Here is a 115343-nt window from a genome sequence, read left to right as displayed (position 1 = left end):
CTCTCGCTATAATCTTCGTCAGCTTTTACAACCACGTCGGCATAGGTACATCCCATCCGGATAAAACCGTCATAATCAGCCGATTTCAGATACTTCAACATGTCCTCATCCACATCCATGGCCTTGGCTTTTTCAACCAGACCATCGTCGAAACGGTACGAAAATGAATTATTGTAGACCGAGAATACCGACTTGGTATCCTTAAACATGGGGTCGTTTTTGTAGGTTGTTTTCAGATACAGCGGAATCAGAGCCGTCATCCAGTCATTGCAGTGGACGATATCGGGTGACCAGCCTAATTTCTTCACGGTTTCCAGGACGCCTTTGCAGAAGAAAATAGTCCGCTCGTCGTTGTCTTCGTAGAATCGGTCATCTTTGTCAAGAAAAACGTGTTTACGCTGGAAATAGTCTTCATTGTCAATAAAATACACCTGAAGCTTGGCATTGGGAATGGAGGCCACCTTGATAATCAGCGGCTTTTCTTCATCGCCCACCGTAATGTTGATACCCGATAAACGGACCACCTCGTGTAGCCGGTTCTTTCGCTCGTTGATCAGCCCGAAACGTGGCACCAGGATGCGAATTTCCATGCCGCGTTCCTGCATCGCCTGTGGCAGTTTCCGAACAAAATCGGCCACCGCTGAAGTCTGGAGGAAAGGGTTGATTTCACTGGCAACGTAGAGAATCCGAAGTTTGCTCATAACACGATTGGGGGGCTTTAGTGAAATACACCGCCGTAGCGGAACAAATTAAAAATCTGCAAAATTATACAATTTTTTCTGGTATTTCAATAGAATTCCGCCAGAAAAACTCCTGTTTTGTCAATATAAACCGCTCGTCGCCAAATTCACGCTTCGGCCGAATCCGACGACAGACCAACTCAATTCCTTAAAAAATCAACATGCAACTCTACGAAACCATCACCGGTATACGACAAGCACTTGATTCTCAACGCAAGACCGGTCACTCCATCGGACTGGTCCCGACCATGGGGGCGTTGCACGCGGGACATCTGACCCTGGTCGACGCCAGTAAAGCCCAGAATGACCTCACGGTTTGCAGCATCTTCGTCAACCCGACGCAGTTCAACAACCCCGACGACCTCGCCCGGTATCCGCACACGCTCGAAGCCGACTGTAAACTGCTGGAAGAAGCCGGCTGCGACCTGGTTTTTGCGCCGTCGGTCGACGAAATATACCCGACCAATCCTTTCCTGAAACTGAATTTTGGCGAACTGGAAACCGTGCTGGAAGGGGCCTTCCGGCCGGGGCATTTCAACGGCGTCGGCATTGTGGTTTCCAAACTTTTCAACATTATCCAGCCCAACCGGGCGTACTTCGGCCAGAAAGACCTGCAACAGGTGGCGGTGGTGAAACGGCTGATTCGCGATCTGGGTTTTCAACTGGAACTGATTCGGATGCCTATCGTGCGGGAAGACGACGGCCTGGCGATGTCGTCGCGCAACCGCAACCTGTCGCCCGCCGAACGGCAGGAGGCCCCCGTTCTCTTCCAGGCATTGACCCAGGCACAGGACGTTCTGCGCAACGACGGAACGCTCGAAACCGCTAAAACCGCCGTAGAACACTATTTACAGAACCATCCCACTTTTCGGCTGGAGTATTTTGAAATCGCCAATGCCGACACGCTCCAGCCGGTTGAACAGCTCCAGGCACCGGGCGCAACGGCCTTGTGCATTGCCGCGCATCTGGGGAAAACCCGGCTGATCGACAACCTCATCGTGTGACAACCCGGCGGCTGAACTAACTCTTTTCGCGGGCTGTTTTTGCGGTAACTGCTTCGGGTGGACGGTTTTTCACTACTTTTGACCGTCCGTTTGAACCGGACAGTCACTACAACTATGTTTATTACCGTAATGAAATCCAAGATCCACCGGGTCCGGGTAACGCAGGCTGAACTGAATTATGTCGGCAGCATTACCATCGACGAGGATCTGATGGATGCGGCCGGATTGCTTGAAAATGAGCAGGTTCATATTGTCAACAACAACAATGGCGAACGTTTGGTCACCTACGTGATCAAGGGAGAACGCGGTTCCGGCATTATTTGCCTCAACGGGGCAGCCGCCCGGCGCGCGCAGGTCGGCGACATCATCATCATTATTGCCTACGGCATGATGACCACCGATGAAGCCAAAACCTACAAGCCGCTGGTGGTTTTTCCCGACAACAATAATCACCTGGTTTAAATGGTTTTGATGGTTGAAGGATGGTTAAAAATGGTTGAATGGCTTACCTTAATTTTAACCATCTAACCATATTTAACCATTAAAAACCATTTAACCATTTTTAACCATCAAACCATTTTTCAACCATCCTTCAGCCATCAAACCATCCAATCGTCTTGAAAAACATTCTAAAATACGGCATTTCGCTCAGCATTGCCGCCGGGTTGCTCTGGTACGTGTTCAAGGACATCGACCGGGCGGCCATGTTCGACGCGTTCAGCAAAGCCGACTACACCTGGATTGCCGTGTCGGGCTTGCTGACGGTGGTGGCCCACTGGAGCCGGGCCTATCGCTGGAGCCTGCTGCTGGAACCGGTGGTGGGCTACCGACCCGCGATTGTCAACACGACCCTGGGCGTTCTGACTGGTTATTTTGCCAATCTGGTGGTTCCGCGCATGGGCGAAGTCACCCGCTGCGGGACGCTCAACCGGCTGGAAGGTGTTCCCGTCAACGTCAGTTTTGGCACCGTTGTGGCCGAGCGGATTATCGACGTCGTGGTGCTGTTTCTCCTGCTTGGTGCCACGTTTCTGATCGAATTCAACCGGCTCAGCACGTTTCTGATGGACTTTTTCGCATCCAAATTCAACATGGCCGGTGTACGCGACAACACCTGGCTTTTGGTCATTCTGGGAGGCTGTCTGCTCGGTTTTGCGGTGATGATCTGGTTTTTCTACACCCGTTACAAGGAAGTTCTCCGCCAGAAACCGTTCTACCAGCGCGTTGAAAAGTTCGTGGTCGGCCTGCTCGAAGGCTTGCTGAGTGTCCGCAAGTTGAAAAACCCCTGGGCGTTCATTTTCCACACGGTTTTGATCTGGACGATGTACTATTTCATGTCGTTCGTGCTGTTTTCGGCCATGCCCCAAACCGCCGATCTGGGCTGGCGCGCGGGTCTGACGATTCTGATCATGGGTGCGTTGGGCATGGCGGCTCCCGTTCAGGGCGGTGCCGGAACGTTCAACATTCTGGTTGGGGCTGCATTGGCGCTTTACGGAATCAGTAACCAGGATGGGGCCACGCTGGCGACGCTGATGCTGTTTACACAGTGGTTCTACGTCGTGGTGCTGGGCGCGCTGAGTTTCCTGATTGTGATGCTGAAAGGCCGAAATCCGCAAACCGAAGTCAAACCGGATGCGCAGAACGTGGTTAATTTGAAATAGTGGATGTTTACCCCCAACCCCCTAAAGGGGGCTTAAAAAATCCGGATGCCTAAGCCCCCTTTAGGGGGTTGGGGGTAACTATTTTAACCATTCAACCATTCTTAACCACCCAAAAATGATGACCGAATCCAAAATCCTCAGCCGGGATCAGGCCGTTGCCTCAGCCGAACAGTGGCACGCTAAGGGCCGGCAACTGGTTTTTACCAACGGCTGTTTCGATATTTTGCACCTGGGTCATGTCGATTACCTGGAAAAAGCCCGTCAATTCGGCGACAAACTGATTCTGGGTTTGAATACCGATGCGTCCGTCAGTTGCATCAAAGGGCCGCTGCGCCCCGTTGTCAACGAATACGCCCGCGCCCGGCTGATGGCTTCACTGGCGTTTGTCGATGCAGTTGTGCTCTTCGGCGAGTCCACACCGCTCGAATTGATTCAGGCGTTGAAACCGGACGTGCTGGTCAAAGGCGACGACTACGCCGTCAGTGCCATCGTGGGTGCCGATTTTGTGCTGGAAAACGGCGGCCGGGTGCAAACCATTCCGCTCGTGGCGGGTTATTCAACCACGGCGCTGATTGAAAAAATCCGCAACGCTTACCCGGAAGGATGATTTTACCAAAACCGTGACCAACGGTTGCAGGTATTGATAAACAATGAACCGTTTTTTTAGTGATATTTGTTAAGCTAGTATAGTGATCCACACTACCGTTTAACCACGTACTCTTAATCGCACCGGCGACCCCGGTCTTTATTGAATTATGCCTGGAATCTGGATTATTTTCATCGTTTTCGCTCTCCTGAGTGCCGGTATTAGCTGGCGTCTGCGGAGCAAGTTTAACGAGTATTCACAAATCGGACTGAGCAACGGTCTGAGCGGTAAGGAGATTGCCGAGCGGATGCTCCACGAAAACAACATTTTCGACGTTCGCGTCCTCTCGGTGGAAGGAATGCTGACCGACCACTATAACCCGCAGGACAAAACCGTCAACCTGAGCGCCGACGTCTATTACGGGCGAAGCGTATCGGCAGCGGCTGTGGCAGCCCACGAATGCGGTCACGCCGTACAACATGCGACGGCCTACGGCCCGCTTAAACTCCGTTCGGCGATGGTGCCGTTCCTGACGGTTTCGTCAAGCTACCTGCAATGGATCATCCTGATCGGTATTTTGCTGATCAACACCACCATCATTCCGCTGGCGGTTGGGGTGGCTTTGTTTGCCGTGACGACGCTGTTCAGTTTTGTCACGCTGCCCGTCGAGTTCGACGCCAGCCGCCGGGCACTGGCCTGGGTGCAAAGCCGGAACATCGTCAACCAGCGGGAATACGGTTTTGCCAAAGATGCCCTCTGGTGGGCGGCCATGACCTACGTGGTAGCCGCACTCGGTTCGCTGGCCACGCTGCTGTATTACGCCAGCCTGTTGATGGGCGGTCGCCGAAGCGACTAAGTTCGACCTTGTTTTCTAGTGAAGAGGTGCTACGAAAAAACCGTAGCACCTCTTTTTTTGTATAATAGCCCCTAAATCTCCTGAAGGGCGGGACTGTTAAGTTCTTCCGCTTTTCGCCCCCAACCCCCTAAAGGCCGGGCGGCCGGTGCCGGGCTAAAACATCCGGATTTTGAAGCCCCTTTAGGGGGTTGGGAGCGAAAAGCCCCGTTCCCCGCCATAAAAAAGCCCATAGGGAGACCCTATAGGCTTTCTGCATTATTGCGAGATGTAAAGATTAATTCCAATCGGAAACCGATTAAACCGTTGATAGACCGTAACGATTTCCAGGGCACAAGATAGTATTAAATATTATTGCCTGTACAATCAATTAATAAATTATTGTATTATTTTTCTATTTATCGTTTGAAACCGCCCTTTACGAAGCGGTTTCGAAAGCCAGTTTGCTTTTCCGGTAGCCGTATGAAAAGTAAATAACCAGACCGATAACCAGCCAGACTACGAAAATGGCCCAGTTACTGATGCCCAGTTCGGTCATCAGATAGAGGTTGGTCAGAATGCCCAAAACCGGGAGGAGGGAAAAATTGTACCGAAACGAGAGGACAGAAAACAGCGCCCAGGTAAGCCAGAAAAACGCCAGCAACGGTTTTTCCTGAATCCCACTCAACAGACCGCCCGCCCGCAAAACCAGCACCATCGCTACGACCAGCGCCAGGCCGACGATGTATTTGCCGTTAATATAAGGCACTTTGAATTTAGAATGTTTAGAAAGGCCCTTGGCGTCCAGAAACAAAATACCGGCGCAAACCAGGATAAAAGCAAAGAAGGTTCCGACACTCGTGAGGTCGATAAAAAATTGCATATCCAGAAACAACGACGGGATGGCAACCAGAAAACCGGTTACGATGGTGGCGAACGAGGGCGTCCGGTAGCGCGGATGAATTTTCGAGAACCGTGGCCACAGCAAACCATCACGGCTCATGGTCATCCAAATGCGGGGCTGGCCCAGTTGATACACCAGCAACGCGCTGGTGATGGCAACAACGGCACTAACCGAAATCACCCCCGCAATCGCGTCGAGTCCCACTTTCTGGAAAACATACGCCAGTGGATCATCGACGCCCAGTTCCTTGTAATTCACCATACCGGTCAATACCAGCGTAATCAGCACGTACAGAACCGTACAGATAATCAGACAGTAGATCATCGCCCGGGGTAAATCGCGCTGCGGATTTTTACACTCTTCCGCCGTGGTCGAAATGGAATCGAAACCGATGAAGGCAAAGAACACCGAAGCCACTCCACTCAACACCCCCGCAACGCCATTGGGGGCAAACGGTGACCAGTTCGCCGGTTTTACGTAAAAGGCCCCGGCGGCAATGACCAGGCCAATGACGGCCAGTTTCAGAACCACCAGCAGGTTGCTGGCAGCGCGGGATTCTTTAATGCCGACGTAGACCAAAGCCGTGATCAGAACCGTGACAAAACCGGCGGGCAAATCGGCAATGAATTTCAAACTTCCGAGTGCCGGAGCATCCTGAAAAGCCTGGGCGAGTTCCCGCGTATTCTCGGGTAGACTTGCGGGCGTAGCACTGGCCTGCACGAGCGCGTAGGCTTTGGCCGCCGATCCATAGTCGGTTGCCCAATACGACGGAAAATGGATCCCGAACCCTTCCAGCATCGACGTAAAATATTCGGACCACGAAATGGCCACCACCATATTGCTGACGGCATATTCCAGAATGAGCGCCCAGCCAATGATCCAGGCAAATATCTCCCCAAACGACACGTACGCGTAGGTATAAGCACTTCCGCTGACCGGCACGGTGGAGGCAAACTGGGCGTAACTGAGGGCCGTAAAAACGCAGGCAATGGCCGTAAAGACAAAAAGCAGCGAGACCGCCGGACCGCCATTGACGCTGGCCCGCCCGATGGTGCTGAAAATACCGGCTCCAATGATGGCCGCGATTCCAAACGAAGTCAGGTCGCGTACGCCCAGCACCTTGTTCATGTGTGACGAATGCCCCTCACCCACATCGGCGATGGCTTTTACAACCGATTTTTTCCGGAATACAGAGTCACTCATAAGGCTGGCGTCTATTGTCTAAGTTTTCGTTCGGCTACTAGTTCTTTTAATTCGGTAATCCGGCTCAGGGTGGTGGCTTCCTTACAGTTGGCAATCACCATAAGAAGCGCGGAACCGCCTTCGTACATTTTTTCGTAAATTTTGCAGTGTGCATCGCGGTAAACGATCCACTGCCGCTGGGCTTCCATCACGATGGCTTTCTCGTCTTTCGAAACCAGCCCGATCAACTGTTTGTAAACCGCATTCAATTCGTGGTCGGCTTTCTGAAACCGCATCTGGGCGCATAAATTCAGATCCGTCTGCGTTTGGGCGCTGTCACAGTTGGTGAGCACATCCGGCGGATGACTGAGAATATCGATGTGTTCCAGTGCGGGACTTTGGGCCGCCGGTCGCTGTGCCCAGGTACTGATGGCCATCAGGCAACCCACTACCATGCCGATGTGCTTTGTTCTCATTGCAGTTGTTTCAACCCGTTTCAGGCTGAACGGAAAGCTAAAAATAAAAATTGTTTTTGGTATTAAAAGCGGTTTTCCAAAAACGCCGTTAATAGAGGGACTTCGCATTGTTTTTTTACCTTGCACACTGTCTCTTTGCATTTTCGTATTGACCGATGTCCATTCTGGTACAAAACCTGACTAAACTCTACGCCCGAACCGGCGAAACGGCCCAGCGCGCGGTCGACGGGATTTCCTTTTCCGTTCAGCCGGGTGAGATCGTGGGATTTCTGGGGCCCAACGGGGCCGGAAAGTCTACGACGATGAAAATTGCGACGGCGTATCTGCCCCCTACCGAAGGCACGGTTGTCGTGAATGGTTTTGACGTTCGAACGAATTCAATCGATGTACGGCGAAGTTTGGGCTATCTGCCGGAGCATAATCCGCTCTACCTCGACATGTACGTGAAGGAGTTTCTGCACTTCGCGGGATCGCTCCACGGTTTGCGGGGTTCCGGGCTGAGTCGGCGGGTCACGGAGATGATCGGATTGGTGGGGCTGGAACTGGAGCAACGCAAGAAAATCGGGCAGTTGTCGAAAGGATACCGGCAGCGCGTCGGGCTGGCGCAGGCGCTGATTCACAACCCGCCCGTTCTGATTCTGGACGAACCCACCACGGGACTTGACCCCAATCAGCTTACGGAAATCCGCCAAGTGATTCGGGAAGTCGGGCGTGAAAAAACCGTGTTGTTTTCAACCCACATCATGCAGGAGGTCGAAGCCCTCTGCGAGCGGGTCATCATCATTAACCGGGGCCGGATTGTGGCGGATGGGCAATTGAGTCAGTTGCGGGAAACATCCGACGGTTCGGTCGCCGTCGTGGCCGAATTCGAGCGGGATCTGGAGGATGTGTCGGTCCTGAACGCGCTTCCCGGCATTCTGCGCATCGAGGCACTGGGTGAAAACCGCTACCGGCTGACGGCCCACCAAGACAGCGACCTGCGAGCCGCTGTGTTCCGGTTAGCCGCCGATAAAAACCTGACCCTCGTCGGCCTGAAACAGCAGGAAAGCAATCTGGAGGGGGTGTTTAAACAGTTGACAACACCAACCAATAAATAACGAATATTGAACGCTGAATAGCGAATAACGAAGTGGCGCTGCCTCTTTATTTCGTTATTCGCTATTCAGCGTTCAATATTCGTTATTTAATTTTTACTTCACTTTCGGGCAGATGCCATCAGCGGATACTGATCGAAGATGGATCGGACAATGCCCTTGAAATAATTATTCTTGAAGTTCGGATTTCGGGTTACGCGGGATGCGTAGCCTTTCCAGATCACCTGATAGGTATCGGCATCGATCAATGAAATCATCAGCGTTCCTTCGTCGAGGTTGTAGTCGATGCGCTTGTAGGTTGCGTCGCCATCTTCACTCACCACCCAGTCCTTGATAACCGGTTGCTGGTAGCCTCTGAAACGCAGGTCGTTGCGGAAAATATTGTAGGAAATCAGCAGATTGGGCCCCCGGTTGGCCACTTTATAGCCCCGTGCTTCCATCTGGTGACGAATGGCTTCCTGGATGTCCGAGCAAAGCAGGGTAGAGTCGATATACTCACATTCCAGAAAGTTAAAAGATTCATAGTTTTTAAAATGCCCTTCGTAGCTGTAATCGTGCTCAACGAATAATTTCCCAGGCATGCATCCGGCCAGCGAAACCACAGCCAGTAACACAAGAACGCCGATAAAATGTTTCATAAACGGACTGTTTAACAGGGTTGTAAATTTGAATCGTATAGACAAACTGGTTAAAAATGAATGGTACTATTGGTATAGTGATTGTCTAGCTATAAGGTTCAAAAAACCGCTTGAGCGGCCCTGCTTACAGACTAGTTTAGGTTCGATAGTAATCCAATGCCCGGCGCATTTCTGCTTTCGTCACCAGCACATCGTAGGTGCAACTTCCCGGTCCGTCCAGCAAGGCCATCCGAACCTCGCCGTTGCGGTTTTTCTTGTCCTGCAACGTCAGCTTCAACACCGGCTCCAGGTCGGCATCCGTCAGTTTGACCCGGCCGTAGATGGAAAACAGGTACTCTTCAATCTGTTCCAGCAACCCGGTTTCGATCAGGCCTTTGCGTTTGGCAATAAAGGCTTCGGCAATCATTCCGGCGGCAATGGCTTCGCCATGCAGCAACCGGCGTTTGGGATCGGCCAGGAAATGGGTTTCGAGCGCATGTCCCAGCGTGTGACCGAAGTTTAATATTTTACGTATTCCCTTCTCATTTGGATCTTGCTCGACAATATTTTTTTTCACGCCCACCGAATGCGCCACCAGATCATTCCAGTCCTGCCGGTGCAGATCCCGGCGACGGATGACGTTCCATTTGGCCGCGTCGGCAATCAGGCAATGTTTGATGATTTCGGCAAAGCCCGACCGCAACTCCAACTCCGGTAAGGTTTGAAAGAAAACGGTGTCGATCAGAACGGTTTCCGGTAGTTTGAAGACCCCAATATGGTTTTTAAATCCGTGAAAGTCAATACCTAACTTTCCACCCACACTCGCATCCACCTGCGACAATAAGGTGGTCGGAATCTGAATAAAATCGATGCCCCGCTTGTAGGTTGCCGCACAAAAACCGCCTAAATCGCCAACTACGCCCCCTCCGAGATCAATCAGCAGGGCATGGCGGTCAAATTGGGCGTCGGTTAAGGCCTGCCAGACGGTTTCGCAAGTCGCTAAATTCTTGAATTCTTCCCCCGCCCGAACCGTAATAATCTTATGTTTCGGTAAAAAATTTTTTATCGCCGGATAGCAAAGACGCTTCGTATTTGCATCGGCCAGAACCGCAATGGCCGAATAATTGTGCTGCTTTAGAAAAGCCGGCAAGCTTTCGGCCAGGGATGAAATGTGAACGGACATAGGTGGTTATATAGAAATCGCTCCCAAAGGTAAGCCTTCGGAAGCGATTTCAAGGTACGAAAGTCCGTCGGTACTTAGGAAATAACTTTCAGCGCGTCGGCGAAATATTTCATTTGATCCATTGTCCCGAGGCTCACGCGGCACCAGAACTGGCCGTCAAATTTCCACTGACGAACGCTCACGCCGTTTTCCATCATTTTCTTGGTGAAATCGTCGCCCTTCATCCGGATCGGGAACAACACGAAGTTGGTGCCGGATGGCAGGTAGGTGTAGCCATTTTGCTTCAGCGTGGCATACAGAAACTCGCGGGCTTCCAGACCTTTTCCCAGCGAATATTTGATAAATTCTTCGTCTTTGTAACACGCCAGTGCAGCCCGCAACGTGGTCATGCTCAGGTTACCGGCTCCACCGCCCCACTTCGAGATGGCTTTCAGCGTATCCGGCTGTCCCACCATGTAGCCCATCCGCAAACCGGCCATGCCGTAGATTTTCGAGAACGTCTTGGCCACCATCACATTCTGGCCTTTTTTGATGTTCTCAATCACCGTGTATTTCTTCGGATCGCCGGTGTAGTGAATGTAAGCTTCGTCCACAAATACCGGTTTTTTCGCCGAAACGCGGTCCACAAACGCCCGCAGGCTTTCCGGGTTGATCGTAACGCCCGTCGGGTTGTTGGGGTTACAGATATAAACCAGACCGGTTTTGTCGTTGACCTTCTTCTCCATTTCTTCCAGATTATGGTCGTAGGTACCGCTGGTCAGGGGTACTTTGTCCCACGTCATGCCGTGCATCACAGCCGCCCGAACGAGTTGTTCGTAGGTTGGATCGGCCGACAGAACGCTGCTGCCCGGACTGGCATACGCATACTGCAAAGCCGTTGCGTGCAGCAGTGCGCCCGAACCCGCCGAAAGCAGGATCTGCTCCGGTGCTACTCCTTCCTCTTCCGCAATCATTTTCTGCAATTGCGCGCCGTAGGAAAACGGATACAAAAAGCCATCCGAAGCGGCTTCGTTAATCGCTTTCAACGCCTTTGGCGATGGACCATACGGATTTTCGTTGGCCGACAGACGTGCTTTCAGCGCACCTTTGGGAGCCGTTGGCGGTAAGGCACCGGCTGGCGCAGCCTTGTCCAGCCAGGGTTCACAATACGCGGCCGGGGCTGCGGCTAAACCGACACCCGCGAGCAATCCGGACCGGAGCCATTCACGACGATTAAGAGACATAATAAAGAAGTGGTTAGATATTTGTTTTCGTTTAATTTACCCCTTGAATCCGCGACAACCGGGAAAATGCCTGGCCTTTGTATTCGCCCGTCCAGGTCAGCGACACACTGCTGCCGACGGCGGGCGCTGCAATACCGAGTTCCGCCCAGGTTTTGGTCAGGGTGGCCTTTCCGGTGGCATCGGTTTTCAGATCGGCAATCGCCGTCATGACGGTCGCCGTGCCTTTCACCTCCCGTTTCATCAGCTTGACAGTTAATGACGCTACCGGAATGGAGTCGATGCCCACCTTATAGTCCAGAATACCGCTTTTGTCCAGTTCCAGAATTTTCACGGTCATCACGACCGGTGCGGTGATTTTCTGCGTCACCACCGGTTCGGCGGTTTGTCCACCGCCGTCGGAGGCCCCATCGACCAGCACCAGCACCGGCGCAACGACGCGATCGACAAAGGGATCTTCCGTTTTTTCGCACCCGGCGAGCAGGCTGCTCACGACCGTTAAGCCACTTAAAATAAGGTATTTATAGCTCTTCATACGCATCTTCATGGTTAATTATAATTATTTCTCAACCCACCACAATTTGGACTTCATATCATCCGCTCCACCGAGCAGGGAGATGCCTTTATCCAGACTCACTTTGTTCAGGGAATACTCCGAAGTGGGATACTTCAGGCGGGTTGGCAGCACCCCATCGTTCGAGAAAACCGACCGGGAATCTTTCGCAGGCAGCACCGGCAGCCCCGTCCGGCGGTATTCCGTCCAGGCTTCGATGGCTTGTCCGAACAACGAAATCCACTTCTGCTCCATGATGGTCGTTTTGGTAGCGGTTCCGACTTTGGCCAGATACCCGGCGGGTACCGTCAAGCCGTATTGTTCGAAGGAAGCGGTGATGCCTTTTTCCAGATACGTCTGTGCACTGCCCGTGATGTCGCCATCCGCAGCCGCTTCGGCCAGAATCAGGTTCAGTTCCGAAAACGTCATGATGACGGCCGGCGCCGTCGGGGCCGTAAAGTAGGTTCCCAGTAAGGAACTCGTTCCAAGATAAGCCGTAGCAACCGCATCGGGCAATCCGTTGGCGTGACCTTCGTATTTTCCGGCTTTGTTGGGCTGGGCGTAGACCGTAATCCGGCTGTCACCCAGTTCATTCAGCCGGTCGGCCAGGGTTTTGCTGATGTTCCAGTCGGTCCGGCCGTCCTGAATCATCACCTGGTGCCACTCGTTGTTGCTGGGCAACACGGCGGAGTTGGTCAGTTTGGCGTTGTCGGCATTGCTCGTAAAAACCGGATAGATCGTTGCATTACCCAGAATCTCGGCCATGACGGCTTTCGACTCCGCCGATTTTTTCACGGCCTGACGGTTTGCCAGCCGCAACCGCAGCGAGTTGGCAAACTTCTTCCATTTCAGAATATCACCACCGTACAGAATATCACCGGCAATGGCCGGGCCCGTCACGCTCAACTTTTCGTTAGCGGTTTTCAGGTCTTTCAGCAAACCGGCATACACCGTTTCAACCGGATCGTAAACCGGGGTGTAGTTCGGCGATTCAGCCGTGCCTTTCAATGCTTCGGTATACGGAATAGGCCCGTAGACATCGGCCAGCAACGAAAATACCCACGACCGCATCACCAGCGCCACGCCTTCGTAATTGGCATTTTCGAATTGGCCACCCGGCCCGGCCAGCGTAATAATCCGCTGGTAGTTTACCTGAGCGTCGTTGAAAAATCCTTTCCAGTTGTTGGTGTAAAAACCAACCGAAACTTCGTAGTTATCCCCCTCGTTCGAGTAGATGTTGCGGGTCAGATACTGCATCCAGCACATGGCCCCGTCCAGATTCAAACGCTCAAAACGGGTCCGGACGCCCCAATAGCGGTCAACGGATGCTTCGAGGGCATAGGGCAACAGATACTGGGGGCTGATGGCCGTCGGATCGTTCGGGCTGACGTTCATTTCGTCAAACTCCGACGTGCAGGAACCCGCCAGTGTCATCAAACCGATACTCACAAAAAGTGCTTTTATGATCTTCATAGTCAAATCGTTTGGTCGGAATTAAAATGACAGACTCAGGTTGGCACCGATGCTGCGCGAGCTGGGCAATTCACCGTAGGCAAAGCCCTGCTGGTTAGCCCCAAACCGGTCCACTTCAGGATCGACGTGGGTGGTGTTTTTGAACAGCATCGCCAGGTTGCGGCCCACAATAGAAATCTTGGCTGAGCGAATTTTGACCCGGTTCAGAAAACCCGCCGGTAACTGGTAGCCAATCGTAGCTTCGCGGAGTTTGACGTAACTGCCGTCGTAAATCGACGCTTCGTGGTAGCTGCGCGGGTTGTTGTAGGCAATCAGGGTTTTAGCCGGTACGATCACCGTGTTGGGGACGTAGTTGGGTGCTTCGGCGGTTCCGGCGTTGTAGACGCCTTTGCCAATCACGCCTTCTTCGCGGCCCACGGCGGTTTCTTCATACTGACCCGTCCAGCGGGCGGTGCCGGTGCCTTCGTCGAAGAAGTCCCCCCCCCATTTCACATCCACCAAAGCCGAAACCGAGAAGCCTTTGAAGGTCAGGCTGTTCAACCAGCCACCCGTCCATTTCGGCTGAACGTTGCCCAGCGTGCGGGGCGTGGTCGAAATCACCGGCAAGCCATTGGCATTGTAAATCCGCTGCCCATCGGGCGCTTTTTCAAACCCGGTTCCGAAGAAACTGCCGTACGGTTGTCCAACCCGCGCTTCCGTGATCAATCCCTGCCGGGTAGCCAGCGTATAGGTCGTCAGCCCTTCGGCCAGTTCCAGCACTTTGTTGCGGTTGCGGGAGAAGTTCAGGGTCGTTTCCCAGCTAAAACCGGTGGCGGTTTTGACGGGCGTACCAGTCAGCACCACTTCCAGCCCTTTGTTGGATATTTTACCGGCGTTGAGGACGCGGGAGTTGTAACCACTTGATTTCGAGATTTCAACGGCCAGAATCTGATCGCGGGAGAGCTGATCGTAATACGTTACGTCCAGGCCAATCCGTCCTTTCAGGAAGCGGACGTCAAGCCCCAACTCGGTTCCGGTCGTAATTTCCGGCCGCAGCGTGGAGTTGGCAATCTGGGTGTTTTCATAAAACTCCGGTGTCGATCCCGCCCAGGAAGTTCCGGCTCGGAACGTTTGCAGCAACTGGTAGGGCAATGCGTCGTTTCCAACCTGCGCCCAGCTCGCCCGAATTTTACCGAATGAAATAATATTGCTCTGCACATTCAGAAGATCGGTGATCACCGCACTCCCCGAGATGGACGGGTAGAAATACGAGCGGTTGTTTGAGGGCAGCGTGCTCGACCAGTCGTTGCGGGCCGTGGCGTTCAAAAAGAGCGCGTTTTTGTAGCTTACTTCCAACGATCCGAATACGCTGTTGACCTGCGACTTTTCAATCGCGCTCTGGGCCGTGTTCCGGCTGGGGTTGGCGTTGGAGGCATTGTAGAGGCCGTCGACCACCAATTCACCCACGGCGAGCGAATTGCGTTTGTAATAGTTTGTCCGGGAGATCGCACCGACCTGAATATTGGTCGAAAAATCCGAATTCAGGGCTTTGTTGAACGTCAGGATGGCGTCGTGGTTGGTTTCCTGGCGACGCAGAATTTCTTCCGTGAAAGCCCCGGGCGTCCGGTTTCCGTTCCGAACCCGCTCGAAATTGTTGACACTGATCCGCGTATCGGTCCAGACGTCGGTTCCACTCCGGACCATCAGACTCAGCGACGGAAGGATTTTGTAGTTCAGCGCGATGTTGCCCACCAGCCGGTCTTTTTCGTTATTAGACGGCAGCAACTCCGAAGAATAATACGGGTTGGTGAAGAACGTATGCTGCCAGTTCGGGGGATCGGTGTCGGCGGGTTTGCCAGGCAGGGCCCGCTGGATGTGAACATCGGTGTAATCCCGCCAGTTGCGCAATTTGGTGTAATCCGTTTGACGGTGCGCCCAGATGAACTCCTGACCGCTGCTGTAGCTCCGGTTACCGCCCGATTTGATGTATTCCGCCGAAACGGTTGCGCTGAATTTCGGGGTGAAGTTATAGGCGGAGTTGAATTTGAAGTTATTCCGGTAGAAGTCGTTGTAGTAAATCAGTCCTTTTTGATCCATCCGACCGGCCGACAAGCGGAAACTTCCTTTGTCGTTACCGCCCGAAACCGCTACGCTGTTCGTAATGGTCTGGCCGGTTTGCCAGAAATCTTCCCAGTTGTTGGGGTTAGGCGTCAGTGGAGCCACTTCCTTGCCCGACCACCAGTGCCGAACCAGCCGGCCGTCCATGGGTCCGCCCCAGCTTTCGTCGGTCCCTTCGGTGCCGGTCAGCGGAGCCGTCGGGTAAGCCGCCCGGTATTGCTGCACTTCAAGTGGATCGGTAATGGCACCCGACCAACCGTCGTTATACCAGGTGCGGTAGCCGTTTCCACCACCATACGTGTTCTGGAATTGGGGTTTGATCCAGGGGCGTTCGAACGTGACGTTGGAGTTGATTTCAACACCGATGCCTTTCGTTCCCGCTCCGTTTTTGGTCGTGATCAGAATGACCCCGTTGGCCGCCCGTGATCCATACAGAGCAGCCGCATTCGGGCCTTTCAGAATGCTCATTTCCTTGATGTTATCCGGGTTCACTTCCGAAATTCCGGAACCGTACGTTTTATCGAAGGATTGCTGAATCGGTACGCCATCGACCACGATCAGCGGCTGGTTATTGCCCGAAACCGATGATGCGCCCCGAATCTGGATGGTGGAGCCGCTGCCCGGCCCGCCGTTGGAGCTAACCCGCAAACCGGCCACTTTACCGGATAAGGCGTTCACGACGTTGGACGAACGCGCTTCGGTGAGTGCCGTGCCTTTGATTTCCTGCACCCCGTAGCCGAGTGATTTCACTTCTTTCTCAACCCCAAAAGCCGTTACCACGACCTCCGACAGCGACTTGACGTCCGTTTTCAGCGTTAAATCGAGCGTAGAGCGATTACCGATGGCGATTTCTTCGGTCAGAAAACCAATGGAACTGATGATAATGGTTGCGTTTTCGGAGGGGACTTTCAGGGTGAACTTGCCCTCGTTGTCGGTGGTCGTCCCGGTTGTACTGCCTTTAACGACGACATTGGCCCCGGGGAGAGGCCCCTCTTCTGCCGCCAGAATGGTACCGGTAAGCGTACGCGTCTGGGCCGTAGCAACCACTACAGACAACCAGATCATCCCTACTAGTAAAAGTAGCGTTTTCCTCATAATCAGCTAGGTTAACAAAGTACGTTAAAGATGGATAGTTGAACACGTCCACTGTCATGCAAACCCGGAGCGTTGGACGACCGGACACTGGCCGCTTCGCCGAACCGCCCTCCGCAACCGGGCGCATGACAATGACTGACAATCCGGAATTGCTCCGGATTCAGTGCTTTGTCCGACATTTCTGGTACGGTTTTGATCCGAATGAGCAAAGCAATGCCCAGCCGACCAGACGTCGGTAATTGGTTTGATTAAGGCTAAACGGAATGGTTGAACTGCCCTGAATTTCTCAGGCAGCGAATCCGGATCTTCTTTGCTCCATGCAAAAGACAGGTGATCCGGTCAGGGCTTTCCGGTAGTGCGGCCAGCGGATTGCCCTATAGAAAGAAAGAAGTCACTGTGGTTTGTCGATATATCAAAAGTAAGCAAAACAATATATTTGCCAAATTAAATTGTCACTTTTTTAAGTATATACGTACAAAATTTTCAAAAAAATATCATTTGCCAAATGTAACCATTGGTAACGTAAAATTATTTCTCCTTAAAATCCAATAGACAGGAACGCGGATTGGGCGGATATAACGGATTAAAACAGATTTTATCCGTGGACATCCGTTGCATCCGTCCAATCCGCGTTCCTGTCTATTGCCGGTTGTTCTTTTCGCCGATATACCGCTCGAAAAACTCGTAAATCCGCAGCATCCGGTCAATCCGCTGCCGCACGTTCCCAGATCGGCTCATCTCGTGCGTACCGCCGGGCATCCGCACGTATTCGACCGGGCGACCCAGTATCTTCAAGCTTTTGTAAAGCATTTCACTCTGGATGACGCCCGTCCGCAGATCGTTTTCGCCGTGTTTGATCAACAGGGGCGTTTTGATGTTTTCGACAAACGTGTACGGCGAATTGGCTTCCAGCACGTCCGCGGCCTGTTTTTGCCACGGATAGCCCCCAAAATAATTCGGAACCAGCCGCCAGGCGTTGCCTTCACCCATGAACGTCGTGAGGTCATACACCCCGCGCTGCGAAAAAGCGGCTTTGAAGCGGTTATCGTGGGCCACAATCCAGGCCGTCAGATAGCCCGCATATGAACCGCCCGTAATCACCTGCCGACTCGTATCGACCCAGGCTTCTTTGGCGGCATCGGTCGCGGCTGCCAGCACGTCTTCGGTCGGGCCGGTTCCCCAGTCTTTGACGTTGGCACGTTGAAAATCAATCCCATACCCGCCCGATCCCCGTGGATTGGCATACACCACGCCGTAGCCTTGCGAACAGAAATACTGAAATTCGTGCCACATCGACGCTTCGCCGGGTCCCCACATCGCCGTTGGGCCACCGTGCATGTTGAGCAGCAAGGGGTATTTCTTAGTGGAAGCAGACGCTTCGTTTGCCGCAACCGCCGTGGGCTTCATAATCCAGTACTCGATCGTCTGCCCTTTCGAATTTTTATAGGTGCGTTTTTCCGGAAAACTCAACGCTTTTGCGGCCACCCAGTCGTTGTGATTGCTCAGCTTCACCGCATTGGCGGTAAACGGTTTTTGCGTCGTAGCACCTGTAAAAGCCGCCGTATACAATTCCGACGGATTGGCGACAGCGGTTTTGGCAAACACCACCTGATCGCCCGCCAGATCGAACGCACTGATTCCACTGTCGAAATCCGACAATTGGGTTACCTGCTTTGTAGCCGGGTCAAGCCGGTAGAGAGGTACCCCGCCGTTCGATGAGGCCGTAAAAAATACCGCATAGGCCGTTGTGACGGGTGATTTTTTCTTTTTCGAACCTGCTACCGATACAGCACCCCATGTCAGATTGCCGGCCGCCCGGTCGAAGGCAACCACCTGTAAATCGGAAACCGACGTGCCGTTCAGGGCGGCAATGGCAAGCTGCCCCGCGTTAACGCCCTGTGCGGCATTTGTCAGCAAAACCAACTGACGGCCATCGGGCGAAACAGAAGGCGAGAAATACGTTTTACCAACTTCCGACAACAGGCTAATCCGTTTGCCCGACCCATCGGCCGCCAGCCAGATGAGCGCGGCATCCTGCTCGCGGTCGGGGTGTCGGAGCGTGTCGCGGTCGGTTACGGCCAGAATCCCCTGCCCGTCGGGCATCCAGACCGGGGCCTGAAACGAATAAAAACCGTGCGTCAACGGTTTCGGCGTCGCGTTCTCTTTGACATCCACCGCATACAGGTGTGTAAAACTCAGTTCGGGTTCGGTGGCCGATTCGCCCTGAAAATTGAGCCGGTTGATGACTTTTGCTTTTTTATCCTCCACATCCTTGTTCAGATAGGCCCGGATTTCGGCCAGCGATCCGTCGGGGTTTGCCTTCACGGTTTTGTCCGTTTTGATAAAATCATTGGTCGCGAAACCCGGTTTTTCCAGCGACCAGGCGGGCACGGTTTTTCCCCGGTTCAGCAGTGAGTCTTTCAGAATTTCGGACAACGAAGCATTGGCCGTAAACAGAATCCGTTTGCCGTCCGGCGACCATTGCGGACTGGAAGCCCCGTAGCTCAGTTTGGTCAACTGCCAGGCTTCGCCCCCACCGAGCGGCATCACAAAAATCTGCGATTTGCCTTTCACCGTTCGCACAAATGCAATCGATTTGCCATCGGGTGACCAGTCGGGCTGCCGGGCACTTTCGCTGCCGTGGGTCAGCGGTTTTGGATCGCCGAACGGTGCGTCGCTACGCTTCAAGCCGGTTAAATAGATATGGGTCTTATACTCGTATTCGTCTTTCTTCTCGGCATCCGGTTCAATCGTCGTCAGTGTATAAACCGCCTGTTGGCCATCGGGCGAGGTTTTAATACCGCTCACTTGTTTGATGCGGGTTAAATCGGTTACGGTAATCTTCGGTTTGCCGGTTTGGGCGTGAGCGTACGGAATCAACAGCCCGAAAGCGGCTGCGAGGAGGAGAATTTTCTTCATGAGTTTGTTTCTGAATGACTCCCGAAGATAACAAAAAGCCCGTCTCTACCAACACCCCAAAGCCTGAAAGGCTTACATCACTAGCCCCGGATAACATCCGGGGAGGGCGTTATCACAACGGAAGGCGTTATCACAACGGAGGGCCATACCATCACAACGGGACATGATTCAACCCTTTCAGGGTTGGGACGCACTCGGAACGTGTCGGATGCCCCCGGATGCTATCCGGGGTTAATGATAGAAAGCCTTTCAGGCTTGTTTCGGAGTGCTCCGATCCAACGAAAGTAGCCTGAAAGGCTTACATCACTAGCCCCGGATAACATCCGGGGAGGGCGTTATCCAACGGGGAGGGCGTTATCCAACGGGGAGGGCGTTATCTCGACGGGGAGGGCGTTATCTCGACGGGGAGGGCGTTATCCCGACGGGGACGGCATTATCCCAACGGGGAGGGCATTACCCCAACGGGGACGGCGTTACCCCAACGGAGTTATACCATCGGGACATGATTCAACCCTTTCAGGGTTCGGACACATTCGGGGCGTGTCGGATGCCCCCGGATGCTATCCGGGGTTAATGATAGAGAGCCTTTCAGGCTTGTTCCGGAGTGCTCCGATCCAACGAAAGTAGCCTGAAAGGCTTACATCACTAGCCCCGGATAACATCCGGGGACGGCGTTATCACAACGGGGGGCAATATCCAATGGGGAAACTACAACCCGACGTGGTAATCATACCCGCGTTCGGCCCAGAAGTCGCGGGGGCGTTCGTCGCTGAACCAGAGGCTGCCGATGCGTTTCAGGTTTTTGACGCCGTATTTTACCGGAATGATCAGACGCAGGGGTGCGCCGTGTAGATCAGTGAGCGGCTCGCCATTCATTTCGTAGGCCAGAATCGTTTGCGGATGCAGGGCACTGGGCGTGTCGATGCCAACGTAATAACCGCCATCGGGCGTTTTCATGCCGACGTACGGATACCACGCTTCCGAGCCGTCTTTCTGCCCCAACTGGTATTTTTTGACAAATTCCGCAAAATTCACCCCGCCCCAGTGCTGAATCTGACTCCAGCCTTCGATGCACTTAAACTCGAAAACGATCTCCTGTTTCGGCAACGCTTTCAGTTCATCGAGTGAAATCAACAGGGCTTTCCGGCCCGGTTGCTCCACTTTCAGCCGCCAGGCGTCTTTATCGATCGCGCTCCGCAAACCGTCCCGGCCATTCACCCGCACGTTTTTGACCGCCCAGTCTTTCGGAAACGTCGGAGCCAGGTTCGCGTTGCTGAAATAGCCGTTGGCCACTTCTTCATTCACCTTCAGAACTTCACGGAATACCTTCGGCAACCCGGCTTCTTTGGGCTGGATCTTGATCCATTTCCAGAGGCTGAAGGGAATAACACCGGCCAGACCGAACAACGCGAATGCTTTCAGCGTCCGACGCCGGATCTGCTGCTCGGAGGTCAACTCTTCGCGATGCGGTTTTTTTTCAGGAAGTTCTTCTTCGATATCATCAACGGTTGCCATGGCAGTTTGGGGTCAGTTAGGCTGGCGTGGTCGGGGCTGGTGGTGTTTTTTCAGGCAACTTCTTTTCGACTTCAAAACCGGTCACCATCGCCTGAAAATTGTTCCAGCCCGCCCGGGCCACCTGCAATAGGTGGATCACGAAAAACAGGACGTAGCCGATGGTCAGAATGAAATGCCACAGCCGGGCGTTCTCATACCCCCCCATTACGGTCGTCAGTCCCGAAAACTGCGTGGGTTTGTAAATTGCCAGACCGGTCAGCAGCGAACCAATGCCCATCAGAAGAATAGCCGTGTACGCAATCCGCTGCGCGCCATTGTATTTCACCTGCGGAGGGGCGGTTTTACGAATGCCCAGATCGTGCAGCAACACTTGACCGGCTTCCCGAAACGACCGTCGGTTGGGCAGCAAAAACCGCCATTCGCCCGAAATAAAAGTATAGAGAACGTACAGAGCCCCGTTGATCGTGAATAGCCACATGAAGACGAAATGCCACGACATGCCCTCGGCCAGCCGCCGACGCAGATTCAGGGCCTGAATAAACCAGTTCGGAAAAAATTTAAACAGAACGGTATCGCCGATCTGGATTTTGTAGGGCTGGTAGGCCCAATAAATCAGCAGACCGCTCCAGATCATGACGAACAGGATCGGGAAGTTGATCCAGTGAAACCACCGGATCGCCAACGGGTGTTTGTGGATGATGCGCTTCATTTTCCGACGAGTTCTTTCACGAGCCGATCCGCTTTGTAGATGTAGCGCATCGCTGCCACAATGGCTCCGGTATTGACCGAAACCGTGCGGTTTTTATCGGGAACAAAAATGAAACTCCCCGGCAAACTTTCCATGTTGCCGTCGAAGGCCAGTCCGACCGCTTCGCGGTTTTTGTTGATCAGCGGGCTGCCCGAATTTCCGCCAATGATGTCGTTCGTAGACACAAAACACATCGACTGACGCAGCAATTCGGCGGGGGGAGCCAGCCAGCGTTTGGGCAAGGCCCACGGAAATTTGCCGTTGAAGGAATAATACCGGTCGTATAGTCCGGCAAAAGTGGTTTGATAGGGTGCAACGGTTCCGTTGTACGGAAATCCTTTCACAATGCCATCGTTGATCCGCAGCGAAAACGTCGCATCGGGCGGGATGCCGGTTCCGTAGACTTCATACAACAACCGCCCCAGATTACTCCGCAAAACCGTCTGCCGACCGGTAATGGCCTTCACGGCGGCTGATGCCTGCTGGTAGCGCGGCACCGAAATCCGCGACAGGGCCAGCAACGGATCGTTGTCGGCGCTGATGGCCGCCGGGCCTTTTGTCACCAGATCGTTCACGTAGCCCTGATCGTTCAGCTTCGTGTTGTTCATCAAATAAGCAGCCGCTTCTTTGGGCGATTTACCATTCAGAGCCGCTTTGATGTAGGGGTCGTCGTTGCCCAAAGCCGCCTGGGCTTCGGTCAGGTGAGCCGCCAGATAGGCTTCTTCCAGTGCCCGGTCGGTGAGTTTGGGCGTTTCCAGCAGGTTTTTGATCTGCTCCGCCCGGCCGGGATTCTGGCGGGCCACATCGGCGTAGGTGATCAGCAAATGGGCAAACACCAGCAAATCACCCCGCGCCAGTTCGCTGGGCGACAGGTAGGTATTGTCCTTGTAGTGTTTCCGAAGATCGCCCACATTGGTGGCAATGTTCTCCCAGAGTTTCAGGTTAATATCGACCTTCGACCCCGTAGCGCCATTGGCCGCGTCGCTCTTCTGGCCGGAACCCGTACTCACTTTAGCTTGCCCGCGCCCGCCTTCCAGCCGTTGGGCGTCGGCTTTGAACTGCTGCTCGAAAGCACCTTTCCGGGCCAGCAAATACGGATCGCGCAGGCCTTCCAACTGACCGCCGTAGGCTTTCAGACTGTTTTCAAAACTGAAAATTTCGTTCTGGATGCTGTCGCTTTTCGCCGTGGCATTGTAAATCTGCAAGGCATCGGCGCGGTTGCGGAGCAGTTGCAGAACATACGGTATTTTCAGATCGCGGTCGAATTCCAGTTCAGCCACGGTTTTCAGTCGCTCGGTGCTGCCCGGATTTCCGGTTACAAAAACCGGTTCGTTTTCCTTGATCCCGTTGGGATTGAATTTGAAGAAATGCGTGGTTTTCAGCGGTTTTCCATTGTCATACACCCGGAAAAACGAGAAATCCAGCGCGTAGCGCGGATAGGTGAAGTTGTCGGGATCACCACCAAAAAAACCGAGTTGCAGTTCGGGCATCAACACCAGCCGGACGTCATTGTAGCGTTTGAAACCGTAGAGCGAATACCGTCCGCCGTTGTAGAACGTAATCGTTTGCAGTTCAAGCCCTTTCCACTCCGGCTGACTGCCAAATTCCTGCTTGATGGTCGCAAATTCCCGCTCGCGCATCTGCAGTTGTTCGGCTTCGGATTTTCCCAACGCCATCGCGGCCTGTACGCGGGTGGTGATGTCTTCGATTTTCAGCAACTGATCGACGTATAGATTCTCCACTTTCCGTTCTTCGGCGAAGGTTTTCGCAAAAAAACCGGTGCTGTTCAGGTCTTCGCCTTTCCGCTGTACGCCCGTTCCCGACTCCCGCGCGCAGTGGTGATTGGTCATCACCAGACCATTCGCCGAAACGAAGGACGCCGAACAGTAATCGGCAAACCGCAGCGATGCCAGCCGCACTTCGTCAAACCATTTCTGGTCGGGCGTAAAACCGTATGTTTTCTGGAAATACTCCTGAGGTGGATTGTCAAACGTCCACATCTTGCCCATATCGAACAGCCCGGCTTTCACCGTATCGGGGTTGAGTGTAGGTTGGGCAGAAGCCGTAAGTGAGCTAACGACCAAAAAAGTAGCCAGCAGAATTCTAACAGAAGAATTTATCATAGTCAATCATTGAAATCACGGGAATCATAGTCAGGCAATGTTAACCGATTTCATTCTTCATTACAAACTCTTCGGCGTCTTTGTCATCTTTTCTAACAAAAGGTCTGATGATCAACCGGGTACCACGCTCGTAGGTAAACAGGCGGTAAATCCAGTTACTCAGAACGACCAGCTTACTCCGAAAACCGATGAGGTAGTAAATATGGACAAACAGCCACGCTACCCACGCAACAAAACCGCTGAGGTGCAAATTGCCCGGCAAATCGGCAACGGCCCGAACGCGGCCAATGATCGCGAGGGAGCCTTTGTCAAAATAATCAAACGGGGTCATTTCCTCCTTGCGAATCAGCCGGCGCAGGTTCTTCGCCAGGTGCTGGCCCTGCTGAATCGCCGGTTGAGCCACGCCGGGATGCCCGTTCGGCCATTTTTCGGATTTCATAAAGGCAATGTCGCCGATGGCAAAAATATCACTGTATCCGGCCACCTGATTGAATTCATTGACCGTTACCCGACCCCCGCGCACGATACTTTCTTTCGGCAACCCGTCGATGAGCGCGCCCGTGACGCCAGCCGCCCAAACGACCGTCTGCGACCGGATTTGTTCCCCGGTTTTGAGCGTCACCACGTCGCCATCGTAGGAATCGACCAGGCTTTTCAGCTTGATAATGACGCCCATCTCTTCCAGGTATTTCTGCGTTTTGGCACTGGCTTCCGGCGACATCGGCGGCAAAACCCGTTCCAGCCCTTCTACCAGGTAAATCTTCATTTTGCTGAAATCCAGCCCCGGATAATCGCCCGGCAGAACGTGTTTGCGCATTTCGGCCAGCGAACCCGCCATTTCGACGCCCGTTGGCCCGGCACCTACAATCACGAAATTCAGTAAACTTTCCCGGTTTTCGGGATCAACCGTAATGCTGGCCTGCTCAAACGACTGCAACAACTGGCTGCGGAGGTTCAGCGCTTCCGGAATGGTTTTGAGCGAGAAGGAGTATTTCTGAACCTGCTCGTTTCCGAAAAAATTAGCTTTCGTTCCCGTCGCAATGACCAGGTAATCGTAGTGCAGATCGCCGATCATCGTCTTCACAGTTTTTGCCACCGGATCGACACCCAGAACGCGCACCAGCCGGAAGTGAAAATCCTCATACTCTTCGTCGAACATCTTGCGGATGGGCTCGGCAATGGCGTCCGGTTCCAGCCCGGCGGTAGCCACCTGATAGAGCAGCGGCCAGAAACCGTGGTAGTTCTGTTTATCGAACATCACAATCTGAAAGTCTTTGCCATTCAGCTTTTTCACCAGATTGAGCCCACCAAAACCGCCACCGATGACGACCACGCGTGGTTTGGTTGTTTCGGGAATATTGAGCGAAAGTTTATCAAAATTCAGCATGATCGTATGAGTCTATCGAGTTGTTAATTTGGTAACTCTCCACCAGCGAAACTGTTAACTTCAGTCTCTGTTATACTTTTTGAAGGCGGTCTATCGTAATAACAAAGTATAAGCTCATTGAATGCCTGAATGAAGTATTTCTTCCTGTTTTATTTTGTGTTTTGGATAGGCGGTTTTGTTGCCCTCGCCCAGCCTTCTTCTTCCCGGGCGACCGCAACGGTGAGCGGGTATGTGCGTGAAAAAGGGAGCAGCGAAGCACTCATTGGCGTCAATGTCTACCTGCCCGGCACCTCGACTGGCACCGTCACCAACACCTACGGTTTTTATTCGCTGACCATTCCCATTCGGGATAGCCTGACGCTGTCGTTCTCGTTTGTGGGTTATGAGAGCATTCAGGAAACCCTCGCGTTCCGGAAAAATACCGTACTCGACGTTCAGTTGACGCCCGGCCGTTTGCTGTCGGAAGTGGTCGTCACCGGCAATCGTAGCGAAGAAAAAGTGAGCGAAAGTCCGCAGATGAGCAGAATCGATGTTCCGGTGGCCCAAATCAAGAAAATACCGGCTTTTCTGGGCGAAAAAGACGTGCTGAAAGTGCTGCAACTCATGCCGGGCGTTCAGAAAGGCTCCGAAGGCAGCACCGGGATTTACGTGCGCGGGGGCGGCCCCGACCAGAATCTGATCATTGTCGATGACGCGATTGTGTACAACGCCAATCACCTCTTCGGCTTTTTCTCGGTTTTCAACGGCGATGCGCTCAAGAGTGTCGAACTGATCAAAGGCGGTTTTCCGGCGCGGTATGGGGGGCGGCTTTCTTCGGTCATCGAGATGAACATGAAGGAAGGCAACAAGGAAAAGCTCCACGGCGAAGGCGGTATTGGCCTGATTGCGTCACGATTGACGCTGGAAGGACCGCTGACCAAAAAGAAATCGGGGGCAGGGTCGTCGTCGTTTCTGGTGTCGGCCCGCCGGACGTACCTGGATTTTGTGGCCCGGCCCCTCATCAAGCAGCAGACTGACGGACAGGTTGTGGCCGGTTATTACTTCTACGACCTAAACGCCAAAGCCAATTACGATTTCGGCCCGAAAAATAAACTCTACCTGAGCGGTTATTTCGGTCAGGACCGGTTTTATGTCGACGATCAGGAAACCGCCACCAAAATCAACCTCGACTGGGGCAACAGCACGGCGACGCTTCGCTGGAATCACCTGTTTTCGCAACGGCTTTTTTCCAACCTCTCGCTGATTTTCAGCAATTACAAATTCCAGATTTCGTCGGACGAGCAAGATTTGCAAACGGCCGACCAGTTTTCGCTGCGCTACAGTTCCGGCATTCGGGATTTTTCGCTGAAGTACGATGTCGACTATTATCCGTCTCCCCGGCATTCGATCCGGTTTGGCGTCCAGAGCATTGCACACCGGTTTACGCCCAGCGCGGTGGTTTTGCAAAACACGCTAATCAATCAGTTTACCACCCGAATCGACGCCATCGACGTCGTGGAATCCGGTTTGTATGCCGAAGACAACTGGCGGCCCAACGAACACTGGCGCATCAACGCCGGGATTCGGCTTAGCCATTTCATCCAGAAACAGGTGAATTACGTCCGGCCCGAACCGCGCATTTCGGCGGCATACGTCATCAAACCCTCGCTGTCGGTCAAGGCATCGTACGCCCTGATGAATCAATATGTGCATTTGCTGTCCAATACCGGTATCGGTTTGCCGACCGACCTCTGGGTGCCGACCACCGATCAGGTAAAACCGCAACAATCGCAGCAGGTGGCCGTCGGCATCGCCAAAGATTTTGCCGACAAAGGTCCAACGCGCGGACTAACGCTGACCGTAGAAGGCTATTACAAAACGATGAACAACATCATCAATTACCGCGAAGGCGCCAGTTTTCTGCTGATCAACAGCCCCGAATCGGCCAATCAGGTACGCTGGGAAGACAACGTGACGGCGGGCAAAGGCTGGTCGTATGGCGCGGAAGTGCTGTTGCAGAAGAAACTGGGGCGGTTTACGGGCTGGACCGGCTACACGCTGTCCTGGACGCAGTGGCAGTTTCCGGAGCTGAATTTCGGGAAGAAGTTTTATCCTCGCTACGACCGGCGGCACGACATTTCGGTGGTCGGGATTTACGAAATCAATCCGCGCATCACGCTTTCGGGAACCTGGGTGTATGGCACCGGCAATGCGCTGACGGTTCCACTGGCGAAATACCAGGCCGCAACGCACCAGGTCAATCCGATTGTCAACAACGACAACTCGTTCATCAACCAGTTTTTCAGCTACGGGCGGGCGGTCAACGACTACAGCGAGAAGAACAGTTTTCGGGCCGAGGCTTACCACCGCATGGATATTGGTATCCAGTTTCACAAGAAAAAACGGCACCACGAGCGCACCTGGGAGGTTAGCGTCTATAACCTCTACAACCGCCGAAACCCGTTTTTCTACCAACTAAACACGGTGACGAACGAGCAGACCAATCAGCCGACCAAGACGGTTTTTCAACGCTATTCCGTATTTCCGATTGTTCCGTCGGTTACCTACGGCTTTAAATTTTAACCGGTTATGATGCTTCGTTTGTCATCTTTGTCTGTGCTGCTGCTGCTGGTTATGATGGCCTGTCAGAATCTGGTGGCCGAAATTGACCCCAGCAAACTGCCGCCCATCGACCGCAAGCTGGTGGTGAACGGTTATTTGTCGCCCCAGGATACGGTGCTGGCGGTATCGGTGTCGAGTTCGCAGACGGTTTTGGGCGACGTCGTTACCGATTCGGTCAATACGGTTCGGGAAGCCACCGTTCGTTTAGCCAGTGAAGGAAAAACCGTGACCCTGGTTTTCGATCCGGTGTTGCGGGTATACACCGCCGACGCCCGGCAGTTGCCGGTTTTGGTGGGAAAAACATATACGCTTCAAGTCGGCGCACCGGGTTTTGAAACCGTCTCCAGTTCCTGTACGATTCCGGCCAACATACCGGTTTCGGAACTAAGACTCGATTCTGCCCAATCCTACGTTGGGCCGGGTCTGGACCCCGTCTGGCAATACAACGTTCGGGCGATCTGGCAGGACCCGGCGGGTCAGACCAACTATTACCGGGTGGCTGGCTACGGCGAGTGCCTCAATTGGCCGCCCCGGTTTCCGGAAGCCCATATCGACACCACCGGAACCAAAGTGCTGATACGGGGGATCATCGGTTTTGGCAGGCAGGATCAGTACATTTCCGACCAGAATCAGGATGGGCAATTGCTATTGTCGGTGCGGGGCGACGTGCCTCTGAACTTCGATTATTCGTACTATGACAGCACCCGACAGATGACGTACGCCGGAAGCTATGCCTTTTCAAAACCGCTGACCATTCGGGTGTCGGTTTTGCAAGTGGATGAAAATTATTTCACCTACCACCGGGCACGCCAGCAGCAACGCCAATCGCAGAACAACCCGTTTGCCGAGCCGGTGTTGATGCCCACCAACATCCAGGGCGGTTTAGGCTGCTTCGGGGCTTACAACCGTTCGACACTGGTGATGCTTGTCAAATAGATGGGAACGCGGATTTAAAAATGCTTAATTTCCAACCTTTCCACACTTTTTTATCTCCTTCATCGTATACGGATTGAAGCATTTTCATTTGTATACAAAAACGATGAAACACTCGCTACTGTCTCTATTCCTTTTCTTCTTTTCTGACTTGCCGGCCTGGGCGCAAAAGCCGGTCAATCGTTCCACCGTCAGCGGCTATGTCCGTGAAAAAGGGAGTCAGGAAGCCCTGATCGGCGTTAACATTTATCTGCCCGGCACCTCGACGGGAACCGTCACCAACACCTACGGTTTTTACTCCCTGACCCTTCTGGCGGAGGACAGCGTCACGCTGGCTTTTTCTTTCGTCGGCTACGAATCCGTGCAGCAAACCGTTGCTTTCCGGCGAAATCTCGACTTGAACATTCAGTTGACGCCCGGTCGGCTGCTGTCGGAAGTGACCGTTACCGGCAATCGCACGGGCGAGGAGAAAGTCAGTGAAAGTGCCCGGATGAGTACCATCGATGTGCCGATCAACCAGATCAAGAAAATACCGGCTTTTTTGGGCGAAAAAGACGTCCTGAAAGTGCTGCAACTGATGCCGGGCGTTCAGAAAGGCTCCGAAGGCAGTACCGGGATTTACGTGCGCGGGGGTGGCCCCGACCAGAACCTGGTAATCATGGACGATGCCGTGGTCTACAACGCCAATCACCTGTTCGGCTTCTTCTCGGTTTTCAACGGCGACGCGCTCAAAAGCGTGGAACTGATCAAAGGCGGTTTTCCGGCGCGCTACGGCGGACGGCTGTCGTCGGTGATCGAGATGAACATGAAGGAAGGCAACAAGGAAAAGCTCCACGGCGAAGGCGGCATTGGCCTGATTGCGTCGCGATTGACGCTCGAAGGTCCGCTGACCAAAAAGAAATCGGGCGCGGGATCTTCGTCGTTTCTGGTGTCGGCCCGCCGGACGTATCTGGACTTATTGGCCCGCCCTTTGATCCGGGCGGAAAGCAAGGGAGAAGCCATGGCCGGTTATTTTTTCTACGATCTGAATGCCAAGGTGAATTACGATTTCGGCCGGAAAGACAAGGTTTATCTAAGCGGTTATTTTGGCCGCGACAAGTTTTTTGCCCGCGAAACGCCCAAGGAAGAACTGGCAACCAAAACCAACGCCGGGCTTCTCTGGGGCAATGGAACCGGAACACTGCGCTGGAATCACCTCTTTTCCGAAAAGCTTTTTTCCAATGCGTCGCTGATCTTCAGCAATTACACCTTTAAGATTTCTGCCGACGAAGAGTCGTCCCGTCGCAGCACGACAGGCGTCGAAACCGATCTTTACCAGCTCCGTTATACTTCCGGCATTCGGGATTTTTCCGTAAAATATGACCTGGATTATTACCCCAATCCCAAACATTCAGTCCGGTTTGGAATACAGAGCACGCACCACACCTTCACGCCCAGCGCGGTGGTTCTCAAAGATACCGAGGCCGAACAGTTCCGCGAGGAAGTCGACGCCATCCGGGTGCTGGAGTCGGGCGTTTATGCCGAAGATACCTGGAAACCTACTGATCGCTGGCGGGTCAATGCCGGTTTTCGGCTGAGCCATTTTCAGCACAAAGCCGTCAGCTACATCCGGCCGGAACCACGGCTTTCGGCGGCTTTTGTTTTGAAACCGGATTTCTCGTTCAAAGCGTCGTATGCGCTGATGAATCAGTATGTGCATCTGTTGTCGAATACGGGCATTGGCCTGCCCACCGATTTGTGGGTGCCAACGACAGACCGCATCAAACCACAGCAGTCGGAGCAGATTGCCGCCGGTTTTGCCAAGGATTTTACAAAAGCCGGAAGTTTGTTTCGGGGCCTGACGCTGACGGTGGAAGGCTATTACAAGACGATGAAGAACATCATCAACTACCGCGAAGGAGCCAGTTTCCTGCTGATCGACAATCCCGAATCGGCCAATCAGGTGCGGTGGGAAGACAACGTGACGGCGGGCAAAGGCTGGTCGTATGGCGGGGAGTTTTTGCTGCAAAAGAAAGTCGGGCGGTTTTCGGGCTGGCTCGGCTACACGCTGTCGTGGACGCAATGGCAGTTTCCGGAGCTAAATTCGGGGAAAACGTTTTTCCCCCGCTACGACCGGCGACACGACCTGTCGGTGGTCGGCATCTACGAACTCAGTCCACGGATCTCGCTTTCGGGCACCTGGGTCTACGGCACCGGCAATGCCCTGACGGTTCCGCTGGCCGAATATTCTGCTAACCCGCACCAGCCTAGCCGAACGCTCTACAACTTCCTGTTTTCCCGGCCGGTGAATGATTACGGCGAGAAGAACAGCTTCCGGGCTGAACCGTATCACCGGCTGGATTTTGGCATCCAGTTTCACAAAAAGAAACGCCGTCACGAGCGAACCTGGGAGTTTAGCTTTTATAATCTCTATAACCGCCGGAATCCGTTTTTTTATAACCTGGAAACAAAGTCGGGCAATGCGCCCGGTCAGCCCTCTACCACGGTGCTGAAGCGCTATTCGGTATTTCCAATTGTGCCGTCGTTTAGCTATAACTTTAAATTCTGATTCCTGATGCGACTCTTTTCTCTCTTTCTGCTGGTGAGTTTCCTCCTGAGTGCCTGCAACAGTCTTATCCAGGATGTTGACCCGGATAAGCTGCCGAAAGTTGATCAGAAAATCGTGGTGCAGTGTTACATTTCCCCGCAGGACACACTGCTAAGAGCAACCGTCAGTCAGTCACGGGTGGTTCTGGGCACGAATGACAACTCAGTTACCAACGGTCATCAGGTTGTTCTGTCGGAAGGAAGCCGTTCGATTGAGCTAAAATTTAACCCGTCACTTTCTGCTTTCGTGGCCGACGCCCGCCAGTTTCCGATTGAAGCCGGAAAAACCTACCGCTTAAAGGTTCAGAAAGGCGTTCAGTCGGTGGAAGCGGTTTGCACCGTTCCGCAGGCTATTCCCCTCACCACCGTCAAATTGGATTCGGCTCGGCTGGGAAACGATCGCGATGGTTCGTTATTCTGGTCCTACTACATCCAGGCTTCGTGGCAGGACCCTGCCGGTTCTGTTAACATGTACCGTCTGGCTGGTGATTATGAGTTTTTGCAGGTTACGACCAGCACCAGACCCAATCAACCTCCGACGCAAAATTCGCAGCAGATGATCAATCAACTGGGATTCAATGAAGATAATACCGACTTCCTTTCAGATCGGAACCGGAACGGGCAGATGATCACTTCCCAGCGGGGGTATTTGTATCTCAATAGCCAAACTTATAGTTACGTTAGCAACGGTTCTGTATACACCAACAGTACGATATCAAAGCGACCGATAAAGATTAATTTTTATTTGCTCAATGTAGATATGAATTACCATGCCTACCACCACGCGCTTGAGTTGCAAAATGACGCTGTGGACAACCCTTTTGCCGAGCCTGCTCTGGTTCCCACCAACATCCAGGGCGGTCTGGGCTGCTTCGGCGCTTACAACCGCTCGACGATTACGGCCATCCTAAAATAAGCACGACTACGCATCCAAAACCAGCCGGTTTTCGTACACAGCAATACGAGGTAATGTCATCGACATTGTCCGATAAATCGTATCTTGGGTAACCGATTCACCATCAACGTGCTGCCGGATGAAACGCCTGCTAATCGTGCTGTGCCTGCTTGTTTCCGGCTTCAGCAGTCCGGGACAGGATCGGCATACCGTCAGCGGGACGGTTTTTGAAGAAAGCCGGGGAAATCCGCTGGCTGGTGTCAACGTTTATACGTCCGACAAAACCGCCGGTACAACAACCGATCCAAACGGTTTTTTCACCCTGACCCTTCCGGGTAATGACAGTCTGACGCTGGTTTTTTCTTTCGTAGGCTATCAAACCGTAACAAAAACCGTCTCTTCCCGAAGTCCGCAGCCGCTCGTGGTCTTTCTACCGGTTGGGCAAACGCTCCGCGAATTGACGGTGCTTTCATCAGCGAGTCAGCCCCTCATCAGCCGCATTCCGCAAATGAGCCAGCTCAGCATTTCGGGTCGTCAAATTGAAAAAATACCGGCTTTGCTGGGTGAGAAAGACGTTTTGCGGGTTTTACAGCTCCTGCCGGGTGTTCAGAAAGGCTCCGAAGGCACTACCGGAATTTATGTGCGCGGGGGTGGCCCCGACCAGAATCTGATTCTCCTCGACGATGCGGTAATCTACAATTCCGGCCATTTGCTGGGCTTTTTTTCGGCGTTCAACGGCAGCGTGGTCCGGAACGTCGAACTGACCAAAGGCGGTTTTCCGGCGCGGTATGGCGGACGGCTTTCATCGGTGATCGAAGTGACGACGAAAGAGGGCAACAAGGAAAAACTGGCCGGGGAAGCGAGTCTGGGGCTGGTGGCTTCGCGCCTGCTGCTGGAAGGGCCGCTTGGCAAAAAACAGTCGGCGAAGCACCCGGCGACCTTTCTGGTGGCGGGTCGCCGGACCTACATCGATCTCGTCACCCGCCCGTTTACCGCTTCCTCGCCATCGGAATCGCCCCGGAACAGCACCTATTTTTACGATCTGAATGCCCGGTTGAACTACAGACTGAGCCGCAAAGACCAGTTATTTCTGAGCAGTTATTGGGGGCGGGATGCGTTCTCCAACCGCCAGCAGTCTGGCAATAGCCCATTACAGGGAAGCCTCAACTGGCGCAATGCGACGGGAACACTCCGCTGGAATCATGTAGCTTCCGAACGCTGGCTGGCCAATCTGTCGCTCATTTACAACCAATACCGCCTGACGGTTGCCAATGAAAGCGGCAGTCGCGATACGTCGGCCCTGCGGTATTCACTGCGCTACCGCTCCGGAATTCGGGATCTGTCGCTGAAATACGGCGTCGAATACTTTCCGGAAAGTCACCAGCTTCGGTTCGGATTTCAAAGCACGCAACACCGGTTTACACCCGGAGCCGTGGTAACAACGGGCGATGTGGACCCGGCCACGCCCCGGCTTTTCATCGACGTGCTGGAATCGGGTCTGTATGCCGAAGATACCTGGAAACCGGCTTCCCGCTGGAACCTCAATGCCGGTTTTCGGCTCAGCCATTTCCTGCTGCTCCAGACGGGTTCGATTGGCGGAAAGTCGGTTGAGCGGCCCGAAATTCCCGGGCAACGCACCGGAGGTCGGCCGGTTCAGTATTTTCGCCCCGAACCCCGGCTGTCGATGGCGTACCAGATCGATAGCACCACCTCGCTGAAAGTATCGTACGCGCTGATGACACAGTATACGCACCTGTTGTCGAACAATGGAGCCGGATTGCCCGCCGACCTCTGGATTCCGACCACCGACCGAATTCGTCCGCAACAGGCTCAACAGCTTGCGGTCGGTTTAGCAAAAGACTTTATTCACCCCGAAAAAACCACCCGAAACCTGACGCTGACGCTCGAAGGCTATTACAAACGCCTGAAAAACAGCATCAGCTACACCGAAGGCGCGAGTTTTCTGACCACCGAACCCGCGCAGACCGCCGAGGCCAAACCCTGGGAAAGCAACATTACGGCCGGCCGGGGCTGGGCCTACGGGAGCGAAATTCTTTTGCAGAAAAAAACCGGGCGGTTTTCCGGCTGGGCGGGCTACACGCTTTCCTGGACGTGGTGGCAGTTTCCGGCCCTGAATGGTGGGCAAAAATTTCATCCTCGCTACGACCGGCGTCACGATGCCTCGATGGTGGGTCTCTACGAACTCAAACCCGGCATTACGATCTCGGGAACCTGGGTCTACGGAACCGGACAGGCGCTGACATTACCCATTTCCCGGTTTTCGGGCTATGAAAACCGCCCAACTTCCGCGGTGAATTCCGGCAATTCGCAACAGCAGTTGTTCGGAACGGCACCCAACGTCAAGGAATATGGCCCGCGAAACGGGTTTCGGGCGGAGGCTTACCACCGGCTGGATGTAGGTTGCCGATTTTATAAACAGCGAAAACACTACGCCCGAACCTGGGAAATCGGCGTCTACAACCTGTACAACCGCCGGAATCCTTTCTACTATTCGCTGGAAGGCAAAGACCAGGGCGCGGGCAAACACTCCAAAAGCGTGCTGTATAAATATTCACTTTTCCCGGCGGTGCCGTCGCTCAGTTATACGGTTTCATTCTAAAGGCATGTGTATGAGAAAGTTTGGATGGCTTATTGGCATTTTGGGATTGGTTTCCTGCCAGAATCTGCGGCAGGAGGTCGAACCCGAGCAACTGGCAGACCAGCCGGTCAAACTACTGGTGGCCTGTTTTATTTCACCCCAGGACACGGTGCTGGCGGCCAAAGTGGCCCGTTCCCGCCCAATTCTGGACGATGAAACGGTGACCAATCTGGAGATTACCAACGCAACCGTAACCCTGCAAACCGGCTCCCGCAGCGTTGTTCTGACCTATCATCCCCGGCTCCGTTATTACCGGGCTTCTCCGAACCAGTTCCCGATTCGGGCCGGAGAGACTTACCAGATAAGCGTACAAACCCCGGATGGGCAATCGGTGGAAGCCCGCACCACCGTACCCGAAGCGGTTTCGTTGCAGCAGGTTCGGCTGGATTCGGAAGTGGTTCTGGAAAACGATCAGGTGCGAAAACGTTTTTTTGCGAAGTATATCTGGTCTGATTTCCCTACCCATACCAATTACTACCAAACGGAAGGAACCTTCACCCATCGCTGTTCCGGCTGTTCGCCCGAAAAGACGATCCACGAACCGGTTCAGTTTCCTGGAAAGCAGGGTTTGTATTCCGATCAGGAAAGTAACGGCGGGCGGATGGTTTCTGACCCCGGCTACCTGGGCGTTTCCATTCCGTCCAACCAGCCTTTTTTTCCGACGCTTTTCAGCAAACCGTTTGTGCTGACGGCCGATTTACTTCATCTGAATGCCGATTATTACCGGTATCACCAGGCTCTGCAACGGCAACAGGAAGTTGAAAGCAATCCGTTTGCCGAACCTGTGCCGATCCCGACCAACATCCGGGGCGGTTTGGGTTGCTTCGGGGCTTACAGCCGTTCGACCCTGACGATTAGACTGGATTAAACGCCAAAATGCCAAAATACCTGTCAGGTTTTGAAAACGTGACAGGTATTTTGGCATTTTGGCGTTTAATATCGCAGCGTTACGCGCTTTGCTCGTTGCTGTTCATCACTTCCGTCTGCTTCCGGATCGACTCCATGTGGATAATCTTGAAGATTTCTTCCACCAGTTCCGGATACAGGCCCATTTTCTGGCCCTGTTTTGCGCGCGTTTCGTGTACTTCCTTCCAACGATCGGGCTGGAAGACGGTTACGTTGTTTTCGCGTTTGTATTCGGCCAGTTTCTCGACGAGGGCCATGCGGGCTGCCAGCATCTCGACCAGTTGCCGATCCACGTTATCGATTTTGTTCCGGATTTGCTCCATTGCCCCCTGGAACTCGATGTTCTGCGAATCCACTTTGCGGATGTGCAGGTGCTCCAGCATTTGGCCGAAAGCCGCCGGCGTCAGTTGTTGAGCCGCGTCGCTCCAGGCATTGTCCGGATCGATGTGCGACTCGACGATCAGACCGTCGTAGTTCAAATCCATCTGCATCTGTGCCAGTTCCTGCAAATACGCGCGCTTACCGGCCATGTGGCTCGGGTCGCCGATAATCGGCAGGTTCGGGAACATCGATTTCAGTTCGATCGCAATTTGCCACAGCGGAATATTGCGGTATTTGGAAGCCTCACCGGTAGAGAAGCCGCGATGGATAGCGCCCAGTTTGGTGATCCCCGCTCCGGCAATCCGTTCGAAGGCCCCAATCCAGAGTGCCAGATCCGGGTTAATTGGATTTTTCACCAAAACCGGTACGTCGACACCCCGCAGGGCGTCCGCAATTTCCTGCACATTAAAAGGGTTTACCGTCGTGCGGGCACCGACCCACAGGATGTCAACACCGTATTTCAACGCCAGTTCGATGTGCTCAGGGGTGGCTACTTCCACCGCAAACGGCAACCCGGTTTCGGCTTTGGCGCGCTGAATCCACGGCAAAGCCGCTTCTCCCATGCCTTCAAAGCTGCCAGGGCGTGTGCGGGGCTTCCATACACCGGCACGAATGACATGAACCGCACCCAATTGAGCCAACTGGCGGGCGGTTTCAACTAATTGCTCTTCGGTTTCGGCGCTGCACGGCCCCGATATAATGAGCGGTTTTCCGTTCGTCTCTATCCAGCTATTCAGCGGCAGGACTTCTAAACTTGGCTTCATACTCGTACTCAATCGTTTAATACTCCTATTACTCTACCGGGAACTTTTTATTAAAAAATTTTACTATATTAGCTGTAGATACAGGCGTTTTCAGTTAACTTTACATCCCTTTTGCGCTGACAACAAAACGATGTTAAAACAAGTTTACAGGTCAGTGTTAGGAATACCGAAAACAAGTTTTAACTTTCGGATCACAAGTTGGTGCATCAGACAGTGATTATGTCAAACCGAAGTTCTTCTTCTATGCCAACGATCGTTCAACGGGCCACAACCACCAAGTCCGTCTCGTTTGAAGACACATCGATTGCCTTCTCTTCCCAGTCTAACGGGAAACTTCGTAAAACGTATTGGTTATTTGCGTTGATGAATCAAGGTTGGCTGGTAAATTTAGGCACTTTTTTTATCAAACTGGCATTCAAACTTCAACTTCCCGTAAAAAAACTCATTAAGAGTACGATTTTCGAGCAGTTCTGTGGGGGCGAAACCATCCGCGATTGTGAAAAAACCATCCAAAAACTGCACAGCGGGCGCGTTGGCACTATTTTGGATTATTCCGTTGAAGGAGAAGACAACGAAGCCTCTTTCGACGAAACGGTTCTGGAAATTCTGCGAACCATCGAGCGCGCCAGTGAATCGAACGACATTCCATTCTGCGTTTTCAAAGTCACCGGAATCGGCTCTACCGACCTGCTGGAAAAAGCCCAGTCCGGAACGGAATTAAGCCACGAAGAACAGGATGCCTACGAACGAATTCGGCAACGGGTCGATGTCCTCTGTAAAAGAGCCAGCGAGCGCAGCGTCCGGATTTTCATCGACGCCGAAGAAAGCTGGATTCAGGATACCATCGACAAGCTGGCCTACGAAATGATGGACCGGTATAACCATCAGCAGTGTATCGTCTACAATACCTACCAGTTGTATCGCTCCGACAGTTTCGATAACCTGAAAAAAAGCACGCAGACGGCCCGTTCCAAAGGCTACTTTCTGGGAGCCAAGCTGGTACGGGGTGCGTATATTGAAAAGGAACGTATTCAGGCCCACGAAGGTGAATACCTCGACCCGATCCACCACACGAAAGCCGAAACCGACCGCGATTTCAACCAGTCCGTCGAGTTTTGCCTCGATAACCGCGATACGGTGTCGATTTGCCTCGGGACTCACAATGAATACAGTTGCCATTACTGCATCAACCGGATGCAGGAACTCCGGATTGCACCCAACGATACGCACATCTGGTTTGCCCAGTTGCTGGGAATGAGCGACAATATTTCGTACAATCTGGCGTATGCCGGCTACAACGTGGCCAAATACGTTCCCTACGGCCCCGTTGAAGCCGTAATGCCCTACTTATTTCGCCGGGCCGCCGAAAACAAGTCGATTGCCGGACAAAGCAGCCGTGAGTACCTCCTCGTGAAGAATGAGTTGAAACGTCGGAAAAGCTGTCAAAAATAAGTAGATAGACCGATTTTAGGAGCTTTACACTCCAAAACCGTCACCCGGCTGGCCGCTGACCAAGTCTGACCAACCGGGTGATTTTTATGTTATAAGTCATGGTAAAGAAAAGTCCGCTTAAGTTTTTTTTATTAAGTCTGTTGTTAATCGCGATCGATCAGTCTTCCAAACTCCTGGTGCATTTCAATATGGAACCGGGGTTTGCGGGGCAAATCCGATTGGTTGGTGACTGGCTTAAACTGCATTATGTACTGAATCCAGGCATGGCCTTTGGTATGCAGTTGGGCCACGAATACGGTAAGTTGCTGCTGAGTCTGTTCCGGTTGGTGGCAATGGCCGGCATTGGCTGGTATCTGGTTCATCTGGCACACCGGGGCGCTCCCAACGGGCTTTTGTGGGCCATGGCAATGATTCTGGCCGGTGCCGTGGGCAACGTCATCGACAGCACATTCTACGGCGTTTTTCTCGACAATGCCCCCTATGGCTCCACCACGCCCTGGTTTCACGGGCAGGTCATCGACATGGTTTTTGTGGATGTCTGGGAGGGTTTTTTGCCCGAATGGATACCGATCTGGGGCGGTCAGTACTATTCGACCCCGATCTTTAACATTGCGGATTCCTGCATCTTCGTCGGCGTCTGTATCATCCTGTTTTTTCAACGCCGGTTTTTCCGGGAGCAGCACGAAGAAGATGGCCTGCTGCCCGACGATCTGTCGCCCGATACGGCGTCGGTACTTCCCGCCAGCGAGTTTGACGAAACCACGCCCACCGATTCCGATGGAACGGAAAAAGATCCCGACCCGGTTTCAACCGACGATCCGCAATCCAGCCCGCAACGTCCCCGGAATTCGCCGGACGAAAGTACTCACGGACTTTAATCCATATGATTTTGGAACAATAAAGATCACACGGACTAAAGACTAACTGATTTAGACAAAATAACCGCCGAAGTAAATGTTTATCAGCCCACTGCTAAACATTTACTTCGGCGGTTATTTTGTAAGTGCGTGAGTACGTTATTGCCGACTGCTGGTTTGTTTCTCTTCCAGCGGTGTAAAGTCCTTGAACATTTGCTTCAGGGCTTTGTCGCTTGCTTCCGACTTGCTTCTCCAGGCGGCATCCAACTCCAGGGCAACCAGCCCAGAAAGGCTCAGTGCAGCGCGAAAATCGTCCAGTTTCCGCACAAAATCCTGGTTTCGACGCGTAGCCTTCAATGCAAACTCCCGCGCAAAGACATCGCCTTTATTCTGTAGCTCACTTTTTTTGCTCATCACGTAATTAAACCGGTCGAGCAGATCTTTCATCGATTTTCCAATTACTTCCGTAGCCTCCAGCGTTCCCATCGTCAAAACTGCCGTTCCGCCCACCGCCGAAACATACCGCAGGTTGGTTTGAACCGTTGTGCTTTTGTTGTTGGCAATAACGGCGGGAGTCACGCCCGTTACGGCACCCAGCGAGGCATTGGCGACCGAACGATTGCGCTTCCCTTTTTTGGCACGCCGGTAGCTTTTTTTCAGTTCTTCTTCCTTCTCGCCCAACTGCTCCAGTAAATTCCAGGCCGTCACCAAAGCCTGACGGTATTGTGCGTAAAAATAGCGGTCTTTTTCATCTTCGTTAACCGCATTGTAGATCGTAAAATTGATTTTACGCTCCGCCCGGTTCTGGCCTTTATCCAGGGCAAAAAACACGATCTGAAACGCCAGGGAATCATATGGATCCTTGACGAAATCATAACCGGGTTTCCAGATGAATTCATAGTTGGTCTCGGTATTTTTCCGCAGCGCGCTTTTTGGTACCTCCTGACTTTCCGACAGAAAATCGAAGGTCGTAATGTCGTCGTCGCCGTTGGGATCGCCCAGGTAAAACTTCAGGTTGACCGTTGCGTTTTCCTTGATCTTTACCCGCGGTTCTTCCGGGATCAGGGTAATTTCCGGCGGCACATCCATCTGGGTCACTTCCACTTTCAAACGTCCTTTCGTGCGGGATTTAGCGGGCTGGTCTTCCACCCAGAACTCAATGTATTGCCCCTTGTTGGCCCTCAAATGGTTGAACTGGTTGAGCGATAACTGCCACGTAAATTCGCCCTGCGCCGTCAGTTTCGAATTTTCCGGCATCTGGTCGGCAATCGGAATAAAAACCACAGGATCATTGTCTTCATCGCGAACAGCAGCCGCATCGATTTTATAAACATTCTGCGTTTTGTTGCGAACATAAAAAGGCCGCAAATCGCCAATTATCGGTGGCCGGTTGACGTGCTGCACCTTGATATCGACCGATTGCGTGGCGGTTTCGCCCTGCTTGTTGCGAATTTCGAAAATCAGCGGAATGCTTTTGGTTGTATTGATCCGGTCGGCAAGGTCGAAACCCGGCGTCCATCGGAAGTGGCCCGTCGAGTCCAGCGTCATTCCTTCCATCTGTCCCTGCTTGATGGCATAGGTCACCGAATCAGCCTTACTGCCCCCGGCTCTGATCAGCACATCGATGGTTTGGCCTTCTGAGACGACATTCCAATTCGCGTTTTGCCGATCCAACTGATGAGGTAGGATTATTTGAAGAGATTTAGCTTCCTGCGCTAAAGCGGTCAGTCTGGTTAAGATTACGAATAAAGTAACTATACTCCCTATTTTTTGAAACATGAGGAATCGTCACCGATGGTTTGTAAGTGTAACGTAAAAATAATAGATAGATTTCATGGAATCCGTAAACACAACGTATAATTGACAAAACGAATCTCAAACAATCAATTATTTTGTATTTATTTAAGAAAAACTTGGCGTACTGTTTTCTGTATGCAAGTTCTGTAGCTGGCTGATAAACAAAAAGCCGCCCATTGCTGGACGGCTTCCGTTCTCTTTACAAAATCTATTAGTTTTTCTTCGGAGCGGGAGTCGTCGGTTTCGCCGTCGTTGGGTTGGCTGCAGGCTGAGCCGCGGCCTGTTTCGACGGAAGCGCAACACCCATCTTTTTAAACACCAGTTCGGTCACATCGTTTTCCTCGGGGGCATAAAGCAGAACCGGAATCGTACCGGAACCCGCATCGAGGTTAAAGATGAACGTAAAACCGCTTTCTTTGGCAACCGCGTCGATGTTCTTCTGGATTTTCTGCATCACCGGGTTGACCAATTGGTTGTATTTCGTTTGCAACTGGGTCGACGAGTTCGCCTGGAACTCCTGAATCCGCTGCTGCAGTCCCTGTAATTCCTTTTCTTTATCTGCTTTGATCAAATCAGACATCTGGGCCTGACCCTTTTCGTAAGCAGCCAGTTTGTCCTGAAATTCTTTGGACATTTCCTGGTAGTTTTTCTCCAACTGCGTACGCTGAATGGTAATCTGGTTCTGAATATCTTTGCTTTCCGGCATATTTTGCAGGATGTATTCCATATTCGTATAACCAATCTTCACAGAAGCCGTCGGGGCCGCTGTCGTGGCCGGTTGTTGCGCCTGTGCCCACACCTGGCTACCTCCTAATAGCAGAGTTACTGCCAGTGCAATGAGTTTGTTTTTCATTTCTACCTCGTTATTTTGGTTGTTTTGTAGGTTTACTGGTATTAGATTTAGAATTGCCCGCCGGGTTTAATTCCTTCTCCGGCGGATTGGTACTCACGGGCTCGGAGGTTGAGGCCGTTTTGGCTTTTTGATCGGCCGTCAACCCCAACTCTTCCATGACGTAGTCGGTGTAATCGTGCTTTGGATTGGTAAAAAGCAGGACAACGCCTTCGCTGGCTTTATCGAGCACCATGTCCAGTCGTTTCTGAGCCGCCACTTTATCGATGGCCCGGATCACGGTTTCGGTCACGGGTTTCATCAAGTCTTTCTTTTTCTCAAACAACAAGCCCTCGTAACCAAACACTTTATTGTTATACTCCCGTGCTTCGCGCTCTTTATCGCTAATGATCCGCAACCGATCCCGCTTCATGTCTTCCGTCAGCAGGATTTCTTCGGCCTGGTAGGTCTTTTGCAATTTGTCGATCTCCGAATATTTATCCTGAATATCCTTCGACCATTTCTCGGCAAATTTGTCGATCTCCGTCAGCGCTTTCTGGTAAGCCGGCATTTTACTCGTAATAAACTCTGAGTCAACATACCCAATTTTTTGCGCCTGTACCGACCCAAAAGCCGAAAAGGAGAGCAAAGTTACAAAAATAAGTCCTTTTTTCATGACATTTTTTGAAACAAAACCAGTGTGCTTCGACATTATTTTATTCTGCATGAACCCATTACGATCAACGAGTCACCTGTTTTGCATCTCCTAATAACGTCTCAAAGCCCGATTTCTTATCTGATCTGCTGCCCGATTGTAAAGTGGAATTGGCCACCCGGTCCGACGCGGGTCGGTGATCCCGGCATCCGGTCGAAACCGTAACCGTAGTCAATTCCGATCAACCCGAAGGCAGGCATGAAGATCCGTGCCCCCGCACCCACCGAGCGTTTCAGGTCAAACGGATTGTAGCTTTTGAAGCTCCCCCAGTTGTTTCCAGCCTCCAGAAAGGTCAGAACGAAAATCGTTGCCGACGGGTTCAGTGAGACCGGATACCGGAGTTCCATCACGTACTTGCTGAAAGCCAAACCGCCCTGCGACCGTTCCAGTGGGGTGGGCGAAACACCGTTCAGGCCGGTATACACATCCCGGTCGTTGTAGCCGCGCAACCCGATGATGTCCTGGGCGAGGGCAAACTGCCCCGTACCGGCCAAACCTGAACCACCCAACACAAACCGCTCAAAAGGACTGAAAACCGTCCGGTTGTTATACCGACCCAGGAAGCCCATGTGCGCGCGGGCATTCAGAACCAGTTTACCGGTTACGGTGGCAAACCAACTGGCATCGAACATCCATTTGTGATATTCAACCCACTTGTACCGATCTTTCACGTCCACATTCGCATTTGTCGTTTTGTTCGAGAACGCCGAGTAAGGCGGGGTGAACGTGGCCAGCAGGGAGATTGATGAACCCGACCGCGGGAACTGCGGATTATCGATGCTGTTCCGGGCCAGAGTGCTGTTGAACGTGATGCTATTGGAAGTTCCGTCGCGCAGACCGATGCCAAAAATATCGTAGTTGTTCAATTCATACCGCTGGTAGGTCAGCGAATTACTCAACTGGAAAAAGTCATCCGGGAAACGCAGCCGTCGGCCCAAACCGAGGGAGATCATCGTGTTTCCGTAGGAGCCCAGGAAGTTTTTACCGTAGGCACTCGGATTGGTATACAACTGATTATAATCCGAAATCCGGTAGACCGTCCGCGACAAACTCACCGAGAACGAGTTAGGCCGTTTTCCACCCAGCCACGGTTCGGTAAACGTCAATGAGTAGGTCTGGAACTGCCGTCCGTTGGCCTGAAAACGCAGGGCTAGTTTCTGCCCGTCACCCGCCGGCAACGGTCGCCAGGCTTTCATGTTGGTGATGTTGCGCGCCGAGAAGTTGTTGAACACCAGACCGAGTGTACCGACAAAACCAACGTAACCACCCCAGCCACCGGATAATTCAATCTGGTCACTCGGTTTTTCTTCTACCGTATATTCGATGTCCACCGTACCGTCGGGCTGCGGAACCGGGTTGATACCGATCTTTTCCGGATCGAAATAACCGAGTGTCGACAATTCGCGCTGCGTCCGGATGATGTCGGTTTTACTGAACTTCTGACCGGGCAGCGTCCGGATTTCCCGCAGCACAACGTGGTCACTGGTTTTGGTGTTTCCGTTCAGGATAATCCGGTTGATGGTGGCCTGTTTGCCTTCGAAAATCCGGAATTCAATGTCGAGCGAATCGCCTTCCACGCTTTTGATCACGTCTTCGGCGTTGAAATACAGGTACCCGCGGTCCATGTAAGCCGAACTCAGGTCACTACCGGGAATCCCGTTTTTCTTTTTCTCGATGTCTTCTTTGCTATACACATCGCCTTTTTTCAGTCCCAGAACCTGTGTCAACTGTTCGTCGGTGTACAGATAATTGCCTTCCCAGCTAATGGTGCGGACGTAGTATTTCTGGCCCTCGTCAATGTTCATGATGATATTGACGGTCCGGTCGTCGTGGGCGTAGACTGAGTCGAAGGTGACGGCGGCATCGCGGTAGCCTTCTTTGTTGTAAAACTCGACAATCTTTTGCTTGTCCTCTTCAAATTTCTTCGGAACAAACTTGGAAGGCGTAAACAGGCGGCCAAACCGCATCTGCTTGGTGCCTTTCATTTTCATTCGGATTTTCGACTCGTCCACCAGTTCCCGGCCGCGAATCTCGATGTTGTTAATCTTGACCTTGCTTCCCTTGTCGATCGATACGCGCATGGTAGCCTGGTTGCGGGTGCTGTCGGTCGGCACCGACAGGATTTTCACTTTCGTGTTCAGGTAGCCTTTCTCAACGAAATACTTCTTGACACTAAGCTGCGTATTTTTAATTAACGTATTGGAAATCAAGCGCCCCAGATTCAATTTTATCTTGTCCTTCAGCGCGTCCTGTTCTGATTTTTTAATCCCGACGAAGGTCACCTTGTACAGACGGGGTTGCTCTTTGATCGATACATTGAGGGTTACCTGCGAACCGTCGACTTTGGTAGCCAGGATCTCGACATCTTCGAGCAGTCCCTGTCCCATCAGGCGTTTGATGGCCCCGTTGATGGCTTCGCCCGGAATCCGGATTTTATCACCGACTTTCAAACCCGTCAGCGAGAGCAGGGAGTTGGGATCGAGGTATTTGTTTCCGGTTACGGTGAGCCCTTCAATTTCATACTCTTTCGGATCGGCGTAGTTCAGATCGATGAGGGAAGGCGTTGAGGAGACCGGCGACTGGCCCGTTGTAATGCGTCCGCCCCCGAATCCCGGCCGAACCTGCGCCTGCGCCGACAGCGCGATGAACAGCGTCAGCGAGACCACTCCCGCCAAAAATCGTTTCCTGCTCAAAAATACCAAAGTGGTAGGAGTTCCTTTCATACGTCACTTTACGAGTTGTTCACTGGTTTTTCCAAAACGCCGTTCACGGTTCTGATAGGTCAGAATCGCTTCCCACAAATGTGGTTTACGGAAATCGGGCCACAACACGTCATTAATAATATAGAGTTCTGCGTAAGCCAATTGCCAGAGCATAAAATTGCTGATGCGGTGATCACCACCCGTCCGGATCATCAGATCGACCTCATCGATGCCTTCGGTTGCCAGCGCACCGGCAAACACGTCTTCATTGATCTGGTCGGGCGTCAGGGTTCCGTCCTGTACCTGTCGGGCCAGCTTTTTGGTGGCCTCCAGAATATCCCATTTTCCGCTGTAACTCAACGCGAGATTCAAATTCAGGCCGTCGTTATTTTCCGTCAACCGCATGGCTTCGGCCAGTTCCGACCGGCAATCCTTGGGCAGCGTACTGATGCTGCCAATGGCCGTTAACCGAACGTTGTTTTCCATCAAGGTAGGAACTTCGCCCCGGATGGTGTGCACCAGCAGGTGCATCAGCGCATCGATTTCCATCTTGGGACGGCTCCAGTTTTCGGTGGAAAAGGTATAGAGTGTCAGGTACTTCACGCCCAATTCTGCACATCCTTCGGTTACTTCCCTGACGGCTTTGATTGCATTCCGATGGCCGAACACCCGTGCAGCTCCCTGCTTTTTGGCCCAGCGTCCATTTCCGTCCATGATAACGGCAATGTGTCGGGGCAGATTGCTCAGGTCAATGAGTTCTTTCATTCAGCCGGATTCGTTTTAACAAACTTTAACATAAAGACGGCCCGACGAGGTGGGCCGATCAAAATCAGGCTGCAAGTTACTAAAAAGCCCACGGTTTTAAAAGGCATGAGGGAGCGAAGGAACGAGGGAGTGATTTATATTTTCACGCCGTCGATCTTTCACTCCCTCATGCCTTTAGGCCTTCCTGCGGATAAAGTCGGACCAGGCAATGCCGCAACGGGGATCAGGCGTCGCTTTTTTTGCCAAGCAACCCCAGAAAACCCTGAAACCGCTCCCGGTAGGCTGCTCCCAGCGGGATTTGCTGGCTTCCAACGGAGATACTTCGGTAGGAATAACTGGTAATTTTAGACAGGTTGACAATATAGGATTTATGGACCCGCAGAAATTGTTGCCGGGGAAGGACGTTTTCCAGGTTGGAAATGGTGTCGTTAACGGCAACGATTTTTTGTTGTCCGGCAATTTTACAATAAATCCCGTAGGCCTGCACATAGTCGATGTCCGCATAATCGAACCGCTGAAAAGTGTGACCAGTTTTCAGGAAGATGAACGGATAACCGGTCTGGCTTCCGGGCGTAAGCCGAACACTCAGCGCCCGGTTGATGGCCCGCGTAAAGCGCAGAAAAGTGAAAGGCTTGAGCACATAATCAACAATTCCCAGATCAAAACTGTCGACCGCATACTCCGCATTGGTCGAGGTCACAATAACTGGAACGTGTTTTGAAAAGGAGCCAATCAAATCGAATCCGTTCAGACCCGGCCGGTGCATGTCCAGACATACCAGGCTGTATGACTTTTGCCGCAGCAATCCCAGCGCTTCAGTTACGGAATGGCACACGTCGGGTGGTAAAAAAAACGGCAGTTGGGTGATGTAGTCTCTCAACTCCGTCCCGGCCTTGGCCGAGTCATCCACAATAAGGCATTTTTGTAAATTCATAATCGTTCGTGGTGGACTGAAATCAGGTTCGAGAACCGTTGTCGATAACCCTGTTTAGTTGTGTTTTAACAAGATGTGCCGTATTTCCTTCACACAAACCTTTGTAGCCCGTTGAAAGCCGACAGCAGGGCGAAAATTTCCAGGGTTCCCCAAAGGGTACCAATTCAACCAATAGTGTGCTAAACTGAATGATTTAGTACACAAACATGAAAAAAAACCACACAAAACCATCACTTCGACTGGCCGAAAGTAATGGCCCGCATTCAAAAAGGGCTATCTTTAAATCCTTCTTACGGCAGGATTGTGGAAAGGATAACCACCACCGAACCGGGTGGCTCTCTCTCGTTGAATGTTGACACAAAGAACGGGCAGAAAAACATGGGAATCCTGCCAAAATACTGGGACAATCCTGCCAAAGAGGCTAAAATAACGTGTTTGGAAAGGTGTTTTTTCGATACAGCAGGATGATGAATACAAAACTGGGGGCAAGCGGTCGAAATTGGACTTTAGTATGTTGGCGTTATCTGCGCATTGGCCTCCTGCTGACGGGCGGGTTTCTTTGGGTAAGCCCCGTGTGTGCGGACACTCCGTTCATCGTCAAAGTGCAACATTACTCAATGGGCGAGGGATTACCCAATCGGGGGGTTTTGACCATCGGGCAGGATCGGCAGGGTTTTATCTGGGTTGGTACGCTGAACAATGCACACCGCTTCGATGGCTTCACATTTAAAACATTACCCCCAGCAAAAACCGCTCAACTAAGCCAATCGACGCCGTTTGTCAAGGCCATTCGAACGGATTTGGATGGCAACCTCTGGTTTTTTAAAGGATGGCCGAATAAGCTTAAGCAAATCGAAATTTTGGTTCCAGGTCAACAAAAACCGGTTTCTTTTGAAAATCTGTTCCACCGAAAACTCCCGTTTGATCTGGCCTATTATGTCACTTCGCTTTATCGACAGGACCCATCCTTTCGGCCAACCGATCCCATACTGATCCCGGCGTCGGACGGATCGATCTGGCGGTATGAGGGCAAAGGGCACTTCAAACGGTTTTATCAGCATCCGGTATCCGTAAAGTTGCAAAATCTGCTTGTCACTCCCACCGGCACGGTTCTCCTCAGTTTCCCGGCAATCACTCCATCAACACGAAAACAGGATGAGAATGACCTGATTGAACTCGCCCCCAACGGAATCGTCATTCGACGGCAACGCACGCCCGCTGACCTCTATCCGGTTTGGGTTGACCCGCAGGGTACTATTTATTTATCGCAGTTCAACATTTCTAATGAGGATTTCGTTGTTCATCCCCCGCACCTAAGCGCCCATCGGCTTGACCATTTTTTATTCCGGCTGACTACTAGTGGTCACCTGAGCAGTGTTCCCATCTTATTTCCAAAAAATCCGTTCCCTGACCCAACGCACTACGCTTTTGTTGAAACCAGAACAGTGTATGATTCCAAACACGGATTGTTCTGGTTTATGGGAAAAAATCTGCTGTTTGCCTGGCATCCCCAACACGGTGTAGTCTTCGATCTGGCAGCGTCAGGCTTCCCCATCGCCCGCTTAACCAATTTTACACGATTATTCGCTGATCGTACGGGAGCTATTTGGGTTATCACTCAAAATGGATTTCTGTTGCTAACCCTGGAAGCAAATCATTTTCAACGATATTTACACACCTCAGATGATGAAACCGTCATTACAAGACTTAGTACCAGGGGTATAGTAAAGGCCGGAGATTGGCTTTGGGTTAACACCACCGGCGTTCACTCCTACGGCAGCACCATGATTAACCTGAAGACCGGTCAAACCCGAAAAGCTCTTCTATCAAACAATGGAGCTGCTATTTCGGGTCATGATAACCAGATCTGGGCCGCATCGTCCGATACACTGTCTCAAATCGATCCGGTAACACTGGCTATTCGACAATTTCCTCTACACAAAGCGCTGGCTGAATGCTGGGCGCTCTGGCAGGATGGCCGGCATAATTTCTGGATGGGCTTCGATGAAGGTCTTTCGTATTTTGACAACCACCGGAAACAAAACCACCCGTTCAGGCAGTATAATCAGTATCGGGAATTGGCGACAAACCGGGTCAATGGTTTCTTCCCGGATTCCTCCACCGGTGGTCTCTGGGTGGCCGCTTCGTCCGGTCTGTATCTGCTCGACACAGTGCGGGGCATTACGGCCCGCTACAGTTCGCAGGACGCTGCTCCCCATCATCTTCCCTTCGACCACCTTACGTTTGTTCATCCCGACCGCACCCAACCCGGTATCTACTGGCTAGCCACACGCGGAGGAGGATTAATCTGGTGGGAACGCCGAACCGGTCGCTGGCAACAATTTACGCGGGAAACCGGGCTTTCCAACAATGAAATCTATTCAATTCACGAAGACCGCCAGGGACGGCTCTGGTTACCCAGCAGCTACGGTTTGATGCGGTTCCAGAAGAAAACCCACCAAACCCAGGTCTTTCTGCCCCAGGATGGCATTGCGCACGAAGAATTTAACCTGACTTCGCATTTCCAGACTTCGGACGGACAACTCTTTCTGGGTGGCTTGAACGGCGTGACGGCTTTTTGGCCCGACCGGCAAATGGCCGACAAACCGGTCGTCGTTCCCCTCATGGTGACGGGTTATGAGCAGCTTAATGCCAGCACCGGCCAGCGCACGGATCATCTGGCCGATTTCAACCAGGACCAACGGATTACCATTCCGACCCAAAACCGGTCATTTTCTCTGACTTTTGCGCTGCTCGATTACCGCTACGGCCGACAATTCCGGCTATCGTACCGCATTATCGGCTGGCAGAACTACTGGACGTCCCAACTCCGGCGGGATGTAGCGATCAATGGGCTGCCCCCCGGCCAATACCAACTCCAGGTGCGGGCGCAAAACCCCAGTGGACAGTGGGTATCCGACACGCTTACGATTCCCATTACGGTTTTGACCCCGTTTTATCAACAAACGTGGTTCGTGATCCTGTGTCTCCTGAGCCTGCTCTGGCTGATCGTTGGTATTTTCCGGTGGCGAAACGAGCGGTTAATCCGGGAAACCAAACGGCTGGAAGCGGAAGTGACCCGCCGAACCGCACAAATTGAAAACGATAAGGCGCTGATTCAGCAACAGGCCACCGATTTACAGGCCAGTGCCACACTGAAAGCCCGGTTTTTCGCCAACATTTCCCACGAATTCCGGACGCCCCTTACCCTGCTCCTGGGGCCGCTGGCGTATTTGTCTAAACGCACTACCGAGCCGGTTACCACCCGGTTGCTGGCCGGCATGGACCGCAATGCCAGGCAGTTGCTGGCTATGATCAACGACTTGCTCGACCTTTCCAAACTGGATGTCAACCCGGTGCAGTTGGCCCAACAGTCCGCCGATCTGGCTGCGCTCATCCACCGCACAGTCGCGTCTTTTGCCCCCCAGGCCGATTATACCGGTATCCAACTAATCATCGAGGGAGCGACGTCTCCCCTTTGGCTGTCCCTGGATGTGGCCAAAATGGAGACCGTTTTGAAAAACCTGCTGGCCAATGCGCTGCGTTTTACTCCCGTCGGCGGATCGGTTACCATTCGGCTCCACAAACCAACGGAATGGATCCGAATGGAGGTGATCGACACCGGCAGCGGTATTCACCCGAACGACCTACCCCATATTTTTGAACGGTATTACCAGTCGCAGCAGCCCAACGCTCCGCTGCGGGGAGGCACCGGAATCGGGCTGGCCTTGTCGATGGAGTATTGTAAACTCTGGGGTGGTGACTTAACGGTCGACAGCACCCTGGGGAAAGGCAGCACGTTTGCCCTTACCTGCCCTTACCAGCCGACGGCTCCTCAGGAAACAATTCCGGTACCGGAATCCAAAAGCCCCGAACCGGTTTTGGCCGAAGCTAAAAACCACAATTTGTCTACCCGAATTTTACTGGTCGAAGACAATCCCGACATGGCGGAATATCTGGAAACGATTCTGAGCCCGTATTACCTCCTCCACGTGACGCGAAACGGACGGGAAGCCTGGCAGTGGCTGAGTGCCCTGCCGGTGGCCGACCAGCCCAACCTGATTGTTACCGATCTGATGATGCCGGATATGGATGGGCTGGCACTGGTCAACCAGATTCGCCAGCAACCGACAGTCCGCGCGATTCCGGTGCTGATGCTGACCGCCCGGACCAGCCAGGACGTCAAGCTTGAGGCCCTCCGCCTGGGCGTTGCCGATTACGTCACCAAACCGTTCGACCAGGACGAGTTGATCACCCGCATCGGCAATCTGCTCGAACGCTCGCACGAAAGAACTGCCTGGCAACAGCAGCTTCCGGCCGAAACCGCCGGCTCGGCGGTTCCGATGGACGATGAATGGCTTCTGGAGATTGAGCAACTGGTTCTGAAAAACCTGACCAACACCCAGTTTCAGGTCCATTCAATTGCCGACGCCGTTCACAGCAGCGAACGACAGTTATACCGGCGGCTGAAGAAACTGACCGGTTTTTCACCCAATCAGTTTATTCAGGAAATCCGGCTTCAAACCGCCCGCGAATGGCTCGAAAACCAGCAATATGGCACGGTTAAGGAAGTGTGCTACGCTGTTGGTTTTCAGGATGTCGTCTATTTTTCGCGGCTGTTTCTGAATCGCTTTGGCCGCTATCCGGCAACCTATTTCCGAACAGCGGAAGTATCGTAGCCGACCTTATAATTCCATCAGGCTTTTCAGATTGTCATGAAAACTGCTTCCGGTTAGTAGCTGAGTGGCTTTTTTATCCCGCATGATAACCGCATATTTTCCGTTAAAATGCCGCTGAATTTCCTGAATATGGCGGGAGTTCAAAAGCGTCGAGCGGCTAATGCGGGTAAATGAATCCGGCAATTTTTCTTCCAGCGTCGAAATGGTATGATTGGTCAGAAACTGCTGACCATCAACGGTATGGAGAAAAACGTATTTGTCTTCCGCTTCGAAATAGGCAATATTGGCGAGCGGAATCAGCAAAATGCGGTCGCCGGTTTTGACCGAAATGGAATGCAGTTCTTTTTTGGGTTTCAGCAGTTCCAGCACATGCCGTAAGTCCGGACTGGAACCCGTCGGTGCTTTTTGTGACTTCCGGATACGCTCCACGGTTTTTTCCAGACGCTCCGGTTCAATGGGTTTCAGGAGGTAGTCGATGGAGTTTTCTTCGAAAGCCCGCACGGCGTAATCGTCGTAGGCTGTGGCAAAAACCACAATCGGCAGATACGGCAGTTTCGCCAGCATCTCGAAACCGTTCAGACCCGGCATTTCAATATCCAGAAAAATAAGATCCGGTTCCAGCACTTCAACGGCTTTCAGGCCTTCCAGCCCGTTCATCGCTTCGCCCACAATCTCGAACGTGTCGCCATACGCCCCCAACAAGCGCCGGAGCCGGTTGATGGCCAGGGGTTCGTCGTCCACCAACAAGGTTCGGAGCGGAAATTCAGCGGTCATTCTCATGATTTAATCGACTGATTTTCAACAGACATCGTTTTTTGGATCGCATCCGGCGGGTTGTTCAGCCGTTCTTTTTTTATCTGGACGACCACTTCTTTACGCGGTTTATTTTCAACAATCAAACGGGCATCGTTGCCATACAGCAGTTTTAGCTTGTCCTGAATGCTTTGCAGCCCGTAGCCGGCCACGAGTTCTTCCGGAAAAACCGGCCCATTGTCGTGAATCCGGCAACTGAGCCAACCATCATCTTCCGTAATCCGCAGAATGATGGCGCCCGGCCCGGCCACTTTCGAAATCCCGTGTTTGATGGCGTTCTCGACCAGCGGTTGCAGCAAAAACTGCGGAATCTGGACTTCGTTCAAAGCTGGATTGAGCAGATCGATGCGGTAGGTCAGCCGGTCGCCGAAGCGCACCTGCTCCACATCCAGATACGTCCGAACCATCTCCAGTTCGTCGGCAATGGTGTTAAAATACCGGTTTTTCATGCCGGTCGTATACCGAAACAGTTTCGACAACAGCACCACCATGCGTTCGGCCCGGTCGGGTTCGTCGTGCACGAGACTGGCAATGGAATTCAGGGCGTTATACAGAAAATGCGGATTGATTTTGGCTTGCAGGGCTTCCAGCTCGGCCCGGGTTTTCAGTTGTTCCAGGTGCAGCAACTGGTATTCCTGTTCGGTAATTTTGCGTGTCACGTTGCGGGCCTGGCTCTGAAAATAATACAGCAGATTTCCCACGATGGGTGAGGGCAATACGTAAAAAATGCTGACCCAACTCGGAATACCGGAGGCATTTTTAACTGAATCTCCCAGAAGTGCATACAAAATAATGCTTTCGATCATCGACACAACCACAATCGTTGCCGTCAGCAGCACATGGCGAACCCATACTTTCTGAATTCGGTCGCCAATCCGAAGAAATCCCAGGCTGATCACCACCACGAAGAAGGCATCACACAGATTATTCGCCACGACAAACAGCGTCGGCGCATTTTCGTCCGGCGTATCAGCCGCTAGCTGGATGGTAAAGTAAATGATGGCACTGGTTCCGTATACCCCCATCACACAGACCAGTAAAGCCATTACCATGCCCGTCGGGCTGCGCTGCGATAGCTGACGAATAATGCTCATGTAAACCGAAGAAAAAAGGTCCCGCTTTTTTACTTACCACACTGACTCAGCAAATACTGATTCGTCTCCACGCCCCAACTGGGGTGAATGGTCGATGCCGGTTTGAAAGTAGCGAATTTTTCGGCGGCTTGTTTCAACAACGGGCAGGCCACGGTTTTTCCGCCACCGTATTGCTCGGGTGTATAAAACAACGATTGGCCCTGAAGCGTGTAAATACGCGGATTTTCGGCATTTTTTGCTTTGGCCTTGCCCAAAGCCGCTTCAAATTCCGGCACGTATTGCTGCCAGCGGTTTTCCGGGTCGACGGCCAGCCGGGCACTGGCCAGTTGAGCCGCCAACACCATCGTTTCGTCGTTATCCGGCTGTTTTTGCGCGACGTTCTGGTAAAACGCAGCCGCCTTGTCGAGCAGCGCGTCTTTTTTAGCGGCATCCGTTTCCTTGAACGAAAGCAGCACGTAGGTGTAAGCCGCCCAATAAGCCGGTAACCATTCAGCGGTTTCGGCATTCGCGATGCGCTCGAACTGCCCGGCGGTTTGCTGCAATTCCGGGGTGGGCGTCATAAATTTCACGGTAGCAATCGCGCCTTCCATCGCTTTCGTGTACTTCTCGTTTTGTGCGTGGGCATTGACACCAATACCCAGGGCGAGGGTCAGAAAAAGAACGGTTTTTTTCATGGTTTTAGTGGTTAGAAATGGTTGAAAGAGATGGTTTTGATGGTTGAATGGTTAAAGTCTGTGGGCACCTTATGGATTACTAATCAGTTCAGGATCAATCGGTTTTCGGGTCAGGCTCAACACCGCCCCGAGGAAGAAAAACCGGTAAAACGGCGGCACGACCGCAAACTTCTGGCTGCCGTCGGGCGTGTAGCGATAGCCATAGTTGTTTTTCGTTCCGAGCACATTTTCCACCGATGCGTAAAGGACCAGAAATTTTCGCGGCAGAATTTTGATGTAACTCATGTTCAGGCTCAGACTGCTGTAGGGACGGGTTTTGTCACTCAGAAACTGATCGCTGCCTGGATTGTAATAAGGCCGACCGCTGGCGAGCGAATACGTGGCCCCGGTATTGATGCCCAGCGCCGGGATATATTTCTTGAAAACGAGGTTCAACGTGTGCGTGGCCGCGAAGGTCGGCATGGCTTCAACCGGATAATTCCGGAATAGGCGTTTGGTATCCAGAAACGAATACGAAACCCAGTAATCGACGTTTTTCATCGACTGCTTGTCGCGCCAGAACACGTCAAACCCCTGCGCGTAGCCAAACCCGCTGTTGTTGGTTCGGTGGGTTGGAAACCGGTACGTGTTCGGGTCATAAAAACCGTTGGTGTTTTCCCGCACCAGATGCCGGTAGTCTTTGTAGAAGGTTTCAACCCGAAAGGTGCGGTTATCCCGAATGCGCTGGTAGTTCAAAATCAGGTGATTGGCCTGCTCGAACCGCAGCGTCGGATTGGTCAGCACGTAGGTTTGGTCGGGCGTTTGGTAAAACTGACCGGCAGCCAGCGAGACCTGTCCGTAGGAATCGGTTTTGTAGGCCATCGACAAACGAGGAGAGATATTTGCCCGGTCAATGACCGACGTCCGCTCCCCGCGTAACCCCGCCCGAACGGCCAGTTTCCGGGTAAAAAACACTTCGGTTTCGACAAAAACCGCGGAATACCAGTCCGTCAGCGAACCACCCCAGATTCCGTAGCGGTTCTGGTACGTATACCGATGAAGTTCGGCCCCGGTCAGCAACGAAACCTTGTCGCTCAAGGATCGCGTCAGCACCACCCGCCCCTGCATCCGCTGTTCCTGCGTCCGGGCCTGAACGGTATCGATGCCCAGCCGGTCGCGGTTGTAGTTGTAGCTCAGGCCGGTTTGCAGCCCCCAGCGCCCTTCGTCCCAGGTCGTTTGAAAGGTCGTCATCGAAAACGCGTTGTGGTTCCGAACCGTGAAGGGCGACGCCTGGAAGTCGCCGGTAAAATTCCGGAATGAGAGGGACTGGTGGCTGGCCGACACATCGGTGTAGTGTTTCAGCAACCCGCGTTTGCCGATGGGCTGGGTCAGAATGATCGATGTGCCCCCCGCTTCGGGTGCGTGAATCCAGTTGATGTTCTGTTTCAGGACGTTGAACAGCGGATTCAGGTTGGTATAATTCACCGAAAATGTAATCCGCTCTTTTTTGAAAGCCGACAGGCTGATCCCGGCAGCATTGAACCCCACGCTGATGCCGTCGTTGTCCTCGGCCCGGTCTTTGGTGTTCAGCGACAAAACCGACGAAAGTGCCTGACCGTATTGCGCCGAATAACCGCCCGTACTGAACGCCGTTCCTTTGAACAGAAAAGGCGAAAACCGGCTCCGCTGCGACACATCCGGCCCGCCACTCGTAAACGGATTCTGAACCACCAGACCGTCGATGATGGTGCGGGTTTCGGAAGCCGACCCACCCCGAACGAACAAGCCGGTTTGGTCGCCGACCCGCTGCGCACCGGGCAGCAACTGCATCACCGCCGGAATGTCGGCTCCCCCGCTAGCGGTTGTCACAATGTCGAGCGGTTTCAAAACCGTCTGGCGTTTCTCGTCGCTGGCTTCGAAGGCACCCGCCGTGATGACGACGGTGTTGAGCATCGTGGCGGTTTCCTGCAGTTTGGTGGTAAACTGAAATATTGGCTGATTTAGTTTTACTCTTTGCCGGAGCGGTTCGTAGCCGACAAAACTTATTGCGATGGTAGCCGTGTCCTGCTGGCTGGTCTGGAAGCTGAACGCACCGGTGGCATCGGTATTGACGCCGTCGTAGGAACCGGCGATGAAGACATTGGCCCCGGCTAATCCATTGCCTTTGCGGTCGGTTATTTTACCAGTGATCGTCGTTTGCGCCCCGGCGAACAATGGGAAAACCAGGGCGCACCAGCAGAGTAGTTGTTGTTTCATGGCGGATCACTTCGAATACGGTTTCAAAGCTATCCGACCGGAACCCGGAATTGAAGCGGTTTCCGACGAAGCACAATTTAGGCGGAATAAACCAGGGGAAACCGGCGATGATTGCGCCTGTGAATCCTATTTTGTAAAAAAATTTAAGAAGTAAGCCGCATTTCTGGCCTTTCCGCCATATATTATTTCAGATTTCTAAAATTACCCCAAAAATAATTTCAGTAAAAAGAGTATTGACTACCAGTTACTGCATCTTTAGCTCAAATCTGCCATATTATACGGTTTTCAGTTTACGGTATTTGGTCTACGGTGGCTGGCGCGTTAGCTACTGTAAATGGACCAACAACCCCAAAAAATTAACCAACCTAACGATCCTGTGGACAAAAAATACGGAAGCCTATGAAGAAACTTCATTGCTGACTATTTAATAAAGCCGATAATGTGCCCCCATTATCGGTCAGTTGATCCCCTTCGCTTTTAAGCTCATTTTGCTACATCCCCAGCGGATGGATCGGGAATCAGTGTGCCGAATTTTAACCGACAAGACCAACATTATGTCAAGACTCTTACATGTTCATCCTGTTTTACAGACGATTATGCGCGTTGCTCTGTATCAATCCCTACTGTCTCTATTCATTATTTTAACTCCGCTGGCCCACGCCCATGACGTGCGGGGTCAGAAAGTGCTGGAACAAAAAGTAACGCTGCTGCTAACCAATGTCGATGTCGAGAAGGCGCTGGAGAAAATTGAGAAGATGACGAAAGTCAAATTCATGTACAATCCCCAGGTTTTCAGCAGCCAGAGATACACCTTCCGGTTTCAGGACGAAGCGCTTTCGGAAGTACTTGAAAAAATACTGACCCCGCACAAAGTGGTTTACGAAGTCGTGCAGGACAAAATCATCCTGAAACGCGCTCCGGGTCCGGTCGAAGTCGCACCAGCTAGTGTCAAAGAAGCGCCCAAACGCAATGTAACGGGGAAAGTGTCGGACGAAAACGGCATAGGACTCCCCGGCGTCAGCGTTCTGGTGAAAGGCACCCAGCGGGGAACCTCTTCCGACGCCGAAGGGCAGTACAAACTGGAAATCCCGGATGCAGAAGTTCAGACCGCCGTCCTGATTTTCAGCTTCGTAGGCTATACCTCCAAAGAAGTAACGGTTGGCAATCAGACGACGCTTTCGGTGCAATTGGCCCCGGAGGCCAAGTCACTGAACGAAGTGGTCGTAACCGCCCTCGGGATTGCCCGGGAGAAAAAGGCCCTGGCCTATTCCGTTTCGGAAGTGAAAGGCAGTGAATTTACGCAGGCCCGCGAAAACAACGTCGCCAACGCCCTGACCGGTAAAATTGCCGGGGTGAACGCAACCGGGATGGCCACCGGCCCCGGTGGTTCGAGCCGGATCATCATCCGAGGAAACGGTTCGCTGAATGGCAACAACCAGCCTTTGTATGTGATCAACGGGATGCCGATGGACAACAGCATTCCGGGCGGTGGTACGGCTTCGGACGGCAACGGGATGAACGTTGACCGGGGCGACGGCATTGGCGGGATCAACCCCGACGACATCGAGTCCATCAGCGTTTTGAAAGGCGGCCCCGCAGCGGCTCTTTACGGTGCCCGGGCTTCCAACGGGGTGATTTTGATCACGACCAAAAAAGGCCGGGGGCAAAAAGGAATTGGGGTGGAAATCAACAGCAACACGACGTTTGAAGACATCGCCGTGATTCCGAACTGGCAGTATGAATTTGGTCAGGGTCTGGATGGCAAAAAACCGACCACGCTGACGGAAGCCAAAAGTACGGGACGCCTGTCGTATGGAGCGCGGATGGATGGCCAGCCCACCATTCAGGTCGACGGCCAGTTGCACCCGTATTCACCCCAGAAAGACAACCTGAAAAACTTCTACCGCACCGGAAGCAACTACATCAACTCGGTGGCTTTTACGGGTGGTAATGAAACGGTCAATTTTCGCCTGGGTCTGAACAACACCAGTTCCAACAGCATTGTGCCGAACTCGTCGTTTACCCGCCGAATCGCCAATTTGAACCTGAACGCATTTTTGGGTAAGAAACTGAGCATCGAAACCGTGTTCCAGTATAACCTGGAAGAAGGGAAAAACCGCCCCAAAGTGGGATATGCCGACATGAACCCGCACTGGGCGACGTACCTGGTGGCCAACGTGGTCGATATCCGCAGCCTTTCGCCGGGTTATGACCCTTTGACGGGCAAAGAAGTAGAGTGGAACCCGGTTCCAGCCGCCCCGAACCCCTATTTTGTGGTCAACAAGTTCAAAAACGACGACACTAAAAACCGGTTTTTGAGTCAGGGAAGCATCCGTTACGACATTCTGGACAACCTGTATCTGAAAGGCAGCGTGAGCCAGGATTATTACAGCTTCTCGTCGGAATACGTACAGCCGACCAACAACGCCTACCAGCCGCTGGGAACGTATGAAGCCCGGAAAACGACTTCGTCGGAAACCAACGGCATGTTGACGCTGAACTACAACACCACGTTTTTCAAGGAATTGAGTTTTACCGCGATGTTGGGAGCCAATTCACAACGCGCCATTTATGACCAGACGGTGATCGCGGGCAGCGAGTTTACGGTGCCTTATTTCTACAGCTACACCAACCTGGCCGCATCAACGACCACACCGACGTATCTGAAAAGCGCGATCAACTCGGTATTCGGTTCGGTCGATTTTGGCTACAAGGGGCTGGCGTACCTGACGGTTTCCGGTCGGCAGGACTGGTTCTCGGTTCTGAATCCAAAGAGCAACAGTATTTTCTACCCGTCGATCGGTGGCTCGCTGATTCTGTCGGATGCGTTCCGCTTGCCAAAAGCCATCAGTTTTGCCAAACTGCGGGCTTCGTGGGCGCAGGTGGGCGGTGCCACGGTGAATGCCTACCAGATTTACCAGTATTATTCAATGCAGCAGGGTGGTCACAATGGCCGGCCGGTGCAGGTGTTGTCGTCGTCTCAGGTGCCCAACCCGGATCTGAAACCGCTGACGTCCACCACGTACGAAGGCGGTCTTGAAGCCAAATTCCTGAACAACCGTCTGGGCATCGACCTGACGTTTTACAACCGGAAAACCACGGACGACATCGTAACGTCCAACATCGCCCTGTCGTCGGGCTACACCTCGGCCCTGCTGAACGTGGGTGAATTGAGCAACAAAGGCGTTGAGCTACTGCTGACCGGCACGCCCGTTAGCCAGCGTGCTTTCGGCTGGGATGTCAGCTTCAACATGGCCTACAACAAGAGCAAGATCGAGCGACTGGCCGAAGGATTGACCGGTATCGACGTCGGCAGCGGTGTGGGTGGTGGTCTGGTGCGGAACGTCCTGAATCGCCCATATGGAACGGTTTGGGGGTATAATAAGAAAACCGACGCCAACGGCAATGTGGTTTTTAACACCGCCAGCGGTTATGCGGTTCGGGGCGACTTGCAGGAAATCGGGCAGGGCACTCCTCCGCTGACGATGGGGATCACCAACAATTTCCGGTATAAAAACTTCTCGCTCAACTTCCTGATCGACGGCAAATTCGGCAGCATCGTGTATTCGAACCTGTACCAGTATGCCTACCGCTTTGGTTTGCCGCAGGAAACGCTGCCGGGTCGGGAAACCGGTGTTACCGTAACCGGTGTAACCCCCGAAGGCAATCCGTTTACCAAAACCTGGAAAAAAGAAGAGGTGGACACCTACTACGACAACGACAAGAATTACACCGCCATGTTCATGTTCAACAACGACTTCGTGAAGCTCCGTCAGGTGGTTTTGAGCTACAACCTGCCCGTCAGCAAGTTGTCTTTCCTGAAGCTGCAATCGGCCTCGATTTCCTTCGTGGCGCGGAACCTCGCGATTCTGTACAAGGACAAAAAGAACCAGTATTTCGATCCTGAATCGGGCTACACGAGCACTAATGCACAAGGTCTGGAAGCCTTTGGGGTGCCCAGAACCCGGAGTCTTGGTGTGAATTTAATGGTGAAATTCTAATTAAAACTATCTCACGATGAAGCGTCTGATCCAAAAAATACTGTGTGCGGCTCCGTTATTTCTCCTGCTGTCTTCCTGTGACAAGGGTTTTGAGGAAATGAACGTGGACCCCAATAAATATTCTGAAGTAATTCCCGAATACATGTTCACCCGCGCCTTGCTGGACGGCGTAAGTACCAACTTTACGGGGGCGGCTTACCTGACCATCGGGCAGTCGATGCAGCACTTTGCCACTTACAAGGAGGTCCCGGCGGCTGGTGACAAATACTTCAACTTCGGGTATTCGACCGGCAACTGGAATGCCTACGCCGGAACCGGTGCCGGGCAGGGCGCGGTCGTTTCCATCCGCCAGGTGATCGATGCGGTTTCGACCAATCCGGTCAGCGTGAACAAACTGTCGGCGGCCCGCATCTGGAAAGCGTATATGTTCCACCGGCTGACGGATTTGTACGGCGACATTCCGTATTTCGACGCTGGGAAAGCACTTTCTGACAAGAATTACGGCCCCAAATACGACACCCAGCAAGCCATTTACGCGGATCTGCTGAAAGAGCTGGAACAATCGATCGCGGCTTTTGACGCGACCAAGGCGACCTTCGGTTCAGCCGACCTGCTCTTCGGGGGCGACGTGGTGAAGTGGAAAAAATTCGCGTACTCGCTGATGCTCCGGCTGGGCATGCGCCTGACCGAAGTGGATGCCGCTACGGCCAAAACCTGGGTGGAGAAAGCCATCGCCGGGGGCGTGATTCTGGAAGATGCCGACCGGGCCGTCATTGCCTACGTGGACGGTTCGCAAACCGCCAGCCGAAATTTCATTGCCAACGGTTTGCTCAGTACGGACTACATCACACCCGGTGGCGACAATGTGGAAGGCGGCAAATTCGCCAAAACGCTGATCGATTATTTGAAAAACACCAAAGATCCGCGTCTGAACGTGATTTCCATCGTCTGGACGTCTGCCGACGGCAAAACGTTTACGGCTGATACCACAACGGCTTTGCAAAGCGGAATGCCCAACGCAGCTTTCAACAACCTGCCGGCCAATTTCAACACGTTTTCCGAGCCGAATCCGAACACGCTGCTGAAATACAGTGCGCCCTTGATTGTGTTTGGCAATGCCGAAACGAACCTGTTGCTGGCGGAAGCTTCCGTACGCGGCTGGGCCAGCGGAACAACGGCGGCAACGGCCTATGCCAATGCGGTTAGAGCCGGGATGCGGCAATGGGCCTTGTTCGGAACGGGGGGAACGATTTCGGAAGCAAAAATCAGCGCGTATCTGACCCTCAATCCGTACAAAACCGGTGGAACCGTGGCGCAGCAAATGGAACAGATCCAGACCCAAAAGTGGGTGTCGCTTTTCCTGGAAGACGAATACGAGATTTTCGCCAACTGGCGCCGGACCGGGTATCCGGTGCTGACGCCGACCAATTATCCGGGCAACCTGACCGGTGGCAAAATCCCCACCCGCTTTGTGGTTCCCGATTCGGAAGAAACGTACAACAAAACCAATTTCATCGAAGCACGAACACGTCAGGGCGGCACCAACACGCTCTCCAGCGTTGTCTGGTGGGATAAATAGGCAACGATAGATCGTTTTCGAGTACCGATTAAATTGACAAACAAAATAGCACCGGGATCTTCCTGGTGCTATTTTTTTGGGTTGGTGTTATGGATGGCCGGTTATTCCTTCTTTTTAGCATAAACGATGTCGAGTGCGGCTCCGGCATCCCCCTGTTGTTTCATCCAGGTTTCCAGCTTCTGCCGGTATTGTCTGATCCGGTTTTGGTGAGTCGGGTCCGTTGCCAGATTGGTAAGCTCCCAGGGGTCTTTCTGGGTATCGTAAAATTCGATGGCGGGCCGTTTCACAACCCGGTCCGTGATCCGCTTGGCATTCGGATCGTTCGGTGCCTGGTCGATCCAGGAGAACCAGACCGAATTGCGGTCTTTTTGCTTCGCGTTCATCATAAACCGGTTGTAATACTCCTCATCGGGCGTCAGGTTTAGAATGAGCTTGTAGCGGGTGTCGCGGATGCTGCGAATCGGGTAAGGATTTCCTTCGGGAATGTTGTTGTGGATTCCGTAGGCATACGGTCGCGCGGTCGAACTTTTTCCCAGCAAAACCGGCAGAAAGCTTTTGCCGTCCAGCCCGGCGATGGGTTTGCCCCCCGCAATATCCACAAGGGTTGGGGTAATGTCTTCGTATTGAACCAGCGCGTCGGTTTCGGTGCGGGCTTTGACGGTTCCGGGCCATTTGACCACCATCGAACTTTTCTGTCCCACATCCCACAGGTTCCATTTCGCACCCGGGAACTGTGCACCCTGTTCGCCCAGAAACACGACGATGGTGTTCTTGTCCTGACCGGTTTCTTTCAACAAGCGGGTAATTTCGCCCACCTGCTCGTCCAGCCGCCGGACTTCAGCCAGGTATTTGACAAATTGTCGGCGCGTGACCGGCGTATCGATCCAATTGGCGGGCAGAATCAATTTATCCGCATCGAACTCGGTGGTATCGCCCACCGTCCAGGGGGTATGCGGATTGATGCTCATGACAAACAGGCAATACGGCTGGTTCGTGCGGGTGATGAATTTCCGGACATCATTCAACTGGTAGTCGTCCGTCGGGGCCACGCAGTTGGGTTCAAAACCGGTGACGATCTCGAACGGAAAGACGGTTTTGGGTTTGGTGCTGTGATCTTTGCCCGTTAATCCGACGCGGTAGCCCAGATCCGCCAGGTAATGACCAACGCTTTTCAGCGTATCATAAACCGGCTTGTGGTTTTGGAATGATCCGTGCCGCACAGGATACAGACCCGTGAAGAGCGAGGCCCGCGTCGGCACACACATGGCTTCGGAAGCATAGATGTGATTGAATTTCAATCCTTCGTTCGCCAGCGCATCGATGTGGGTCGTTTTCAGATTTTTCCCGCCGTAACAACTCAACTGCCGACTGTCCAGGTCGTCGGCCATGATGATGATGACATTGGGTTTGGTGGCCACCGGGGAGGGCGTTACGGCCAGCCCCAGCCAGCAGCTACTAAGTAGTATCAAACCGAGTAGTAATCGGTTCCAGAGAGTCATCATAGACGCTGTTTTTGAAAAAATTCCAATATACGGAATATCGGTTTCGAATGTGCCGGATTGTGTTGTTTTACAACAACTCCCCGCTTACCCCACTCTCCTTAACAAAAGCAACCGGGTGTTATTGAACACCCGGTTGCGGCATCAACGCTTGAACTCACCAGAAGCCAGTCACGTCCTTTAACCTGTTACGTTATTTCAGAACTATCCTGATCTACTATTTAAGTTTTTCCATGCGCCAGCTAGCATCTTTTTTATACAGATCTGCGTCCATTTTCGGATCAATTTCGAGGAAAAGACCTTGATGACGCAAGTAAGAATTGGCGAACTTTGCACTCCGAAAGCTAGTAAATCCTTTTTGAGCAGGATCATTAAACAGCGGTGTTTCTTCGTAGAATTTTGCCTCATCCGGTACGGCAGTATATTGCTTGGCCGTTATTCTATTATTACTCTCCGTAGTTCCCCCCAGCGTTAAGTAGGTGTTCGGTTTTGAATTTACTACTTTAAAGGCAACCATTGGCTTACCGGCATTTGCACCTAACTGTACCTTTTGAATATTCAGATACTCGTCATTTCCAGATACATCCTTGAGCTTTTTGATGACGCAAACACCATTTTGTAGGGTTACGGCATAAGGCTCATTATCGCTGTAAGCTCCTCCATTGATCGAATATGCCCTTAAATTATTCAGGTCGATGTAAACGTCGCTTTTCTTAAATTCATCCCAAATACTACCCGTTGGATTAACCGGTTGCATAATCTTATCATTTAGATTCACGGTTATGCCTCCTTTCAGGTTATTTCCACAACAGTTATCATCCACTTGTACAATGACGAAGGTATTGATTTCTCCAACCGCCAGTTGTTTTGTAAAATCAGTAGTGACGTTTTCACCACCTCGTTTACCATCATTTGCTTCCACATAATAACCGGCGGGGTGCAGACTGTTATACAACATCATCCGGGCCTGATCATCCACAATTCCAATGGTTACCGTTGCTTTATTGACCTTAAAGTCGGCCGGTATGTGCAGATAGGATCTGAAATAGGTAAAATCAATTTGTGTGAATTTGTTGTAGTTCGCGTTAGGCAGTATGCTTGTTGTCGAATAGGAAACTTGTCCATTCGGCGCAGCGACAGCCTTCCACTTTGGGTCTTTCTTGATGGGCGTCTGGGCATGTTTATAAACGCTCGAAAGTCTCTCGTTGCCATTCCGGGTTTTTTCATTAGCCGGCAGATTGACGATGCCAGCTCCTTCGTTTACTTCCCAGGTCGATAAGGTCTGGGCCTGAACATAAGTGATAAAACAAAGGCAAAGCAGGGCGACAGAGGTTCGTTTTTTCATAAAAAATGGATTGAATTTTCAACAGCCTACTCTTGGCAGGGATTTTCAGCCTTCTCCCTCGTTAGCGATGATACGCTTGTAACGATAGGGCAAAACTAGGTCTGCCCGACGGGCATTTTCCGTCAAACTCGTTACACTTTCCGTCAAAATGAGGGGTAAGAAGCTATTTTAAACCCGAAATCAGGTTTCCAGCAGCTCAGAAGGTGGCTTACCAAACCGCGTTCGAAAACTGCGCGCAAATGAGCGGGCATCGGCATAACCTACTTTAGCCGCTACCTGGGTAATGGAGTAATTGGTATGGCTTTCCAGCAGGCGTCGAGCCTCCTCCATCCGCACCGCCTGCACATATTGCAGTGGCGAAAGCCCCGTCAGCCGTTTCAACTGACGCAGGAGAGTGGATTCGCTCATGGCGAACTGGTGGGCTAACTCCGGCACGTTGAGCGTTGGATCGGCCAGGTTTTGCTGCACAAATCCCTCAAACGTTGCCAGCCATTCCCGGTCTTCCTGTGACAGGACAGGACCCGCCCGATCGGGTTTCTCCTCTTGGGTGATTGCCAATCGACGGGCAGCCTGGTTAGCCAGCAGATTGGCAATACGGGTCAGCAGTTCTTCCTCGTCGAAGGGCTTGAGCAGGTAATCGTCTATACCAATGCGCAAAGCCCGCAATTTGTCCTGCGCATCGGCCCTGGCGGTCAGCATAATAACAGGGAGGTGACGGGTAGCATCATCGGATTTGAGCTGCCTGAGCAATTGATACCCATCCATGACGGGCATCATTAAATCGGAGAGGATGAGCGAGATCCCCGCCTTACTGTCTACCCGTAATCGTTCCAACGCAGCCTTCCCGTTGTCGGCGGTCACAACCTGGTATTGGTCCGACAAAATCAGGCGAATATACGCTTGTAAATCAGCGTTATCTTCCACAACGAGGATCGTCGGTTTTGAGTTATGCATCACTCCTCCCGTTTCGCCGGTAGTTAAGGCGCGCCGTGCAACACCCCTGTCACCTGCATTCACAGTCTGACGTGAATGCAGCGGTTCACGGTTCCGACTACTGGTATTGGCAGGCAGAACAACAACGGGGAAGACTACCCGAAAAACCGAGCCGGTGTCGAGCGTACTTTCTGCGTCGATTTCTCCCCTCAAAAGCTGGACGTACTCGTGGCACAGAGCCAGGCCAATGCCCGTGCCACCCTCAGCAGGTTTGCCGGGCCGGGTGGTCTGGAAATAGCGGTCAAACAAGTGGGGCATGTCGTCGGGATGGATACCCGGACCGGTGTCGGCAATGCTCAACTGCAGCCTTCCATCAGCCAGGCCTACCGTGGCCGTTATCTGACCGCCTGTCGGCGTAAACTTGAACGCATTGCCGAGCAGGTTGTTCAGAATCTGACGACATTTCGCCTGGTCCAGATTGGCCTCCACATCGTCGGCCACCGCGATGTGGAACGTATAGCGCAGGTTCCTGCTCTCAGCCAATGACTCAAACTGGGCGAAATGGCTGCGAAAAAAGGCGGCTAGGAGGGTCGGCCTTTCATCCAGTTCCATTTTGCCCATTTCCATTTTGCCCAGATCCAGAATATCGGTGACCAACTGTCCGAGTTGCTTGCCGCTCCGGTGGGCAAATTGCAACAGACTGGTTTGCTTTCCGGTTAGCCGGTTTTCGTTCAACAGCGTACTAATGGGGCCGAGCAGCAACGTGAGTGGGGTACGCAGCTCATGGGAAACATTGGCAAAAAAGCGGGACTTGGCCGCATCGAGGGCTTTGAGTTTGGTCGTCTGGTTGTGGATGAGCGTATTCTGTTCAATCAGTTTTCGTTTAGCCTGCCGTTGTTTTCGATAGCCAAAGTATAGGCCCACCGCCGAAACCAATACCAGAAATACAATGATCAATGAAAAGCGGAGCTGGTTATTCTTCAGGCGCAGGGCCAATTGGTGTTCTTCAAGCTGTTGCTCTTTGTATTTATTCTGATAGCGCGAATCTATTTCAATGATCTTGTCTCTAATGTCTTTCTCTTTTAAATCCAGCTCCATTTTGTACCCTTTCTGCAGGTTTGCCAAAGCCGAATCCAACAACCCCATCTGCTTGAAGACCTTACTGCGAAACCGGTAAGCACTGGCAATGGTGGAGTGCCGTTCATGTCCCTCTAAAATGGCCCGATTGGCCGATAGAATGGTGGAGTCATTGTACACCAGGGCCTGGCGCGACTCTTTTCGTTGAAAATGAAGGCTGGCAATGGCTCCAAACATATAACTACAGCCTGTATGATCGCCCAATTGTTGATACAGCTTAACGGCGGCCTGGCTATGATGCATCCGTTCATGCACGGACGATTCGGGCAGCAGCATGTTCAGGAGCATGCGGCTGATCGCTTCTTCGAGCACTAACCGGTACCTCGATGCCGTATGCAGACCTTCCCTTGCAAAAAATAGCGCCTTTTTTTTATCCCCGTACAAACGTTCCCAGGAAGCGCTGCGGATGGCGAAATAGGGATATACCAAATCCAGCCCGTAGCGATCAATGTCGGCTTTAGCCAACTCCAGTTGTTGTTTACTACTTTCTTTGCGACCAATCTTTTCGTATAACAAAGCCAGACCCAGACAGGCTTTGGCATGTACTTCCCACGGTCCGCTTATCTTACTTTGCTGTTCTACACGCAGCATTTTTTTTATGGCTGAATCCCCCTGGTCATCCTGTTCAAAGGCGATGGCATCTGCCAGTTGTGCCCGCATACCAAAAGGCGTGTTGAGTTGGCCACGGATTTTTATTGCCTTCACCAACTTACCGGTAATGGCGATCGCACTGTCATTTCTAAAGGCCTGCAAGTGGGCTTCTGCGCGGGTTAGTTCCCGTTCATCTTTTGAAGTAAGACGGTTTTGGGCTTTTATGCGAGGAATGATCGAAATAAATGAAATCACAAAAACAATCAATGCGGGAATGCCCCGGCGCATGATTATTACCATAAAAAACGTTAAGGTTACAGAGGTTATGGGTGACGGCTGTTCCGCAGCCCCGTCGGTATCGCCTACTGTTTCCAGCCAAAACCAATGATTGATCTATCAAACCGTTGACTCAAAAAAATCATAGACCTTAGATTCTGAGTCGATTTTACCGGGCTGCTCGCAAATATCCGGTTTAAATTTAACAAATTCTCCGTTAAGTACTGCATTTCACGCGTTTTAATCCAGCGGCAGAATCACATTCGTCAGCTTCCAGTCGAACCAGTCGCGCGTGAGCACAAAGCGAATTTCATTCCTGTCCTTGTCGGGAACATAAGCCGATAACCGGCAGGTATACTTCCCCGTATGGATGTTATTTACCCTTAATTGTACATACTCCCCGGATTGTTCACTACCTTCGTCAAAAGCAAAGAGACTGTTTCGATTCTAAAACCGGGTTTTAAAATTAATCTTAAAACTATAATAAAGCCAAAAACACAGTTTTATTAAAATCGTCGTATGAAGTGTCGTATCTGCGGAAGTGAAAAAGAGAAAAAATATTTCAAAGCTAAAGAAATGATGCTTGGAACACGCGAAGAATTTATATACTTCCAGTGTGACCAATGCCATTGTTTACAAATAGAAGAGATTCCCGGCAATTTATCGCAGTATTATCCCGAAGGTTACAATGGATTCGAGGCTCCTAAAAAAAACATATTCGGAGGCATAAAAGGCGCCATCAGAAAGTACAAATACAAGGCCTCTTTATTTCCAAAAACCACCTTTTCAGGCCTTCTAAAGGCCTTTTTTCAGGCAAAGCAATACGACATCTTAGGTTCTTTATCGCTGACCATGCAGTCTAAAATACTGGATGTAGGCAGTGGCGAGGGGGCTTTTTTATACCCCCTATACGAATTAGGAATGAAGCAGGTGCAAGGCGTAGACCCCTTCATAAAGGAGACTATCGTCTATCCAAACGGCTATAAAGTTGTCAAGAATCAAATCTACACGGTTACAGGAAAATGGGATATTATCCTTTATAACCATTCCTTTGAGCATGTTCCGGACCCTTTAGACCATTTACTGGCGGTTTCTAAGTTGTTAAAGCCCGGCGGAATTTGTGTCATTCGGATTCCAACGGTTACTTCATACGCCTGGGAACAGTACGGAACCGACTGGTTTCAACTGGATGCGCCCAGACATTTATTTCTCCATTCGGTAGAAAGCATGAAGTTGCTAATTTCAAAGGCTGGGCTAAAACTGGAAGATATTATTTATGACTCTACCCATGCGCAATTTACAAACAGCGAAAAGTACAAAAATAACATCGGGCTTTACGAAGATTCAAAAAGCCTGTATTCAGGGTATATTGACCGGAAATTAAAAAAAGAAAAATACAAACGACTTGCCCGGCAATTAAACAAAGAAAATAGAGGTGATCAAGCCGCCTTTATCATTAAAAATTAAAGGACTACTCATTAAACCGCGTTTGCTGTAACTCTATTGAAGAACCATCTGTATAGTATGAAATCTTAGCCATAAACCTAACTTTTGCTTACTTATAGATTTACACCTAAACCCCTTTGCTCATGCTTAACAATCGACATCTTTTCGCGGCCGTTTTTGTTGGAGGCAGTTGTTTGGCCGGTTGTAAAAACGATGATGACTTCGTAACGTGCAAACCGGTTGCGAATATAACTCCTCAAAATACCTGTTACGAACCGGTCGGTGGGCTAACGCTGGTTGCATCCGGTCAAACGACTTCTCCAGACCGAAGCCAATTTACCTGGTCTGTTTTCCCTCAAAGCGATACATCGATGAACAGCAATATCGCTGTACTTCGTGAAAAAATACTGGTGGGCAACGAAACGATCATTATACCTGATTCAATCTTGAAAAACTCGCCCAAATTTGTCGTAAAAGTGAAGACACTGGGCTGCGGGGCTGGTGAGTTACACTCTATCTATTATAGTTTTGTAAAGCGGCAGGTGTCGGAATCTACAAACTGTTTCGTTTGGCAACGACAAAACATATAATTCAGGACTTGTTGTCACCTTGCCAATCGCTCCAGGCAATTGGCAAGGTGATCGTCCCTTCGCTTACAGCGGTTTCAGCTCCAGATTTTTCCACCGGACTTTAATGCCACCCCCGTCGTGGATCTGCAAAGCCACTCCGCCTTCGCCTTTTCCAATTTTTTCATCTTTCAGATCCACCATCTGCTGACCATTGAGCCAGGTCTGCACGCGGTCACCCTCGGCCCGAATCCGCAGTTTGTTCCACTGTTCCGGTTTCAGGATGTTCTCTTTTTCGTCGGGAATCTGGATCAGCCACCCCCGGCCGTAGGATTCGTAAATACCGCCCGTGTCGTGATTCGGGGGTGCCACTTCGACCTGCCAGCCGCTCACTTTCGTTCCTTCCACCGTCGACCGGATAAAAACGCCACTGTTGCCGTTGGCTTCCTGTTTGAACTCCAGCGACAGATCGAAGTTTTTATAAAATTGATCGGTCGCCAGATACCCGTAGCCTTTGTCGGGACCACTTTCGCAGACCAGTTCACCATCCGCCACATACCATTTTTCGGTACCGTAGATTTTCCAGCCCGTCAAATCTTTTCCGTTGAATAGCCGGACTTTTTTGGTGGGGGCCATAAAACCAACCGACACCACAACGAGGAGAACCAATACGAGCAATTTTTCTTTCATGGGTTATCAAAAAAGTAAGTTTAACAAAGGATTTGGTAGTTTTGTAACGTAGTTGTAACCGGTTAGTTTTGTTCAATAAACACACTACCGGTTTCGTTTTGAACTGTACCGGCATAAAGATAGCAAGCCGATCCATCTGTCCGACCTGATTATCCACTTTATCTTACTCATCCATCGCTTTTACATGAAAAAAACACGTTTGTCCACACCCCGGTCCCGGGCCTTGCTGCTGGCGGTTTTAGCCGCTCTTTTTACGTTTACGACCAGTTGTGATAAAGAGGAAGACACGGCATCCGCGCAACCCAAAACCGTTGCTGATCTGATCGTTGAAAGCAGCGACTTCACCATTCTGGAAGCGGCTATTCTCCAGGCGGGTCAGCTCGACGCGTTTAAAAATCCAAACCTAACGGTTTTTGCCCCCAACGATGCGGCTTTCCGCGCTTCAGGGGTTGCGGATGCGACTTCACTGACGGCCCTGACCAAAGAACAGTTGACCGGCATTCTGCAATACCACGTTCTGAAAGCCGCCGTGGCTTCCTCCGGTTTTCCGATGGAAACCAACAAGGCCGTTCAAACTTCATTGAGCATTAACAACCAGGCGGTTGTCGCCTACGTTACCAATGGCACCGGCGGCTTGTTCATCAACGGTGCCAAAGTGATCACGCCCGACGTAAAAGCCGCGAACGGCATCATGCATGTCATCGACCACATCCTGTTACCCCCCCCAACCGGCAGCGGGGGCAGCCTGGTAGGCGTGGTTCAGGCCGATACGAGTCTGTCGTTGCTGGGTGTTGCCGCCCTGCGGATCGCAACCCAGAACCCGACGCTGGCGGCCGTGTTGACGGGAACACAACCCTACACGACGTTTGCGCCCACCAACAACGCTTTTCGGGCCTTAAAACTCAGCACGGCTGATACGATCAATAAAGTGCCGGTGGCAGCCCTGACCGCTATTCTGGCCAATCACGTCGTAGCGGGTCGTCTCTATTCCAATAATCTGACCACGGGCGACGTGACGGCGTACAGCACCGGGAAACTGACGGTCACCACGACTGGCACGACGGTGACGGTGAAAAGCAAAGGCCTGACAGCGCCGGCTACGGTCACCAGCGCCAACATGACCGCAACCAACGGCGTTGTTCACAAGATCGACAAGGTGTTGCTGTAATCTACCCGCCGTATGGTTCCGAAAATTCTGCTGGGTTTACTGGTCTTTATCGTCGTTGCCGTCGCCGTTCTTCTCACGATTGGTTATTTGATTTCCGCACCCGGATACAAGGGCCCGGTTACCGACCATTTCGATGGGAAACAATTCCATAATTACAACGGCGCGAAAGCCAAAGGCTTGATGGAAGCCCTCGAGTGGATGTTGTCGGGCAACGACAAAAAACCGTGGGGCGCTTTCCGCAACGAACCGCCCGGCCCTCCCCCACCCGGTCGGGTTGGCGGCTCTCCGGTGCGCGTTACGTTTGTCAATCACTCGACGGTTTTGCTCCAGTTCGACAGCCTGAACGTGCTGACCGACCCGGTCTGGTATGAGCGCACCAGCCCCTATCAGTGGGTGGGCCCGGCGCGAAACCGCCCGCCCGGCATTCGTTTCGAGGATATTCCCAAAATCGATATTCTGCTGTTGAGTCACAATCACTGGGATCATCTGGACATTGAGACGGTTCAGAAACTTTGTCGGCGCGACCAGCCCAAAGTCTATTGCCCGCTGGGCGTGAAAGCCTTTCTGGAAGAAAAGGGCTGCCAGAACGTAACCGAAATGGACTGGAACGACTCGCTGGCCTACAACGACAGCACTACCATTCATTGCGTTCCGGCGCAGCATTTCTCCGGGCGGGGCATGTTCGATCGTGACGCCACGCTCTGGTGCGGTTTTCTGATCGATAGCCGGGCCGCCGGAAAATTGTATTTTGTCGGAGATACGGGTTACGGTCCGTTTTTCAAGAAGATCGGGGAACAGTTCGGTCCCATCCGGCTTGCGCTGATTCCAATTGGTGCCTTTCGGCCTACCTGGTTCATGTCGCCCATTCACTGCTCGCCCGCCGAGGCCGTCCGGATTCACGACGACATCCGTTCGCAACAGAGCGTAGCCATTCATTACGGCACCTTTCCGCTGGCCGACGACGGCGAAAACGAACCCGTCGAGGAATTGCGTAAAGTCCTCACCACCAAGCCTGAACTGGCCATGCGTTTTTGGACCTTGCGGGAAGGTGAAGGCCGGTTGGTACCGTAATTTTTACGGGCCGTTGCAACGGTTTTTCAAAAGGTGGGGTCATGGATACAGTTACACCTTATCAATTCAATTTTAATTGCGAGCATGAATTCTAAACATCTGAGTGCGCTTATTGCCTTGTTTCTGGCGGTCGGACTGGTTTCCTGTATGAATAATCTCAATGATCCGAGTGCCGGCACGGTGGAACAGAACATCCAGCAGATCAAGGATCATTTGACAGCTAACCAGTTACAGGATCAGGTAACGTCAACCCTTTCAGGGCTGTATTATATCATTACGCCCACGCCCTCAACTGCCAAAGCTGCGACGCCGAACGAGGAACTGGAGTTTACCTATACGCTGTCCTACATCGATCCGACCACGAAAAAGGCGGTTTTGGTAGATAGCGCCAACCGAACCAAACCGGCTTATATTCCTTTTCTGGCCGGCGTGGTCGTTCCAGGCCTGGAAGAGGGTTTCATCTTGATGAAAGAAGGCCAGACGGGTCGTTTTTTTATGCCTAACAACCTGGCCTTTGGCAGCAATACCCGCGAAAATAAAATGCCGGAGTACAGTGCGGTTATTTTTGACGTCAAGCTCAATCGCTCCCGCTCACAAATTGAGCAGATGGGCGATTATGCTACGCTTAAAAAGCTGCCACGTCCAGATACTACGGCATTTGCCCAAGGTACGGATAGCGTCCGCGTCTACCGGCTTTCCAAAGGAACCGGAGCGCGGATCACGGCCGGACAAACCGTTACCGTCGCCTATACCGCTAACACCCTGCGAGGAACGGCTCCTTTTGATAAAAGTGACTCCCTGACAATCAAACTGGGTTCCGGACAATACATCGTTGGTTTTGACAAAGGGATTTCTCTGCTTTCGGTTGGCGACAAAGCCCTGCTGGTTTTCCCGTCCGGAATCGGTTATGGCGCGCAGGGTAGCTCTGATTCCAAAGGCTATTACGTCGTGCCTCCCTATGCGCCACTGGCTTTTGAAATAACCGTTAAATCGGCCAAGTAAATTGACGGTCTACGGTATTCAGTTTACGGTTTACGGTTTACGGTGGCTGACGCACGCTTATGCCATTTAATGCGTCAGCCACCGTAAACCGAATACCGGTTTTATCCGTTCTTCTGCCCTTCAACCGCCAGTAAATACAACTGCATGGATTCACCGGTTGTGGCAATCCACCGATTGTAGTCTTCGATGGCGGCCGTTCGGTCTTCTTCCGAAATATACCCATCCTTCACCAGTTGTGGTCCGCGCAGATGGGCCACCTCCGACCAGATTCGGCTCGTTTCCACAAAGGTCGGCTCGCTTTTTTGGCTGATTTCAAACTGTGGCTCAATCGTTATCTTCTCGAAACCAATCCGCAGAAACTGGTCTTTCAGATGGTCGGCAATGGCATTGTCGAAACCGGCCTCCTGCCGCCATTTTAGAAACGCCCCGTAGAATTTCTTCATGGTTTCGGGCGGTTCGGGCATCCATTCCACCTTTTCGTGATTGTAGTCGAGCACGGCCAGCACCCCACCCGGTTTCACCCATTTTGCCATCCGGGCCAGGGCCTCTTCCGGGCGGGCGAGCCATTGCAGCACACGGGCGCAAGTGACCAGGTCAAACTGTTCGGCGGTTTCAAAATCGTAGACATCCGCCGTTTGAAACTTGAGTTGGGGAAGTTCGCCAGACTGTTGGCGGGCCTGTAAAAGCAGGGTTTCGCTGGGGTCGATGCCCACCACGCGGCCCTGCGGCCCCACCCGTTCGGCCATGCCGCGCGTGATGGCTCCGGAACCGCAGCCTACATCCAGCACCGACAGGCCCGGTTTCAGGTGTTTCAACAAATTTCGGTTGGCATTTTCAACGGTTCGGCGATCCAGAACCGGGTTGGCAGCCTTTGGCATTTCAGCCCGGCTGGTGGCGGTTTGATTTGACATAGAACCGAATGTACGGATTGGTTTCTATTATGGACAGATGAACAGATAAAATACAAAATAATACTTGATTATTGCAATAAAAGTCTATACCTTCATCCTATACCATTCCCCGATACGATCATGAAAAAGCTTCTGATTTTATGCGTCGTCATGGCTGGCACGGTTCTTCCCGGATGGGGACAGAACGATCAGGTGGCCATCAAAAAGGTTCTTTACGATGAGACGGAGGGTTTCTTTAAGCGAGACAAAGAAAAATGGGCGGATTGCTGGGCACACACACCTTACATCTATTTTGCGGCTAATTTATACGGCGGAGACTTTACCCTGATCAAAGGGTGGGACAACATGGAAAAGCAGTTCAAGAGCCAGTTCAACAGCTCCAGACCGGCCGACAGTGTGTCCATCTACAACACGAACTACGAGATTCATCAGAACGGGAAAATGGCCTTTGTGTGGTATGACCAGATGCTGATCGACAGTCACGGCAAAACCACCTCGAAAGAATCCCGGGTGGTTGAAAAAATCGGTGGTAAATGGAAAATCATTCACGTCTGTGCCCTCACCAACTTGGCCAATCAAACGGCGCAATCCGGTAAATAAAGTCAAAACCGTCCCTGGTAAAACTTCCTGACGAATCGCGGTGTTATGCTTTTGCCGGTGTCTCTTTTGCCCGGCAATGGGTATGAGCAACGCAGCAAACACGACACAAAACGAATCATTTCATGATATTATCCGGGGCGACACGCCCGTGCTGGTCGATTTTTACGCCGACTGGTGCGGGCCTTGTAAAGTATTGGCCCCCACGCTGAAGCAGCTCGCCGAACGGACCGGCGACAAACTACGCATCATCAAAGTGGATGTCGACAAAAGCCGCTGGGCTTCCGGCACCTACCAGATTCAGAGCGTTCCGACAATGATCTTGTTCCACAAAGGGAAAATCATCTGGCGGCAATCGGGGGTGCTGCCGCTTCAGAAACTGGAAGCGATGGTGCGGCAGGTTACGGGTTAACCGTCCGCCGGAAGGTGATGGCAATACCGAGCAGAATGATGATTCCGCCCAGAATCATCTGAAACGTTATTTTCTCGTCGATAAACAGCCAGGCTAGAAAACCGGTCACGATAGCCTGGCTGAGCAGACTCAGCGAAACCCGTTGTGCATCGATTTTCTGGAGCGCATGGCTGACCGCAATCCAGCCTAGAAGCTGGCAAACCACCGCCTGAACCACCAGAGAGCCCCAAATCCGGGGTTCGAAGCCCCACAGTGGTTCGCCCAACACGACGCACAGCAGCACCAGATAAAGGCTCGACACCGTCATGCTTGAAGCCATAAAGTTCAGAATCGGGACTTTATCCAAAACCGTCTTGCTGACGACAATGTACCCGGCATAAAACAGCCCCGACAGAACGGCCAGGAAAAACGCCCGGTCGAACTGCATGGTCAGGAACACTTCGACGCCCATCAAAAGAACCAGCCCAACCAGCGCCGTCGCCGTACCGATCCAGAAGTATTTCGTTGGTTTGTCGGGGAAAAACAGAAAGGTACCGATTCCCACCCAGATGGGCGACAGGTTAGTCAGCAAACTCGCCTGTGTGGCGGTCGATTCCTGAATGGACAGGTTCCAGACGACGATGTCGGACGCAAAAAACAGCCCGCACACCAGAATGGGTTTCCAGTAGCGCAGTGTTTTAGCCTGCCAGTTTCCAGTCAAAAGTACGTAAGGCCAGATCAGCACCGTGGCAATGCTCATGCGGTAGAACGCATCGCTGATGCCGGAAATCGGCGTGGCCCGGATGAGAACCGGAAAAATACTGATGCACAGAATGCCAATAATCAGACTCAGGTGGGAAGACATTACCGATTGGGAGATAATTTCAGAGGACCGGCAAAGGTAGTCATCGGATTTCGCTCCGGCAATCGCACCGGCTGTCAAGGTTGCCTATTCTCTAAAAACCGTCATTGGTCAGGCTTTCTGCACCAATTCCATCGAAGCGTTCCGAACGTTGATTTTATGGAGAAAAAACAACTTCATCGTTCGTTCGAGGAGGAGACTGGGGCTGGGTGTAATCAGGTAATCGCTGGTGGTTTTGATGGCGATGACGATGCCTTCGGCCAGGTGGTCGTCAATAAGTTGCCGGAGCGGCACGCCTTCATAATCTTTCGATAACGTGCCAATTTCCATGACGTCGACAATAGAACCGCTCTCGGCGTAGCCTGTCAGGTATTCCAGAAAATCCATCACGTCGGGGCGGCTCACGATACTGGCCATGTGGGCGCCCCCAATTTTATCCGGCATCACAACCTTGTTGGCCCCGGCTTTGCGCAATTTATTCAGCGCTGAGTGCTGCGACGCCCGGCTGATGATAGTCAGTTTCTCATTCAGACTCCGGGCACTCAACACGATAAAAACGTTATCGGCGTCGGTGGGCAGGGCGGTCAGCAAGGCCTTCGCCCGGTCGATGCCGGCTTTCTGGAGCGTTTCATCTTCCGTGGCATTCCCGATCAGATACAGCAGTGATTCATTTTTGGCCATATACGACCGGACGCGTTCCTCGTTTTGCTCAATGACTACAAACGGCACTTTATTCTGGCGCAGCGTGATGGCCGCTTCCTGCCCGTTTCGCCCCAGCCCGCAAAGAATCACATGGTTAGTGAGTTCATCAATCTGTTTGACCATTTTCCGTTGTCTAAAATAGTTAATCAATTCGCCACTGGCAACGTATTGCGTAATGAGTGCCAGGGCATAAGCGAACGTGGTAAAACTGGAAATCAGCAAAAGAACCGTAAAAAGCCGTCCGTTGGGCGACAACGGTTTTACCTCCGTATAGCCCACCGTGGTAATCGAAATGACCGTCATGTACAGGGCGTCGATGAAGTTGTAGTCTTCGATGTACATATACCCGCCAATCCCCATGAACGAAATGGCAATGATGATCAGAAAAGGGAAGAGAAGGGAATACCGCTGACGGCCGTTGAACATGTTATCTAAAAAAGAGATAATTCCAAAAATACTAATTTCAACAGTATATTAACATCACTAATCTAAAATTTATAAAATTATATTTTGATAATAGTAACCAGAGCAAATAATCTAGTTACCTAACAAATCAACCTGACATCGCGCAACAAACTTTTTAAGAATTCCGTACAAACCGCTATATTTCGCCCCATCCCCCGTAACCTTAAAATCATCATGCTTGCCTACCTCTTTGCGGTCCTCACGACCGTATTTTTCATCGGCCTAACCTTATTTACGGCTTCCAAACCATCGCTGGTCGGCGAAAACGCCATGGGTTACGGGCTGGGCCTGTTCTTTTTGGGAGCCGGTTTTGTCCTGACCAGTTTGATGCTAACGATTACGTTAAACGTCCGGGGCGGGTTTGATTGGGTTGCCCAGGCAGGCACCCGGACTCCGCTGGTTTTCTTTGCCTGGCTGGTGGTGGCATTGACCACGTTTTTTTGTGCGGTATTCAAATGGGAGTGGCACAACGATACGCTCTATCCGGCTTTTTTGCACGGGCTGGCCGTCCGGCAGGGGCAGTTCTGGATCCCGCTGCTCTGGCTGATCCCGTGTCTTCTCTCGCTTCCTGTCACTGGTCCCTCGCTGATTCCGCTCACTGTTCTCAAGGGTTCTTTTTGGGTGGCAATGGGTGTGAGTGCCATATTTTCCGGCGGTTTACTGGTGGGATACTTTCGCGAAGCTGCCCAGTCTGCGGAGGTCGAAATGGCCCAGCGAGCCGAACAGGAAGACCGCCTGCATCGGGAAAATCTGGAGACGATTGCGGCTCAGAAAGTCGATGATCCGATTGTCAACCTGTTGGGGTATTCCAGCCGGTATCAGCCCGACGATGTCAAGCAGGCGGCTCTTGCCAAAATCAAAGCGCATCCGAACTGGGAAGCCGAACTGATTGCGTTGCTGGATAGTGATTGGCGGTATAAAGAGGTATATTATTTTCTGGATGGCAACCCGGTGGAGCATCCCGCGCAGTTTGTCGCCCCCCTGAACGCGAGCATCGGCCGGCTATCGGACAGCATTCGGGCGGATATCAAAGACAGCAACAATCTACAGCACTGGAGCTTCGACATGTACGGCATCGAGCAGCTTCTGCGCGCCCTCGACGGGCAATTCCTGAACCGGAGCGCTGATTTTTACCCCAGCATCGTCAAACTTCAGCAAGCCCTGAATACACCCAAGCCCGAGCGGTTTAAAGACGTCCGGTTTTCGATCACCGGCACCGTGGACCAGTGGCTGGCCAAGCATAAGAAATAAGGGGCGATGAGTTTATGATAACAAGCCTGCTAGAACAAACGATCAGCCCACGATTTCAATCGTGGGTTCGAGAAAAGGAGACTGAAAAATGGAAAACGTTTTAACGGTTTTGTCGATGCGGGTTCGTTTTTTGCAACCCACATCGACAAAACCGTGGGCTATCAACCATTACTCTAGATTTCTATGGCCCATATCCTTCATCGGCACTTTGCGTTGTGTTAGTAAACTTTTCGTATCTAAATTGTATTGACCAACAATTGAAGTCCTTGAGTTTGATAGTAGGGAAAGTTTCGATCAGCACTAATCATAATTAACTTGTCAGCAATTGCCTGACAGATGAGCAGATGATCAAACGGGTCTTTATGATAGGAAGGTGTTTCCAGAAGATATAACTGTTTCAGATGGTTCGGCTTGAGTGTTAGCTGACGAATACCGTACTCATTCTGCAATTCATATAGCAGATTATCAATACCAATTGGTAAGGCCAGCTTACCAATTTTCGCCTTCAATATGATTTCCCGAATACTTTCTGTACTAAAAAACAGTTCGTTGGTGTCGTCAGTCAGAATGGCTTTGACAGCGGAATTTAGTTTAGGATTGTCAGTAAGAGCCCAAATGAGAATATGTGTGTCCAGTAAATACTTCATCGATCCGGGATAGTCTTCTTCAGATCGTCATCCCAGCAGTCATCTTTCTCAACAATGACACCTTTGTACTTTCCTATCGCCAATTTCAGGTTGGATTTTGGCTTCGGTTTTCCAGGCAGGGCTTTAATGGATTTGGCCGCAGTTTTCATGATCGTCTACATTCAGTTCGCTAAGATAACGCAAAAATGATATATCCGGTGCTTTATACAAAAGGCAAAAGCGGCCATACCGCAATCTAACCGAATCATGAAGATTCCCATATCTGACTAGTTGCAACCTAATTTGTTAATTACTTGATACTATGGAAGCGTTACGCGTACATGATCCAATGGGATTGACTGCACCCTTACCCGAATACAACCTGCGCCGGGGCGAAATTGGCGTAATTGTAGATATTGGTCCGGAAAATCAATACCTCGTAGAATTTGTCGGTAAAAATGGTATTCCTTATGCCATGCCAACTATTCATATAAATAATCTAATGAAGGTTTTTTTGCAAGCGGATTTGCTGTAATATAATATCTTTGCTCCTCTGATAATTTTAATCAATTAAAGAAGATTTTAAACTCGCTAAATAAAGTTTTCACGTAATCTTCAGATATAATTCCTAAAACGTAAATACAAACAGATACTAATAATGTTAAAATCCAGTTATTCTTAACCATCTCAATTATACCAGGTATACTTAAACCGTATATCTTATATTTCGGTGTATTTACTAATAGTTGATCCTTTGCCACTAAATCTGTAATCATATCTATGATTTCTACCTTTCTTGCAGTGGACATAAATAACTTCTGATAATCTCTTTGAGCAAATGCATCTGCCTCCTCTTTGCCAGTTAATGCATCTCTAACTGTTATTTTGTTTCGCTCTGCTATATTCAGCATACGCCCCTTCGGTTCATTAAACTCAAACTCCTTAGTGTATAAACCGAACATTAAATTGTTCAAATCAAATCTAAACTGGTCTTCTATCTCAACCGGGTTTCCACCAAGGATTTTATATCTATTAGCAATAGCATCAAATCCATAGATTGGATTTCTCATATTCCAATGTACCCAATAATCTGTTTTATGGCTCTTAACATACTTATAGAAGCTATCAAGCATTTCTTTTTCTAACAAGTCAAAATCATGCATTGATAAACAACATAACTCTTTACGTCTTATCTGAGCTTGAAGATGTATTGAAAATACATGAGAGCTTCCATTAATTTTATTCTTTACACATATATCTGTAATACGAGGTGTGCTTCCATTATTATGATAAAATGATTCGCATGAATAATGTATAACATTAATCTTATCGATTTTATGCTTTAAAATATTTATCTTTTCTAATGCACTTTTCCTTTCTTCTAACCTTCTGTTACTAAACATAATTAACTTATTTTGTTACGAAAATTATCAATTATATAGATAGTAAAAACAAATTAAAAAGTCAATTATTTATCTCTTTTTTTAGCCATTATTCAAAAAATTTTAATTTAAAAACAAACAATTAGGCATAAAAAAAGCGCTCGATTGTCGAGCGCTTTCTTTATAATGTTAAATTTTACGACCCACAAGCCTCACAATCATCCTTGTTGTCAATCGAACACACCATCGCGGCATAGGCGGTTTCGGCGTCGCTGACCAGTTGCGGATGAGCGGCTGCTCCTTCCTGGGCGTATTTTTCGTAGTTCAACGGTTTTTCCATCGTTTCGGCCAACACCGGTTGCAGTTGCGACTCGGCCTGCTTCTCCACCGTAAACTGGATGGCGTCGGCAGCGGCTTTCGTGCGGAGGTAATACATCCCGGTTTTCAGTCCGCGCTTCCAGGCGTGGAAGTGCATCGACGTCAGCTTGCCGAAGTTGGCATCCACCATGTGAATGTTCAGCGACTGCGACTGGCAGATGAACGCACCCCGGTCGGCAGCCATGTCGATGACGGTTTTCTGCTTGATCTCCCAAACGGTTTTATACAACTCCTTGATGTTCTGCGGAATACCCGGAATGTTCTGCACCGAGCCGTTGGCGGCAATCAGCATGTTTTTCATCCGGTCGTTCCACATGCCGAGTTTCACGAGGTCGCGCAGCAAATACTTGTTGACCACCACGAACTCACCCGACAACACACGACGGACGTAAATATTGGACGTAAACGGTTCAAAACATTCGTTGTTGCCCAGAATCTGGCTGGTCGAAGCCGTTGGCATCGGTGCCAGCAGCAGCGAGTTCCGAACCCCGTGCTGAACCACTTCTTTCCGCAGCGACTCCCAATCCCAGCGACCCGAATCCGGCGTAACACCCCACATATCGAACTGGAAGATGCCCTGCGAAATCGGCGAGCCTTTCCAGGTTTCATACGGGCCGTTCACTTTCGCCAGTTCCATCGACGCCGTCATGGCGGCAAAGTAAATCGTCTCAAAAATATCCTTGTTCAACTGCTTCGCTTCCTCCGATTCAAACGGCATCCGCAGCATAATGAACGCATCGGCCAGCCCCTGAACGCCCAGTCCGATGGGGCGGTGGCGCATGTTCGACCGACGGGCTTCTTCAACCGGATAATAGTTGATGTCGATGATTTTGTTGAGGTTCTTGGTCGCAACCCGCGTGATCTCGTACAGTTTCTGGTGATCGAAACGCGAAATTCCGTCGGCCCCTTTCACAATGTACTTCGGCAACGCAATCGACGCCAGGTTACAAACCGCCACTTCGTCCGGCGCCGTGTACTCGATGATCTCGGTGCAAAGGTTCGACGACCTGATCGTACCCAGGTTTTTCTGGTTCGATTTGGCATTGGCCGCATCCTTGAACAGCATGTACGGCGTTCCGGTTTCGGTTTGCGATTCCAGAATTTCGTACCACAGATCCTGCGCTTTCACCTGCCGACGATACCGGCCTTCGCGCTCGTATTGTTCGTAGAGTTCCACAAAAGCCTCACCGTGGGTATCTGCCAGGCCGGGGCATTCGTGTGGGCACATCAGCGACCAGACGTCGTTGTCTTCCACGCGTTTCATGAACAAATCCGGCACCCAGAGGGCGTAGAACAGGTCACGGGCGCGGTTTTCTTCCTTGCCGTGGTTTTTCTTCAGTTGCAGGAAATCAAAAATATCGGCGTGCCAGGGTTCCAGATAAACCGCAAAGGAACCTTTGCGCTTTCCACCGCCCTGATCGACGTAGCGGGCCGTATCGTTGAACACGCGGAGCATCGGGATAATCCCGTTCGACGTTCCGTTCGTTCCTTTAATATACGTACCTGTTGCGCGGATGTTGTGAATGCTCAGACCAATACCGCCCGCCGACTGCGAAATCTTGGCGGTTTGTTTCAGGGTGTCGTAAATGCCCTCGATGCTGTCGTCTTTCATCGACAACAGGAAGCAGCTCGACATCTGCGGTTTCGGCGTTCCGGCGTTGAACAGCGTCGGCGTCGCGTGTGTAAACCACTTTTCCGACAACAGGTTGTAGGTTTCAACGGCGGCTTCGACGTCGGCCATGTGAATCCCGACGGCCACGCGCATCAGCATGTGCTGCGGACGTTCGGCAATTTTGCCTTCCATCTTCAGCAGATACGATTTTTCGAGCGTTTTGTAGCCAAAATAATCGTAGCCGTAATCCCGGTCATAAATGATCGTAGAGTCAAGCAGGGCGGCATTTTTCCGAACCACGTCATACACTTCCTTCGAAATCAGGGCTGCGTTTTCACCGGTTTTGGGGTCAACGTAGTTGTACAGCCGCTTGATGGTGCCCGAGAAGGACTTGTTGGTTTCTTTGTGCAGGTTGGAGATCGCCATGCGGGCGGCCAGAATCGCGTAATCCGGGTGGCGGGTGGTCATCGAAGCCGCTGTCTCAGCCGCCAGATTGTCCAGTTCCGTCGTTTTGACGCCGTCGTAGATCCCGTTCACCACCTTCATCGATACTTCGATCGGCTGAACGTAGGCCGGATCTAAACCGTAACAGAGTTTTTCGATCCGGGCGGTGATTTTGTCTAGCTTGACCGATTCCCTGCGGCCGTCACGCTTGAGTACGTACATAATATGATATGGAATGTTGTAAAGTAGATATATAGAGTATGATGCCTCTCGGTTGATTGCTTAAAGGTACTAAGCAGTACTACAACAAAGCAAAGCGGAATGTTCACTCGTGCTCTGCGAACTTGGAATTATTAAAACAGGTGGCTGTATTAAGAAACTGTTAAGACCTTACGCAGAATAACTTATCGAAAGCCTACCAAAAATAGGGTCTAAAAAAGTTGATAGGCTAAAATTAGCGAACGGTATAGACCCTGTGCTAAAACTCTGATTGTTACTGAATTGTTACCCAAATTACCGAAAAAGCACTAAAAATTCAATCAAGAGTAACATACTTTTTTTGATTTAAACAAAAGCGAGCGAAGTGGTTGGAATCCAGTCGGAAACTCTTTACCTTTGCACTCCTTAAATCTACCGACACGTCCTAACTGTGCTGGTGGTGAGACCGTTCCAGAACTGATTTATTTTATAATATTACCATTGTCATGAAAAAAGGCATCCATCCGGAATATAGAGACGTCGTATTCTGGGATCTGACCAGCGATCACAAATTCCTGAGTCGCTCGACCATTCAAACGAAGGAAACCATCGAATTCGAAGGCAACACCTACCCGGTTGTGAAAGTCGAAGTAAGTTCGGAATCACACCCGTTTTATACCGGCAAGAACGTTCTGCTCGACACTGCGGGTCGCGTTGATAAATTCCTGAAACGGTACGGTAAGAAGTAATCCTATCGACACCTGAAAAAGCCGCCATCAGACCCTTCTGATGGCGGCTTTTTCGTTTTCTTTACGTGTAACTTAGCAGTACGATGAAAATATTGATCTTGGGTGCTACGGGTCGCACGGGAAAAGAATTGCTCGATCAGGCGTTGAAAGCCGGTATTTCCGTTCACGCGCTGGTTCGGGATATCGATAAAGTAAAAATAACCTCCCGCAACCTCAAGCTGTTCGAAAGCAAGAAGCTCGACCGAACGGCGCTCCGGCTCGCCATGCTCGGCTGTGATGCGGTTTTGAGTACCCTCAACATCTCCCGAACCTCCGATTTTCCGTGGAGCAGTTTGCGAACGCCGAAGGACTTTCTCTCCAGCACGATGCGCAACGTGCTGGAAGTCGCCAACGAATTGCACATCAAACGCATCATTGTCACCACTGCCTGGGGCGTCAACGAAACCAAAAAAGACATTCCCGCCTGGTTCCGCTTTTTCATCAACTACAGCAACGTGGGCGTCGCCTACCGCGATCACGAGCGTCAGGAGCAGCTATTGGCGGCTTCGCTGAGCGACTGGACGGCGGTTCGCCCCGTCGGGCTGACGAATTCAAAGAAGCCGAGACAAGTCCGGATTACGATTAACAATGAGCCGAAACCCAACCTGACCATCAGCCGCTCCAACGTCGCCCGGTTTATGGTCGAGATTTACAAAACCGGTGATTATCCGAAAGAAGCGGTTACGATTTCGGAGGTGTAATGACGTTCTGGATCATATCGTCTCATAGAGACGGAATGTCTATAGAACAATGACCTGATGGTCAACCGCCTGCCGTAGGTAGCCTACCTACGGCAGGCAGTGCAAAAACACAAGACCTCAGCTACAAACATCTGATGCCTAACGGCATCCTGACAACGCTCAACGTACCCCTATCCATCTCAGTATAGAACGCCGTTTTAGCAAAAAGTAAGATGACCTTCAATCAGTTGGTTCTTTTGGTAGGAGCACTCTTCCCCGTCCCGTTAGCCGCCCAATCGATTACGGCTAAGTTGCAGTTCAACCCCATTCACGTAGAAGAATCTATTAATAAGCACAACCCACGAATCAGAGTTCCGGGGTGCCTACGCCTTTGATGCCGGTGTTTTTGACCACGAACAGATAGCCCGCCAGCGGTTGTTCGGCCAGTTCCTGCTGACTTAATCCGGTTTTGGCAGAGGTGATGTACAAATCGTCCAGCGACGCGCCCCCGAAGGTACAGGACGTAATCCGGGCGGCAGGCAGGTCGATCTGCTGAAGCCGTTCGCCGGTGTTGGGGTTGCACCGAACCACCTTCCAGCCGTCCCACAGGGCAATCCAGAGCATACCTTTTTCGTCGATGGTCATGCCATCCGGAAAACCGTCTGCTTCCTCAAACTGAATGACCACCCGCTTATTGGTAATCGTACCGGTGTGTACGTCATAGTCGTAGGCCACCACCTGCCGGGTTGGCGAGTCGATGTAGTACAGCAGCCGGTGGTCGAGGCTCCACGCCAACCCGTTGGAACAGGTGACATTGTCGACCTTCACCGAAACCGAATGATTTTGATCCAGCATGTACAACGCTCCGGCACCGGGTTCGTCGGTAATCGACATGGTTCCCGCCCAAAACCGCCCGGCGGGGTCGCATTTTCCGTCGTTGAAGCGGTTTCCGGGCAGATGAACTTCCGGATCGGCAATGGGAACGACGGTTTCATTTTCCAGCGAAATGGCATGAAAACCGTGCTGAAGCGCGGCAATCAAATCGCCGGAAGGTTGAATGGCAATAGCTCCCACCATCTGCCCGGTTTTAAAAACCCAGTGTTCTCTGCTGACCGGATCGAAGGAATGGATTTCGCCCGGCAGAATGTCCACCCATAAAATTCGTTGCTTTTCCGCATCCCAAACCGGGCCTTCGCCCAACTGGCAGGAATGTTCCAATACAATTTCCCAGTTGTTCTGATTCATTTTACTTCTATTTAGCCCCCAACCCCCTAAAGGGGGCTTAAAAATGGCTTCACTAAGCCCCCTTTAGGGGGTTGGGGGGCTAAGCATACCGGATGTAAAAGTACAGAACCATCGCGGTAACTATCGCCCACCAGATAAAAGGATTTCGCAAACCGCGTTGCTGGTCGCGTTCGGCGGGGAGCAGTGAAAGGCTCTCCTTGTTCCAGATCAGGCCCACCAGTTCGGCTTCGGGCTTGGGTTTTGTTACCAGACTGACGAGCACGCAGAGCAACATGCAGGTCCAGAACACGATGCCGGTGCGGTTGAAAAACGGCATGGTCGGGAAGATCATTTCGAGGGCAATGGAAAGCGGAATGGTCAGAATACCAGCGGTTAAGGCACCCGCGTGGGTGGTACGTTTCCAGAGAATACCGAGCAGAAACATCACCGCAATGCCGGGGGTGAACAACCCGTAGGCATTCATGAGATACAGAAAAACCGGTTTGTCGGACTGGGTCATGAACAAACCCGTGCAGAGAATGCCCAGCACGATGATTGTTGCCCCGGCAATTCGCCCAAACCGCACCGCCTGGGCGTCCGACGCATCTTTTCGAAAATAGGTCAGGTACACATCCACCGTCAGAATCGTGGTGCAGGAGTTGATGGCCCCGGATAGGTGCGACATCACCGCCGAAATCAGACCCGCCATCACCAGCCCGACCAAGCCCGCCGGGAGCAGGTTCTCGACCAGCGTCGGAAAGAGCAGATCCGGTTTTTCGAGGTTCGGAAATAGTTTGGGAGCCACCAGCGCAGGAACCGTAATGATGATCGGAATGAGAAATTTCAGGTAATCGCCAAAGACGACGCCCATCCGTGCGTGCCACTCGTTTTTGGCGGCCAGCACCCGCTGAACGATAAACTGGTTGGTCGCACAGTAGAAAATACTGATGCACAACGTGCCGCCCAGGTACATGGTCCACGGAAAATCCGGGTCGTTGGCGGGCAGAATGAGATCCCAGTCTTTGGACGTTTCCATGACGGCATCAATCCCACCAGCCGCGTTGACCGTGGCAACCGTCAGCGCCACCCCGCCCAGCACGAGCACGATTAGTTGCAGCATTTCGGTCCAGATCACCGCCCTTAAACCGCCCGCGATGGTGTAGATACCCGTAAATACCGCCAGCACCAGGATGCTGGCAATGACTGGAATTCCCAAAAGCGAGTGCAGGGAAAGCGCACCCAGATACAGAACAGCCGCAATTTCCACGAAAACGTAGGTCAATAAAATCAGCGTGGCGTAGGTGGTTCGGGCGGCCGCGCCGAATCGTTTTTGTAAAAATTCGGGGATCGTATAAAAACCGTTGCGGATGTAAAATGGGAGAAAAATCCAGAGCAAGGCGTTGAAACCGATCAGGATAGCCCCCCACTCCATCGCAATGGCGACAAACCCCCGGCTGTAGGCCACGCCCATCGCGCCGACCAAATGGTGGCTGCTGATGTTGGAAGCAATGATGCTGCCGCCGATCATCCACCAGGGCAGTTTGTCGCCCGCCAGAAAATAATCACGCTTGGTTTGTTTGCCCTTGCGGGAGGCATAAATGCCCAATGAAATAACGCCCAGAATGTAAACGCCAAAAATAATCAGGTCAAGCGTCGATAGATTCATGTTGGAGTAAGGAACGGGTAATACGGATGGCTTTTTCGGTCAGCAGTTCCAGTGAGCCTTTTTCAAAAGGCGATTGCCAGACCGGATAAATATCTTCGGCATACAGATTTTCGGGGGGCAGATAGCCCGTCGAACCGTTCACAATATTCATCACGGCGACGGCATTCGGAGCCAGTTCTGCCCGCAGTTTCTGCTGGAATTCGGAATAGGCTTCGTTGGGTTGACCTACCAGAAAAGAATCGCCTAGCCGCCAGACCCAAAGCGGCATGTGGGTCGTGTCGCCATCGCCGACGGTTTTCCGGATGCCGCGTCTTCGCCAGATGCGTTCCTTCAGCACATTGTCCTGACATTCGGCCCATTCCGTTTCGATTTCCGCCAATGACGGCAACTGTTTCAACGGCAACTCAACCTCGATCATCTCAACCGAAAGGGCCGTGGAGGGCTCATAAGGCTCTTTTTTCCAGACCGCCAGAGGGGCACCCGACTCAACGATACCGGCAAACGAAAGCTGTTTTTGGGGTGGTAAAATCGCTTCCAATGTAGACAAAACCGCATAGCCCAACTGCCGTCCGTAGGCATCGGCAATGCTGACATCGCCGACGTATTGCTCGCGCGGAGCCAACTCCCCGCAGGCACCCAGCAGAAACAACATCGGTGCGTCGGTGGTCTTCTCCACCACTTCGCGCAGCGCACCAATGTAGTCGGGCGAAATCAGGCGGTTTTCCCAGGCTAGTGTTGTCGGATGGCAGGCATAATTGACGAGGGTTCCCAGCGTTTGGCCCTGCTCATTGGCGATTTGTCCGACAAGCAGCGTATCATCAGCATCTTTTTCAGGGTTCCAACCGCAGATAAACCGGTCTTTATCGGCGTCCGGCAAATCCCGGTTGCTGGCTAGATTGCATTTCCCATAACTCCAGGTCAGCGTGGCCGGTTCTGCGTTGGACAACGCCGTTTGAATGGCCTGAATCGCATTCGTCTGAATAAACCGGAGGTACGGTTCCACGAGGTGACCGCCCTGTTTTGACGCGTCATCGCGGCTGAGGCTGGGGCCAGCGTGGGTGTGCGACAGGCAAAACATCAGTCGCGACGGATCGAGCGACACGGCTTCCAGAATCCCGTTCCGCAAAAACCGTTCGTCGTCGGAACTGCGCCACCAGCCCAGATCCGCGCCGATCAACACGAGCGGTTCGGCTTCGCTGGTGGTTTGAAACGTCACGCAGGTCAGCATCAGCGGCCGGTGAATGCCCTCGGCGGCTTCGTGCGTGGCGGCTCCCCAGTTGCGGGCGTAAATCCCCACTGGCGGGGTTATGTCCGTCTGGGAAACACCGATCAAACCGGTGAATGACGGTTGTTTAAAGGCGGGGTATTTTTGAGATTCCATATTCGTTTAGAGTTTATAACATAGGGTTTATGGTTCCCAGTAAGACGAATCCGAACCAGTATAAACTTTAAACCCTATACCATACACTGATTCAATCATGCGGTTTTACGGGTTAACAACCGTTCGATTTCTTCCAACGATTTGCCTTTGGTTTCGGGTACGGTCAGGAGGATGAATACGAAATAAATCAGGAGCAAAACCGCGTAAATTCCAAAGGTAAGCGGCATTCCGAGCTGCGATTTCATAACCGGAAACGAACCAATCACCACAAAATTCGCCATCCACAATGATAAGGTTGCCAGCGACATTGCACTGCCCCGAATGCGGTTGGGAAAGATTTCGGACAGAATCACCCAAGTGACCGGGCCGATGGTGGCGGCATAACCGGCAATGAACAGCAGAATAAAAAGTAACGCCCAAAAGCCGGGAAGCTGGAAATAAAAGGCGAAAGCCAGGGCCAGGATATCGGCGGCCAAAAAAGCAGATCCAATCAACAGCAATTTTTTGCGACCCACTTTATCGATGGTTGCAATGGCGACAAAGGTGAATACACAGAGGATGATGCCCAACAAAACCGATTGCAGAAAAGCCGAATCTTCGGCGATCCCGACTTGTTTAAAAACTTCGGGTGCGTAGGCAACAAGCGGACCACCAATCTGGGAAAAGAACGCAACAACGATTCCGATCAGGACAATAACAAAAACGTCTTTCCGGAATAAAAAGCGGAGATCTTCCTTCCTGATCGCAGAAAAACTGGCACGGATGGTTTTGCTTTCGGCTTCGGCATATGCACTGCCGCCAATCTGGGTCAACACCGTCCGGGCTTCATTTTCCCGGTTTTTACTAATCAACCAGCGCGGACTTTCGGACACGAAAAACAACCCGAGAAAGAACAACAACGCCGGAACCGATTGCGATGAAAACATCCAGCGCCAGTTATCATCGCCCGTATAAAGCAGCAGATAATTGGAGAGATAAGCCAGCAAAACGCCGATCGTAACGGCCAGTTGATAGAACGAAACCAGCCGCCCGCGCCAGGGAGCCGGGGCCATTTCGGCAATGTAGATCGGGCAGACCAGAGCGGCACAGCCGATGGCGATCCCGCTTGCAATTCGGAAAGCGACAAAAACCGGAAAGGTTGTGGCCCAGCCGGTGCCGACGCCGGTGATGGCAAACAGAAACGCACTGACTAACAGCATCTTTTTCCGCCCTACCAGATCGCTCAGTCGCCCGGAGAACAAGGCTCCGATGGCGGCCCCAACGCTGATGCAACCCACTGCCCAGCCGGTTTGCAGGTCGTTCAGTTGAAAATGCTGACTGAAAAAATGAATCGTCCCCGAGATGATGGCCGTATCGAACCCGAACAGAATTCCACCCAAAGCCGCTATCGCATTGATCCGGTAGATATAGGCTTTATTATACGCAAAATCGCCGGAAGAAAACGCGTCGGTTGCCGTTAGTACCAAAGCCATCTGTAGTGTCTGGTTTATGGTTTATCGTCTATGGTTTTCGCCGTTTTTCTCCAAAATAGACCTATTACTTTTTCGCCTTGGCACTTTCTACGCTCAGAAATTGCGTCGTATTTTCGAGAATACCGGACGCATCATCGTGGAGAAGTAAAGCATCGTCCGGCACCGTTTGCAAAGGCGTAATGCTGGAAGGCGTTTCGGTGATGTAGGGCGGATTGGTTTGCCGGTTATAAGCCGAAATGAGCGACCAGCGGGCGGTATCGGACAGATTCGCTTCCGATCGGTGGAGAATATTGCTGTGAAAAAAGAGCAGATCACCCGGTTTTAATTCGACATACACCAGTTCCATTGTTTGCAAGGCGAACTCCACATATTGCATGGAAGCTCCGACCTGTTCGCCGGAAAAACCGTGTTCGACCCGGCCCATTTTGTGCGACTTTTTAATAACCTGCAAACAGCCGTTTTCTTTCGTCGCTTCCGTCACGGCCACCATCACCGAAATCATCTGATCCGGAAATAAATAACCGTTCTTGTACCAGTAGCCGTAATCCTGGTGCCATTCCCAGGCACCACCGACCTTCGGTTCCTTCTGCATCAGTTTGGAATGAAAATGGCAAACCGGTGCCTTTCCATCCAGCAGTTTATGTACGGAATCAACCATGCGTTCGCTGCGGGTCAGCAAGCCATACACATCATTTCCGGGCGTAAACCACAAGGCCAGTTTCGTTTTTTTACCGGCTTTATCATCCAGGTCAAAACTGTTTTTACGGATCGCTTCGTCTTCCATCGCAACCCGATAGAGTTTCGCCACTTCGTCGGCGTTTAAAAAACCGGGAATGATCAAATAGCCATTTTCCTGATAAGCGTCAACCTGTTCGTCGGTCAATCTAAAGGCCATAGTCGTAGAGTTTAAGTCAATAAGGAAAGTCCGCCATCCATCAGCAATGTGCTGCCCGTCATGTGCTCATTATCCGGGTGGCAAAGCTGAACGATCTGTCTGGCAACCGCTTCGGCACTGATCAGTTTTTTTACCGGAACCTGATTCCGGGCCACCTCGCTCGACGCCGGGTCCTCTTCCCAAAACCGCGCACTCAAACCGGCATTGACGTAACCGGGCGCGATTTCGTTTACCAGAATCTGGTGCGGAGCCAGTTCCAGCGCCAGACACTGGCAGAGCATCCGGAGACCAGCTTTGGAAACGCAGTAGGCCGGAATGTGCGGATGCACCGCGTGGGCGGCCCAACTGCCAACGAACACCACCCGCCCCGGAAGCTGGTGGGCCAGCAACCGGGCGGTGGCACTTTGGGTTAGGTAAAAAGCTCCATTCAGATTAATGTTGAGTTCGTTGGCCCACTGCTCCGCCGTGATCTCGTGAATACCGGCTGGCGTAACCGTGGCGGCATTCGCAATGATGATATCCGCCACCCCGAGCGTATGTTCGACCGCCAGCACCCAGTTCTGCACGGCACCAGCGTCCGTTACATCGACCTGCGTGTAGTGGCTGGCTACGTCATATAGCTTTAGTTCGGCCAGAAAAGCTTCCGCCTTCGTCGGAGGAGCGATGTCGCCGATGGCAATGGAGGCCCCGTTTCGGGCAAATTCCAGTGCGGTCGCCCGGCCAATGTCGCCCAGTCCGCCACTGATCAGGACGGTTCGGTTTGCAAATACTTTGTCCACTATCCGTATGGTTTTATTCTTTTGCCCCTAAATCCCCTGAAGGGGACTTGGACACTGAAATATCCGAATGCGTAAAGTCCCCTTCAGGGGATTTAGGGGTTAATTACCAATCGCCCACACTGCCGTCTTTGTAGAAAGTTCGCTGCAGCACTTCCTGTTGGAACGGATGTTTTTTCACTTCGTCTTCGTCGATTTCGATGCCCAGCCCCGGACGCTGATTCGGAAAGACAATCCGGCCTTTTTCCTGAACGGTGAACCCTTCGCTGACCACATCGACCCGCCAGGGAACGTCGTTGTGGACACTTTCGCAAATGATGTAGGATGGTGTGGAAAAGCCGAATTCAATCGAGGCTGCGGTGCTGACCGGACCCTGTGGATTGTGCGGGGCTACGGAAACCCGGTAGGCTTCGGCCAGGGCCGCAATCCGGCGCACTTCGCTCAGTCCTCCGCAGTGCGTAATATCGGGTTGAATGACGCTAACGGCCCGTTTTTCGAGCATTTCGCGAAACGCATGAACGCCAATCAGCCGTTCACCACTGGCAATCGGTGTTTTGACGGCGCGTTGAATCAGCGCAATGTCGTCCATCGTTTCGGGCCAGCACGGTTCTTCGAAAAAGTATAAGCCATACGGTTCCAGGGCTTTGGCAAACTGCATACCCATGCGCGGAGACGGGCGGGCGTGGCAATCGACCATGATGTCGATTTCGCTACCGACGGCTTCGCGCATCGCTTTCACACAGGCTTCGGCGTAATGAACGGGTTTCAAGCCTTCCAGCGACATCGTTTCGGGAACGGCCATCGACTTGAACGCCGTAAAACCGTCGGCCACGGCCTGCTGCGCCAGCTCGCCAAACCGGTTGGCATCGTCGGGTTTGGTCTGGTAGAAATCTTCCATTTTTCCGCCCCCCAGGTGGCAATACAGCCGGATGTAGTCCCGAACGCGGCCACCCCAGAGTTCATGACATGGAACCCCGTGGATTTTGCCGAGAATATCCCACAACGCAATGTCGATGCCGCTAATCGCCGTGCCGCGCACAATGCCGTTGCCGTGCCAGAAATGCTGGCGGTACATCATCTGCCAGAGGTGTTCGATGCGCCGGGGATCTTCGCCGATCAGCAGTTGCGACAGGTCTTCAATCGCCCCCACCACCGAGCGCGTATGCCATTCGAGCGTCGCTTCGCCCCACCCCCACAAACCGGGTTGATCGGTAATCACTTTCACAAAAATCCAATTCCGCATTCGGGCATGGCAAACCTGTGTTTCAATGGCCGTAATCTTCATTTTATTCGGTACTGTTAATCAGGCGATTTGGGTGGACAGCGTTTTTTTGAACAGGTGGTTGACGACATCCTCGGTTCTTTCCAGGGTTTCCTCAATATCCTGAACCGTGTGGGCAAACGAAATGCTGCCCTGTTTGATCGGCAAGGGAAAGTTGAAAACACCTTTCTCAATCAGTTTCACGCGGTAGGTTTTATCCAGCACGAAATCATGGTGCTCGGCAATATCGTGAAAATCAACGGGCGCGTGATCCATAAAATACAGACAGTAGGCCGAACCCTGCCGGGCCAGGTGGAAAGGCCGACCCGTCGATGCGAAGATCGTGTTCAAACCGTCTTCCAGCATCTGACCGAGCATATTGACGTGTTCGTAGACGCTATGCACCGGCGAAAGCAGTTTTTTGAGGGTAGCAATGGCGGCCACGGTGGTCAGCGGAAAAGCGTTATACGTCCCCGCAATGAGCACCCGTTTGGCTTTGTCGGGATGAACAAAATAGTCCAGGTATTCTTTTTTTCCACCGATGACGCCCAGCGGATAGCCATTGGCAACGGCTTTTCCAAACGTACTCAAATCCGGTTGTATGCCACAAATGCTCTGGTAACCGCCGATGGCGTGGCGGAAACCGGTTTTTACTTCGTCAAAAATGAGCAGAAAACCGGCCTCGTTGGCCAGTTGCCGCAGTCCTTCCAGATAACCGGGTTGCGGTTTGACGATGCCGACATTCTGCAGGATGGGTTCAATAATCAGACAGGCTACCGGGTGCCGCTTCAACACGTAACGGATGGAGTCGAGGTCGTTGTAGTTAATGATGTGGACCAGTGATTTATGAACCTCCGGAATCCCCGCCGAAAGCGCATCGAACGGATACTCACCGGGACTGACGCGCGGCCCCACATCGGCGAGGCTGCTGATGACGTTGCAGGCTACGTCGTTGTGCCAGCCATTGTAACCGCCCTGAATCACGATGACGTGATCGCGGCCCGTGACGGCCCGGGCGATGCGCATGGCGTGATAGGTAGCTTCGGAACCGGTGGACGTGATCTGGAGACTTTCGACGGAAGGCACGCTGTTGCAGAACAACTCCGCAAACTGCCCTTCCAGATCGGTCGGTCCCGCGCCCATCAAAACCGTCTGTTCGCCCAGCGCCTGCCGAACGGCTTCGTTGATGTCAGGATCATTGTGGCCGAGGAACGTAGCCGCAAAACCAGCCTGATAATCAATGTATTCATTTCCTTCAATATCCCACACCCGGCTACCTGATCCTTTTGTAAAGCAGATATTGGGATCCGATTTCCGGTTGAGCGATACGACCCCACCGGGTATCCACTGCTCATTGGTTTTGAGAATTTCCTGCGATTTCGGCCACTTGTTCATTGTTAATTCAGGTTGATACAGTTGATGTTTGTTTTCGGTTTACGGTATTTGGTTTACAGTTTACGCCGGGCCGTCGCTACGGTGGGCTGACGCGTTCAGGAAAACTTGCGTCAGTCCCGGCGGGGAACCGCACCGAATACCGTAAACTATTAATCGAAACTCGGGATTTTCAAATATTCGCCATCTTTCAGAGCCGATTGGTGGGCGACGATTCCGGGCGCGGTGTAGGCCAGCGCTTCGTGAATGTTGACCAACGGCTGACGGTTGTTGACGATGGCGTCGATGAACTCGTGGGTGATGAACGTGTGCGAACCGCCGTGACCGCTGTCGTGCCGCATGGGGGCCGGTAGCATGTCGGTTTCCCACCACTTTGGCTGTTTAAACGTCTCGGTGGTGTTTTTAGCCACCTGAAACCCGCCGTGATCCAGCCCTTCTTTGGCATCCGACCGCACGATGATCGATTCGCCGGGTTCGGCCTGAGGCATGAAAAAGCTCATTTTCTCGCCCCGCCATTCGCCCCGCTCCACATTCCGCAACGCCCCGCGCCAGTTCACTTCCACCCGAAACGGCGTATTCTTATTGGTTTTGAAAAAGGCGGTTTCGTTCCAGAACGGATTTTTATAGGGATTTCCTTTCAAAACCGGGCTGTTGTCGCCCCAACCCATGCCGCTGACGTGCGTCAGGCGTTCGCCCGTGACCGAAATCAAAAACGACGTGCAGTGCGTCGGATACAACATGGGCGGCAAGCCGTGGCGCCAGGTCGGTTTTCCATTTTCAAAATAAAGAACCTCCAGACCGGGGTGATTGTATTCGGCAGCCGCACTGAAGAGCGTTCCAAACTCCCCGGCTTTGTACATTTTTCGAACCGAAATCGTGCTCTGCATGAAGGCACTGGTTTCGGCCATCATGTAGGTCAGTCCGGATTTCTTGACGGCATCCTTCAATTTGGCGCAATCTTCCAGGTTCAAAGCCGCCGGAACGGCGCAGAGAACGTGTTTCCCGGCTTTCAGTGACGCCAGCACGTGATTGGCGTGATCGGGTGCGGGCGTGGCCAGAAAAACCGCTTCAATTTTGGGGTCCTGCAGCAGTTTGTCGAGCGATTCGTATCTTTTCGTACACTTGTACGTCTTCATCAGCGCATCCCGACGGTCGGGGCGCAGGTCGCTGACGGCTTCGACGGTACAATTCGGATGTTCGTGGAAATAAAAACCGAGGCCAAAACGGCCGCCGACAATGCCAATCCGTACTTTCCGATCCGCTGACAAAGGGCCCGCGAAGGCAAACCGGGAAGACACCGACAGCGCGGCTGCCGTAGTTCCGGCGATACTCAGAAAGTCGCGACGATTAAGTGATTGATTTATTGCTTTCTTATTCATACTGTGGAAGTCAAATCTTAATAAAGCCCCTAAATCCCCTGAAGGGGACTTGGACGTCGAAACATCCGGATCTGAAAGTCCCCTTCAGGGGAACGGGGCGTTAAGGGTTAGGATTAGTCAAACTTTACACATTCCACAATTTATACTGCGGAATCTTCAGCGTCTCGCCGTTTTTCAGGGCCGACTGGTGGGCGACAATGCCCGAAACCGTCAGGTTCAGCGCCATGACGATGTTGACGAGCGGGTGACGATCCTGCAAAATAGCCGTCAGAAATTCGTCCGTCAGCCGTCCGTGCGAGCCACCGTGACCGCCCGATTCAACACCGGGGGGCAAAGCAGGCCGAATCAGATCGGGCAGGTTTTTCTCCAGTCCTTCATATTTGCCGTAAAACGACCCTTTCTGTCCGCGAACACGGCCCCGTTCGCCGTGGTCGCCGGGCGTGTCCCAGCTCACGGCCATCCGCGACGAACCGCCTTCGCTCGTGCGGAACATCGCGATTTCGGAGCCAAACGGGTTGTTGTACCGGTTGCTGCCGGGTTGCATTTGCTTGGAAATACTCGGCATACCCAGGCAGGAAACTTCGGTAAAACTGCCGTTGGTGACGCCCACATAATAGGCGTTGGAATGCGTCGGGTAATACTGCGGAGGCAGGCCAACGCGCCATTCCTTGTAGGACGGCAGCGGATCGTCCATGTAGTGATAATATTCCCCTTCCGAATAAACGAGTTTGCCCAAACCGCCCGCGTTATAAATCTGGCGCATGGCATACAGATCCTCGTGAAAACAGGACGTTTCAAACATCATGTATTTTTTACCGCTGGCTTTCACGGCTTCATACAGCCGGTCGGCATCTTCCAGTGATCCGAAAACCGCCGGAACCGCCGTGGCCACGTGTTTGCCGTGCTGAAGCGCCAGGATCGCGTGTTTGGCGTGGCTCGGCGCGTCGGTGGCGATAAAAACCGCTTCGATCGTATCGTCTTTCACCATTTCTTCGAGTGACGGATACGTTTTCGAACACTTACAGGCTTTTGCCAATTGGGCGCAACGATCGGGGAACAGATCGCTCACGGCCACAATCTCGACGTTGGGATGGTTCTGGAAACCAAACTCCGCCCCGAATTTACAGAGCCCGTAGCCGACAATGCCGACCCGGATTTTGCGGTCCGAAACCGGCACCCACTTTTTGGCCGCGCTGGCGGTTTCCTGCGTCCGCTCAAAGCCTTGAATAGCCGGTTTTCCGGCAGCGGCCTGTGCGGGTTGTTTTCCGGTCGAACAGCCGGGCAGAACGCCCAGGGCGGTAACACCCAGCCCAAGCGATTGCAGAAACGAACGGCGGTTGAAAGGACTGGTTTCCTTTGGGTTCAGTGGCGTCCCGTCCGATTCTCCGGACGAAGCCTGCGGGTTGCTGTTGGAGTTAGTCATAGCGGAAATAGTCAGAATAAATCAGAAATTAATACCCCGGATTTTGTTTGAGTGTCGGCTTCCCTTCTGTTGTGCTCAAATCAATCTGAGCCTGCGGAATGGGATAAAGTTCGTTCTTTCCTTTCGTGAAAAAAGCGCCTTTCATATAATCCTGGTTAAAGTACTTCGGAACGGCCGCTTCGTACTTCAGGTAGTTGTTCAAAAGCGTCGCCATATACCCCGTGCCGTTGTCATAGCGTTGCAGATCGAAAAACCGGTGGTGTTCGAGCGCCAGTTCGAGTTTCCGTTCAAACCGGACGGCTTCCCGGGCAAACTCCTTGCCTTTCTGAACGAACTGCCCGGTATAGAGTCCCACCTTGTAGTTCGCTGCCGGTTCGTTGGTAAATCCTTTCAACGGGGCCGCATTGTCGATGTATTTCTTTACAAAACCGGCCGGATTGGCCGCCCGCGCCCGAATCTGGTTGACGTAGGCTTCCGCCTGTGCCAGACTCCCGATTTCCACTTCGACCTCAGCCGCCCAGAGCAATACATCCGCAAAACGAATCAGGCTATAGGGGTTGTTGGTGTTCGCATTTTCGCGATCGGTGGCGATGCGGGCCTGCCAGGCAATGTTCTTGATGACGCTATACGGCCCACCGGTATTCTGCTGCCGAATCCAGGCCATGCCCGGATGAATGCCCCAGTCCAGATACGGTATGCCCCGGCGACCCACCACCCAGTCCAGCCGGGCGTCCAGCGTTCCGGCGTAGGGTGTAAATGGTGCCGACGATTGCAGCCCCTGGTCGTTGGTAACCAGGTTTTTATTGTACGAATCGATCAACGGCAATCCGTTGGCATCGGTCTGGTAGGCATTCACCAGGTCGAATGAAGGCTGCAACCAGCCGTAGCAACACGACGGCGGGCCGCCAAACGGGCCGTTATACATATCGGCGGCATTCCCGTTGGAACCATTCGCACCGTCGTAAACCGACATCTGAACGGTAAAAACCGCTTCGGGTCCATGCTTTTTGTCGGTTCTGAAATTATCGAAATACTGTTCCGCCAGCGCATATTTTTTCCCGTTGGCAGTTACGCCACTGCTGATAATTTCGGCCAGCAACGGTTTGGCTTCCGTGAATTTCTGCTGGAACATGTAAACCTTCGCCAGAAAAGCTTTGGCCGCCCACTTGTTGGCCCGCCCAACGTCGGATTTGGTCGGTGTCAAATTATCAGCCGCGTATTTAAAATCCGCTTCAATTTTGGGCCAGATCGGGTCGGTATTCGAAACGTTGTAATTCCCGGCATCATAGCCAATCGACTCATCTACGAAGGGTACATTCCGCCACAGTTTGGCCGCTTCAAAATGATAAACGCCCCGCAGAAAGATGGCTTCGGCCTTGGTTTGAGCAGCTTCGTCGGCCGTTAGTTCGGTAACCTTGGGTAGTAAACGCAGGACATCGTTGGTTCGCTGAACGGCGGCATACAAAAACTGCCAGCGTTCGTTGGTCGACGAACTAGTCGGATCGTGGGTATAGGCTTCGTAGGAAGCCAGCAAACCGTTCGGTTCCGTTCCCACGTGCGCATCGTCGGACGCCATACTCGACAAAACCGTCGGGCTGCTCCAGAAACTTCCGCCCGTGGCGCCTACGCCGTCGAGCAGTGAGTAGGCTCCGATCAGAACCCCTTTAATGCCCGACTTATTCGCCAGGGTACTTGCACTGATCGAACCAATGGGTTGTTTTTCCAGATACTCTTCCGTACAGGCTGACAACGACAAAAGCGATACCAGACAGCCTGTTAAAATCGGTTTTAGATAACTTCTTTTCATGATTTCTATTTTTTAACAGGAGGTGTTTTAAAAGGATAGATTGACGCCGAAAAGAAAATTCCGCTGGTTGTTCGGGTAATTCCCAAAGTCGACCCCAAAAGCCGAACTACTGCCGCCTAATTCCGGATCGAGTCCGGTATATTTGGTAATCGTAAACAGGTTAGCCGCCTGCGCATAGACCCTCAGTTTACCAATGCCCGCTTTTTGTAAAAGCGTTGGTTTCAGCGTATAGCCGAGGATTAACGACCGCATCCGCAGGTAAGAACCGTCCTCCACAAAGTAAGAATTCAACGCGCCGGATGTGCTTAACGATGTACCGGTTTCGATGATGGGAACCGTTGTATTGGTATTCTGCGGGGTCCACGCATTCAGCAATACGTTGCTTTTATTTCCGATATAACCGGCATAAAAATGGGTATAAGACCGAATGGTATTAACAATTTCATTGCCCTGTGATCCGTAAAAAATAGTGGATAGATCAAATCCTTTGTAATTTAAGCCCAGGTTGATTCCGTACGTAAAATCCGGATTCGGGCTACCCAGAAAGGTGCGATCGGCGGGCGTAATGACGCCATCACCGTTGACATCCCGGTATTTAAAACGGCCGGGAGCGGCACCACTTTGCGCGGGTGATTCAGACACTTCGCTCGCCGAATTGAACAAACCCAGAACGTCATAGCCGAAGAAAGAACTGACGGCCTGCCCCTCCTGATTCCGAACCAGATTGCCCATACCCTGCAAACTCGACACCTCGAAATAGCCCGGATTCGGAATATCGACCACCATGTTTTTATACGAGGTGATGTTGGCCCCAACCGAAAACTGTAGCGCGTTGGCAATCGTCCCGCGGTAGGTCAATGACGCGTCGACCCCCTTGTTTTGGATATCGCCAATATTAACCACGGGCGCTGTTGCACCACCAACCGTGGCCGGCAGCGGCTGCGTGAACAACAAGCCATTGATGGATTTCTTGTAATATTCGACCGAAACGTCCAGTTTGTTGTTGAACAGACTGGCGTCAAAGCCCAGGTTGGAGACGATGTTTTCCTCCCAGCCCGCATTCGGATTGCCGATCCGGGTTTGGATAAATCCTTGTTGAACAGTATTGCTGGTTCCGGCGATGTCGTAATACGCCGTGCCATAACCGCCACCGTATAAGCTGAAGGCATTTTCGGGTGCCACGTTGTTCTGAGAACCCAGAATACCGTAACTTCCCCTGATTTTCAGGTCACTCAGCCAGCTTATGTCCTTCATGAAGCCTTCGTTAGACACCCGCCAGCCCAGCGAAACGGATGGAAAGACCCCATACCGTTTTTCGCTACCAAAGCGCGAAGAACCGTCCCGGCGAATGGTGGCACCAATCAGATACTTGTCGTTGTAGGCGTAATCGACCCGGCCGAAAATTGAAAACAGGCTGTTGATGTAGGCATTGCTGAAGTTGGTAACGCCCGTGGTTCCATTCCCCAGAATCAGGTAGTCATAATTCGTGGAGAAAAACCGCTGCGAACTTCCGCCAACACCCCGACCGGAGCTTTTAATGGCTTCTGAACCGACTAACGCCTGAATCGAATGTTTGCCAAGCTGGGTTTCGTACTTCAGCGTGTTGGTCCACGTTAGTGTGCTGTTAAAACTGGCATTCTCCGAATAACTGTTCGGACTGCTGTTGCCCTGTTTATTCTCGTATTGTGTAAAATTAAAACTCTGACCGTAGTTGTTATCGATCGTCGCACCAAAGCTCGTACGGGCTGTAAAATTTTTCAGAAAATCTACTTCGGCATACGCATTGCCGACGATATTCCAGGAATTGGAACGGTTGTTAATGTTCCGTTTCTGCATGGCTACCGGGTTCTGGTTACTTCCCAGTCCCGGCCCGGCAAATGTACCTCCGTAATTCCCTTTAATGTCGTAAACCGGGATGATGGGCATCATTTTATAAACCGCCGAGAGCGTACCAAATTCGGACTGATTTCCAAAACCGGGGCTGTCCCGGTAAAATACGTTGGCATTCTGCCCGATCCTGATATTTTTCCCCACTTTAAAAGCCGTATTGACCCGCGCCGAATAGCGTTTCATGTACGTTTCAATCAGGGTTCCCTGCTGGTTGATATAGCCCAGCGAAAGCAAATAATTGGACTTATCGGTCCCTCCACTGGCGGTCAGGTTATGACTCGTCATGGGTGCGGGTTTAAAGAGTTCCTGAAACCAGTTGGTACCGGTTTTATTGACTTGCTGAATCAGATAATTATTGGCGGTATTGATCGGGTCGTAACTGTATCTGGTTGGATCAACGGCCGGATCCCCAGCTTTGGCAACCCCGGCAACGCCCGGTCCTGCATACAAATAATCCGGCATTCCGTTAGCAAAAAGGATATTATTGGGTGTGGCAATGTTCACCACTTTCATAAAATCCTGGGAGTTCAACAGGTCGAAGGGATTGCCTGGTAAGGGCATCTGCATCCCGTAATAGGCATCGTACGTGATGGTGGGCTTACCGGATTTGCCCTTTTTCGTGGTTACGATCAACACCCCGTTGGAACCCCGAACCCCGTAAATAGCGGCCGCACCGGCGTCCTTCAACACCTGAATCGACTCGACATCGTCGGCGCTGATGTTGTTCAGATCGGCCTGAATCCCGTCAACCAGCACCAGCGGCTGCGTATTGCCGAAGGACGTGACGCCCCGAACAAAGATGTTGCTGCTCGCACCCGGAACCCCCGACGTGATCACATTGACCCCGGCAGCCTGTCCCTGCAGCGCCTGAACCGCCGAACCCGCCGGAAACGATTTCACGGCTTTCATATCGACCACCGCCACCGAACCCGTGATGTCTTTCTTCCGCTGGCTCGAATATCCAGTAACGACTACCTCATTAAGCAACTGCAAATCAGACGTTAAACTAACATTAATAGTAGTTTGCGAATTCACCGTAACCTCTTTGGTCACGTAGCCGATAAACGAAAAAATCAGGACGTCGCTCGGCTTGGCGCTGATGGTAAACTGCCCGTTGGCACCCGTGGCCGTTCCCCGGCTTGTTCCTTTGATAACGACGTTAACGCCGGGCAAGGTCGCCTGACCATTATTGTCCACGACTGTTCCCTGGATTTCCCGGGCGTCCTGAGCGGACAACTGCCCGTGTGTACTGAGGAAAAGGGCAAACAGCAGGACAAAGCACGGCCCTATCTGGTAAAACTTTCTTCTTTTCATACACCAATACGTTTTGAGGTTGATTAAGAGGTCTTGACTCACTACTTAGCAATCGTACGCGGGGAAACTCACTAGCTCAGGCCCTTTTTCAGGAACTGAATAATGGATACAGACTTACTTCGAAAAGAGAATCGTAAACAAATCCCGCATCAGATGATCCAGGCTTGGTGTAAAGTCGATGGCTTTAACTGGCTCTTATGCTCTGGTAGTTCACCTTCATCCAATCAGGGCAGAACATAAAAGAAACGTGCATTCGGTTTATTAGAACTCAGTCAGGAAACGAGCCGAGGTATTAAATACCTTAATTATGCTTACAAATATATAGTCAATTTGTTAACAAAAAAATATTCTATTCTTTTTTTTCAGTTTATACGAATTGTGTAGAACTGCCGGATCGACACGCTGCTTTTTCCGAAGCGGAGCGTTCAGTGGCAGAAGTTTACAATAAGGGCTACAGAAAGGGCAGAAATGCTAAAAGGGAGCGATTATTGGCAAAACGAGGCAGTCGGATTCGGGGGAGGAAGGGACAATCAGGAAGAAAGAGGAACAAAAAAATAGACCTCAATCGAGGTCCAGTGTAGCGACTTCACCGCGGATGAGGTGTCGGGTGAGCGTTTCTTCGGCGAGTTTGAGGTCTTTTTCTTTGAGGGCTTTCAGAATCTGCCGGTGTTCCATGTCCGTGAGCTCGTAGTCGTCCATGTGGGTCTGGGCTTGTCCTAATTTCTGATGAAAAAGGGGAATATTACCGGATTGGTACAGATTCCGGAGTTTTTCGTTGTCGGCACTATCGATTAAGGTTTCGTGGAATTTCACGTCGGCTTCGCAGGCCCCGCCGAAATAACCGCGCTGAATCATGGAGGTAAAATCCTCGCAAATTCGTTCCAGTTCGTCGATGTGTTGCTGGTCTATCTTCTGGATGGCCAACCGGATTGCGCCCAACTCCAGAATTTCCCGCAACTCCCGAATCTGCTGAATGTCGGCAGCAATGAGAGACTTCACAAAAAAGCCGCCTTTCTCGCCCAGAACCACCAACTGCTCGCCCAAAAGCCGGGTGAGTGCTTCCCGAATCGCCATGCGGTTTACTTCCAGTTTGCCAGCCCAAACATCTTCTTTGAGCCGCATTCCGGATACAAGCTGGTTAGACAGGATTTTTCTTCTTAGTTCAGTATACGCTTTATTGGCCAGTGAATCTTCTTTCATTCGATTTTCAATGTAAACGAGATCGGTACTCTAAAGTAAACAAAAATACATTTATTGTAAAGTTAATTAATAATTTGAGAGCCGCAAACAAGGTAAAAGAAAGGCCTTGATAGCAGGATAACGGCAATGGAAGGTTCTCTTCAATACCTCAATGCTGGCTTAACCACTCAAAATAATCTTTTTCAACCGCGGCCCCGTTGTAGAATTTGTCAATAACCTTGCCACCGGAATCGTAGGTTAGCTTGTGGAACGTATGGTCGTGGTTCGGATAAGCCCGGAGCGTCAGGTTGGTCTTACCCCGACGGGCAAACTCCAGCGGTAAAACATCATTGGAAGTAGCCCCCACATCGGCGGTGCCATACAGAATGCAGATCGGGATGGTCAAGGCCAGCAAAAAATCCGGGTTGTGGCCGTGGGAAAACGAGTACATGGTCCGGTTGGGATCGCCTTCCACAGCGTTGGTGTTCAGGGAATCCCGGCAAAGGCCCCCCCATTCGTTTTGCAGGGCTTCGACCCGGCGCTGCGCTTCTTCCTGCGTGTATTCTCCCGTATAACCTTTCATTCGTTCGGTGCGCAAAATGGATTGAAAACGACCCTCCAGATTGCCCGAAAAGCCAATTAGATGCGTTACCTGCGGGTTGGTATAAGCGGTTTTAATGGCCACATGATAGCCTTCCGAACCACCGGCGACCACCACCCGTTTCGGATCGGCCCAGGACTGACTGAGCACAAACCGCAGCACCGCGTTCGTCTGATCGACGTAATAGTCAAGATAATTACGTGACTGATAGGCCTCCGGATACATCCCGGTTTTGGGCGCAGACCGGCTGCTGAACAAGGTATCCAGATACGCGTCGTCAACGACCAGCGGAATACCGGGTTTGGCAATCATGATGCTGTAATAGTCCGCTTCGTATTCGTAACAGGTCCGGGGCAGTTCCGTCAAAGCCGGTCGGTTCGTCTTCGGATTGATCGTAAACAGCGGAATGGGTAAAGACCCCTGCCGAAAGAGAAAAATGGGCTTCCGTTTGTTCAGTTCTCGCTTTTTAGCCACAACGGCAAACGTGATGGAATCGCCCTTGAAAGGAATGGTAAAAACCGTGTAATTACCCAGCGAGCGTTGCGTGGGTTGGCAAAAAGCCGGACTGGTCAGCAGGGCAACCAGAAGAAAAGGAAGAAGATGGTTCAAGGCCAGGTCGAATTTTATAAGCTGGCAAAGATAAAAGGAGCCTCCAGCCTTCTCCAAGTTAAGGTTTGTTAAATGAATAGGTTCGTCTGATAACCACGCTATCAGGTGATTAAACGGTAGTTGATAATCCGGGGCTTTATTTCTACCTTACCCATTCCGATTCACCGGGAAATTGTCTATTCCAAACCTGCTGATTGTTTATGCAAAGTCGTACCGGAGAAAGTCAACATCCACTTCCTGCTTCCACGCTCTACAGCGAAGACCTTGCCCCCATTCCGGTGGACAAACGCACCTGGACGACCTGGAATTATGCAGCCCTGTGGATCAGCATGAGCTTATGCATTCCAACGTATATGCTCGCCAGCTCACTCATAGAAGGCGGCATGAACTGGTGGCAGGCCATTCTGACCATTTTCCTGGGCAATACCATCGTGCTGGTTCCGATGGTATTAAACGGACACGCGGGTGCTAAATACGGAATTCCGTTCCCGGTGCTGGCGCGTGCCAGTTTCGGCACCAGCGGAGCCAACATCCCGGCCCTGCTCCGCGCCATCGTAGCCTGTGGCTGGTTCGGCATTCAAACGTGGATCGGCGGTTTTGCGCTCTACCAGATGTTCCGACTCTGGATGCCGGCCCTGGAAACCCTGCCCCCGGTTTTTCCGGCCTCCTTCGGACTCCAAACCGGCCCCGCGATCTGCTTCTTTCTGTTCTGGCTGCTCAATATGTACGTTATTTACCTCGGCGTCGAAAGCATCAAAAAGCTGCTCGTCTTCAAAGCGTTCTTTCTTCCCGTGGCTGCTTTGGCGTTGTTGTTCTGGGCGATTTCGGCCGGAAACGGGTTAGGGCCTATTCTGGAACAGCCTTCCAAATTTGTCAATACCGCCGATTTCTTCGCGTTTTTCTTCCCGGCTTTAACCGGCATGGTCGGTTTCTGGGCCACGCTGTCGCTGAATATTCCCGACTTTACCCGCTACGCCAAGAGCCAGAAGGCGCAGATCAAAGGGCAGATTATCGGACTGCCGCCGTCCATGACGCTGTTCTCGTTCATCGGCGTAGTGGTCACCTCGGCTACGACGATTATTTACGGCACCACGATCTGGGACCCGCTCGTACTGGCCGGAAAATTCGAGAACAAACTCATCGTTAGTCTGGCCATGATTGCGGTGGCGATTTCGACCCTGGCCACCAACATTGCCGCCAACATGGTAAGTCCCGCCAACGATTTTGCGAACCTGGCCCCCGCCAAAATCAACTTCCGAACGGGTGGTTACATCACCGGCGTCATCGGGATTCTGATTTTTCCGTGGAAACTCATTGCCGATCCGAGCGGCTATATTTTCACCTGGCTGGTTGGTTATTCGAGTCTGCTTGGGCCGGTTGGCGGCATTATGATCGCGGATTATTTCTTTGTCCGGAAACAGCAGTTAATCACTTCTGAATTGTACAATGCTACCGGTATATACAGCTTTAAAAACGGTTTTAATCCGGCGGCTCTGGTCGCTTTACTGCTGGGAATTCTGCCCAACGTACCCGGTTTCCTGACCACGATCCAACTGATTCCGGCCGACAGCGTTCCGGCCTGGATTTCGCACCTGTACAATTACGCCTGGTTTGTCGGTTTTCTGGTCAGCGGTCTGGTTTATCTGGCTATGATGCGCTCGTACCAACCTCTCCCTTCTAACGAACTACCGCATGTCGCTTTTGATTAAAAACGGACGGATTATCACGGCGACCGACGCGTATGTCGCTGATATTCTGGTGGAAGGTGAAACCATTCGCGCCATCGGAAAAGACCTGCCGTTTTCGGCCGACGAAACCATCGATGCCACCGATCTGCTGGTTTTCCCCGGCGGCATCGACCCGCACGTTCACCTGGACATGCCATTCATGGGCACGTTTTCGAGCGACACCCACGAAACCGGAACCCGGGCGGCACTCCACGGCGGCACCACAACCGTCATCGATTTTGTTCTGCAAAAACAGGGACACTCCCTGAAAGAAGCCCTGGCCGACTGGAATTCGAGAGCACGCGGAACCGCCGTGGGCGACTACAGTTTCCACATGGCCGTCACAGATTTCAACGAAAACACCCGCGCCGAAATCAAGGAGATGATTGAAAATGAAGGCGTTACCTCGTTCAAAACCTTCATGGCCTACAAAGGGGCACTCATGATCGACGACCGGCAGATGGTGGCCCTGATGCAGGAAGTGAAAAAACAGGGCGGTATGGTAACGGTTCATGCTACCAACGGCGACGTCATCGACTACCTCGTGGCCAAACACCGGGCGGAAGGCAAACTCGCCCCGCTCTACCACTACCTTTCGCAGCCGGAAATGACCGAAGCCGAAGCCAGCGGCCGCTTTGCCGACATGGCCGACTACACCGGTTGCCCCGCCTACATCGTCCACCTGACCTGCGAGGGCGCGCTGAACTCCGTTCGGAATGCCACCCGCCGGAACCAGAAACTGTTTGTGGAAACCTGCATTCAGTACCTCATTCTGGACGCGTCGCTCTATGAGGATGATTTTGAGGGTGCCAAGTGGGTGATGAGTCCGCCCCTGCGGGAGAAAAAAGACCAGACGACGCTCTGGGCCGGTATCAATCAGGGGCTGGTGCAGGTCGTGGCGACGGATCATTGCCCGTTTCGATGGGAGCAGAAATTGATGGGCAAAGACGACTTTTCAAAAATTCCCAACGGCCATCCCGCCATCGAAAACCGGATGGAATTACTCTACAGCGAGGGAGTTCATACCGGAAAAATTACGCTGAATAAATACGTTGAAGTGGCCTGCACCAATCCGGCCAAAATCTTCGGACTTTTTCCGAAAAAAGGCACGATTGCCGTTGGAAGTGACGCCGATCTCGTCCTTTTCAATCCTACGGAAAAGCATACCATTTCGGCAAAAACGCACCATATGCATGTCGATTATTCAGCGTATGAAGGCTGGGAAATAACCGGAAAAGTGAAAACCGTCCTGCTGCGTGGAAAAGTGGCTATTGACCAGGGAAATTGTCTGGTTGAAAAAGGGTACGGAAAATTTATCAAACGAAATAAAGTCAGCGGAACGATTTAACCCACACCATTATGCCACGAATGATCCGATCGGGATTGATCCAGATGAGTCTGCCGCTGACGGAAGGCGAAGGCACGATTGCGGAAATTAAAGAAGCGATGGTGCAAAAACACCTGCCGCTGATTGATGAAGCCGGGCAGAAAGAGGTCCAGATTTTGTGTCTTCAGGAAATCTTCAATACGCCCTATTTCTGTCCGGGACAGGACCGGGAATGGTATAAATCGGCGGAAACCATTCCGGGGCCGACCATCGACCAAATGGCGGAATACGCCAAAAAATACAGCATGGTGATGATCGTTCCCATCTTCGAAAAAGAGCAGGCCGGTGTCTTGTACAACACGGCGGCAGTGATCGACGCGGATGGAACATATCTGGGCAAATACCGCAAGAACCACATTCCGCATACCTCCGGTTTTTGGGAGAAATTCTTCTTTAAACCGGGCAATCTGGGCTATCCGGTTTTTCAGACCCGCTACGCAAAAGTGGGCGTTTACATTTGCTACGACCGTCATTTCCCCGATGGTGCCCGGTGTCTGGGATTAAATGGCGCAGAAATTGTATACAATCCTTCGGCAACGGTGGCCGGTCTTTCTCAATATCTCTGGAAGCTCGAACAACCCGCCCACGCGGCTGCCAACGGCTATTTCATGGGCTGTATCAACCGGGTCGGCGAAGAAAAACCGTGGAATCTCGGCCGGTTTTACGGCTCGTCATATTTCGTCGATCCGCGCGGGCAAATCTTCGCGACGGCTTCAGAAGATCAAGACGAACTCCTGATCGCCGATTTTGACCTCGATCTGATCGAAGAAGTCCGCAGCGTCTGGCAGTTCTTCCGCGACCGACGACCGGAGACGTACAACAAATTGGTTGAACTTTAACGAAATGATAGATTATGAATGATGAACGATGAATGGCTGACGCGTAAAATTCATCGTTCATCATTCATAATCCATCATTAAAAAACATGTCAATCGTCAATAATCGCTTAACGGCAGAACAATACGGGGAGAATTTCAGCGACATTCATCCGCCGTTCGAAACACGCGATGCGGCTTTGGTGGAAGCCAACCGCTGTCTGTTTTGTTACGATGCCCCCTGCATTAAAAGCTGTCCGACAAGTATCGATATTCCGAAATTTATCCGGCAGATTACAACCGATAATCCCAAAGGATCGGCCCATACCATTCTCAGTGCCAACATTCTGGGGGGTGGCTGCTCAAAAGTTTGCCCGGTCGAGAAGTTATGTGAGGGATCGTGCGTCTATAATCTGATGGACGAACCGCCCATTCCAATTGCCAAACTCCAGCGGTTTTCCACCGAAAAAGCCATTGCGGAAAAGTGGCCGCTGTTTCAGCGAAAACCGTCTACAACTAAGAAAGTCGCCGTGGTCGGTGCGGGTCCGGCGGGTTTGAGCTGCGCCCACGTACTGAGTCGCGAAGGCATTGACGTAACGGTTTACGAAAAAGAAAGCAAAGGCGGGGGACTGATGACGTACGGCATTGCGGCTTATAAAGTAACTCCCCAGTTCTGCGAGGATGAGGTCAATTTCATTACCTCACTGGGCGGAATTGCGATTAACTATAATGCCGAACTGGGTAAAACCGTCTCGCTGGCCGACTTACAGCAAACCTACGATGCGGTTTATCTGGGCATTGGCGTTGGGCTGGCCCGGCAACTGGACATTCCCGGCGAAAACCTCATCGGTGTCGAAGATGCGATCCGGTTTATTTACGACATCCGGACCAATGGGTATCCAGCCGTGCCGGTGGGTGATAAAGTGGCCGTGATTGGGTTGGGCATGACGGCCATCGATGCCGCGACGCAGGCGAAACGACTGGGAGCCAGCGAAGTAACCATCATCTACCGCCGAACACAGGCCGAAATGCCCTGCACGGAAACCGAACTGAATCTGGCCAAACTGGATGGTTGCCGAATCATCTGGCTGGCCGCTCCGCAGGAAATTATCGGCGAAAACGGCCGGGTTACCCAACTGATTTGCAGCCTGATGCACCTGGGTGAACCCGACGCCAGTGGCCGCCGGTCGACCGTAGAAACCGGTGAAACGATGACGCTGGACATTGATATGGTGATCAAAGCCGCCGGACAAATGCCATTTGAAGCGTTGGTCAACGATAATCACCTGGAGAACTGGAAAGGCAAAATTACCATCAACGACGCGTGTGCCACCAACCTCCGGGGTGTTTTTGCGGGCGGTGACTGCGTCAATGGTGGAAAAGAGGTCGTCGACGCGGTTCAGGCCGGGAAAGACGGTGCCAAAGCGATTTTAGAATACCTAAATAGTTAACCCATGGCGGATTTATCGGCAAATTTCCTCGGCATCAAATCGCCCAATCCGTATTGGCTGGCGAGCGCCCCACCGACGGATAAAAAATACAATGTGCTGCGGGCGTTTGAAGCCGGCTGGGGTGGCGTGGTGTGGAAGACACTGGGCAGCCAGATCAAAAACGTGTCGTCACGCTATTCTTCCGTCGATTACAACGGCAGCCGGATGATGGGTTTCAACAACATCGAGCTGATTTCGGACCGGCCGCTAGCCATCAACCTCCGCGAAATTGCGGAATGCGTGCGACTGTTTCCCGACCGGGCAATGGTGGTTTCGCTCATGGCCGACAACAGCCGCGAAAAATGGCACGAGCTGATTGGGCAGGTAGAAGATACGGGCGCACACGGCCTGGAGCTTAATTTTGGTTGTCCGCACGGCATGAACGAACGCGGCATGGGCGCGGCTGTTGGGCAGGACCCCGAAATTGCCCGGATGGTGGTGGAATGGGTGATGGAAAAAGCCACGATTCCGGTGATTACCAAACTGACACCCAACGTCCATTCGGTGGTGCCGTCAGGCCAGGCGTCGGTGGAGGGCGGCACGAACGGGCTCTCGTTGATCAATACCATTCAATCGATCACCGGTGTCGACCTCGACACGCTGGTGCCCAATCCGTACGTCGCGGGGCAATCTGTTTTTGGCGGCTATTGCGGCCCGGCCATCAAACCGATTGCGTTGAAGATGCTCACCACCATCAGCCAGGACCCCATCACGTCGCGGGTGCCGGTTTCGGGCATTGGCGGCATCAGCACCTGGAAAGATGCCGCCGAGTTTCTGTTGCTGGGGGCTACGACGGTGCAGGTCTGCACGGCGGTGATGAAACACGGTTTTCGGATCATCGAAGACTTGTGCGAAGGACTCAGCAACTGGATGGACGAAAAAGGCTTCAAAACCCTGGATGAGTTGATCGGGAAATCAGTCCCCACCATTACGCATTGGGAAGATCTCGACATCAACTACCACATCGTCGCTAAAATAAACCCCGATAAGTGCATCCACTGCGGGCTCTGTTACATTGCCTGCGAGGATACGTCCCACCAGTCGATTAACCTGGCCTATGGCAAACCGTACAATACGTATTCCATCATCGAGGAAGAATGTGTCGGCTGCAATCTCTGCAAACTGGTTTGCCCCGTCGACAATTGCATCACGATGGTGGAGCAACGGAAGGGTGATGAATATGTAAACTGGAAAGAATTTCAACGGCGCGGTCTCCCACTGAACGATCATTGAGGGCTAAAAAGGGGACTATTCTGCCCAAAAATAATCCAATGGCTGTCGCAAATAACCCGCCAAACCGGTCTTTGAGGCTTTTTTTTCATTCTTCGCATATTTTTTTACCCTCAGAGTAAAAACTACCGGGAAGAAACCGTTACTTTACAACTCAATTTTTATTCTTGAAAATCATGCCAACGGGTACAGTTAAGTTTTTTAATGAGAACAAAGGATTCGGGTTTATTGTACCTGATGACTCAAGTGGAGACATTTTCGTTCACGTGTCTGCCTGCCAGGACCAACTGCGGGAGCAAGACAAAGTCACTTACGAAGTAGAGCGCGGCCCGAAAGGGTTGAATGCAACGAACGTTAAGCGGGCCCGGTAACCAACGGCCGGTTAGCTTTCAGGGATTATTATTTTTAAAGGCTAACCGGCTTTCTCTTCTTCTTTCCAGCAAAGTGGCACACGGGCATTCATTGCTTTCGTATCTTTTTGTGTCCACTCCCACCGAAATCATTTAGCGGTTTTCAATAGCTTTCAGCGTAGTTTTTACGTTGGTCGAATCGGCATGTCCATTCTTTTCCTTTCCTTTCGGACCGAAGGGCGACAACATGAATCATCCCTACGGGATGGATGATCGAATCCACCAATCCCGTAGGGATGATTCATGTTGTAGGTGAAGAAGGATTATCAATCCCAATAATCCCTTCGGGATGGCCGATCTAATGCAAAAAACGATGGGTCGCCCTCAGGCCGTTGCCCGGCCCATCTTCGACTTAATGAATTGAAAAATAATCGGTGCAATCGACAAACCGATGATACCAAAAATGACCAGCTCGAAGTTATTTTTTATAATCGGCAGATTACCAAACAGATACCCCAGCATACTCACACCCACGACCCATAAAATGGCACCGGCTACACAATAGCTAATGTATTTGCCGTAATTCATACTTCCCGCACCGGCGACGAATGGCGCGATCGTGCGAACGATGGGAATAAACCGGGCCATGATGACGGTTTTTCCGCCGTGTTTCTGGTAAAAATTCTCGGTTTCAGTGATGTATTCCCGCTTGAAGAAGAGAATTCGTTCCCGCATTTTGATCTGATTACCGAGGACTTTACCGACGAAATAATTGACATTGTCACCCAGCAAGGCCGCCACAATCAGCAACGGAATCATGATTTTCATGTCCAGCGAACCGGTCGAAGCCGCGAGGGCTCCGGCAGCAAACAGCAGCGAGTCGCCCGGCAGCAGCGGCATAACGATCAGTCCGGTTTCTACGAAAATGATCAGAAACAGAATCGCATAAGTCAACGTGCCGTACTCATTGATGATGTCGGCAAGGTGTTTGTCCAAATGCAAAAAAAAGTCGAGAACCGACTGAAGGAATTCCATAGGTGTGATTTCTTGGTTGATTAATGCGACGGTTCCTGGCCAGTTTTCAGCCCGAGTCCGTTCAGAAAATGAGAAAAGGTATCCCCACGAAGACCTAACCGAATGGTTTCCAATGGAATGGCTTCATTGGGGGAAATATTGCCAAGATTGACATTGGCACCCAGCAGCTTCACAAACCACACCTGCTGTTCTTTCTGGGGAGCTTCCCAGATGATTCGGTCGGACGGAATTTGCGTCAGGATTTCTTCCACCAGCCCCTGCCGAACTTCCCCGCTGGCCCGAAACAGGCCGACGGTGCCGCCTTCGCGGGCTTCACCGATTACTTTCCAGGCACCTGCTTCCAGTTCGGCCCGCATCAACTGAATCCATTTGTAGGGCGGGATGATCTTGGCTTCGTCTTTTGAACCTACTTCCGACAAAACCGTCACCTGGGTGGCCAACTGACGAATGTACTCGCATTTGTCGTCCTGGTTCATCTCGACGGAGCCATCCGACACCTCCGCATATTGCAAATCGAAGGTGTCGAGCAGCCGACGGTAATCATCGAACTGGTTCCGGATCACGAAAGCTTCAAAAAGCGTTCCGCCGAAATAAACCGGAATACCGGCATCTTTATAAACCTGCAGTTTGTCTTTTAGATTGGGCGTTACGAATGACGTGGCCCAGCCTAACTTTACAATGTCGACGTGGGCGGCCGATGTGGATAAAAAATCTTCGACCTGTCTGATACTAAGCCCCTTGTCCATAACCATCGTCAGGCCGTCCTGCCGGGGTTTAACGGTCCGTTCCGGAATGTGGGAAAGCGTATAATTCATTTTGAGGGGAAAAGCGTGTTAGCGCAAAAAACGCCCAAAAGTAACACAAGTCCAGCTACCTCCCAAGAAAATCCACGGAATATAGTTCATTAAACCGTTTTCTACTTGGTTAAATGCTATTTTTGTAAAAATAGTCCCGCTTATGTCGACTCCCGAAACCAACCCCCGGCTGCAATTCTTCCGCTCCATGATCGGCCAGGCCATGTCCCAGAGCCCCTCGCCCCTCGGTCGCTGGCTGAACGGGACGCTGCTGGCTGCCGAAGAAGGTTCGCTAACGGTCGAATACGAAGTCCGGGAGGACATGACCAATCCGATGCGGATTCTGCACGGCGGAGCCGCTTCGGCCATCATCGACGAACTGATTGGCGCGACGGTTTATGCCCTGGGCCGGGAACATCTTTATACGTCGGTGAATCTGAACGTCGATTTTCTGCACAGCGCCCGGCTGGGCGAAACCGTCACGGCCCGGACACAGGTGGTGCGGGCGGGCAAAAACATCGTTCACGCCGAATGCCAGATCACGGCGGCCGATGGCAAAATCATCGCCAAAGCGTCTTCGAATTTGATTCAGACCTCCGTGAAGCATTAAACTTCGTTACTCAATATTTGATATTCAGTATTCGATATCAGTAGTGTACGAAGGATGCATTTTTTTTACCCTCTTTGGCTATTGGCTTAGAACGATCTTTAGAATGGTTTTTTCTGATACTATAACGCGAATGAGGGGTGGTTGGCCGCGTAGCGGACGGATGTTTGTAACGAAAAGACTACCCGGTTCCTCCCGCGTGCCTTTGGGTACGCAACAGGCAGGTGCAGGTGATTGCGTACCCATGAACTGTCAAATTTTACAAGTTTGAAACCAAATTTTCTTCGGTTGGCAGGTTTAGTCGAGAATCAAACGGCTTCCCCGATTGTAAGACGGCTAAGGCCACCCGGATCCATTTATGCATGACGGCA

89 protein-coding genes (1 of these 89 running past the window's edge) are annotated in these 115343 nt (G+C 51.9%); 37 read left to right on the top strand and 52 right to left on the bottom strand.

Annotation, left to right across the window (positions count from 1 at the left end; genetic code table 11):
• Positions 1-701, bottom strand: partial view of a glycogen/starch synthase gene (locus DUE52_RS14905; RefSeq protein WP_114406819.1) — the 5' portion only. Its footprint begins 109 nt before the window's first position; the window shows 701 of its 810 coding nt (coding positions 1-701); the start codon lies at positions 699-701; the stop codon falls past the left edge of the window.
• A gap of 200 nt (positions 702-901) precedes the next feature.
• Here DUE52_RS14905 and panC point away from each other — a divergent pair, with 200 nt between their 5' ends.
• The 5 genes from panC (at position 902) to DUE52_RS14880 (ending at position 4844) form a co-directional block, all read left to right on the top strand.
• Positions 902-1744 carry a pantoate--beta-alanine ligase gene (gene panC, locus DUE52_RS14900; protein WP_114406818.1) on the top strand — a complete coding sequence of 281 codons (843 nt, stop codon included), beginning with the start codon at positions 902-904 and terminating at the stop codon, positions 1742-1744.
• A 114-nt stretch (positions 1745-1858) separates the two neighbouring features.
• A complete protein-coding gene (panD, locus tag DUE52_RS14895) occupies positions 1859-2206 on the top strand; it encodes an aspartate 1-decarboxylase (RefSeq protein ID WP_114406817.1) in 348 nt (115 codons plus the stop codon).
• 155 nt (positions 2207-2361) lie between these two features.
• Positions 2362-3402: a lysylphosphatidylglycerol synthase transmembrane domain-containing protein gene (locus tag DUE52_RS14890; RefSeq protein ID WP_170315696.1), complete on the top strand. Its 1041-nt coding sequence runs from the start codon at positions 2362-2364 to the stop codon at positions 3400-3402.
• A gap of 118 nt (positions 3403-3520) precedes the next feature.
• Positions 3521-4009, top strand: coding sequence for a D-glycero-beta-D-manno-heptose 1-phosphate adenylyltransferase (gene rfaE2, locus DUE52_RS14885; RefSeq protein WP_114406815.1), 489 nt, complete (start codon positions 3521-3523; stop codon positions 4007-4009).
• Positions 4010-4157: 148 nt separating this feature from the next.
• Entirely contained in the window at positions 4158-4844 is a 687-nt protein-coding gene (locus DUE52_RS14880) for a zinc metallopeptidase (RefSeq protein WP_170315695.1), read from the top strand.
• A gap of 415 nt (positions 4845-5259) precedes the next feature.
• Here DUE52_RS14880 and DUE52_RS14875 read toward each other — a convergent pair whose 3' ends face one another.
• Together DUE52_RS14875 and DUE52_RS14870 are read right to left on the bottom strand one after the other, a co-directional pair.
• Positions 5260-6927: an amino acid permease gene (locus DUE52_RS14875; protein WP_114406814.1), complete on the bottom strand. Its 1668-nt coding sequence runs from the start codon at positions 6925-6927 to the stop codon at positions 5260-5262.
• 11 nt (positions 6928-6938) lie between these two features.
• Positions 6939-7382 (bottom strand): lysozyme inhibitor LprI family protein, encoded by a 444-nt coding sequence (locus DUE52_RS14870; protein WP_165840941.1) that lies wholly within the window; start codon positions 7380-7382, stop codon positions 6939-6941.
• Between the two features lie 155 nt (positions 7383-7537).
• Here DUE52_RS14870 and gldA point away from each other — a divergent pair, with 155 nt between their 5' ends.
• Complete coding sequence (gldA, locus tag DUE52_RS14865; RefSeq protein ID WP_114406812.1) at positions 7538-8479, top strand: gliding motility-associated ABC transporter ATP-binding subunit GldA; 942 nt, start codon at positions 7538-7540, stop codon at positions 8477-8479.
• Positions 8480-8577: 98 nt separating this feature from the next.
• Here the strand turns inward: gldA and DUE52_RS14860 are convergent, their stop codons facing one another.
• The 6 genes from DUE52_RS14860 to DUE52_RS14835 form a co-directional block, all read right to left on the bottom strand.
• Positions 8578-9114: a DUF4136 domain-containing protein gene (locus tag DUE52_RS14860; RefSeq protein WP_114406811.1), complete on the bottom strand. Its 537-nt coding sequence runs from the start codon at positions 9112-9114 to the stop codon at positions 8578-8580.
• Between the two features lie 136 nt (positions 9115-9250).
• A complete protein-coding gene (aroB, locus tag DUE52_RS14855; RefSeq protein ID WP_114406810.1) occupies positions 9251-10276 on the bottom strand; it encodes a 3-dehydroquinate synthase in 1026 nt (341 codons plus the stop codon).
• Positions 10277-10350: 74 nt separating this feature from the next.
• Positions 10351-11499: a pyridoxal phosphate-dependent aminotransferase gene (locus DUE52_RS14850; protein ID WP_114406809.1), complete on the bottom strand. Its 1149-nt coding sequence runs from the start codon at positions 11497-11499 to the stop codon at positions 10351-10353.
• Positions 11500-11530: 31 nt separating this feature from the next.
• Positions 11531-12031: a hypothetical protein gene (locus DUE52_RS14845; protein WP_114406808.1), complete on the bottom strand. Its 501-nt coding sequence runs from the start codon at positions 12029-12031 to the stop codon at positions 11531-11533.
• 24 nt (positions 12032-12055) lie between these two features.
• Positions 12056-13522, bottom strand: a complete 1467-nt coding sequence (locus DUE52_RS14840; RefSeq protein ID WP_114406807.1) for a SusD/RagB family nutrient-binding outer membrane lipoprotein — start codon at positions 13520-13522, stop codon at positions 12056-12058.
• A 21-nt stretch (positions 13523-13543) separates the two neighbouring features.
• Positions 13544-16714 carry a SusC/RagA family TonB-linked outer membrane protein gene (locus DUE52_RS14835; protein WP_114406806.1) on the bottom strand — a complete coding sequence of 1057 codons (3171 nt, stop codon included), beginning with the start codon at positions 16712-16714 and terminating at the stop codon, positions 13544-13546.
• A gap of 56 nt (positions 16715-16770) precedes the next feature.
• Between DUE52_RS14835 and DUE52_RS32095 the strand changes: the two genes are divergently transcribed.
• A complete protein-coding gene (locus DUE52_RS32095; protein WP_133299843.1) occupies positions 16771-16953 on the top strand; it encodes a hypothetical protein in 183 nt (60 codons plus the stop codon).
• A gap of 400 nt (positions 16954-17353) precedes the next feature.
• Here the strand turns inward: DUE52_RS32095 and DUE52_RS14830 are convergent, their stop codons facing one another.
• From DUE52_RS14830 to DUE52_RS14810, 5 genes are all read right to left on the bottom strand, one after another.
• Positions 17354-19633 carry a S9 family peptidase gene (locus DUE52_RS14830; protein ID WP_114406805.1) on the bottom strand — a complete coding sequence of 760 codons (2280 nt, stop codon included), beginning with the start codon at positions 19631-19633 and terminating at the stop codon, positions 17354-17356.
• A gap of 708 nt (positions 19634-20341) precedes the next feature.
• Positions 20342-21148, bottom strand: a complete 807-nt coding sequence (locus DUE52_RS14825; RefSeq protein WP_114406804.1) for a molybdopterin-dependent oxidoreductase — start codon at positions 21146-21148, stop codon at positions 20342-20344.
• A gap of 16 nt (positions 21149-21164) precedes the next feature.
• Positions 21165-21857, bottom strand: coding sequence for a cytochrome b/b6 domain-containing protein (locus tag DUE52_RS14820; protein WP_114406803.1), 693 nt, complete (start codon positions 21855-21857; stop codon positions 21165-21167).
• Complete coding sequence (locus DUE52_RS14815) at positions 21854-24019, bottom strand: S46 family peptidase (protein WP_114406802.1); 2166 nt, start codon at positions 24017-24019, stop codon at positions 21854-21856. The genes DUE52_RS14820 and DUE52_RS14815 overlap by 4 nt, the downstream gene beginning before the upstream one ends.
• Before the next feature lie 40 nt (positions 24020-24059).
• Entirely contained in the window at positions 24060-25406 is a 1347-nt protein-coding gene (locus DUE52_RS14810) for an NAD(P)/FAD-dependent oxidoreductase (protein WP_114406801.1), read from the bottom strand.
• Between the two features lie 129 nt (positions 25407-25535).
• Here DUE52_RS14810 and DUE52_RS14805 point away from each other — a divergent pair, with 129 nt between their 5' ends.
• From DUE52_RS14805 to DUE52_RS14780, 6 genes are all read left to right on the top strand, one after another.
• Positions 25536-27968 (top strand): TonB-dependent receptor, encoded by a 2433-nt coding sequence (locus DUE52_RS14805; protein WP_114406800.1) that lies wholly within the window; start codon positions 25536-25538, stop codon positions 27966-27968.
• Positions 27969-27974: 6 nt separating this feature from the next.
• Positions 27975-28943, top strand: coding sequence for a DUF4249 domain-containing protein (locus DUE52_RS14800; protein WP_114406799.1), 969 nt, complete (start codon positions 27975-27977; stop codon positions 28941-28943).
• A gap of 103 nt (positions 28944-29046) precedes the next feature.
• A complete protein-coding gene (locus tag DUE52_RS14795) occupies positions 29047-31488 on the top strand; it encodes a TonB-dependent receptor (protein ID WP_114406798.1) in 2442 nt (813 codons plus the stop codon).
• A gap of 6 nt (positions 31489-31494) precedes the next feature.
• Positions 31495-32442 (top strand): DUF4249 domain-containing protein, encoded by a 948-nt coding sequence (locus DUE52_RS14790; RefSeq protein WP_114406797.1) that lies wholly within the window; start codon positions 31495-31497, stop codon positions 32440-32442.
• A gap of 118 nt (positions 32443-32560) precedes the next feature.
• Positions 32561-35041 carry a TonB-dependent receptor gene (locus DUE52_RS14785; protein ID WP_114406796.1) on the top strand — a complete coding sequence of 827 codons (2481 nt, stop codon included), beginning with the start codon at positions 32561-32563 and terminating at the stop codon, positions 35039-35041.
• Positions 35042-35051: 10 nt separating this feature from the next.
• Positions 35052-35948: a DUF4249 domain-containing protein gene (locus DUE52_RS14780; RefSeq protein WP_165840940.1), complete on the top strand. Its 897-nt coding sequence runs from the start codon at positions 35052-35054 to the stop codon at positions 35946-35948.
• A gap of 79 nt (positions 35949-36027) precedes the next feature.
• On the opposite strand, the gene DUE52_RS14775 is transcribed toward DUE52_RS14780, so the two are convergent.
• Complete coding sequence (locus DUE52_RS14775; protein ID WP_114406794.1) at positions 36028-37131, bottom strand: chorismate mutase; 1104 nt, start codon at positions 37129-37131, stop codon at positions 36028-36030.
• A 243-nt stretch (positions 37132-37374) separates the two neighbouring features.
• On the opposite strand from DUE52_RS14775, the gene DUE52_RS14770 reads away from it, so the two are divergent.
• Complete coding sequence (locus DUE52_RS14770; RefSeq protein ID WP_229312173.1) at positions 37375-38583, top strand: proline dehydrogenase family protein; 1209 nt, start codon at positions 37375-37377, stop codon at positions 38581-38583.
• Between the two features lie 98 nt (positions 38584-38681).
• Positions 38682-39461: a lipoprotein signal peptidase gene (locus tag DUE52_RS14765; RefSeq protein WP_114406793.1), complete on the top strand. Its 780-nt coding sequence runs from the start codon at positions 38682-38684 to the stop codon at positions 39459-39461.
• 138 nt (positions 39462-39599) lie between these two features.
• Here the strand turns inward: DUE52_RS14765 and DUE52_RS14760 are convergent, their stop codons facing one another.
• The 6 genes from DUE52_RS14760 to DUE52_RS14735 all read right to left on the bottom strand — a co-directional run bounded on the left by DUE52_RS14760 (position 39600) and on the right by DUE52_RS14735 (position 47182).
• Positions 39600-41219, bottom strand: coding sequence for a hypothetical protein (locus DUE52_RS14760; RefSeq protein ID WP_114406792.1), 1620 nt, complete (start codon positions 41217-41219; stop codon positions 39600-39602).
• A 229-nt stretch (positions 41220-41448) separates the two neighbouring features.
• Positions 41449-42090, bottom strand: a complete 642-nt coding sequence (locus DUE52_RS14755; RefSeq protein ID WP_114406791.1) for an OmpH/Skp family outer membrane protein — start codon at positions 42088-42090, stop codon at positions 41449-41451.
• Positions 42091-42100: 10 nt separating this feature from the next.
• On the bottom strand, positions 42101-42742 hold the full coding sequence (locus DUE52_RS14750) for an OmpH/Skp family outer membrane protein (RefSeq protein ID WP_114406790.1): 642 nt from the start codon (positions 42740-42742) through the stop codon (positions 42101-42103).
• Positions 42743-42858: 116 nt separating this feature from the next.
• Positions 42859-45504 carry an outer membrane protein assembly factor BamA gene (gene bamA, locus DUE52_RS14745; RefSeq protein ID WP_114406789.1) on the bottom strand — a complete coding sequence of 882 codons (2646 nt, stop codon included), beginning with the start codon at positions 45502-45504 and terminating at the stop codon, positions 42859-42861.
• A 3-nt stretch (positions 45505-45507) separates the two neighbouring features.
• Positions 45508-46248 carry an undecaprenyl pyrophosphate synthase gene (uppS, locus tag DUE52_RS14740; RefSeq protein ID WP_114406788.1) on the bottom strand — a complete coding sequence of 247 codons (741 nt, stop codon included), beginning with the start codon at positions 46246-46248 and terminating at the stop codon, positions 45508-45510.
• A gap of 223 nt (positions 46249-46471) precedes the next feature.
• Positions 46472-47182, bottom strand: coding sequence for a LytR/AlgR family response regulator transcription factor (locus DUE52_RS14735; RefSeq protein ID WP_114406787.1), 711 nt, complete (start codon positions 47180-47182; stop codon positions 46472-46474).
• Between the two features lie 252 nt (positions 47183-47434).
• On the opposite strand from DUE52_RS14735, the gene DUE52_RS14730 reads away from it, so the two are divergent.
• Complete coding sequence (locus DUE52_RS14730) at positions 47435-47650, top strand: hypothetical protein (protein WP_114406786.1); 216 nt, start codon at positions 47435-47437, stop codon at positions 47648-47650.
• Between the two features lie 134 nt (positions 47651-47784).
• Entirely contained in the window at positions 47785-51861 is a 4077-nt protein-coding gene (locus DUE52_RS14725) for a hybrid sensor histidine kinase/response regulator transcription factor (RefSeq protein WP_165840939.1), read from the top strand.
• A 6-nt stretch (positions 51862-51867) separates the two neighbouring features.
• On the opposite strand, the gene DUE52_RS14720 is transcribed toward DUE52_RS14725, so the two are convergent.
• From DUE52_RS14720 to DUE52_RS14705, 4 genes are all read right to left on the bottom strand, one after another.
• Positions 51868-52641, bottom strand: coding sequence for a LytR/AlgR family response regulator transcription factor (locus DUE52_RS14720; protein ID WP_229312172.1), 774 nt, complete (start codon positions 52639-52641; stop codon positions 51868-51870).
• Complete coding sequence (locus DUE52_RS14715) at positions 52638-53768, bottom strand: sensor histidine kinase (protein ID WP_114406783.1); 1131 nt, start codon at positions 53766-53768, stop codon at positions 52638-52640. Before DUE52_RS14715 ends, DUE52_RS14720 begins: the two co-directional genes overlap by 4 nt.
• A 29-nt stretch (positions 53769-53797) precedes the next feature.
• On the bottom strand, positions 53798-54442 hold the full coding sequence (locus tag DUE52_RS14710) for a hypothetical protein (protein ID WP_114406782.1): 645 nt from the start codon (positions 54440-54442) through the stop codon (positions 53798-53800).
• Positions 54443-54511: 69 nt separating this feature from the next.
• The gene (locus DUE52_RS14705; RefSeq protein ID WP_114406781.1) at positions 54512-56677 is read right to left on the bottom strand and encodes a TonB-dependent receptor; all 2166 of its coding nucleotides are present in this window, start codon (positions 56675-56677) and stop codon (positions 54512-54514) included.
• Between the two features lie 554 nt (positions 56678-57231).
• Here DUE52_RS14705 and DUE52_RS14695 point away from each other — a divergent pair.
• Together DUE52_RS14695 and DUE52_RS14690 are read left to right on the top strand one after the other, a co-directional pair.
• Entirely contained in the window at positions 57232-60678 is a 3447-nt protein-coding gene (locus tag DUE52_RS14695; protein ID WP_114406779.1) for a SusC/RagA family TonB-linked outer membrane protein, read from the top strand.
• Between the two features lie 16 nt (positions 60679-60694).
• Positions 60695-62257: a SusD/RagB family nutrient-binding outer membrane lipoprotein gene (locus DUE52_RS14690; RefSeq protein WP_114406778.1), complete on the top strand. Its 1563-nt coding sequence runs from the start codon at positions 60695-60697 to the stop codon at positions 62255-62257.
• Positions 62258-62358: 101 nt separating this feature from the next.
• Here DUE52_RS14690 and DUE52_RS14685 read toward each other — a convergent pair whose 3' ends face one another.
• The 3 genes from DUE52_RS14685 to DUE52_RS14675 form a co-directional block, all read right to left on the bottom strand.
• Positions 62359-63759 carry a sulfatase family protein gene (locus DUE52_RS14685; RefSeq protein ID WP_229312171.1) on the bottom strand — a complete coding sequence of 467 codons (1401 nt, stop codon included), beginning with the start codon at positions 63757-63759 and terminating at the stop codon, positions 62359-62361.
• 214 nt (positions 63760-63973) lie between these two features.
• A complete protein-coding gene (locus tag DUE52_RS14680) occupies positions 63974-65101 on the bottom strand; it encodes an AbfB domain-containing protein (RefSeq protein WP_114406777.1) in 1128 nt (375 codons plus the stop codon).
• Positions 65102-65281: 180 nt separating this feature from the next.
• Complete coding sequence (locus DUE52_RS14675; protein WP_114406776.1) at positions 65282-68062, bottom strand: response regulator; 2781 nt, start codon at positions 68060-68062, stop codon at positions 65282-65284.
• Positions 68063-68557: 495 nt separating this feature from the next.
• On the opposite strand from DUE52_RS14675, the gene DUE52_RS14670 reads away from it, so the two are divergent.
• Both DUE52_RS14670 and DUE52_RS14665 read left to right on the top strand, forming a co-directional pair.
• On the top strand, positions 68558-69505 hold the full coding sequence (locus DUE52_RS14670; protein ID WP_114406775.1) for a class I SAM-dependent methyltransferase: 948 nt from the start codon (positions 68558-68560) through the stop codon (positions 69503-69505).
• Between the two features lie 122 nt (positions 69506-69627).
• Entirely contained in the window at positions 69628-70074 is a 447-nt protein-coding gene (locus DUE52_RS14665; RefSeq protein WP_114406774.1) for a hypothetical protein, read from the top strand.
• A gap of 63 nt (positions 70075-70137) precedes the next feature.
• Here DUE52_RS14665 and DUE52_RS14660 read toward each other — a convergent pair whose 3' ends face one another.
• Positions 70138-70740 carry a 3-keto-disaccharide hydrolase gene (locus DUE52_RS14660; protein ID WP_114406773.1) on the bottom strand — a complete coding sequence of 201 codons (603 nt, stop codon included), beginning with the start codon at positions 70738-70740 and terminating at the stop codon, positions 70138-70140.
• Between the two features lie 184 nt (positions 70741-70924).
• Here DUE52_RS14660 and DUE52_RS14655 point away from each other — a divergent pair, with 184 nt between their 5' ends.
• The 3 genes from DUE52_RS14655 (at position 70925) to DUE52_RS14645 (ending at position 73981) form a co-directional block, all read left to right on the top strand.
• Positions 70925-71908: a fasciclin domain-containing protein gene (locus DUE52_RS14655; protein WP_114406772.1), complete on the top strand. Its 984-nt coding sequence runs from the start codon at positions 70925-70927 to the stop codon at positions 71906-71908.
• 12 nt (positions 71909-71920) lie between these two features.
• The gene (locus tag DUE52_RS14650; protein WP_114406771.1) at positions 71921-72979 is read left to right on the top strand and encodes an MBL fold metallo-hydrolase; all 1059 of its coding nucleotides are present in this window, start codon (positions 71921-71923) and stop codon (positions 72977-72979) included.
• A gap of 84 nt (positions 72980-73063) precedes the next feature.
• Complete coding sequence (locus tag DUE52_RS14645) at positions 73064-73981, top strand: FKBP-type peptidyl-prolyl cis-trans isomerase (RefSeq protein WP_114406770.1); 918 nt, start codon at positions 73064-73066, stop codon at positions 73979-73981.
• 101 nt (positions 73982-74082) lie between these two features.
• On the opposite strand, the gene DUE52_RS14640 is transcribed toward DUE52_RS14645, so the two are convergent.
• On the bottom strand, positions 74083-74892 hold the full coding sequence (locus DUE52_RS14640) for a class I SAM-dependent methyltransferase (protein WP_114406769.1): 810 nt from the start codon (positions 74890-74892) through the stop codon (positions 74083-74085).
• Between the two features lie 120 nt (positions 74893-75012).
• Between DUE52_RS14640 and DUE52_RS14635 the strand changes: the two genes are divergently transcribed.
• Together DUE52_RS14635 and trxA are read left to right on the top strand one after the other, a co-directional pair.
• Positions 75013-75492 carry a Cif family virulence factor gene (locus tag DUE52_RS14635; protein ID WP_114406768.1) on the top strand — a complete coding sequence of 160 codons (480 nt, stop codon included), beginning with the start codon at positions 75013-75015 and terminating at the stop codon, positions 75490-75492.
• A gap of 82 nt (positions 75493-75574) precedes the next feature.
• A complete protein-coding gene (gene trxA / locus DUE52_RS14630) occupies positions 75575-75901 on the top strand; it encodes a thioredoxin (protein ID WP_114406767.1) in 327 nt (108 codons plus the stop codon).
• Here trxA and DUE52_RS14625 read toward each other — a convergent pair.
• Positions 75891-76745, bottom strand: coding sequence for a DMT family transporter (locus DUE52_RS14625; protein ID WP_114406766.1), 855 nt, complete (start codon positions 76743-76745; stop codon positions 75891-75893). The genes trxA and DUE52_RS14625 overlap by 11 nt on opposite strands.
• A 108-nt stretch (positions 76746-76853) precedes the next feature.
• Positions 76854-77870: a potassium channel family protein gene (locus DUE52_RS14620; RefSeq protein ID WP_114406765.1), complete on the bottom strand. Its 1017-nt coding sequence runs from the start codon at positions 77868-77870 to the stop codon at positions 76854-76856.
• Between the two features lie 213 nt (positions 77871-78083).
• Between DUE52_RS14620 and DUE52_RS14615 the strand changes: the two genes are divergently transcribed.
• Positions 78084-79160, top strand: a complete 1077-nt coding sequence (locus tag DUE52_RS14615) for a hypothetical protein (RefSeq protein ID WP_114406764.1) — start codon at positions 78084-78086, stop codon at positions 79158-79160.
• Positions 79161-79396: 236 nt separating this feature from the next.
• Here the strand turns inward: DUE52_RS14615 and DUE52_RS14610 are convergent, their stop codons facing one another.
• Both DUE52_RS14610 and DUE52_RS32425 read right to left on the bottom strand, forming a co-directional pair.
• A complete protein-coding gene (locus DUE52_RS14610; protein WP_114406763.1) occupies positions 79397-79807 on the bottom strand; it encodes a type II toxin-antitoxin system VapC family toxin in 411 nt (136 codons plus the stop codon).
• Positions 79804-79956, bottom strand: a complete 153-nt coding sequence (locus DUE52_RS32425; protein ID WP_165840938.1) for a hypothetical protein — start codon at positions 79954-79956, stop codon at positions 79804-79806. The genes DUE52_RS14610 and DUE52_RS32425 overlap by 4 nt, the downstream gene beginning before the upstream one ends.
• 152 nt (positions 79957-80108) lie before the next feature.
• Here DUE52_RS32425 and DUE52_RS14605 point away from each other — a divergent pair, with 152 nt between their 5' ends.
• Complete coding sequence (locus DUE52_RS14605) at positions 80109-80321, top strand: DUF4926 domain-containing protein (RefSeq protein ID WP_114406762.1); 213 nt, start codon at positions 80109-80111, stop codon at positions 80319-80321.
• 31 nt (positions 80322-80352) lie between these two features.
• Here DUE52_RS14605 and DUE52_RS14600 read toward each other — a convergent pair whose 3' ends face one another.
• Complete coding sequence (locus tag DUE52_RS14600; RefSeq protein ID WP_133299842.1) at positions 80353-81189, bottom strand: hypothetical protein; 837 nt, start codon at positions 81187-81189, stop codon at positions 80353-80355.
• A 175-nt stretch (positions 81190-81364) separates the two neighbouring features.
• Positions 81365-83824, bottom strand: coding sequence for a ribonucleoside-diphosphate reductase subunit alpha (locus DUE52_RS14595; RefSeq protein WP_114406760.1), 2460 nt, complete (start codon positions 83822-83824; stop codon positions 81365-81367).
• A 482-nt stretch (positions 83825-84306) separates the two neighbouring features.
• Here DUE52_RS14595 and DUE52_RS14590 point away from each other — a divergent pair, with 482 nt between their 5' ends.
• Together DUE52_RS14590 and DUE52_RS14585 are read left to right on the top strand one after the other, a co-directional pair.
• Positions 84307-84549: a type B 50S ribosomal protein L31 gene (locus DUE52_RS14590; RefSeq protein WP_114406759.1), complete on the top strand. Its 243-nt coding sequence runs from the start codon at positions 84307-84309 to the stop codon at positions 84547-84549.
• Between the two features lie 83 nt (positions 84550-84632).
• Positions 84633-85289 carry an NAD(P)-dependent oxidoreductase gene (locus DUE52_RS14585; protein WP_114406758.1) on the top strand — a complete coding sequence of 219 codons (657 nt, stop codon included), beginning with the start codon at positions 84633-84635 and terminating at the stop codon, positions 85287-85289.
• A 345-nt stretch (positions 85290-85634) separates the two neighbouring features.
• On the opposite strand, the gene DUE52_RS14580 is transcribed toward DUE52_RS14585, so the two are convergent.
• The 14 genes from DUE52_RS14580 to DUE52_RS14515 all read right to left on the bottom strand — a co-directional run bounded on the left by DUE52_RS14580 (position 85635) and on the right by DUE52_RS14515 (position 105537).
• Positions 85635-86513, bottom strand: a complete 879-nt coding sequence (locus DUE52_RS14580) for an SMP-30/gluconolactonase/LRE family protein (protein WP_114406757.1) — start codon at positions 86511-86513, stop codon at positions 85635-85637.
• A 79-nt stretch (positions 86514-86592) separates the two neighbouring features.
• Positions 86593-88158 carry an SLC5 family protein gene (locus tag DUE52_RS14575; protein WP_114406756.1) on the bottom strand — a complete coding sequence of 522 codons (1566 nt, stop codon included), beginning with the start codon at positions 88156-88158 and terminating at the stop codon, positions 86593-86595.
• A complete protein-coding gene (locus tag DUE52_RS14570; RefSeq protein ID WP_114406755.1) occupies positions 88139-89539 on the bottom strand; it encodes a neutral/alkaline non-lysosomal ceramidase N-terminal domain-containing protein in 1401 nt (466 codons plus the stop codon). The genes DUE52_RS14575 and DUE52_RS14570 overlap by 20 nt, the downstream gene beginning before the upstream one ends.
• A 95-nt stretch (positions 89540-89634) precedes the next feature.
• Positions 89635-91011, bottom strand: a complete 1377-nt coding sequence (locus DUE52_RS14565) for a sugar porter family MFS transporter (RefSeq protein WP_114406754.1) — start codon at positions 91009-91011, stop codon at positions 89635-89637.
• A gap of 64 nt (positions 91012-91075) precedes the next feature.
• Complete coding sequence (locus DUE52_RS14560) at positions 91076-91906, bottom strand: phytanoyl-CoA dioxygenase family protein (RefSeq protein ID WP_114406753.1); 831 nt, start codon at positions 91904-91906, stop codon at positions 91076-91078.
• 11 nt (positions 91907-91917) lie between these two features.
• The gene (locus DUE52_RS14555; RefSeq protein ID WP_114406752.1) at positions 91918-92685 is read right to left on the bottom strand and encodes an SDR family NAD(P)-dependent oxidoreductase; all 768 of its coding nucleotides are present in this window, start codon (positions 92683-92685) and stop codon (positions 91918-91920) included.
• Between the two features lie 103 nt (positions 92686-92788).
• Positions 92789-93967, bottom strand: coding sequence for a galactonate dehydratase (gene dgoD, locus DUE52_RS14550; RefSeq protein ID WP_114406751.1), 1179 nt, complete (start codon positions 93965-93967; stop codon positions 92789-92791).
• A gap of 18 nt (positions 93968-93985) precedes the next feature.
• The gene (locus DUE52_RS14545; RefSeq protein WP_114406750.1) at positions 93986-95338 is read right to left on the bottom strand and encodes an aspartate aminotransferase family protein; all 1353 of its coding nucleotides are present in this window, start codon (positions 95336-95338) and stop codon (positions 93986-93988) included.
• A gap of 149 nt (positions 95339-95487) precedes the next feature.
• Positions 95488-96714 carry a Gfo/Idh/MocA family protein gene (locus DUE52_RS14540; RefSeq protein WP_114406749.1) on the bottom strand — a complete coding sequence of 409 codons (1227 nt, stop codon included), beginning with the start codon at positions 96712-96714 and terminating at the stop codon, positions 95488-95490.
• Between the two features lie 124 nt (positions 96715-96838).
• Positions 96839-98137 carry a Gfo/Idh/MocA family protein gene (locus tag DUE52_RS14535; protein ID WP_165840937.1) on the bottom strand — a complete coding sequence of 433 codons (1299 nt, stop codon included), beginning with the start codon at positions 98135-98137 and terminating at the stop codon, positions 96839-96841.
• Positions 98138-98165: 28 nt separating this feature from the next.
• Positions 98166-99944 (bottom strand): RagB/SusD family nutrient uptake outer membrane protein, encoded by a 1779-nt coding sequence (locus DUE52_RS14530; RefSeq protein ID WP_114406748.1) that lies wholly within the window; start codon positions 99942-99944, stop codon positions 98166-98168.
• 27 nt (positions 99945-99971) lie between these two features.
• Positions 99972-103148, bottom strand: coding sequence for a SusC/RagA family TonB-linked outer membrane protein (locus tag DUE52_RS14525; protein WP_114406747.1), 3177 nt, complete (start codon positions 103146-103148; stop codon positions 99972-99974).
• Positions 103149-103709: 561 nt separating this feature from the next.
• The gene (locus DUE52_RS14520) at positions 103710-104348 is read right to left on the bottom strand and encodes a GntR family transcriptional regulator (RefSeq protein WP_114406746.1); all 639 of its coding nucleotides are present in this window, start codon (positions 104346-104348) and stop codon (positions 103710-103712) included.
• A 148-nt stretch (positions 104349-104496) separates the two neighbouring features.
• On the bottom strand, positions 104497-105537 hold the full coding sequence (locus DUE52_RS14515; protein ID WP_114406745.1) for a hypothetical protein: 1041 nt from the start codon (positions 105535-105537) through the stop codon (positions 104497-104499).
• Positions 105538-105737: 200 nt separating this feature from the next.
• On the opposite strand from DUE52_RS14515, the gene DUE52_RS14510 reads away from it, so the two are divergent.
• From DUE52_RS14510 to DUE52_RS14485, 6 genes are all read left to right on the top strand, one after another.
• Positions 105738-107246 (top strand): NCS1 family nucleobase:cation symporter-1, encoded by a 1509-nt coding sequence (locus DUE52_RS14510; RefSeq protein WP_114406744.1) that lies wholly within the window; start codon positions 105738-105740, stop codon positions 107244-107246.
• Positions 107230-108612, top strand: coding sequence for a dihydropyrimidinase (gene hydA / locus DUE52_RS14505; protein ID WP_114406743.1), 1383 nt, complete (start codon positions 107230-107232; stop codon positions 108610-108612). Before DUE52_RS14510 ends, hydA begins: the two co-directional genes overlap by 17 nt.
• A gap of 11 nt (positions 108613-108623) precedes the next feature.
• Entirely contained in the window at positions 108624-109490 is an 867-nt protein-coding gene (locus DUE52_RS14500; protein WP_170315694.1) for a nitrilase-related carbon-nitrogen hydrolase, read from the top strand.
• An 86-nt stretch (positions 109491-109576) separates the two neighbouring features.
• Positions 109577-110917, top strand: a complete 1341-nt coding sequence (locus DUE52_RS14495; protein ID WP_114406742.1) for an NAD(P)-dependent oxidoreductase — start codon at positions 109577-109579, stop codon at positions 110915-110917.
• 3 nt (positions 110918-110920) lie between these two features.
• Positions 110921-112189: an NAD-dependent dihydropyrimidine dehydrogenase subunit PreA gene (gene preA, locus DUE52_RS14490; RefSeq protein ID WP_114406741.1), complete on the top strand. Its 1269-nt coding sequence runs from the start codon at positions 110921-110923 to the stop codon at positions 112187-112189.
• Between the two features lie 173 nt (positions 112190-112362).
• On the top strand, positions 112363-112557 hold the full coding sequence (locus DUE52_RS14485; RefSeq protein ID WP_114406921.1) for a cold-shock protein: 195 nt from the start codon (positions 112363-112365) through the stop codon (positions 112555-112557).
• A gap of 363 nt (positions 112558-112920) precedes the next feature.
• Here DUE52_RS14485 and DUE52_RS14480 read toward each other — a convergent pair whose 3' ends face one another.
• Both DUE52_RS14480 and DUE52_RS14475 read right to left on the bottom strand, forming a co-directional pair.
• Entirely contained in the window at positions 112921-113571 is a 651-nt protein-coding gene (locus tag DUE52_RS14480; protein ID WP_114406740.1) for a DedA family protein, read from the bottom strand.
• Between the two features lie 20 nt (positions 113572-113591).
• Positions 113592-114386, bottom strand: coding sequence for a phosphosulfolactate synthase (locus tag DUE52_RS14475; protein WP_114406739.1), 795 nt, complete (start codon positions 114384-114386; stop codon positions 113592-113594).
• Positions 114387-114528: 142 nt separating this feature from the next.
• Between DUE52_RS14475 and DUE52_RS14470 the strand changes: the two genes are divergently transcribed.
• Entirely contained in the window at positions 114529-114975 is a 447-nt protein-coding gene (locus DUE52_RS14470; protein ID WP_114406738.1) for a PaaI family thioesterase, read from the top strand.
• The last annotated feature ends 368 nt before the right edge of the window (positions 114976-115343 follow it).

This window comes from Larkinella punicea, assembly GCF_003334855.1.
In the GTDB taxonomy this organism is placed as follows: Bacteria; Bacteroidota; Bacteroidia; order Cytophagales; family Spirosomataceae; genus Larkinella; species Larkinella punicea.
The sequence above is the reverse complement of the archived record's forward strand: the minus strand, read 5'-3'. Positions and strand labels throughout refer to the sequence as shown.

Excerpts from the sequence above, each read along its gene's own strand:
- panC (WP_114406818.1), top strand. The coding sequence starts at position 902 with ATGCAACTCTACGAAACCATCACCGGTATACGACAAGCACTTGATTCT.
- panD (WP_114406817.1), top strand. The coding sequence starts at position 1,859 with ATGTTTATTACCGTAATGAAATCCAAGATCCACCGGGTCCGGGTAACG.
- rfaE2 (WP_114406815.1), top strand. The coding sequence starts at position 3,521 with ATGACCGAATCCAAAATCCTCAGCCGGGATCAGGCCGTTGCCTCAGCC.
- DUE52_RS14880 (WP_170315695.1), top strand. The coding sequence starts at position 4,158 with ATGCCTGGAATCTGGATTATTTTCATCGTTTTCGCTCTCCTGAGTGCC.
- DUE52_RS14875 (WP_114406814.1), bottom strand. The coding sequence starts at position 6,927 with ATGAGTGACTCTGTATTCCGGAAAAAATCGGTTGTAAAAGCCATCGCC.
- DUE52_RS14870 (WP_165840941.1), bottom strand. The coding sequence starts at position 7,382 with ATGAGAACAAAGCACATCGGCATGGTAGTGGGTTGCCTGATGGCCATC.
- gldA (WP_114406812.1), top strand. The coding sequence starts at position 7,538 with ATGTCCATTCTGGTACAAAACCTGACTAAACTCTACGCCCGAACCGGC.
- DUE52_RS14860 (WP_114406811.1), bottom strand. The coding sequence starts at position 9,114 with ATGAAACATTTTATCGGCGTTCTTGTGTTACTGGCTGTGGTTTCGCTG.
- aroB (WP_114406810.1), bottom strand. The coding sequence starts at position 10,276 with ATGTCCGTTCACATTTCATCCCTGGCCGAAAGCTTGCCGGCTTTTCTA.
- DUE52_RS14850 (WP_114406809.1), bottom strand. The coding sequence starts at position 11,499 with ATGTCTCTTAATCGTCGTGAATGGCTCCGGTCCGGATTGCTCGCGGGT.
- DUE52_RS14845 (WP_114406808.1), bottom strand. The coding sequence starts at position 12,031 with ATGAAGAGCTATAAATACCTTATTTTAAGTGGCTTAACGGTCGTGAGC.
- DUE52_RS14840 (WP_114406807.1), bottom strand. The coding sequence starts at position 13,522 with ATGAAGATCATAAAAGCACTTTTTGTGAGTATCGGTTTGATGACACTG.
- DUE52_RS14835 (WP_114406806.1), bottom strand. The coding sequence starts at position 16,714 with ATGAGGAAAACGCTACTTTTACTAGTAGGGATGATCTGGTTGTCTGTA.
- DUE52_RS32095 (WP_133299843.1), top strand. The coding sequence starts at position 16,771 with ATGCAAACCCGGAGCGTTGGACGACCGGACACTGGCCGCTTCGCCGAA.
- DUE52_RS14830 (WP_114406805.1), bottom strand. The coding sequence starts at position 19,633 with ATGAAGAAAATTCTCCTCCTCGCAGCCGCTTTCGGGCTGTTGATTCCG.
- DUE52_RS14825 (WP_114406804.1), bottom strand. The coding sequence starts at position 21,148 with ATGGCAACCGTTGATGATATCGAAGAAGAACTTCCTGAAAAAAAACCG.
- DUE52_RS14820 (WP_114406803.1), bottom strand. The coding sequence starts at position 21,857 with ATGAAGCGCATCATCCACAAACACCCGTTGGCGATCCGGTGGTTTCAC.
- DUE52_RS14815 (WP_114406802.1), bottom strand. The coding sequence starts at position 24,019 with ATGATAAATTCTTCTGTTAGAATTCTGCTGGCTACTTTTTTGGTCGTT.
- DUE52_RS14810 (WP_114406801.1), bottom strand. The coding sequence starts at position 25,406 with ATGCTGAATTTTGATAAACTTTCGCTCAATATTCCCGAAACAACCAAA.
- DUE52_RS14805 (WP_114406800.1), top strand. The coding sequence starts at position 25,536 with ATGAAGTATTTCTTCCTGTTTTATTTTGTGTTTTGGATAGGCGGTTTT.
- DUE52_RS14800 (WP_114406799.1), top strand. The coding sequence starts at position 27,975 with ATGATGCTTCGTTTGTCATCTTTGTCTGTGCTGCTGCTGCTGGTTATG.
- DUE52_RS14795 (WP_114406798.1), top strand. The coding sequence starts at position 29,047 with ATGAAACACTCGCTACTGTCTCTATTCCTTTTCTTCTTTTCTGACTTG.
- DUE52_RS14790 (WP_114406797.1), top strand. The coding sequence starts at position 31,495 with ATGCGACTCTTTTCTCTCTTTCTGCTGGTGAGTTTCCTCCTGAGTGCC.
- DUE52_RS14785 (WP_114406796.1), top strand. The coding sequence starts at position 32,561 with ATGAAACGCCTGCTAATCGTGCTGTGCCTGCTTGTTTCCGGCTTCAGC.
- DUE52_RS14780 (WP_165840940.1), top strand. The coding sequence starts at position 35,052 with ATGAGAAAGTTTGGATGGCTTATTGGCATTTTGGGATTGGTTTCCTGC.
- DUE52_RS14775 (WP_114406794.1), bottom strand. The coding sequence starts at position 37,131 with ATGAAGCCAAGTTTAGAAGTCCTGCCGCTGAATAGCTGGATAGAGACG.
- DUE52_RS14770 (WP_229312173.1), top strand. The coding sequence starts at position 37,375 with ATGCCAACGATCGTTCAACGGGCCACAACCACCAAGTCCGTCTCGTTT.
- DUE52_RS14765 (WP_114406793.1), top strand. The coding sequence starts at position 38,682 with ATGGTAAAGAAAAGTCCGCTTAAGTTTTTTTTATTAAGTCTGTTGTTA.
- DUE52_RS14760 (WP_114406792.1), bottom strand. The coding sequence starts at position 41,219 with ATGTTTCAAAAAATAGGGAGTATAGTTACTTTATTCGTAATCTTAACC.
- DUE52_RS14755 (WP_114406791.1), bottom strand. The coding sequence starts at position 42,090 with ATGAAAAACAAACTCATTGCACTGGCAGTAACTCTGCTATTAGGAGGT.
- DUE52_RS14750 (WP_114406790.1), bottom strand. The coding sequence starts at position 42,742 with ATGAAAAAAGGACTTATTTTTGTAACTTTGCTCTCCTTTTCGGCTTTT.
- bamA (WP_114406789.1), bottom strand. The coding sequence starts at position 45,504 with ATGAAAGGAACTCCTACCACTTTGGTATTTTTGAGCAGGAAACGATTT.
- uppS (WP_114406788.1), bottom strand. The coding sequence starts at position 46,248 with ATGAAAGAACTCATTGACCTGAGCAATCTGCCCCGACACATTGCCGTT.
- DUE52_RS14735 (WP_114406787.1), bottom strand. The coding sequence starts at position 47,182 with ATGAATTTACAAAAATGCCTTATTGTGGATGACTCGGCCAAGGCCGGG.
- DUE52_RS14730 (WP_114406786.1), top strand. The coding sequence starts at position 47,435 with ATGGCCCGCATTCAAAAAGGGCTATCTTTAAATCCTTCTTACGGCAGG.
- DUE52_RS14720 (WP_229312172.1), bottom strand. The coding sequence starts at position 52,641 with ATGAGAATGACCGCTGAATTTCCGCTCCGAACCTTGTTGGTGGACGAC.
- DUE52_RS14715 (WP_114406783.1), bottom strand. The coding sequence starts at position 53,768 with ATGAGCATTATTCGTCAGCTATCGCAGCGCAGCCCGACGGGCATGGTA.
- DUE52_RS14710 (WP_114406782.1), bottom strand. The coding sequence starts at position 54,442 with ATGAAAAAAACCGTTCTTTTTCTGACCCTCGCCCTGGGTATTGGTGTC.
- DUE52_RS14705 (WP_114406781.1), bottom strand. The coding sequence starts at position 56,677 with ATGAAACAACAACTACTCTGCTGGTGCGCCCTGGTTTTCCCATTGTTC.
- DUE52_RS14695 (WP_114406779.1), top strand. The coding sequence starts at position 57,232 with ATGTCAAGACTCTTACATGTTCATCCTGTTTTACAGACGATTATGCGC.
- DUE52_RS14690 (WP_114406778.1), top strand. The coding sequence starts at position 60,695 with ATGAAGCGTCTGATCCAAAAAATACTGTGTGCGGCTCCGTTATTTCTC.
- DUE52_RS14685 (WP_229312171.1), bottom strand. The coding sequence starts at position 63,759 with ATGATGACTCTCTGGAACCGATTACTACTCGGTTTGATACTACTTAGT.
- DUE52_RS14680 (WP_114406777.1), bottom strand. The coding sequence starts at position 65,101 with ATGAAAAAACGAACCTCTGTCGCCCTGCTTTGCCTTTGTTTTATCACT.
- DUE52_RS14675 (WP_114406776.1), bottom strand. The coding sequence starts at position 68,062 with ATGGTAATAATCATGCGCCGGGGCATTCCCGCATTGATTGTTTTTGTG.
- DUE52_RS14670 (WP_114406775.1), top strand. The coding sequence starts at position 68,558 with ATGAAGTGTCGTATCTGCGGAAGTGAAAAAGAGAAAAAATATTTCAAA.
- DUE52_RS14665 (WP_114406774.1), top strand. The coding sequence starts at position 69,628 with ATGCTTAACAATCGACATCTTTTCGCGGCCGTTTTTGTTGGAGGCAGT.
- DUE52_RS14660 (WP_114406773.1), bottom strand. The coding sequence starts at position 70,740 with ATGAAAGAAAAATTGCTCGTATTGGTTCTCCTCGTTGTGGTGTCGGTT.
- DUE52_RS14655 (WP_114406772.1), top strand. The coding sequence starts at position 70,925 with ATGAAAAAAACACGTTTGTCCACACCCCGGTCCCGGGCCTTGCTGCTG.
- DUE52_RS14650 (WP_114406771.1), top strand. The coding sequence starts at position 71,921 with ATGGTTCCGAAAATTCTGCTGGGTTTACTGGTCTTTATCGTCGTTGCC.
- DUE52_RS14645 (WP_114406770.1), top strand. The coding sequence starts at position 73,064 with ATGAATTCTAAACATCTGAGTGCGCTTATTGCCTTGTTTCTGGCGGTC.
- DUE52_RS14640 (WP_114406769.1), bottom strand. The coding sequence starts at position 74,892 with ATGTCAAATCAAACCGCCACCAGCCGGGCTGAAATGCCAAAGGCTGCC.
- DUE52_RS14635 (WP_114406768.1), top strand. The coding sequence starts at position 75,013 with ATGAAAAAGCTTCTGATTTTATGCGTCGTCATGGCTGGCACGGTTCTT.
- trxA (WP_114406767.1), top strand. The coding sequence starts at position 75,575 with ATGAGCAACGCAGCAAACACGACACAAAACGAATCATTTCATGATATT.
- DUE52_RS14625 (WP_114406766.1), bottom strand. The coding sequence starts at position 76,745 with ATGTCTTCCCACCTGAGTCTGATTATTGGCATTCTGTGCATCAGTATT.
- DUE52_RS14620 (WP_114406765.1), bottom strand. The coding sequence starts at position 77,870 with ATGTTCAACGGCCGTCAGCGGTATTCCCTTCTCTTCCCTTTTCTGATC.
- DUE52_RS14615 (WP_114406764.1), top strand. The coding sequence starts at position 78,084 with ATGCTTGCCTACCTCTTTGCGGTCCTCACGACCGTATTTTTCATCGGC.
- DUE52_RS14610 (WP_114406763.1), bottom strand. The coding sequence starts at position 79,807 with ATGAAGTATTTACTGGACACACATATTCTCATTTGGGCTCTTACTGAC.
- DUE52_RS32425 (WP_165840938.1), bottom strand. The coding sequence starts at position 79,956 with ATGAAAACTGCGGCCAAATCCATTAAAGCCCTGCCTGGAAAACCGAAG.
- DUE52_RS14605 (WP_114406762.1), top strand. The coding sequence starts at position 80,109 with ATGGAAGCGTTACGCGTACATGATCCAATGGGATTGACTGCACCCTTA.
- DUE52_RS14600 (WP_133299842.1), bottom strand. The coding sequence starts at position 81,189 with ATGTTTAGTAACAGAAGGTTAGAAGAAAGGAAAAGTGCATTAGAAAAG.
- DUE52_RS14595 (WP_114406760.1), bottom strand. The coding sequence starts at position 83,824 with ATGTACGTACTCAAGCGTGACGGCCGCAGGGAATCGGTCAAGCTAGAC.
- DUE52_RS14590 (WP_114406759.1), top strand. The coding sequence starts at position 84,307 with ATGAAAAAAGGCATCCATCCGGAATATAGAGACGTCGTATTCTGGGAT.
- DUE52_RS14585 (WP_114406758.1), top strand. The coding sequence starts at position 84,633 with ATGAAAATATTGATCTTGGGTGCTACGGGTCGCACGGGAAAAGAATTG.
- DUE52_RS14580 (WP_114406757.1), bottom strand. The coding sequence starts at position 86,513 with ATGAATCAGAACAACTGGGAAATTGTATTGGAACATTCCTGCCAGTTG.
- DUE52_RS14575 (WP_114406756.1), bottom strand. The coding sequence starts at position 88,158 with ATGAATCTATCGACGCTTGACCTGATTATTTTTGGCGTTTACATTCTG.
- DUE52_RS14570 (WP_114406755.1), bottom strand. The coding sequence starts at position 89,539 with ATGGAATCTCAAAAATACCCCGCCTTTAAACAACCGTCATTCACCGGT.
- DUE52_RS14565 (WP_114406754.1), bottom strand. The coding sequence starts at position 91,011 with ATGGCTTTGGTACTAACGGCAACCGACGCGTTTTCTTCCGGCGATTTT.
- DUE52_RS14560 (WP_114406753.1), bottom strand. The coding sequence starts at position 91,906 with ATGGCCTTTAGATTGACCGACGAACAGGTTGACGCTTATCAGGAAAAT.
- dgoD (WP_114406751.1), bottom strand. The coding sequence starts at position 93,967 with ATGAAGATTACGGCCATTGAAACACAGGTTTGCCATGCCCGAATGCGG.
- DUE52_RS14545 (WP_114406750.1), bottom strand. The coding sequence starts at position 95,338 with ATGAACAAGTGGCCGAAATCGCAGGAAATTCTCAAAACCAATGAGCAG.
- DUE52_RS14540 (WP_114406749.1), bottom strand. The coding sequence starts at position 96,714 with ATGAATAAGAAAGCAATAAATCAATCACTTAATCGTCGCGACTTTCTG.
- DUE52_RS14535 (WP_165840937.1), bottom strand. The coding sequence starts at position 98,137 with ATGACTAACTCCAACAGCAACCCGCAGGCTTCGTCCGGAGAATCGGAC.
- DUE52_RS14530 (WP_114406748.1), bottom strand. The coding sequence starts at position 99,944 with ATGAAAAGAAGTTATCTAAAACCGATTTTAACAGGCTGTCTGGTATCG.
- DUE52_RS14525 (WP_114406747.1), bottom strand. The coding sequence starts at position 103,148 with ATGAAAAGAAGAAAGTTTTACCAGATAGGGCCGTGCTTTGTCCTGCTG.
- DUE52_RS14520 (WP_114406746.1), bottom strand. The coding sequence starts at position 104,348 with ATGAAAGAAGATTCACTGGCCAATAAAGCGTATACTGAACTAAGAAGA.
- DUE52_RS14510 (WP_114406744.1), top strand. The coding sequence starts at position 105,738 with ATGCAAAGTCGTACCGGAGAAAGTCAACATCCACTTCCTGCTTCCACG.
- hydA (WP_114406743.1), top strand. The coding sequence starts at position 107,230 with ATGTCGCTTTTGATTAAAAACGGACGGATTATCACGGCGACCGACGCG.
- DUE52_RS14500 (WP_170315694.1), top strand. The coding sequence starts at position 108,624 with ATGCCACGAATGATCCGATCGGGATTGATCCAGATGAGTCTGCCGCTG.
- DUE52_RS14495 (WP_114406742.1), top strand. The coding sequence starts at position 109,577 with ATGTCAATCGTCAATAATCGCTTAACGGCAGAACAATACGGGGAGAAT.
- preA (WP_114406741.1), top strand. The coding sequence starts at position 110,921 with ATGGCGGATTTATCGGCAAATTTCCTCGGCATCAAATCGCCCAATCCG.
- DUE52_RS14485 (WP_114406921.1), top strand. The coding sequence starts at position 112,363 with ATGCCAACGGGTACAGTTAAGTTTTTTAATGAGAACAAAGGATTCGGG.
- DUE52_RS14480 (WP_114406740.1), bottom strand. The coding sequence starts at position 113,571 with ATGGAATTCCTTCAGTCGGTTCTCGACTTTTTTTTGCATTTGGACAAA.
- DUE52_RS14475 (WP_114406739.1), bottom strand. The coding sequence starts at position 114,386 with ATGAATTATACGCTTTCCCACATTCCGGAACGGACCGTTAAACCCCGG.
- DUE52_RS14470 (WP_114406738.1), top strand. The coding sequence starts at position 114,529 with ATGTCGACTCCCGAAACCAACCCCCGGCTGCAATTCTTCCGCTCCATG.